Source organism: Phyllobacterium myrsinacearum (genome assembly GCF_014138285.1).
Classification (GTDB): domain Bacteria; phylum Pseudomonadota; class Alphaproteobacteria; order Rhizobiales; family Rhizobiaceae; genus Phyllobacterium; species Phyllobacterium myrsinacearum_A.
The window spans coordinates 361,314-473,725 of record NZ_JACGXN010000001.1 but is presented as its reverse complement, the minus strand read 5'-3'; the positions used below and the strand labels follow the sequence as shown (position 1 = coordinate 473,725).

At 57.8% G+C, this 112,412-nt stretch carries 112 protein-coding genes, 1 tRNA gene, 1 pseudogene and 1 riboswitch (1 of these 115 only partly in view); of the genes and pseudogenes, 52 read left to right on the top strand and 62 right to left on the bottom strand.

What is annotated here, in order from left to right; translation table 11 throughout:
- A protein-coding gene (locus FHW16_RS02435; RefSeq protein ID WP_182547573.1) for an RbsD/FucU domain-containing protein crosses the window boundary here: on the top strand, positions 1-98 show its 3' end. The gene continues 358 nt to the left of window position 1, outside the view; the window shows 98 of its 456 coding nt (coding positions 359-456); its start codon lies beyond the left edge, outside the window; its stop codon occupies positions 96-98.
- A 43-nt stretch (positions 99-141) separates the two neighbouring features.
- Here the strand turns inward: FHW16_RS02435 and FHW16_RS02430 are convergent, their stop codons facing one another.
- The 5 genes from FHW16_RS02430 to FHW16_RS02410 form a co-directional block, all read right to left on the bottom strand.
- Positions 142-1,122, bottom strand: a complete 981-nt coding sequence (locus tag FHW16_RS02430; protein ID WP_182547572.1) for a LacI family DNA-binding transcriptional regulator — start codon at positions 1,120-1,122, stop codon at positions 142-144.
- Positions 1,123-1,177: 55 nt separating this feature from the next.
- The gene (locus FHW16_RS02425) at positions 1,178-2,179 is read right to left on the bottom strand and encodes an ABC transporter permease (RefSeq protein WP_182547571.1); all 1,002 of its coding nucleotides are present in this window, start codon (positions 2,177-2,179) and stop codon (positions 1,178-1,180) included.
- Positions 2,166-3,740, bottom strand: a complete 1,575-nt coding sequence (locus tag FHW16_RS02420) for a sugar ABC transporter ATP-binding protein (RefSeq protein WP_182547570.1) — start codon at positions 3,738-3,740, stop codon at positions 2,166-2,168. The genes FHW16_RS02425 and FHW16_RS02420 overlap by 14 nt, the downstream gene beginning before the upstream one ends.
- Before the next feature lie 59 nt (positions 3,741-3,799).
- A complete protein-coding gene (locus FHW16_RS02415; RefSeq protein ID WP_182547569.1) occupies positions 3,800-4,735 on the bottom strand; it encodes a sugar ABC transporter substrate-binding protein in 936 nt (311 codons plus the stop codon).
- A 206-nt stretch (positions 4,736-4,941) separates the two neighbouring features.
- The gene (locus tag FHW16_RS02410; protein ID WP_182547568.1) at positions 4,942-5,739 is read right to left on the bottom strand and encodes a hypothetical protein; all 798 of its coding nucleotides are present in this window, start codon (positions 5,737-5,739) and stop codon (positions 4,942-4,944) included.
- A 474-nt stretch (positions 5,740-6,213) separates the two neighbouring features.
- Between FHW16_RS02410 and cysD the strand changes: the two genes are divergently transcribed.
- From cysD to cysQ, 3 genes are all read left to right on the top strand, one after another.
- On the top strand, positions 6,214-7,119 hold the full coding sequence (gene cysD, locus FHW16_RS02405) for a sulfate adenylyltransferase subunit CysD (RefSeq protein ID WP_182547567.1): 906 nt from the start codon (positions 6,214-6,216) through the stop codon (positions 7,117-7,119).
- Positions 7,119-9,056, top strand: coding sequence for a sulfate adenylyltransferase subunit CysN (cysN, locus tag FHW16_RS02400; protein WP_182547566.1), 1,938 nt, complete (start codon positions 7,119-7,121; stop codon positions 9,054-9,056). The genes cysD and cysN overlap by 1 nt, the downstream gene beginning before the upstream one ends.
- A gap of 212 nt (positions 9,057-9,268) precedes the next feature.
- Positions 9,269-10,081: a 3'(2'),5'-bisphosphate nucleotidase CysQ gene (gene cysQ, locus FHW16_RS02395; protein WP_182547565.1), complete on the top strand. Its 813-nt coding sequence runs from the start codon at positions 9,269-9,271 to the stop codon at positions 10,079-10,081.
- A 65-nt stretch (positions 10,082-10,146) separates the two neighbouring features.
- Here the strand turns inward: cysQ and FHW16_RS02390 are convergent, their stop codons facing one another.
- The 4 genes from FHW16_RS02390 to FHW16_RS02375 form a co-directional block, all read right to left on the bottom strand.
- Entirely contained in the window at positions 10,147-11,133 is a 987-nt protein-coding gene (locus FHW16_RS02390) for a FecCD family ABC transporter permease (RefSeq protein ID WP_182548880.1), read from the bottom strand.
- A gap of 33 nt (positions 11,134-11,166) precedes the next feature.
- Positions 11,167-12,114, bottom strand: a complete 948-nt coding sequence (locus tag FHW16_RS02385; RefSeq protein WP_182547564.1) for an ABC transporter substrate-binding protein — start codon at positions 12,112-12,114, stop codon at positions 11,167-11,169.
- On the bottom strand, positions 12,114-12,920 hold the full coding sequence (locus FHW16_RS02380) for an ABC transporter ATP-binding protein (protein WP_182547563.1): 807 nt from the start codon (positions 12,918-12,920) through the stop codon (positions 12,114-12,116). Before FHW16_RS02380 ends, FHW16_RS02385 begins: the two co-directional genes overlap by 1 nt.
- A 127-nt stretch (positions 12,921-13,047) precedes the next feature.
- Entirely contained in the window at positions 13,048-13,404 is a 357-nt protein-coding gene (locus FHW16_RS02375; RefSeq protein WP_182547562.1) for a DUF1636 family protein, read from the bottom strand.
- A gap of 105 nt (positions 13,405-13,509) precedes the next feature.
- Positions 13,510-13,722, bottom strand: a riboswitch (cobalamin riboswitch).
- 154 nt (positions 13,723-13,876) lie between these two features.
- Here FHW16_RS02375 and FHW16_RS02370 point away from each other — a divergent pair.
- The 9 genes from FHW16_RS02370 (at position 13,877) to FHW16_RS02330 (ending at position 27,312) form a co-directional block, all read left to right on the top strand.
- A complete protein-coding gene (locus tag FHW16_RS02370; protein ID WP_182547561.1) occupies positions 13,877-17,209 on the top strand; it encodes a DUF2126 domain-containing protein in 3,333 nt (1,110 codons plus the stop codon).
- A gap of 198 nt (positions 17,210-17,407) precedes the next feature.
- On the top strand, positions 17,408-19,804 hold the full coding sequence (locus tag FHW16_RS02365; protein WP_182547560.1) for a circularly permuted type 2 ATP-grasp protein: 2,397 nt from the start codon (positions 17,408-17,410) through the stop codon (positions 19,802-19,804).
- Positions 19,805-19,815: 11 nt separating this feature from the next.
- Positions 19,816-20,694 (top strand): transglutaminase family protein, encoded by an 879-nt coding sequence (locus FHW16_RS02360; RefSeq protein WP_182547559.1) that lies wholly within the window; start codon positions 19,816-19,818, stop codon positions 20,692-20,694.
- Positions 20,695-20,984: 290 nt separating this feature from the next.
- The gene (ppaT, locus tag FHW16_RS02355) at positions 20,985-22,106 is read left to right on the top strand and encodes a pyridoxamine--pyruvate transaminase (protein WP_246711606.1); all 1,122 of its coding nucleotides are present in this window, start codon (positions 20,985-20,987) and stop codon (positions 22,104-22,106) included.
- Positions 22,107-22,119: 13 nt separating this feature from the next.
- A complete protein-coding gene (locus FHW16_RS02350) occupies positions 22,120-23,736 on the top strand; it encodes an ABC transporter substrate-binding protein (protein ID WP_182547558.1) in 1,617 nt (538 codons plus the stop codon).
- Positions 23,737-23,931: 195 nt separating this feature from the next.
- The gene (locus tag FHW16_RS02345) at positions 23,932-24,912 is read left to right on the top strand and encodes an ABC transporter permease (RefSeq protein WP_182547557.1); all 981 of its coding nucleotides are present in this window, start codon (positions 23,932-23,934) and stop codon (positions 24,910-24,912) included.
- Positions 24,909-25,727, top strand: coding sequence for an ABC transporter permease (locus tag FHW16_RS02340; protein WP_182547556.1), 819 nt, complete (start codon positions 24,909-24,911; stop codon positions 25,725-25,727). The genes FHW16_RS02345 and FHW16_RS02340 overlap by 4 nt, the downstream gene beginning before the upstream one ends.
- Positions 25,724-26,530: an ABC transporter ATP-binding protein gene (locus FHW16_RS02335; RefSeq protein ID WP_182547555.1), complete on the top strand. Its 807-nt coding sequence runs from the start codon at positions 25,724-25,726 to the stop codon at positions 26,528-26,530. Before FHW16_RS02340 ends, FHW16_RS02335 begins: the two co-directional genes overlap by 4 nt.
- Positions 26,527-27,312 (top strand): ABC transporter ATP-binding protein, encoded by a 786-nt coding sequence (locus tag FHW16_RS02330; protein ID WP_182547554.1) that lies wholly within the window; start codon positions 26,527-26,529, stop codon positions 27,310-27,312. The genes FHW16_RS02335 and FHW16_RS02330 overlap by 4 nt, the downstream gene beginning before the upstream one ends.
- A 131-nt stretch (positions 27,313-27,443) precedes the next feature.
- Here FHW16_RS02330 and FHW16_RS02325 read toward each other — a convergent pair whose 3' ends face one another.
- The 3 genes from FHW16_RS02325 to FHW16_RS02315 all read right to left on the bottom strand — a co-directional run bounded on the left by FHW16_RS02325 (position 27,444) and on the right by FHW16_RS02315 (position 28,710).
- A complete protein-coding gene (locus tag FHW16_RS02325; RefSeq protein ID WP_182547553.1) occupies positions 27,444-27,818 on the bottom strand; it encodes a hypothetical protein in 375 nt (124 codons plus the stop codon).
- A 68-nt stretch (positions 27,819-27,886) separates the two neighbouring features.
- Positions 27,887-28,504, bottom strand: coding sequence for an XRE family transcriptional regulator (locus FHW16_RS02320; RefSeq protein ID WP_182548878.1), 618 nt, complete (start codon positions 28,502-28,504; stop codon positions 27,887-27,889).
- A gap of 11 nt (positions 28,505-28,515) precedes the next feature.
- Positions 28,516-28,710, bottom strand: a complete 195-nt coding sequence (locus FHW16_RS02315) for a hypothetical protein (RefSeq protein WP_182547552.1) — start codon at positions 28,708-28,710, stop codon at positions 28,516-28,518.
- 313 nt (positions 28,711-29,023) lie between these two features.
- On the opposite strand from FHW16_RS02315, the gene FHW16_RS02310 reads away from it, so the two are divergent.
- Positions 29,024-30,127 carry a diguanylate cyclase gene (locus FHW16_RS02310; protein WP_182547551.1) on the top strand — a complete coding sequence of 368 codons (1,104 nt, stop codon included), beginning with the start codon at positions 29,024-29,026 and terminating at the stop codon, positions 30,125-30,127.
- A 42-nt stretch (positions 30,128-30,169) separates the two neighbouring features.
- Here FHW16_RS02310 and FHW16_RS02305 read toward each other — a convergent pair whose 3' ends face one another.
- From FHW16_RS02305 to FHW16_RS02295, 3 genes are all read right to left on the bottom strand, one after another.
- The gene (locus FHW16_RS02305; protein ID WP_182547550.1) at positions 30,170-31,075 is read right to left on the bottom strand and encodes a phosphotransferase; all 906 of its coding nucleotides are present in this window, start codon (positions 31,073-31,075) and stop codon (positions 30,170-30,172) included.
- A 21-nt stretch (positions 31,076-31,096) separates the two neighbouring features.
- Entirely contained in the window at positions 31,097-31,738 is a 642-nt protein-coding gene (locus tag FHW16_RS02300) for an FMN-binding negative transcriptional regulator (protein WP_182547549.1), read from the bottom strand.
- Between the two features lie 121 nt (positions 31,739-31,859).
- Complete coding sequence (locus tag FHW16_RS02295; RefSeq protein ID WP_182547548.1) at positions 31,860-32,453, bottom strand: TetR/AcrR family transcriptional regulator; 594 nt, start codon at positions 32,451-32,453, stop codon at positions 31,860-31,862.
- Between the two features lie 99 nt (positions 32,454-32,552).
- Between FHW16_RS02295 and FHW16_RS02290 the strand changes: the two genes are divergently transcribed.
- Positions 32,553-33,047 (top strand): PaaI family thioesterase, encoded by a 495-nt coding sequence (locus tag FHW16_RS02290; RefSeq protein WP_182547547.1) that lies wholly within the window; start codon positions 32,553-32,555, stop codon positions 33,045-33,047.
- 11 nt (positions 33,048-33,058) lie between these two features.
- Here FHW16_RS02290 and FHW16_RS02285 read toward each other — a convergent pair whose 3' ends face one another.
- On the bottom strand, positions 33,059-33,613 hold the full coding sequence (locus FHW16_RS02285) for a hypothetical protein (RefSeq protein WP_182547546.1): 555 nt from the start codon (positions 33,611-33,613) through the stop codon (positions 33,059-33,061).
- Between the two features lie 173 nt (positions 33,614-33,786).
- Here FHW16_RS02285 and FHW16_RS02280 point away from each other — a divergent pair, with 173 nt between their 5' ends.
- Positions 33,787-34,050, top strand: a complete 264-nt coding sequence (locus tag FHW16_RS02280) for a hypothetical protein (RefSeq protein ID WP_210278003.1) — start codon at positions 33,787-33,789, stop codon at positions 34,048-34,050.
- Between the two features lie 57 nt (positions 34,051-34,107).
- On the opposite strand, the gene FHW16_RS02275 is transcribed toward FHW16_RS02280, so the two are convergent.
- A tRNA-Pro gene (locus FHW16_RS02275) sits at positions 34,108-34,184 on the bottom strand.
- A gap of 259 nt (positions 34,185-34,443) precedes the next feature.
- On the opposite strand from FHW16_RS02275, the gene FHW16_RS02270 reads away from it, so the two are divergent.
- Positions 34,444-36,678, top strand: a complete 2,235-nt coding sequence (locus FHW16_RS02270) for an AGE family epimerase/isomerase (RefSeq protein WP_246711605.1) — start codon at positions 34,444-34,446, stop codon at positions 36,676-36,678.
- 33 nt (positions 36,679-36,711) lie between these two features.
- On the opposite strand, the gene betB is transcribed toward FHW16_RS02270, so the two are convergent.
- From betB to betI, 4 genes are all read right to left on the bottom strand, one after another.
- Positions 36,712-38,175 carry a betaine-aldehyde dehydrogenase gene (gene betB / locus FHW16_RS02265; RefSeq protein ID WP_182547543.1) on the bottom strand — a complete coding sequence of 488 codons (1,464 nt, stop codon included), beginning with the start codon at positions 38,173-38,175 and terminating at the stop codon, positions 36,712-36,714.
- Between the two features lie 206 nt (positions 38,176-38,381).
- Positions 38,382-40,031 carry a choline dehydrogenase gene (gene betA / locus FHW16_RS02260; RefSeq protein ID WP_182547542.1) on the bottom strand — a complete coding sequence of 550 codons (1,650 nt, stop codon included), beginning with the start codon at positions 40,029-40,031 and terminating at the stop codon, positions 38,382-38,384.
- Positions 40,032-40,042: 11 nt separating this feature from the next.
- The gene (gene betC / locus FHW16_RS02255) at positions 40,043-41,566 is read right to left on the bottom strand and encodes a choline-sulfatase (RefSeq protein WP_182547541.1); all 1,524 of its coding nucleotides are present in this window, start codon (positions 41,564-41,566) and stop codon (positions 40,043-40,045) included.
- Positions 41,563-42,156 (bottom strand): transcriptional regulator BetI, encoded by a 594-nt coding sequence (betI, locus tag FHW16_RS02250; protein WP_182547540.1) that lies wholly within the window; start codon positions 42,154-42,156, stop codon positions 41,563-41,565. Before betI ends, betC begins: the two co-directional genes overlap by 4 nt.
- Positions 42,157-42,560: 404 nt before the next feature.
- On the opposite strand from betI, the gene FHW16_RS02245 reads away from it, so the two are divergent.
- From FHW16_RS02245 to FHW16_RS02235, 3 genes are all read left to right on the top strand, one after another.
- The gene (locus tag FHW16_RS02245; RefSeq protein ID WP_182547539.1) at positions 42,561-43,727 is read left to right on the top strand and encodes an acetyl-CoA acetyltransferase; all 1,167 of its coding nucleotides are present in this window, start codon (positions 42,561-42,563) and stop codon (positions 43,725-43,727) included.
- 121 nt (positions 43,728-43,848) lie between these two features.
- The gene (locus FHW16_RS02240; RefSeq protein ID WP_182547538.1) at positions 43,849-44,559 is read left to right on the top strand and encodes a class I SAM-dependent methyltransferase; all 711 of its coding nucleotides are present in this window, start codon (positions 43,849-43,851) and stop codon (positions 44,557-44,559) included.
- Positions 44,560-44,662: 103 nt separating this feature from the next.
- Positions 44,663-45,682 (top strand): asparaginase, encoded by a 1,020-nt coding sequence (locus tag FHW16_RS02235; protein ID WP_182547537.1) that lies wholly within the window; start codon positions 44,663-44,665, stop codon positions 45,680-45,682.
- Here the strand turns inward: FHW16_RS02235 and FHW16_RS02230 are convergent.
- On the bottom strand, positions 45,675-47,003 hold the full coding sequence (locus FHW16_RS02230) for a TIGR03808 family TAT-translocated repetitive protein (RefSeq protein ID WP_182547536.1): 1,329 nt from the start codon (positions 47,001-47,003) through the stop codon (positions 45,675-45,677). The genes FHW16_RS02235 and FHW16_RS02230 overlap by 8 nt on opposite strands.
- 107 nt (positions 47,004-47,110) lie before the next feature.
- Between FHW16_RS02230 and FHW16_RS02225 the strand changes: the two genes are divergently transcribed.
- Entirely contained in the window at positions 47,111-47,596 is a 486-nt protein-coding gene (locus FHW16_RS02225; protein ID WP_182547535.1) for a GreA/GreB family elongation factor, read from the top strand.
- Between the two features lie 91 nt (positions 47,597-47,687).
- Here the strand turns inward: FHW16_RS02225 and FHW16_RS02220 are convergent, their stop codons facing one another.
- The 14 genes from FHW16_RS02220 to FHW16_RS02155 all read right to left on the bottom strand — a co-directional run bounded on the left by FHW16_RS02220 (position 47,688) and on the right by FHW16_RS02155 (position 57,556).
- Positions 47,688-47,864: an AbrB/MazE/SpoVT family DNA-binding domain-containing protein gene (locus FHW16_RS02220; RefSeq protein WP_182547534.1), complete on the bottom strand. Its 177-nt coding sequence runs from the start codon at positions 47,862-47,864 to the stop codon at positions 47,688-47,690.
- A 79-nt stretch (positions 47,865-47,943) separates the two neighbouring features.
- Entirely contained in the window at positions 47,944-48,936 is a 993-nt protein-coding gene (corA, locus tag FHW16_RS02215; RefSeq protein WP_182547533.1) for a magnesium/cobalt transporter CorA, read from the bottom strand.
- Position 48,937: 1 nt separating this feature from the next.
- Positions 48,938-51,070, bottom strand: coding sequence for a methylmalonyl-CoA mutase (gene scpA / locus FHW16_RS02210; protein WP_182547532.1), 2,133 nt, complete (start codon positions 51,068-51,070; stop codon positions 48,938-48,940).
- Positions 51,070-52,509: a methylmalonyl-CoA mutase family protein gene (locus tag FHW16_RS02205; RefSeq protein WP_182547531.1), complete on the bottom strand. Its 1,440-nt coding sequence runs from the start codon at positions 52,507-52,509 to the stop codon at positions 51,070-51,072. Before FHW16_RS02205 ends, scpA begins: the two co-directional genes overlap by 1 nt.
- Before the next feature lie 204 nt (positions 52,510-52,713).
- The gene (locus tag FHW16_RS02200) at positions 52,714-53,073 is read right to left on the bottom strand and encodes a GFA family protein (RefSeq protein WP_182547530.1); all 360 of its coding nucleotides are present in this window, start codon (positions 53,071-53,073) and stop codon (positions 52,714-52,716) included.
- A gap of 17 nt (positions 53,074-53,090) precedes the next feature.
- Complete coding sequence (locus FHW16_RS02195; protein WP_182547529.1) at positions 53,091-53,396, bottom strand: hypothetical protein; 306 nt, start codon at positions 53,394-53,396, stop codon at positions 53,091-53,093.
- 100 nt (positions 53,397-53,496) lie between these two features.
- Entirely contained in the window at positions 53,497-53,874 is a 378-nt protein-coding gene (locus FHW16_RS02190) for a hypothetical protein (RefSeq protein WP_182547528.1), read from the bottom strand.
- Between the two features lie 280 nt (positions 53,875-54,154).
- The gene (locus FHW16_RS02185) at positions 54,155-54,448 is read right to left on the bottom strand and encodes a hypothetical protein (protein ID WP_182547527.1); all 294 of its coding nucleotides are present in this window, start codon (positions 54,446-54,448) and stop codon (positions 54,155-54,157) included.
- Positions 54,449-54,527: 79 nt separating this feature from the next.
- Complete coding sequence (locus FHW16_RS02180) at positions 54,528-54,890, bottom strand: GFA family protein (RefSeq protein WP_182547526.1); 363 nt, start codon at positions 54,888-54,890, stop codon at positions 54,528-54,530.
- Positions 54,891-55,026: 136 nt separating this feature from the next.
- Positions 55,027-55,341, bottom strand: a complete 315-nt coding sequence (locus FHW16_RS02175; protein ID WP_182547525.1) for a cupin domain-containing protein — start codon at positions 55,339-55,341, stop codon at positions 55,027-55,029.
- An 85-nt stretch (positions 55,342-55,426) separates the two neighbouring features.
- Positions 55,427-55,768, bottom strand: a complete 342-nt coding sequence (locus FHW16_RS02170; RefSeq protein WP_182547524.1) for a hypothetical protein — start codon at positions 55,766-55,768, stop codon at positions 55,427-55,429.
- A 315-nt stretch (positions 55,769-56,083) separates the two neighbouring features.
- On the bottom strand, positions 56,084-56,329 hold the full coding sequence (locus tag FHW16_RS02165) for a hypothetical protein (protein ID WP_182547523.1): 246 nt from the start codon (positions 56,327-56,329) through the stop codon (positions 56,084-56,086).
- A 100-nt stretch (positions 56,330-56,429) separates the two neighbouring features.
- Positions 56,430-56,930 carry a DUF2165 family protein gene (locus tag FHW16_RS02160; protein ID WP_182547522.1) on the bottom strand — a complete coding sequence of 167 codons (501 nt, stop codon included), beginning with the start codon at positions 56,928-56,930 and terminating at the stop codon, positions 56,430-56,432.
- A gap of 131 nt (positions 56,931-57,061) precedes the next feature.
- Positions 57,062-57,556, bottom strand: a complete 495-nt coding sequence (locus tag FHW16_RS02155; protein WP_182547521.1) for a hypothetical protein — start codon at positions 57,554-57,556, stop codon at positions 57,062-57,064.
- A 60-nt stretch (positions 57,557-57,616) separates the two neighbouring features.
- Here FHW16_RS02155 and FHW16_RS02150 point away from each other — a divergent pair, with 60 nt between their 5' ends.
- A complete protein-coding gene (locus tag FHW16_RS02150; protein ID WP_182547520.1) occupies positions 57,617-57,925 on the top strand; it encodes a hypothetical protein in 309 nt (102 codons plus the stop codon).
- Positions 57,926-57,975: 50 nt separating this feature from the next.
- Here the strand turns inward: FHW16_RS02150 and FHW16_RS02145 are convergent, their stop codons facing one another.
- The 5 genes from FHW16_RS02145 to FHW16_RS02125 form a co-directional block, all read right to left on the bottom strand.
- On the bottom strand, positions 57,976-58,227 hold the full coding sequence (locus FHW16_RS02145) for a GlsB/YeaQ/YmgE family stress response membrane protein (RefSeq protein ID WP_182547519.1): 252 nt from the start codon (positions 58,225-58,227) through the stop codon (positions 57,976-57,978).
- 98 nt (positions 58,228-58,325) lie between these two features.
- On the bottom strand, positions 58,326-58,715 hold the full coding sequence (locus FHW16_RS02140; RefSeq protein WP_246711604.1) for a DUF930 domain-containing protein: 390 nt from the start codon (positions 58,713-58,715) through the stop codon (positions 58,326-58,328).
- A gap of 141 nt (positions 58,716-58,856) precedes the next feature.
- Positions 58,857-59,714 (bottom strand): class I SAM-dependent methyltransferase, encoded by an 858-nt coding sequence (locus tag FHW16_RS02135; protein WP_182547518.1) that lies wholly within the window; start codon positions 59,712-59,714, stop codon positions 58,857-58,859.
- Positions 59,715-59,754: 40 nt separating this feature from the next.
- Positions 59,755-59,934 (bottom strand): hypothetical protein, encoded by a 180-nt coding sequence (locus FHW16_RS02130; RefSeq protein ID WP_182547517.1) that lies wholly within the window; start codon positions 59,932-59,934, stop codon positions 59,755-59,757.
- Positions 59,931-60,473 (bottom strand): GNAT family N-acetyltransferase, encoded by a 543-nt coding sequence (locus FHW16_RS02125; protein WP_182548876.1) that lies wholly within the window; start codon positions 60,471-60,473, stop codon positions 59,931-59,933. Before FHW16_RS02125 ends, FHW16_RS02130 begins: the two co-directional genes overlap by 4 nt.
- Positions 60,474-60,618: 145 nt before the next feature.
- Between FHW16_RS02125 and FHW16_RS02120 the strand changes: the two genes are divergently transcribed.
- Positions 60,619-61,383 carry an SDR family oxidoreductase gene (locus tag FHW16_RS02120; RefSeq protein ID WP_182547516.1) on the top strand — a complete coding sequence of 255 codons (765 nt, stop codon included), beginning with the start codon at positions 60,619-60,621 and terminating at the stop codon, positions 61,381-61,383.
- Between the two features lie 427 nt (positions 61,384-61,810).
- Entirely contained in the window at positions 61,811-62,206 is a 396-nt protein-coding gene (locus FHW16_RS02115; protein WP_182547515.1) for a DoxX family protein, read from the top strand.
- Positions 62,207-63,038: 832 nt separating this feature from the next.
- On the opposite strand, the gene FHW16_RS02110 is transcribed toward FHW16_RS02115, so the two are convergent.
- Complete coding sequence (locus FHW16_RS02110; RefSeq protein ID WP_182547514.1) at positions 63,039-64,574, bottom strand: PLP-dependent aminotransferase family protein; 1,536 nt, start codon at positions 64,572-64,574, stop codon at positions 63,039-63,041.
- Between the two features lie 105 nt (positions 64,575-64,679).
- On the opposite strand from FHW16_RS02110, the gene FHW16_RS02105 reads away from it, so the two are divergent.
- Complete coding sequence (locus tag FHW16_RS02105) at positions 64,680-65,864, top strand: MFS transporter (RefSeq protein ID WP_182547513.1); 1,185 nt, start codon at positions 64,680-64,682, stop codon at positions 65,862-65,864.
- 27 nt (positions 65,865-65,891) lie between these two features.
- Here the strand turns inward: FHW16_RS02105 and FHW16_RS02100 are convergent, their stop codons facing one another.
- Entirely contained in the window at positions 65,892-67,100 is a 1,209-nt protein-coding gene (locus tag FHW16_RS02100) for a TIGR03862 family flavoprotein (RefSeq protein WP_182547512.1), read from the bottom strand.
- A gap of 243 nt (positions 67,101-67,343) precedes the next feature.
- Between FHW16_RS02100 and FHW16_RS02095 the strand changes: the two genes are divergently transcribed.
- A complete protein-coding gene (locus FHW16_RS02095) occupies positions 67,344-67,553 on the top strand; it encodes a cold-shock protein (RefSeq protein WP_162700345.1) in 210 nt (69 codons plus the stop codon).
- A 200-nt stretch (positions 67,554-67,753) separates the two neighbouring features.
- Complete coding sequence (locus tag FHW16_RS02090; protein ID WP_182547511.1) at positions 67,754-69,709, top strand: elongation factor G; 1,956 nt, start codon at positions 67,754-67,756, stop codon at positions 69,707-69,709.
- Between the two features lie 42 nt (positions 69,710-69,751).
- On the opposite strand, the gene FHW16_RS02085 is transcribed toward FHW16_RS02090, so the two are convergent.
- On the bottom strand, positions 69,752-71,281 hold the full coding sequence (locus FHW16_RS02085; protein ID WP_182547510.1) for an ABC-F family ATP-binding cassette domain-containing protein: 1,530 nt from the start codon (positions 71,279-71,281) through the stop codon (positions 69,752-69,754).
- A 77-nt stretch (positions 71,282-71,358) separates the two neighbouring features.
- Here FHW16_RS02085 and FHW16_RS02080 point away from each other — a divergent pair, with 77 nt between their 5' ends.
- Together FHW16_RS02080 and FHW16_RS02075 are read left to right on the top strand one after the other, a co-directional pair.
- Positions 71,359-71,787, top strand: coding sequence for a hypothetical protein (locus FHW16_RS02080; protein ID WP_182547509.1), 429 nt, complete (start codon positions 71,359-71,361; stop codon positions 71,785-71,787).
- Positions 71,739-74,087, top strand: a complete 2,349-nt coding sequence (locus FHW16_RS02075; RefSeq protein ID WP_182547508.1) for a tetratricopeptide repeat protein — start codon at positions 71,739-71,741, stop codon at positions 74,085-74,087. Before FHW16_RS02080 ends, FHW16_RS02075 begins: the two co-directional genes overlap by 49 nt.
- A gap of 96 nt (positions 74,088-74,183) precedes the next feature.
- On the opposite strand, the gene FHW16_RS02070 is transcribed toward FHW16_RS02075, so the two are convergent.
- Both FHW16_RS02070 and FHW16_RS02065 read right to left on the bottom strand, forming a co-directional pair.
- On the bottom strand, positions 74,184-74,975 hold the full coding sequence (locus FHW16_RS02070) for a hypothetical protein (protein ID WP_182547507.1): 792 nt from the start codon (positions 74,973-74,975) through the stop codon (positions 74,184-74,186).
- A 277-nt stretch (positions 74,976-75,252) separates the two neighbouring features.
- Positions 75,253-76,719, bottom strand: a complete 1,467-nt coding sequence (locus FHW16_RS02065; RefSeq protein WP_246711603.1) for a DUF2778 domain-containing protein — start codon at positions 76,717-76,719, stop codon at positions 75,253-75,255.
- 340 nt (positions 76,720-77,059) lie between these two features.
- Here FHW16_RS02065 and FHW16_RS02060 point away from each other — a divergent pair, with 340 nt between their 5' ends.
- Together FHW16_RS02060 and mctP are read left to right on the top strand one after the other, a co-directional pair.
- Positions 77,060-77,257, top strand: a complete 198-nt coding sequence (locus FHW16_RS02060) for a DUF3311 domain-containing protein (protein WP_182547506.1) — start codon at positions 77,060-77,062, stop codon at positions 77,255-77,257.
- Positions 77,247-78,719: a monocarboxylate uptake permease MctP gene (gene mctP, locus FHW16_RS02055; RefSeq protein WP_182547505.1), complete on the top strand. Its 1,473-nt coding sequence runs from the start codon at positions 77,247-77,249 to the stop codon at positions 78,717-78,719. Before FHW16_RS02060 ends, mctP begins: the two co-directional genes overlap by 11 nt.
- Before the next feature lie 108 nt (positions 78,720-78,827).
- On the opposite strand, the gene FHW16_RS02050 is transcribed toward mctP, so the two are convergent.
- Positions 78,828-79,142, bottom strand: a complete 315-nt coding sequence (locus tag FHW16_RS02050; protein WP_182547504.1) for a hypothetical protein — start codon at positions 79,140-79,142, stop codon at positions 78,828-78,830.
- Positions 79,143-79,147: 5 nt separating this feature from the next.
- Positions 79,148-79,510 carry a DUF2267 domain-containing protein gene (locus FHW16_RS02045; RefSeq protein WP_182547503.1) on the bottom strand — a complete coding sequence of 121 codons (363 nt, stop codon included), beginning with the start codon at positions 79,508-79,510 and terminating at the stop codon, positions 79,148-79,150.
- A 283-nt stretch (positions 79,511-79,793) separates the two neighbouring features.
- Here FHW16_RS02045 and FHW16_RS02040 point away from each other — a divergent pair, with 283 nt between their 5' ends.
- From FHW16_RS02040 to FHW16_RS02020, 5 genes are all read left to right on the top strand, one after another.
- On the top strand, positions 79,794-81,329 hold the full coding sequence (locus FHW16_RS02040) for a helicase HerA-like C-terminal domain-containing protein (protein ID WP_182547502.1): 1,536 nt from the start codon (positions 79,794-79,796) through the stop codon (positions 81,327-81,329).
- Positions 81,330-81,507: 178 nt separating this feature from the next.
- Positions 81,508-82,404 (top strand): alpha/beta hydrolase family protein, encoded by an 897-nt coding sequence (locus FHW16_RS02035; protein ID WP_182547501.1) that lies wholly within the window; start codon positions 81,508-81,510, stop codon positions 82,402-82,404.
- A gap of 231 nt (positions 82,405-82,635) precedes the next feature.
- A complete protein-coding gene (locus tag FHW16_RS02030; RefSeq protein ID WP_182547500.1) occupies positions 82,636-83,343 on the top strand; it encodes a L,D-transpeptidase family protein in 708 nt (235 codons plus the stop codon).
- Positions 83,344-83,815: 472 nt separating this feature from the next.
- Positions 83,816-84,694 carry a branched-chain amino acid aminotransferase gene (locus tag FHW16_RS02025; RefSeq protein ID WP_182547499.1) on the top strand — a complete coding sequence of 293 codons (879 nt, stop codon included), beginning with the start codon at positions 83,816-83,818 and terminating at the stop codon, positions 84,692-84,694.
- 165 nt (positions 84,695-84,859) lie between these two features.
- Positions 84,860-85,459 (top strand): superoxide dismutase, encoded by a 600-nt coding sequence (locus FHW16_RS02020; RefSeq protein WP_182547498.1) that lies wholly within the window; start codon positions 84,860-84,862, stop codon positions 85,457-85,459.
- A 29-nt stretch (positions 85,460-85,488) separates the two neighbouring features.
- Here FHW16_RS02020 and irrA read toward each other — a convergent pair whose 3' ends face one another.
- Together irrA and FHW16_RS02010 are read right to left on the bottom strand one after the other, a co-directional pair.
- The gene (gene irrA / locus FHW16_RS02015) at positions 85,489-86,070 is read right to left on the bottom strand and encodes an iron response transcriptional regulator IrrA (protein ID WP_182547497.1); all 582 of its coding nucleotides are present in this window, start codon (positions 86,068-86,070) and stop codon (positions 85,489-85,491) included.
- Positions 86,071-86,440: 370 nt separating this feature from the next.
- Complete coding sequence (locus FHW16_RS02010) at positions 86,441-86,884, bottom strand: winged helix-turn-helix transcriptional regulator (protein WP_182547496.1); 444 nt, start codon at positions 86,882-86,884, stop codon at positions 86,441-86,443.
- 132 nt (positions 86,885-87,016) lie between these two features.
- Between FHW16_RS02010 and FHW16_RS02005 the strand changes: the two genes are divergently transcribed.
- The gene (locus FHW16_RS02005; protein ID WP_182547495.1) at positions 87,017-88,300 is read left to right on the top strand and encodes an MFS transporter; all 1,284 of its coding nucleotides are present in this window, start codon (positions 87,017-87,019) and stop codon (positions 88,298-88,300) included.
- Positions 88,301-88,303: 3 nt separating this feature from the next.
- Here the strand turns inward: FHW16_RS02005 and FHW16_RS02000 are convergent, their stop codons facing one another.
- The 5 genes from FHW16_RS02000 to FHW16_RS01980 form a co-directional block, all read right to left on the bottom strand.
- Positions 88,304-88,738, bottom strand: a complete 435-nt coding sequence (locus FHW16_RS02000) for an EVE domain-containing protein (RefSeq protein ID WP_182547494.1) — start codon at positions 88,736-88,738, stop codon at positions 88,304-88,306.
- A complete protein-coding gene (locus FHW16_RS01995; protein WP_182547493.1) occupies positions 88,735-89,118 on the bottom strand; it encodes a VOC family protein in 384 nt (127 codons plus the stop codon). Before FHW16_RS01995 ends, FHW16_RS02000 begins: the two co-directional genes overlap by 4 nt.
- Positions 89,119-89,187: 69 nt before the next feature.
- The gene (locus tag FHW16_RS01990) at positions 89,188-89,880 is read right to left on the bottom strand and encodes a helix-turn-helix transcriptional regulator (RefSeq protein ID WP_182547492.1); all 693 of its coding nucleotides are present in this window, start codon (positions 89,878-89,880) and stop codon (positions 89,188-89,190) included.
- Positions 89,881-89,939: 59 nt separating this feature from the next.
- Entirely contained in the window at positions 89,940-90,824 is an 885-nt protein-coding gene (locus tag FHW16_RS01985) for a nitrilase-related carbon-nitrogen hydrolase (protein ID WP_182547491.1), read from the bottom strand.
- A gap of 122 nt (positions 90,825-90,946) precedes the next feature.
- On the bottom strand, positions 90,947-91,816 hold the full coding sequence (locus tag FHW16_RS01980) for a LysR family transcriptional regulator (protein ID WP_182547490.1): 870 nt from the start codon (positions 91,814-91,816) through the stop codon (positions 90,947-90,949).
- 156 nt (positions 91,817-91,972) lie between these two features.
- Here FHW16_RS01980 and ampC point away from each other — a divergent pair, with 156 nt between their 5' ends.
- From ampC to FHW16_RS01955, 5 genes are all read left to right on the top strand, one after another.
- Complete coding sequence (gene ampC / locus FHW16_RS01975; protein ID WP_182547489.1) at positions 91,973-93,139, top strand: class C beta-lactamase; 1,167 nt, start codon at positions 91,973-91,975, stop codon at positions 93,137-93,139.
- A gap of 242 nt (positions 93,140-93,381) precedes the next feature.
- The gene (locus FHW16_RS01970; protein WP_182547488.1) at positions 93,382-93,729 is read left to right on the top strand and encodes a hypothetical protein; all 348 of its coding nucleotides are present in this window, start codon (positions 93,382-93,384) and stop codon (positions 93,727-93,729) included.
- A 171-nt stretch (positions 93,730-93,900) separates the two neighbouring features.
- Positions 93,901-94,353, top strand: coding sequence for a c-type cytochrome (locus tag FHW16_RS01965; protein WP_182547487.1), 453 nt, complete (start codon positions 93,901-93,903; stop codon positions 94,351-94,353).
- A 23-nt stretch (positions 94,354-94,376) separates the two neighbouring features.
- The gene (locus tag FHW16_RS01960) at positions 94,377-95,300 is read left to right on the top strand and encodes a cytochrome c (RefSeq protein ID WP_182547486.1); all 924 of its coding nucleotides are present in this window, start codon (positions 94,377-94,379) and stop codon (positions 95,298-95,300) included.
- A 184-nt stretch (positions 95,301-95,484) separates the two neighbouring features.
- The gene (locus FHW16_RS01955) at positions 95,485-96,453 is read left to right on the top strand and encodes an aliphatic sulfonate ABC transporter substrate-binding protein (RefSeq protein ID WP_182547485.1); all 969 of its coding nucleotides are present in this window, start codon (positions 95,485-95,487) and stop codon (positions 96,451-96,453) included.
- Here FHW16_RS01955 and FHW16_RS01950 read toward each other — a convergent pair whose 3' ends face one another.
- Positions 96,454-96,903: a MarR family winged helix-turn-helix transcriptional regulator gene (locus FHW16_RS01950; protein ID WP_182547484.1), complete on the bottom strand. Its 450-nt coding sequence runs from the start codon at positions 96,901-96,903 to the stop codon at positions 96,454-96,456.
- Between the two features lie 73 nt (positions 96,904-96,976).
- Here FHW16_RS01950 and FHW16_RS01945 point away from each other — a divergent pair, with 73 nt between their 5' ends.
- Positions 96,977-98,080 carry an FAD-dependent oxidoreductase gene (locus FHW16_RS01945; protein ID WP_182547483.1) on the top strand — a complete coding sequence of 368 codons (1,104 nt, stop codon included), beginning with the start codon at positions 96,977-96,979 and terminating at the stop codon, positions 98,078-98,080.
- 14 nt (positions 98,081-98,094) lie between these two features.
- On the opposite strand, the gene FHW16_RS01940 is transcribed toward FHW16_RS01945, so the two are convergent.
- Together FHW16_RS01940 and FHW16_RS01935 are read right to left on the bottom strand one after the other, a co-directional pair.
- The gene (locus FHW16_RS01940; protein ID WP_182547482.1) at positions 98,095-98,433 is read right to left on the bottom strand and encodes a metallophosphoesterase; all 339 of its coding nucleotides are present in this window, start codon (positions 98,431-98,433) and stop codon (positions 98,095-98,097) included.
- A gap of 179 nt (positions 98,434-98,612) precedes the next feature.
- Positions 98,613-100,718: a S9 family peptidase gene (locus tag FHW16_RS01935; protein ID WP_182547481.1), complete on the bottom strand. Its 2,106-nt coding sequence runs from the start codon at positions 100,716-100,718 to the stop codon at positions 98,613-98,615.
- 80 nt (positions 100,719-100,798) lie between these two features.
- Between FHW16_RS01935 and FHW16_RS01930 the strand changes: the two genes are divergently transcribed.
- Both FHW16_RS01930 and FHW16_RS01925 read left to right on the top strand, forming a co-directional pair.
- Complete coding sequence (locus FHW16_RS01930; RefSeq protein WP_182547480.1) at positions 100,799-101,194, top strand: hypothetical protein; 396 nt, start codon at positions 100,799-100,801, stop codon at positions 101,192-101,194.
- Positions 101,195-101,527: 333 nt separating this feature from the next.
- Complete coding sequence (locus FHW16_RS01925; protein ID WP_182547479.1) at positions 101,528-101,965, top strand: MucR family transcriptional regulator; 438 nt, start codon at positions 101,528-101,530, stop codon at positions 101,963-101,965.
- A gap of 57 nt (positions 101,966-102,022) precedes the next feature.
- Here FHW16_RS01925 and FHW16_RS01920 read toward each other — a convergent pair whose 3' ends face one another.
- A complete protein-coding gene (locus FHW16_RS01920) occupies positions 102,023-102,325 on the bottom strand; it encodes a cytoplasmic protein (RefSeq protein ID WP_182547478.1) in 303 nt (100 codons plus the stop codon).
- A gap of 197 nt (positions 102,326-102,522) precedes the next feature.
- On the opposite strand from FHW16_RS01920, the gene FHW16_RS01915 reads away from it, so the two are divergent.
- Entirely contained in the window at positions 102,523-102,978 is a 456-nt protein-coding gene (locus tag FHW16_RS01915; RefSeq protein WP_182547477.1) for a helix-turn-helix domain-containing protein, read from the top strand.
- A complete protein-coding gene (locus FHW16_RS01910; RefSeq protein WP_182547476.1) occupies positions 102,975-103,781 on the top strand; it encodes a DUF6456 domain-containing protein in 807 nt (268 codons plus the stop codon). The genes FHW16_RS01915 and FHW16_RS01910 overlap by 4 nt, the downstream gene beginning before the upstream one ends.
- A gap of 103 nt (positions 103,782-103,884) precedes the next feature.
- Here FHW16_RS01910 and FHW16_RS01905 read toward each other — a convergent pair whose 3' ends face one another.
- Both FHW16_RS01905 and FHW16_RS01900 read right to left on the bottom strand, forming a co-directional pair.
- The gene (locus FHW16_RS01905) at positions 103,885-104,325 is read right to left on the bottom strand and encodes a SufE family protein (RefSeq protein WP_182547475.1); all 441 of its coding nucleotides are present in this window, start codon (positions 104,323-104,325) and stop codon (positions 103,885-103,887) included.
- Positions 104,326-104,400: 75 nt separating this feature from the next.
- Complete coding sequence (locus FHW16_RS01900; protein WP_182547474.1) at positions 104,401-104,892, bottom strand: DUF5330 domain-containing protein; 492 nt, start codon at positions 104,890-104,892, stop codon at positions 104,401-104,403.
- A gap of 375 nt (positions 104,893-105,267) precedes the next feature.
- Here FHW16_RS01900 and FHW16_RS29200 point away from each other — a divergent pair, with 375 nt between their 5' ends.
- From FHW16_RS29200 to FHW16_RS01885, 3 genes are read left to right on the top strand one after another with little or no spacing between them, the layout of a single operon-like run.
- Entirely contained in the window at positions 105,268-107,079 is a 1,812-nt protein-coding gene (locus FHW16_RS29200; protein ID WP_182547473.1) for an ATP-binding protein, read from the top strand.
- Positions 107,054-107,941, top strand: a complete 888-nt coding sequence (locus tag FHW16_RS01890) for a peptidoglycan-binding domain-containing protein (RefSeq protein WP_182547472.1) — start codon at positions 107,054-107,056, stop codon at positions 107,939-107,941. Before FHW16_RS29200 ends, FHW16_RS01890 begins: the two co-directional genes overlap by 26 nt.
- Positions 107,942-107,966: 25 nt before the next feature.
- A complete protein-coding gene (locus tag FHW16_RS01885) occupies positions 107,967-108,314 on the top strand; it encodes a DUF1491 family protein (protein ID WP_182547471.1) in 348 nt (115 codons plus the stop codon).
- Positions 108,315-108,320: 6 nt separating this feature from the next.
- On the opposite strand, the gene FHW16_RS01880 is transcribed toward FHW16_RS01885, so the two are convergent.
- Positions 108,321-109,295, bottom strand: a complete 975-nt coding sequence (locus FHW16_RS01880; RefSeq protein WP_182547470.1) for a DUF2336 domain-containing protein — start codon at positions 109,293-109,295, stop codon at positions 108,321-108,323.
- Between the two features lie 93 nt (positions 109,296-109,388).
- On the opposite strand from FHW16_RS01880, the gene FHW16_RS01875 reads away from it, so the two are divergent.
- A complete protein-coding gene (locus FHW16_RS01875) occupies positions 109,389-109,760 on the top strand; it encodes a hypothetical protein (protein ID WP_182547469.1) in 372 nt (123 codons plus the stop codon).
- 350 nt (positions 109,761-110,110) lie between these two features.
- Positions 110,111-112,412: pseudogene (locus tag FHW16_RS01870) on the top strand (hypothetical protein); the annotation flags it as partial.

Genomic DNA, 112,412 nt, shown 5'->3' with positions numbered 1-112,412 from the left:
ACGCCAAGAACGCCTATTGCGTGATTGCCACGGGCGAGCGCCGTTTCTACGGCTGTTTTATCCTCACCAAGGGTGTGATCCCGCCGGAAGCGGTCTGATATCTTTTATTGATGGTTGCATCAAGCGGGGTCACACCACGTTTCAAACCTGCAACAGCGCAGCCGTTGAACCACGCACCACAAGCGTTGCTTCGAGATAGTCGTCCTGCAAAGGCACATTGTCGGCACCAGTGATCGCGGCAAACGCTCGCGCTGCAATCTGCTCGACAGGCTGGCTGATGGTGGTCAGGCGCGGCGTCACCAGATTGGCCAATGGAATATCGTCGAAACCGATGATCGACACGTCATCCGGCACCTTGAGATCAAGATCGCTGGCGGCACGCAGCAGCCCGATGGCCTGCTGGTCGCTGGCCGTGGCAATGGCGGTTGGGCGCTCATGCGGGGGACGGTCGAGCAGGAAACGCCCGAGCGTCTCACCCGAGGCATAATCGAAATGTCCTTCGACGGCTTCACACCGCACGCCTGCAGACGCGAGCGTATTGAGAAAACCGGCGCGCCGTTCGCGGGAAACCGGTGCATCAGCCGAGCCGGCAATATAGGCAATGCGCTCGTGGCCCAGCGCGACAAGGTGCGCCGCGGCAAGACCAGCCCCCCTGTAATGATTGACTGAAATGAGCGGCAGGCCGGTAAAGCGCCGGTCAACGGCAACCGTTGCCACATCGCTGCTCCAGCCTTTCGATGCACCGAACTGCGTCGGCACGACGATAAGACCCGTGGGATAGCTTTTGAGCAGGCTGTCGATCTGTGCCAGTTCGATTTTCGGATCATCATTGGTAATCGACAAAAGCACCGAGAAACCGGCACTTGAGGCAATCGCCTCGACATGTTTGGCCAGTTCGGCAAAGAACGGGTTGGTAATATCGGGTATGACAAGCCCGATCATGTCCGTGCGGCTGCGGCGCAAGCCGCGCGCCACGCCATTCGGCCGGAAATTCAGCTCGCGGATGGTGGCTTCCACCAGTTCGCGCAACTCCTTGCCGACAGTCTCGTTCTTCGCCAGCACGCGCGAAACAGTGCCGACGGAAACATTGGCCCGTGCTGCTACATCCTTGATGTTGACCATCTTCTCATGCCTGACCTGTTGCGGGTGCCGTCTGAAGCCGGCAACGCCATATCCCCTATGCTTTCGTCAATCTTTCACGATATTTGTCAAGGATTACTGCAAGGATAATCACAAATCCGGTGATCATCTGGCGCATGAAATCGCTGAGGCCGAGCAGGATGAGGCCATTGGCGAGCACGCCGATGATGCAGGCGCCGAGCAGGGTGCCAACAACGCTGCCGCGCCCGCCGCTCAGGCTGGTGCCGCCGATGATGACAGCCGCGATGGCATTGAGCTCGAAACCGATCCCGATGATCGGGCTCGCGATGTTGAGGCGGGCCATGTAGATGATGGCGCCGATGCCGACGAGCACACCGCAGATGGTGAATGCCGCCACCTTGTAGAAGAACACGTTGTGTCCGGCGAGACGGGCCGCTTCCTCATTGTTGCCGATGCCGTAGAGCACGCGGCCGAACACGGTCTTGGTCAGGACGAACCAGCCGATCGCCACCAGTACTAGCGCAATCAGGAACAGGAGCGGAATGCCATAGAAGGTCTGCGAGCCGAAGGCGTTGAATGCTGCGGGAAAGGAATAGATGGTCGATGCATTGGTGACCTGCAGCGCTGCGCCGCGGGCAATGTTCAGCGTTCCCAATGTCACGATGAAGGAGGGGATCGCCCACCAGGCACTGATCAGGCCGTTGAGGAGGCCGAAGCCGATGCCGGCGACGATGGCGCTGATGGTGGCGAGGAACACGGCCACGGCAGGATCAAGCCCCGGCAAGGTCATGACCGTGCCCGCGACCACGGCGCAGAAGGACAGAACCGAACCCACGGACAGGTCGATGCCGCCGATCAGGATGACGAAGGTCATGCCGATGGAAAGCACCAGATTGATCGTCACCTGCGTCAGGATATTGGTGACATTGCTTGATGACAGGAAGTGCGGCGTGAAGGAAAAGACGATAATCAATGCGATGAGCGCGATGCCGATGCCTGCTTCGCGTAGCACGGTCTTTGTCGTGGTTGCGATGGTCTTGCTGCCCGCGGGCGCCGTAGTCAAATCAGTGGTGTCCATGGTTGCGTTCGTCCTTGTAGGCAAAGTTCAGGATGCGCTCTTCCGAAAAGTCCTCGCGCGCCACTTCACCGGCAATCCGGTGTTTCGACATGACGAGAATGCGGTCGCTGAGGGTGATCAGTTCGGGCAGTTCCGAGGAGACAATGAGAAGCGCGAGGCCTTTTTCCGAAAGGCCACGCAGCAGCGCATAGATTTCGGCCTTGGCGCCCACATCGACGCCGCGCGTCGGCTCGTCAAGCAGCAGGATCTTCGGATTGTTCGCCAGCCATTTGGCCAGCACCACCTTTTGCTGGTTCCCGCCTGACAGCGTGGAGACCGGATCGGCGGTATTGCCGTATTTCAGCTTGATCTCTCCGCCGAGTTGCTGTGCCAACCGGGTTTCTTCGCGCTTGTTGAGAAGGCCAAGCCGCGAGACCTTGCGCAGGCTCGCCAGCGTCACATTGGCTGCTATCGCCATGTCAAGGATCAGGCCTTCTTCCTTGCGGTCTTCCGTGACGAAACCGATGCCATCGCGAATGGCCTGCTTCGGATTGCTGTAGCGACGCGGCTGGCCGTCGCGTTCGAGTGTTCCGGACAGGGGAAGGTCAGCGGCAAAGATCGAGCGCAGCAATTCGGTGCGGCCGGAGCCGACGAGCCCGGCAATCCCCAGAATTTCGCCATAGCGAAGATCGAAGGAAACGCCTTCCGCATGGGGAGAGGCGGGGTGGCGCAGATTGCGCAGGGAGAGGGCGGTACGGCCGCCCGTGTCGAGATCGCGGGAAGCGGCCATGGCAGCAGCAAGCTGGCGTCCCACCATGTTCGTCACGAGCTGATCGGTCGTTGTTGCCGCGATATCCGCCGTCATGACGGATTCGCCGTTGCGCAGGACGGTAACCCGATCGCAGATCGAGAACACTTCATTGAGATGATGCGAGACAAACACCACCGCGACCCCTTTGGCCTTCAGGGCGGCGATGATCTGAAACAGCCGTTCGGTTTCGCGCGCGGTCAGCGTTGCCGTCGGCTCATCCAGAATGAGAATGCGGCTTTCACCCATCAGTGCACGGGCGATTTCCACCAGTTGGCGGTGCGCCACACCGAGGGATTCCACCGGCCGTCGCACATCGACATCACCCAGCCCGATAGCATCCAGCGCCTTGCGGGCTTTTTCATAAAGCGTGCGGAAATCAACCATGCCGAACGCCTTGCGCGGCATGTCTTCGAAACAGATGTTTTCGGCGACGGAAAGATAGGGCAGCAGATTGAATTCCTGATGCACCACCTGAATGCCGGCCTTTTTGGCATCGCCCGGTGTGTGCGGGTCATAAGCTTCACCGCCGAGCGTGATTGACCCGGCATCCCGCTGGATAATTCCGCACAGAATCTTGATCAGCGTTGACTTGCCCGCGCCATTTTCCCCGACAAGTGCATGCACCTCGCCGGGGCGCAGCGAAAAGCTGACGCCATTCAGCGCGACAACGCCGCCGAAGCGTTTCTTGACACCCGAGAGCTCTAGCACTGGTTCAACAACAGCACCTGCCGGTGCTGGAGCCGATGCGCCTGCTGTTTCAGTGTTTTCCATGATCACCGGACCCGGTTGGCGGCTGTACCTTGAGCGGTACAGCCGCTTGTTTGACCGTGTTACTTGACGTCGTCCGATGTAACGAGCTTGATATCGGTCTTGACCCAGCCTTCAAGCGGCTTGCCGCCAGCCACAACGCCAAGCGCCTTGTCGATGGCATTGGCGGCCATCAGCTGACCGAACTGGTCAACCGTGGCGAGAAGCTTCTTTTCCTTCAGCAACGGTTGAACCGCAGGGATGTTGTCAAAGCCGACAACCTCGATCTTGCCTGTTTTGCCGGCTGCTTCGATTGCCTTTACAACGCCCAGGACCATGGAGTCATTGGCCGCCATGACGCCCTGAATGTCAGGATGGGCTGTCAGCATGTTGGAGAACACGGTGTTGGCTTCTTCAGTTTCCCAATGGGCGGTGCGCGAGTCCAGAAGATCAAGTTTGCCTGCAGCAACGGAGTCCATGAAGCCGAGCTTGCGCTGGGCCGCGTTGTCGGCACCGGGATTACCTTCGATGATGACGACCTTTGCGCCTGCACCGAGCTTCTTGGCCAGTGCATCGCCCGCCATCTTGGCGCCTTCGCGGTTGTCAGGGCCGACAAAGGCGAGCTTCAGCCCGGCCTCTTCCTTGGCCTTGTCATCCAGTGCCACGTCAAAATTGACAACGGTGATACCGGCATCGACGGCACGCTTGATCGGCGGAACCAGAGCACGGGAATCGGAAGGCGCCACAACGATGGCATCAACCTTCTGGGTGATGAAGCTTTCGATGGCATTGATCTGCGTCTCGACATCGGTCTCGGACTGCATGCCGACAGCCTTGAGCGTATAGTCGCCACGCTTGGCTTCATGGGCCTTGGCGCCCTCCAGCATGTTCTTGAAGAATTCGTTGGCGAGCGACTTCATGACGAGCCCGACGACGGGCTTGTCGGCGGCAAAGCTGGCAGCGGGCATGGCGAGCGTGCCGACCAGAATGCTGGCGGCGATAAGGTGTGCGAATTTCATTGTATTCCTCCCAGAATAACAAAAGACAGTTCAGCTGTTTGCCATGTCCTCCAACATGGCGATGAAACGTTTCATCGCGTGAACGCAATAGCAGCGTCTCTGGCCAATAGGAGCCCGAAGATCATGGGAATGTCAATATGAAACGTTTCATTTGGTCAGAATGCATATTTCTGAAATCCTGACCGATGCTGGTTCGGTTGCAAACCTCACAGATAATCGGCAACCCGATTGACGGCCCAGTGGTAAAAACTCCCTTCGAGGGGAGGCTGGTTCGTCGGACCCTTTTTGTGGATGTGGAAGCCGATGAAATCGGGATGGTTGATCGGCTCAAGACCATAGGCGGGGTCGAAAATCCGCAAGGCATCACGCGCGGTCCAATAGTAGAAATTCTCCTTCGGCGCGGCGTCCTTGAAGAAACCGTAACGCTTGGCCATCCGCGAGATACCATCATTGGCGAACGTGGTGATGCCGATGGTTGCGGGCGTGACTTTCTGGCCGGTCATGCGGAACCATGCAGGACGCAGCACACGGCGCCGGAAACCCAGCCAGGACGGAACGATTTCCGTTCCTTCCATATACCTGTCGAATTCCGCGATAACAGGATTGTCCGGCGGCAGGTACATGGCGGAAACGCCCAGACGGAAATAGTTCTCCCGGGCAAGGTATGGCTTGTCCGTTGCCGGATGAAACTGCTTCAGCAGGTAAATATCGGTGTCGAGCCAGAAGCCTTCCTGCTTTTTCATCAGCGTCACGCGAAACAGGTCGCTGAACTGGCCGATGACACGGCTGGCTTTGGGAATATTTGGAAAATCCGGATCGATCCGCTGGAAGTATTTCTTGTCGAGAATAGTCGATGCATCGTGCAGCTCGACACCCTTCGGCAGGTTCTCGATCGCTTCGAACGCATAGAGTTTGACACGCTGTCCGGTCATGACCATTGACGCCAGACAGACCCGGTCAACTTCCCGCAAACGCGGCCCATACCAGAAAGTACAAATGTCCATGAAATTAATTCCGGAACTTCGGGTGAATTTAAATTCATTAATTTTCAGATGCATCTATGAGAGATGCTCATCCCGGTCAATCGTAATGTACACGTAACCTTCCGTTAAAGTTGCGGCAGTCGGGCACAACTTGAAATAAATTTCGTTCATCGGGGTTTGGCGATACCTTGTGCTGGATCAATTTTCCACGGATTGGCTTTTTTGAAAAAGTCAGACTCTCGCTTTCAACTTCACTGAAATGATGTTCTTATATTGGGTGTGTTTGCAGTAATAAATTGGCGTGAATTTGCCTTGCCTTGTGAAACCATCCTTTTCTTCCGGCAAGGCCTTCCACTATGGTTGCCGCGCGTATCGGCAAGTCGTAAGAAGCCGAAAAACTGGATCGATATTTGTTGCGGCGAACATCTGGAAATCGGAATGGCATCGAGCCGGCACGGACCGTGAGTTCCCGTAACACAGTGGATAGTGATTTTCATGACCAAGAGCCTGACGCATCTTCAGCGTCTTGAAGCCGAAGCAATCCATATTTTCCGCGAGGTTGCCGCAACATTTTCCAAACCGGTGATGCTGTATTCCATCGGCAAGGATTCTTCCGTCATGCTGCATCTGGCGATGAAGGCCTTCTATCCGGCCAAGCCGCCATTTCCGTTCCTGCATGTCGATACGACGTGGAAATTCAAGGAGATGATCGCGTTTCGTGATTCAGAGGCTAAGCGCCTTGGTTTCGATCTGCTGCTGCACAGCAATCAGGAAGGCATCGAACAGGGTATCAGCCCCTTCGTGCATGGATCGAATACCCATACCCATATCATGAAGACCGTCGCCCTGCGGCAGGCGCTCGACAAATATGGCTTCGACGCGGCCTTCGGCGGCGCACGGCGCGACGAGGAGAAATCTCGGGCGAAGGAGCGCATTTTCTCTTTCCGCAATGCGCAGCATTCGTGGGATCCGAAGAACCAGCGCCCGGAAATGTGGAAGATCTACAACACGCGGGTCGCCAAGGGTGAATCCATCCGTGTCTTCCCGATTTCCAACTGGACCGAACTCGATGTCTGGCAGTACATCATGCAGGAGAACATCCCGATCGTTCCACTCTATTACGCGGCCAAGCGGCCCGTGGTGGAGCGCGACGGTATGCTGATCATGCGCGACGACGAGCGCATGCAACTGCTGCCCGGCGAAGAGCTGCAGGAAAAGCTCGTTCGCTTTCGCACGCTGGGCTGCTATCCTCTGACCGGCGCAATTGAATCCGATGCCGTTACATTGCCGGAAATCGTCAGCGAAATGCTGATTGCCCGCACATCGGAGCGGCAGGGCCGCTTGATCGACAAGGATGAAGCCGGATCGATGGAGAAGAAGAAGCGCGAGGGCTATTTCTGATGAACACCGTTGCCCCGATTGAGGCTTCCGCTGCCGAGGAAATCCGCGCCTACATGGCCGAGCAGGAAAAGAAATCGCTGCTGCGTTTCCTCACCTGCGGTTCGGTCGATGATGGCAAGTCAACATTGATCGGCCGTCTGCTCTACGATACCAAGCTGATCTTCGAGGACCAGTTGGCCGCCCTGCAGAACGACAGCCGCAAGCACGGCACCAATGGCGAGGATATTGATTTCGCGCTGCTGGTGGATGGGTTGGAGGCCGAGCGCGAGCAGGGCATCACCATTGACGTCGCCTACCGCTTCTTCTCGACGCCCAAGCGCAAGTTCATCGTCGCCGATACACCGGGTCACGAGCAATACACCCGCAACATGGCGACAGGTGCCTCCACCGCCGATCTCGCCATTGTGCTTGTCGATGCGCGTCAGGGTATTTTGCGGCAAACGCGCCGCCACAGTTTCATTGCCTCGCTGCTGGGCATCCGCAACATCGTTCTGGCCATCAACAAGATCGATCTTGTCGATTATTCCCAGGAGATTTTTGACAGGATCGTTGCCGACTATCAGGCCTTTGCCGATAAGCTCGGCTTCCAGTCGATCCAGCCCATTCCGCTATCGGCGCGCTTTGGCGACAATGTGATTTCCGCCTCCGCCAACATGCCCTGGTACAAGGGCCCGGCACTGCTCGAACATCTTGAAAACGTGCCGTTGGCCGACGCGGATGAAGAGCGCCCGTTCCGTTTTCCGGTGCAATATGTCAACCGGCCCAATCTCGACTTTCGCGGCTTCTCCGGTACCATCGCGTCCGGTGTCGTGTCACAGGGAGATGAGGTGGTTGTCGCCAAATCCGGCAAGTCCTCGCGGGTCAAGCGCGTCGTCACGCAGGACGGAGACCTTGCCCGGGCTGTTGAAGGCCAGGCGGTCACACTGGTGCTGGAGGATGAGGTTGAGGTGTCACGCGGCAATATGCTGGTAGCACCCGGCGCCCGCCCTGAAGTGGCGGATCAGTTCGCCGCGCATCTCGTCTGGTTCTCCGAACACGCGCTGATCCCCGGCCGTTCCTACATCCTGCGGACGGAAACGGATCAGGCGACAGCCACGATCACCGACCTCAAATATCGAATCGATATCAACACCTTCGCGCAGGAAGCGGCAAAATCGCTTGACCTGAATGAAGTCGGCGTCGTCAACATTTCGACGCAGGAGCCGGTTGCCTTCGATCCATACAAGTCGAACCGCTCGACCGGATCGTTCATTCTGATCGACCGGCTTACCAACGCCACTGTCGGCGCGGGCATGATCGACTTCGGCCTGCGCCGCGCATCCAACGTGCATTGGCAGGCGCTGGATGTCAGCAAGGCATCGCGCGCTGACCAGAAGAACCAGAAACCGGCGGTCATTTGGTTCACCGGCCTTTCCGGTTCCGGCAAGTCAACCATTGCCAATCTGATGGAGAAACGCCTCTCGTCGCTCGGCAAGCACACCTATATTCTCGATGGTGACAACGTGCGCCATGGGCTCAACCGCGACCTTGGCTTCACCGAAGAGGACCGGGTGGAAAACATCCGTCGTGTCGGCGAAGTCGCCAAGCTGATGGTCGATGCTGGCCTGATCGTACTGGTCTCGTTCATTTCGCCGTTCCGTTCGGAGCGCCGCATGGTGCGCGAACTTCTCGCCGATGGCGAGTTTCTCGAAGTTTTTGTTGATACGCCGTTCGAGGAATGCGCCCGCCGCGATCCGAAAGGTCTCTATGCCAAAGCACTGCGCGGCGAGATCAAGAATTTCACCGGCGTCGACTCGCCCTATGAAGCGCCCGAGAATCCGGAACTGCATCTGCACACGGTTGGCAGGACGACAGAGGTGCTTGCATCGGAGGTGGAAAAGCTGCTGACGGACCACGGCATCATTTTCAGCTACGATCAAAGTTCGTGGTCGATCTAGGTGATACCGGTGTTGTTCACCCCCCTCTGCCCTGTCGGGCTCCCGGGTGAGCCACGGGTCTCGCCCGTCCTTCGGACCCCCCGCAAGGGGGGAGATCAGCCTTCACAGCTATTTCGACCAGTTCTGAGATATTGCATGCCAAGTGAAAATGTTGATGTCGATGTGATCTCCCCCCTTGCGGGGGAGATGCCCGACAGGGCAGAGGGGGGTGCATGACATTCACTCTTCCAACCCTCGACCACCCGGGCCTGCTCGCCCTGTTCGAAACAACTGCCATAGCCGCTGGTCAGGAAATCCTGCGCATTTATGCCAAGGGCTGTGATTTCGAACTGAAGGACGACAAGTCGCCGGTGACGGAGGCCGATCACGCTGCCGAAGCTATCATTCAGGCAGCCTTGCGCAGGGCGACGCCTGATATTCCCGTCGTGGCCGAAGAGGAAATTTCCGGTGGTCATGTGCCGGGTGATCTTGGTGCACGGTTCTATCTGGTTGATCCGCTTGACGGGACGCGGGAATTTGTCAGCCGCAACGGTGATTTCACGGTCAACATCGCCCTCATCGAGCACGGTGCGCCGGTGCTCGGCGTGGTGTATGCGCCGGTGCGCGGCGTCCTGTTCATTGGCGGGGCCGGTGGTGCGGAAGAAGTCAGCATCGGCGAAGACGGGTCTGTGACGGCACGCAAGGCGATATCGTGCCGCAAACTGCCGGATGAACTGATTGCAGTTGCCAGTCGTTCGCACCGCACGCCGGAAACGGATGCTTATCTGGAGAAATTCAGTGTCGCCGACTGTGTTTCTGTAGGATCGTCGCTGAAATTTGGTCTGCTGGCGCGGGGCGAGGCGGATATCTATCCGCGTTTCGGCCGGACGATGGAATGGGATACGGCGGCGGGCGATGCGGTCCTGCGGGCTGCCGGAGGCATAACCCTGACACTGGATGGAAATCCGCTCACCTACGGCCGCCGCAATCAGGCTGATGATGCCGATTTCGCCAATCCGAATTTCGTGGCCTGGGGCAGGTTATAGCCTGATCGCAATGCCATTGCGCATGGTCGAACCACGAATCAGGCAGGGGGCTTTTGCAATCCAATCTACCCCGGCCGCTTTCTCAACAAAATCGTCACCACAAAAAACGCACCGATTGAACTCGTGACAATGCCGATCGGCAATTCCTGCGGTGCCAGCAGCAGGCGGGCAGCAAGATCGCTGAGCAGGATCAGCAGGGCCCCGAGCAGGGCACAGGTAACAATCAATCCCGCATGCAGCTGACCCGAAAAACGCCGGGCAATATGCGGGATCATCAGGCCAACGAAGCCGATGACGCCCGCCACCGAGACAAAAATCGCGGTAGAGAAGGCACAGACGATGAACACCGTATTACGGATGCGGGTCACCCTTATGCCAAGGCTTTCCGCCGTGTTTTCGCCCGCCAGCAGGGCGTCGAGATTGCGATGGTTGTAAAGGGCGTAGATGAGGATAGCGGCTAGCCCGACAAGGGCGAGCGGCAGGTTTTCCCAGCGGGCAAGACCAAGGCCGCCGAGCGTCCAGAACATCACGGAATGGGCGGCGCGCTGGTCGCCGGCAAACACCATGTAATTGGTCAGCGCGGCAAACAGGAAGGAGACGGCAAGACCAGCCAGGATCAGCCGTTCCGGGCCCTGTCCCTGCACGCGCCGTACCAGCATCAGCACGACAATGGCCGCCAGCATGCCGCCGCAGAACGCGGCAACCGGCAGCGTCCAGATGCCGAAGCGGTCGCCGATGACCGTGATGACCGAGACTGCACCAGCCGCAGCGCCGTTGGACAGTCCAAACAGGAACGGATCGGCGAGATCATTCCGGGTGACGGTTTGCAGCAGCGCGCCGATGACACCGAGCCCAGCGCCAACGCAAATGGCTAGGATGACCCGAGGCAGGCGCAGATCGACGATGATCTTGCCGACCGGACCGTTGACGGCGGTATCGGAGAGACCAGCGGCATGGGTGAGGGCGCGCAGCACATCGCCGAGCGGAATAACCGTCGCGCCATAGGCAATGGATACGAGGGCGAGGGCCAGAATGGCCACCACCCCCGTCATAAGTGTCAGATGCTGACGGACAGGCAGATGCACTCAGAAGGCTTCCGGATGCATGGCCTTGGCCATCTTGGCAATCGCTTCGATATTGGCCGGGCCGGGCGTGAGTTCGGCGTAACGCAGGGCAACAAAGCGGTTGTTCTTGACCGCATCGGTTTCCTTCATCGCCGGATGGGACTTGAGGAAGTCGAGCAGCTTCTGGTAGCCCGCATCATCCTGATAATCCAGAAGGACAAGGAATTCCGGATTGCGTGTCGCAACGGTTTCCCACGAGGTGGTGCCCCAGCTGGTGTCGAGATCGGCCATGATGTTGGTGCCCCCGGCTTCGCTGATCATCGCCGTCGGTATGGCGAACTTGCCCGCCGTGAACGGCTTGTCCTCGCCGGAATCGTAAAGGAAGACGCGGGTGCCGTTCTTGTCACCAATCTTGGTCTTGATCGCGGCAAGCTCTGCCTTCCAGTCGTTGACCAGTTTGTTGGCCTCGTCTTCCCTATCGAAAATCTTGCCCAGCTTTTCCATGTCGCCATAGAGCAGATCCATCGAGGCGGCAGGCCGATTCTTGTCGAGATGGATACAGCTTTCGGTCAGTTCGAGCGTCTTGATGCCATGCGGCGCCAGCGTGTCGGGGGTGACTTCACCGCCCGGCTTCATGCCGTAATTCCAGCCGGCAAAGAAGAAATCGGGTTCAACCGCGATAAGATTTTCAAGGGTCGGATATTTGGGCGCAAGCTCGGGAATGGAGCCCTGCTGTTTCTTGAACGCGTCGTCCAGCTTGTACCAGCCGGTAATGCCGGATACGCCAACCATCGAGGACTGCAGGTGTAGGGCGAAGGCCATTTCGCTCATATTGATGTCCTGAACGACTGCACGTTTGGGCGCTGAATCAAAAGTGAGGGGCTTGCCACAACTATCCACCGTGACAGGAAACGCCCAGGCGGGTGCTGATAGCGCCGACAATGCGAGGGCGAGCAATATTCTTTTCATCAAATTCTCCGTAACTGAGCAGTTTGTTTTGTTGTTGGCTCTGGTGCTTCGAACACCATGAGATCGCGATCCTGCGAGGGATGACGCAGGCGCAGGACATCGAGATCAAAGACGTCGCTGACGATACGCGGCGTCAGCGTTTCATCGGGAGTGCCTGATGCAACCAGTTGGGCGCTATGCATGACGGCGACATGGGTGGCGAATGGTGCGACCAGCGGCAGATCGTGCAGCACTGCGATGGTCGTCACGTCGAGGCCGGCGACGAGCGCCAAAAGTTCGCTGCGCGCCTTCGGATCGAGATGATTGGTGGGCTCATCCAGAAACAGGATGTCCGGCTGCTGGGCGATGGCACGCGCCAGTTGTACACGCTGTCTTTCTCCGCCAGAGAGTGAACCGATGGGACGGCGCGAAAACGCGGCGATCCTGGCGCGAAACAAGGCCTCCGCCACGATGTCGTGATCTTTCGCTCTGGTCAGGGTGCCAATATGCGGAATGCGGCCGAAAGACACATAATCCTCCACCAGCAACTGCGGGTCCGGCGCATCACTCTGACCGACGAAGGCAAACTTTTTGGCTCTTTCCTTCGACGAAAGCCGGTCGATGGCCGTATTGCCGAAATAGATGCGGCCGGAGGTGGGACGCAGCAGACCGGCCAGCATACGCAGAAGCGTCGATTTCCCTGCACCGTTCGGTCCGATGATGGCAAGACGCGCACCGCGCACGATGTCGAGCGATACGTCGTCTACGAGCATTTGGCCCGAGGTGCGGAACGTCACCTCGTCGGCGCGCAGGGCGAGGTGGCTCATGGACGGATATCCGTCACTGCAGGCAAGGCACATGGTGTCAGATCCCAAACCGGTAAATTCCGTTGCGCTATTGTCGGTGTATCGTTGTCGTATAGTAACGTTATAACATTGGTCAATGCTTGATATGTCATAGGTGCGCCGGAATGCGTGCGAGTGTCTTGTCGTAAAGGCCTTGCGGGCGTTGCGACGCCTTGGACCAGCCGTCGGTAAGGTCGCGATATATCCGGGCAAAATCGACGAGATCGGTAAAGTCTATATCAGGGTCGATGTCGCCGAAGAGATACTGCGCTTTGTCAGGTGCGCGGAACGCCACTGTGCACGGGCGTTCGCAACCCGCCATGCAGCCAACGCCACGCACCTCATAGGCGAGATGGTCACCGAGTTCGGCCTGAAGCCTGTCGACAAGTTGCTGTCCCGGCCGCGACAGGCCGTCGGTGGCCTTGCACAGGGTGCAGACAATAATCTGGTGGTTGGCGGTCGTCATGCCTGTCCATTGTTTCTCGAACAAAGGTCAGGGAACGCAGACAATGCATCAACGCGAACCATGCGCGGGAAACATCGCATCGCTCCCGGCACACCCCGTCCGGTTCGAATTCTAGATATGATGGCAGGTCTCCTGGCTCGCGGATCCTTGCTTCGCCTTGCCTTCCCGACCTTGCGGTCAGTGGCATGTCAGGCGTCGCTCATCGCTTACAGTTGCGGGGGCAGCCACGGTCTCGGTCCCTTTTGGGTACGCCTCACCGTGTTCCCTTTTCATCTCCCGCGTTGTCTTGCCGGAGAAACCATCGGCGCGGATGCTATGCGGGCAGATGCATTGTTGCAAGCACGTTTATGCGGCAATTTTTGAGGCTGCCAAATTTTTTGGCAAATGAAAGATTTCAATTGGCCGACAACTCGTTAGAGTGTCGGGAGCATTTGTGGAATCATAGCTTTTCGAAACCGATTTTTGAGGCGACATGGCAATTCACGCAGCAGTCTATCACCTGACGCATTACAAGTATGACCGGCCCATCATGCTCGGGCCGCAGATTATCCGGCTCCAGCCAGCGCCCCATTCCAGAACCAAGGTTCTCAGCCATTCCCTGAAAGTCAGTCCGGCCAATCATTTCGTCAACCTGCAGCAGGATCCCTACGGCAATTTCCTCGCCCGTTTTGTCTTTCCCGAACCGGTTACGGAACTGAAAATCGAGGTTGATCTCGTTGCCGACATGACAGTCTACAATCCGTTCGACTTCTTTGTCGAACCGGTCGCCGAGACTTGGCCCTTCAGCTATCCCGAAGAGATAAGCGACGATCTGTCGATCTACATGAAACCGGAACCGGCGGGGCCGCTCGTTTCCGCGTTCCTCGAAACGATTGATCGCACGCCCACCAACACAGTGAATTTCGTGGTTGATCTCAACGCACGTATCCAGCGCGAGATCGGCTATGTCATCCGCATGGAAACCGGCGTTCAGGAGCCCGATGCCACATTGAACCTGCGTTCGGGATCGTGCCGGGATTCAAGCTGGCTGCTGGTGCAGGTTCTGCGCAATCTCGGGTTGGCTGCGCGGTTTGTCTCCGGCTACCTCATCCAGCTGAAGCCTGATCTCGTCGCCATCGATGGTCCCGCCGGAACGGACAAGGATTTTACCGATCTCCACGCATGGTGCGAAGTCTATCTGCCGGGGGCAGGCTGGATCGGCCTTGATCCTACGTCAGGGCTCCTGACCGGCGAAAGCCACGTGCCGCTTGCCGCCACGCCGCATTACCGCAACGCAGCACCCATTTCCGGCATGGCGGAATTCGCCAACGTGGAATTCGGTTTCGATATGCGCGTGACGCGTGTGTCCGAGCATCCGCGCATCACCAAACCGTTTTCGGACGAATCCTGGAATGCGCTCGATGCTCTCGGTGAAAAGGTGGATGCCATCCTGAAAGAGCGGGATGTGCGCCTGACCATGGGCGGCGAGCCCACATTCGTGTCCATCGATGATTTTGAATCGGGCGAATGGAACACCGATGCGGTGGGGCCGACGAAGCGGGAAAAGGCCGACAAGCTGATCCGCCGGTTGCGTGAGCGCTTCGCCCCGGGCGGTTTTCTGCATTACGGGCAGGGCAAATGGTATCCGGGCGAGAGCCTGCCGCGCTGGACGTTCTCGCTCTACTGGCGCAAGGACGGCAAGCCGATCTGGGTCAACCCCGATCTGATCGCGCCCGAGAACAGCACGGTTGACGTCAAGCCGGAAGATGCCGGGAAACTTCTCGTCGCATTGGCGGAAGAGCTTGGCGTTGAAGAGGAGATGGTCGCGCCCGCCTACGAGGATCCCGCCGAATGGATCGTCAAGGAAGGCAATCTCCCTGACAATGTCGATCCCTCCAACTCAAAACTAAAGGACCCGGAAGAGCGCAGCCGTATCGCCCGGGTTTTTGAACGCGGTCTGACCGAACCGAGCGGCTTTGTCCTGCCGGTGCAACGCTGGAACAGTCAGGCGTCAGGGCCGCGCTGGCGCAGCGAGAAATGGAAGACACGGCGCGGCAAGCTGTTTCTTGTGCCGGGGGATTCGCCTGTCGGATACCGTCTGCCGCTTGGTGCCCTGCCGCATGTTCCGGCTTCTGAGTATCCCTATATCGTTCCGGTCGATCCTTCGGTGGATCGTGGAGCATTGCCGGAGCCCTTACCGCGCACCGCGCCGCAGCCGCGTGAAAGCACATTGGCCGTCGCGTCCTTTACCGCGGCTGAAGGCAATCAGCAGGAGAGGGTGGAGCAGGAACTCGGTGAAATCGGCGGGGCAGTGCGCACCGCCATATCGGTGGAGCCGAGGGATGGGCGCCTCAGCGTGTTCATGCCGCCGGTCGAGGCGCTTGAAGACTATCTGGAACTGGTGGCGGCTGCAGAAGCTGCTGCCCACAAACTGGGCCTGCCGGTGCATATCGAAGGCTATGGCCCGCCGCAGGATCCTCGCGTCAGCGTCATCCGCGTTGCGCCGGATCCGGGTGTGATCGAGGTGAATATCCACCCGGCCACCAACTGGCGCGACTGCGTGGAGACGACGACCGCGATCTATGAGGAAGCGCGGGAGACGCGTCTCGGTGCCGATAAATTCATGATCGATGGCCGTCATACGGGCACCGGCGGCGGCAACCATGTGGTGGTCGGCGGTGAAACGCCTGCCAACAGCCCGTTCCTGCGCCGCCCTGATCTGCTGAAAAGCCTTGTCCTGCACTGGCAGCGCCATCCATCGCTGTCCTACATGTTCTCCGGCCTGTTCATCGGTCCAACCAGTCAGGCGCCGCGCATCGACGAGGCGCGGCACGACAGTATGTACGAGCTGGAAATCGCCTTGGCTCAGGTGCCCCGGCCGGGCGAAGGCACGCCGCCTTTGCCATGGCTGGTCGACCGGCTGTTCCGCAATCTGCTGGTGGATGTCACCGGCAACACGCATCGTTCGGAAATCTGCATCGACAAGCTGTTCTCGCCCGATGGTCCCACGGGGAGGCTCGGTCTGGTCGAGTTCCGCGGTTTCGAGATGCCGCCCAATGCACGTATGAGTCTTGCCCAGCAATTGCTGATCCGCGCGCTGATCGCCCGGTTCTGGAACAACCCGATTCAGGGCAACTTTGTCCGCTGGGGAACGTCGCTGCATGACCGCTTCATGCTGCCGGCCTTTGTCTGGCAGGATTTCCTCGATGTTCTCGCCGACCTGCGCGAGAACGGCTTTGATTTCCGGCCGGAATGGTTTGAAGCACAGCTGGAGTTCCGCTTTCCCTTCTGCGGCGAAATCGAAAATGAAGGCGTGAAGCTGGAAATCCGGCAGGCGCTGGAGCCGTGGCATGTCATGGGCGAGCAGGGTGCCATCGGCGGCACGGTGCGCTTCGTCGATTCATCGGTGGAACGGCTTCAGGTCAAGGTCGACGGTTTCAACCCGGCGCGTTACAGCGTGGCCTGCAACGGCCGCGAGGTGCCGCTGAAAATGACGGACAGCCAGGGCACGGCAGTTGCCGGGGTGCGCTACAAGGCGTGGCAGCCGCGCTCCGGCCTGCATCCGATGATTCCTGTCAACACGCCGCTGGTCTTCGATATTTACGACCAGTGGTCGCAACGCGCGATTGGCGGTTGCGTCTATCATGTCGCACACCCCGGCGGGCGCAGCTATGATACGTTCCCGGTCAACTCGAACGAGGCTGAAGCGCGCCGGCTTGCGCGTTTCGAGCCGCGCGGCCATACGGCAGGGGGATATGAATTGCGCAGGGAACAGCCATCGGGTGAATTTCCGATGACCCTTGATCTGAGAAGGCCAAGGCATTGAGGTCGTGCGATTGATGGACGTGGAGATTTCACCCCCCTCTGCCCTGTCGGGCATCTCCCCCGCAAGGGGGGAGATCGGCCTTCATTATTGTTTCAGGCAACCTTTACTGTTGAAGCTTGAACAACACCATCGATGCCGATGTGATCTCCCCCCTTGCGGGGGAGACGGGCGACAGCCCAGAGGGGGGTATCGTAATCCATGTCACAGAGTGTGAAATCCACCCCGCCCTCCGGTCTTCTCGCGGGCTACAAGCCGCTGCAGGGCGTCGCGGATGAGATGATTGATCCCGACGGGGCTGTCCGGCCCGGTTGGGAAAAGCTGCTGCGCTCGCTCGACACCCTCGGCCCCGACAAGCTCGCCACCCGTTTTGCCCGTGCCAATCAGTATCTGCACGACGCGGGTGTGTTTTACCGTGTCTATGACGAGACCGGGACACAGGAGCGCGAATGGCCGCTCGCCCATATCCCGATTCTCATCAACGAGGATGATTGGCGCGCCATCACGACAGGGTTGACCCAGCGCGCCGATCTTCTGGAGGATATTGTTGCCGATATCTATGGCGACAACCGGCTGGTGCGCGATGGGCTGCTGCCGCCGGATCTGATCGCGTCGAACCCGGAGTTCCTGCATCCCGTAGCCGGTATCAAACCTGCGAGCGGGCATTTCCTGCATTTCTGCGCCTTTGAGCTCGGGCGCGCACCGAATGGCCAGTGGTGGGTGCTGGGTGACCGCACGCAGGCGCCCTCGGGTGCCGGATTTGCGCTGGAAAACCGTGTTGCCACCACCCGGGCATTATCGGATATTTCCACGGCGATGAATGTTCATCGCCTCGCCGGGTTCTTCAAGGATTTCCGCGATTCCCTGCAGAGCCTGATCCATGATCCTGCAGGCCGCGCGGCTATTCTCACGCCGGGACCGAACAACGAAACCTATTTCGAACACGCCTATATCGCCCGTTATCTCGGCATCATGCTGCTGGAGGGCGATGACCTGACCGTCAGCAAGGGCAGGGTCATGGTGCGTACCGTTTCCGGCCTCAAGCCCATCGACGTCTTATGGCGGCGCATGGATGCCGCCTATATGGACCCGCTGGAACTGAAATCGGATTCGTGGATCGGCACACCAGGCATGGTTGGCGCGCTGCGCCAACGTTCCGTCTCGCTGGTCAATGCGCTGGGATCGGGCATTCTTGAAACCCGGGCATTGCTCGCCTTCCTTCCCGCGATTTCCAAAGCCCTGCACGACCGTGATCTCGCCTTGCCCAGCATTGCCACGTGGTGGTGCGGTCAGGAGAAGGAACGGCAGCAGGTGATAAAGCGGTTGGACCAGATGATGGTCGGTCCGGCGCTGTCGACGCGGTTGCCGTTTGAAGATGTGCAGGCCACGGTTCTGGGTTCTGCGCTGGACGACGCGGCGCGTCAGGCATTGCTGCAGAAACTGCAGACCGATGGTCGCGGACTGGTTGGTCAGGAAGCAGTCAAACTGTCGACGACGCCGGTCTATGTGGACGGCAAGCTGGAACCGCGCCCCTTTGTCCTGCGCGTCTTTGCAGCGCGCCACCGCGATGGCTGGAGTTTCATGCCGGGCGGTTTTGCCCGCGTTGGTTTCACGCTCGACACGGCCGCAATCGCCATGCAGCGCGGCGGCCAGGCGGCGGATGTGTGGATCACCAGTTCGGCACCCGTGCGCAAGGACACGCTGCTGCCGCGCGAGGATGACGCCTTCCGCCGCAACGTGCCGGGCACGCTGCCGAGCCGTGCAGCCGAAAACCTGATGTGGATGGGGCGCTATATCGAGCGTGCGGAAGCCACGGCGCGTATTCTGCGGGCCTGTCATGCCCGCTATGCCGAGACCGCCAATGCGGAGTTGCCGCTGTTGACGGAAATGCGTGATCAGCTCAAGCCGATGGGTATCGACCTTGATGAGGCCGTTCCAAAGGGGCTCTTGCGCTCCATCGATGGCGCCATGCTGAGTGCCGGGCGTATCCGCGACCGTTTCTCGCCCGATGGCTGGCTGGCATTGCGCGATCTGTCAAAGACCGTTCACCGTTTTCAGGATGTCGTCTCGCAGGGCGATGACGGCACCCGCGCCATGACCATTATCCTGCGCAAGCTCGCCGGGTTCTCCGGTCTGGTGCATGAAAACATGTATCGTTTCACCGGATGGCGTTTCCTTGAAATCGGCCGCAGGCTGGAACGCGGTATCCAGATGGCGCGTATCCTCGCGAACCTGTCGCGGCATGAAGCGCCGGAAGGTGCGTTGGAAATGCTGCTGGAAATCGGCGACAGCGTCATGACGCACCGGCGGCAGTACAGCGTCTATTCCGGGCGTCTGAGCGTGCTTGACCTTCTGGCGCTTGACCCGCTCAATCCCCGCTCGATCATTTTCCAGCTGGATGCGCTCAAAACCGAGTTCAACCTGTTGCCGCAGCGCGAGGCGGGTGCGCATATGCCCGCCTTTTCCAAGGATGTGCTGCGTCTTCACACGCAGCTTGCCATCATGGAATCGAGTGAACTGACCGCCGACACACTGCATGATCTTGCCAGTGAAATCGGCGCGCTGTCCGATACCATCTCCGACACGTATTTTGCCTGAGGTGGTGAAGAATGCTCTATAATATCCGCCTTCACCTGCATTATGACTACGAGCGCTCCGCAGCGGGCGGGCGCCACCATATCCGCGTGATGCCGCAGACGCTGCCGGGCATCCAGCGCGTGGTCGCTTCCAGCCTGTCCTTTGACCCTTCAGCGGCGGAACGCTCCGATTTCACCGATTTCTTTGCCAATACGGTGACCTCCATCGTCTACCGCAATCCGCATGAAACCCTCGATGTGACGATGACCGCCCGCATCAATGTGGCGCGGCCGCAGACCATGCTCGACGTTTCGCCGGATATTGCCGGGCTGGCCAAAGAGATACGCGGGGTCTGGTCGGTGGCATCGGATGCGCCGCACCATTTCCTGACCTCAAGCGCCCATGCGGCCATCGATCCCGATATCACCGGTTATGCCGCGGCAAGTCTCGGCAAGACGCGCACGGTCATGGAGGCGGCGAGCGATCTATGCAATCGCATCCATGCGGATTTCGCCTACGATTCCGACGCCACCAATGTGCGCACCACGGCGCGGGAAGCATTCGACCTGCGCGCCGGGGTCTGTCAGGATTTCAGCCACATCATGATTGCGGGCCTGCGCGGCATCGGTATCCCGGCGGGCTATGTCAGCGGTTTTCTGCGCACCATCCCGCCGCCCGGCAAGGAACGGCTGGAAGGTGCCGACGCCATGCATGCCTGGGTGCGCGCCTGGTGCGGGCGTGAAGCGGGCTGGCAGGAATTCGACCCCACCAATGCGATGATGGCCGGCAATGATCATATCACCGTGGGTTACGGCCGGGATTATGCCGATGTCTCGCCCATTGTCGGGGTGCTGAAAACCAGCGGTTCGCAGGAAGCAAAGCAATCGGTCGACGTGATCCCGCTGGAGTGAGGGCTGCAAAACCATCGTGCGTGGTTCGACAAGCTCGCCATGAGGGAGATGGGTGGGTTGCAGGGAGCCAGGTTCTGCAATATCTCGATTCTGCAATCTCCCCTGCTAGCCTTACAGCACCACTCTCCCTCATGGTGAGCTTGTCGAACCACGAATCAAGCACGATGGTTTTGCCAGCGCATTTTCAAATATTGAAATAGTTTTTCTTGGTTTCCACCAGCAGCGAGAATATGGTCTGCTTTGAGTGCCATTTGCGCCCGTGAATGGGATGAAATTTCAAAGTGCGACCCATGCTCCCCATTCCGCCGCTGATGCTGACCACAGGTCCCGTTCCTGCCTATCCGCAAGTGCTTGCCGCGCTCGGAAGGCCTATACTTTATGATTATGATCCCGCCTTCCAGAGCTTCTATGCTGACGTGATCGAGAAGTTGCGGCTGGCGCTGCGGCAAGGCACAGCGCCTGTCATCATGCAGGGAGAAGCCATTCTTGGCATCGAAGCTGCCGCTGCCGCATTGATTGGCCGCGACGATGTGGTTCTGAACCTTGTTTCCGGAGTCTATGGCAAGGGATTTGCCAACTGGGCCGCACGCTATGGCAAGGAAGTCGTCGAGCTCGCCGTGCCCTATGACGATATCATCGACCCGCAGGCGGTGCGCGAGGCGCTGCGCCAGCGCCCGGATATCACGATTGTCTCACTCTGCCATCACGACACGCCATCCGGCACGCTCAATCCGTTGAATGAAATCGGTGCTGTTGTTGCCGAACACGGGGCCTTTCTCATTGTCGATGCGGTGTCGTCCTTTGGCGGGATGGATGTTCATCCGCGTGAGGCGCATGTCGATATTTTCATCACCTCCCCATCGAAATGCCTTGGCAGCACGCCGGGCCTGAGCCTCATCAGTGTGAGTGAGCGGGCCTGGGCCAAGATCGAGGCCAATCCGGATGCACCGCGTGGGTCGTTTCTCAGCCTTTTGGGTTGGAAAGGCGCTTCGGAACCGGGCAAGCCCTTTCCGGTGACGCCGTCCATCGCCGAAATCTACGCGCTGGATGCTGCGCTTGATCTCTATGCCGGAGAGGGCGCCGAAAACGTCTGGGCCCGCCATGCGGAAACGGCAGAGATCACGCGCAACGGTCTGCTCGAGCTTGGCCTGAAGCTGTGGCCGAAAAAGCTGGAGTTCTGCGCGCCCACGACAACAGCTTTCAAACTGCCCGATGGTTTCAGCGATACCGCACTGCGTGACCGGTTGCGTGACGAGCATGGCATTCTGCTGTCGCTTGGCCGCGCCGACACTGCAGGCAAGCTGTTGCGCATCGGCCATATGGGCGCGTCCGCCAAGCCGGACTTCGCCCGCGCCGCCATTACGGCTCTCAGCCAGATTCTGTCTCGCCCCCTTGGCCAAACCCATCCATAAGAGGATCGCAAGCATGTCCCGTATCCTGTTGAACCGCCGCGCTTTTCTCAATCTGACCGCCAGTGCCGCGGCACTGACTGCCATGCCGGGGCTTGGCTGGACGCAAGGGGAAGCGCCCGTCAAAGGCGGGCGTCTGATCATTGCCGGAGACAGCGAGCCAGCCAATCTCAATCCGGCAATCGTCGCCTCCAACGGCGTGTTCTTTGTCGCCAGCAAGATTGTCGAGCCGCTGGCCGAACAGTCCTATGACGGCAAGGATGGCTTGTCGCCGCGCCTCGCCACCGCATGGGAGGGCTCGGCCGATGGCCTGACCGCAACATTCAAACTGCGCGAAGGCGTGACATGGCATGATGGCAAGCCGTTCACGTCGGCTGACGTCGCCTTCTCCGCGCTCGAAGTGTGGAAGAAGCTGCAAAATCTCGGGCGCGTGGTCTTCAAGAATCTGGAGAGCGTCGAAACGCCCGATGACCACACGGCCATTTTCAGGTTCTCGCAGCCGACGCCGTTCCAGCTTATCCGCAATGCTTTGCCGGTGGTCACCTCCGTCGTGCCGAAACATCTCTACGAAGGCACCGATATTGCCAAGAACCCGGCTAATGAGGCCCTGGTCGGCACCGGGCCCTTCAAATTCGGCGAACACAAGCCGGGTGAATATTATCTGCTGAAGCGTAACGATACGTACTGGCAGAAGGACCAGCCGCTGCTGGATGAAATCGTCTATCAGATCCTGCCGGACCGTTCATCTGCCGGGAACGCACTGGAAGCCGAACAGATCCAGCTTGCCGCCTTCTCTGCTGTCCCGCTTGCCGATCTCAGCCGCATCTCCAAGTCGTCGGGCCTGAAGGTTTATGCCAATGGTTATGAGGGATTGACCTACCAGCTCATCGTCGAAATCAACCATCGCCGCAAGGAACTGGCCGACCCGAAGGTGCGTCAGGCGCTTGCCCATGCCATCGACCGGGATTTTGTCGTCAAGACGATCTTCCTCGGCTATGCAAAACCATCAACCGGGCCGGTCCCGGCCTATGACAAGACGTTTTACGAACCAGACGTCGCCGTCCATGCTTTCGATCCGGCAAAGGCCGAAGCGCTGCTCGACGAGGCGGGCTACAAGCGCGGCGCGGACGGCAATCGTTTCACCCTGAAACTCCTTCCGGCTCCATTCTTCAATGAAACCAAGCAGTTCGGCGATTATCTGCGGCAGGCGCTGGCAAAGGTCGGTATCGATGCGCAGGTGGTCAGCAACGATACGCCAGCCCATCTGAAGGCGGTCTACACGGACCATGATTTCGATATCACTGTGGCAACGCCGGTCTACCGTTCCGATCCGGCGATCTCCACCACCATCCTGTTCGAAAGCGGGCTGCCCGCCGGTGTGCCGTTCTCCAACCAGTACGCTTATGCCAATGCGGATGTCGACAAGCTGATCAAGGACGCCGCATCGACGGTGGACAGCGACAAGCGTGCCGGTCTCTACAAGCAGCTGCAGAAGAAGGTGGCGGAGGATCTGCCGCTGATCAATGTAGCGGAATTCTCGTTCATCACCGTTGCCCGCGACACGGTGCAGAATGTGTCTGATAATCCCCGCTGGGCTGTGTCCAACTGGGCGAATGTCTGGCTGAAGGGATAGGGGCGGAGGGCCTCATTTTATCGTAAAGCCTCCGTATCCGTCATGGTTGCAGCTCGCCATGAGGGACATCGAAGAGAGGACAGGACGGTTGATCACCAAGGACGAGGACTGCTGTTGACGAAAACAAACCCGTTTGTCTTCCTGTCTCATTCGCTCTAGTGTCCCACTCCATTCGCATGACCCGTCGGAGCTGTTTTGCCGCCACTCGCATCCTTTTTCCTGAAACGCCTTTTGGGTGCGATTCCGGTTTTAGCCGTCGTGCTGGTTGGCAGTTTTCTGCTGCTGGAGGCGGCGTCGGGTGACGCGGTAGACTCCTATGTCGCGCGGTCCGGCGGAATGGATGCCGACCAGTTGGCGCAGCTGCGTCAGGCATGGGGGCTCGACCAGGGGCCGTTCCATCGCTTCATCGCCTATGTCTCGGCGCTTGGTCATGGTGATCTCGGTTGGTCGACGGCCTTTCAACGTCCGGTGTTGTCGGTCATCGTCGAGCGGCTGCCTGTAACCCTTCTGCTGATGGGTATTGCCACCGCGCTGGCCTTCTTCCTCGGTTCGCTGCTCGGCGTGATTGCCGGTGCAAAACCTGGCTCCCTGCGGGACCGTTCTCTCTCTATCGGTTCGCTGGCGCTTTATGCGGTTCCCGGCTTCTGGCTGGGACTGGTGCTCATCGTCATCTTCGCGGTGGATCTGCGCTGGTTGCCGGTGGGCGGTATCGAGACAATTGCATCAGGCAAGATCGGATGGGCGCGTATGGCGGATATCGCTACGCATCTGGTCCTGCCGGTCGCCTCGCTCGCCATGGTTTATCTCGCGCTCTATCTCAGGCTGATGCGCGACCGCATGAGCGAGGTCTGGCGCGATCCCTTCGTCACCGGCCTGAAAGCGCGCGGCCTCAGCCATGGCCGCGTCGTCTGGCGGCATGTGGCGCGCAATGCGGTCCTGCCTGTCATCACCATGCTCGGCCTGCAGGCGGCGGTCATGCTGGGCGGCAGTGTGGTGGTCGAAAGCGTTTTTGCCATTCCGGGGTTTGGGCGGCTGGCGGCGGAAGCCGTCTCCCGGCGCGATACCCCGTTGCTGCTGGGTGTTATCCTGTGCAGTGCCATAACGGTCATTATTGCCAATCTGCTGGTTGATCTGGCCTATGGCAAACTCGATCCACGCGTCAGGCTCGGCCGATGACGATCTGGCGGCGTCTCAACCTCGAAGGGCGTGCCGGCCTCGTGCTGCTTCTGGCACTTGTGCTCATGGCTTTGCTCGCCCCATGGATTGTCCGGGGTGATCCGCTCGCCATCGTTGGTGAACCCTTGCTCCGGCCCTTTGCATCGGAGGCGTATTGGCTGGGCACGGATCGTCTCGGTCGCGACGTTCTGTCCGAACTCCTCTACGGCACGCGCACGACACTGCTGGTTGCGTTCTTCTCGGCTGCAGCATCGCTCATCATCGGCAGTTTTGTCGGCACATTGGCCGGATTTCTCGGCGGTATTGCCGACGCCATCCTGATGCGGATCACCGAGGCATTTCAGACGGTTCCGGGTTTCCTGCTGGCGCTGGCAACAATCAGCGTGACAGGACCAAGCATCCCGACTCTCATTCTGGCCATCAGTCTTGGCACCTGGACGCAGGCGGCACGGGTTACACGGGCGGAGGTCCTTTCGTTGCGCGAGCGCGATTTCGTGGCTGCCGCCCGGACGCTCGGCATGCGGCCGCTGGACATCGCCTTTCGCGAAATTCTGCCGAATGCCTTTGGTCCTGCGGCTTCTCTGGCTGCCATTTCCGTGGCGGCGGCTATCCTCATCGAAGCGGCGCTGTCATTTCTTGGCTTCGGCGATCCCAACCGGGTAACCTGGGGCAGCATGATTGCCGAAGGCCGCACGGTTTTGCGTTCCGCGCCTTATCTTTCCATCGTGCCGGGCCTGGCGCTGGTGGTGACGGTTCTCAGTGTTCACCTGATCGGACGCGGATTATCACGCAGGGAAGGGCTGCCCCAGCCATGAGCGAAGCGTTCCTGCGTGTCGAGAATCTGGGTGTTTCTTACGGCGAGACGATTGCCCTTGCGGATGTCTCGCTCGACCTTATCAGGGGCGGGCGGCTGGCTTTGATCGGCGAGAGTGGTTCAGGAAAATCCACCCTGGCTATGGCCGTTGCCGGTCTTTTGCCGAAGCAGGCGCGCCAGACTGGCTCGATCAGCTTCCCCGGTGCATCTGTGCGGCCGCGCCTTGGCCAGGATATTGGTGTGGTATTTCAGGATCCGGGCGGCAGCCTTGATCCGGTCATCAAGGTCGGTGATCAGATTGCCGAGGTCATCCGGGCGCATGAGGACACGAGCTGGATCGCCGCGCGCGTCCGCGCCGCTGACCTTATGGACCGGGTGCGCATCCCCAAAGCGCTGTCGCGCCTCAACAGCTATCCGCACGAATTCTCTGGTGGGCAGCGCCAGCGCATCGCTCTAGCGCTGGCATTGGCAGCTAATCCGTCCCTGATCATCGCCGACGAGTTGACCAGTGCGCTCGATACGGTGGTACAGCGCCATATCGTCAACCTGCTGGATGAGCTGGTGCGCGAAGATGGGCTGACATTGCTGTTCGTGACGCACGATATCGCACTGGCTTCCGAGCGAGCGGACCAGATCGGGGTTCTCTACAAGGGGCAACTTGTCGAACTGGGTGCCGCCGCAGATGTGCTGGGCAAACCCACGCATTCCTACACGAAAGCCCTGATCGGAGCGCACCTGTCACTCGACACACCACGGCAAAGGCGGCTTGTCGAAATCAACCCTGACAGCCTGAACCTGCCATGAGTGAAACTGACAATTCCATTGTTCTTGATTTGAAGGATGTGGCCAAGCGCTTTGGCGAACGCAGTGCATCGGGCCTGAAGGATATCCGCTTTACCCTGAAGCGCGGTGAAACGCTGGCGCTGGTCGGGGCGTCGGGTTCGGGTAAAACGACGCTCGCACGGCTTGTCATGCGGCTGAGCAATCCGGATTCCGGATCAATCCACCTGTGCGGGCATGATATAACGACGCTGCGGGGCGAAGCCTTGCGGCTGCTGCGACCAAGGTTCCAGATGGTGTTTCAGGATCCGCTCGCAGCTTTCAATCCGCGTGCCACCGTCAAGCGCATTCTGGAAGACCCGCTGCGGTTGCATGATCTGGCTCCCCGCGAACGCTATGGCGCGGTTATCGCCAATGCGCTCGAACGGGTGGGATTGAGCCCCGATCTGATGCAGCGCAGCCCGCTCGAGCTTTCCGGCGGTCAGCGTCAGCGCATTGCCATTGCCCGGGCGATTGCCACCACACCCGATCTGATCGTGCTGGACGAGCCTGTATCGGCGCTGGATGTTTCGGTTCGGGCGCAAATCCTCAATCTCCTGCTCGATCTGCAGGAGGAAACCGGCGTGTCCTATCTCTTCATTTCCCACGACCTTGCCGTGGTCCGGGCCATAGCCGATCGCATGGTCGTGCTGGACGAGGGGCGCATTGTCGAAAGCGGCGAGACAGAACGGGTTCTTGCCGCCCCTCGGGCGGAAGCAACCCGGGTTCTGATTGATGCCGTGCCCCGTCTGCAAAGACGGGCATGATGATCCCGTAAAACACCAGGAAATATCGGGATTTTCTGCTTTCGTGAACGCTCTGTTCGCGAGCGCGGAGGAAACGTCGGCACAGGCCCGTATCCATGTTGCGGTGCGATAAATCAGGGGTTAGAGCCACGTCAACGGTGGCAATCAAGCGCCGCAACATAGTTTCCGGAGAATGTGATGAACCCTGCCATGCAGATGCCGATGCCGATGATGAACAACATGATGCCTATGCCAATGATGGGCGGAATGATGCCAATGCAGATGCCAATGATGAATGGCATGATGCCAATGCAGATGATGGGTGGAATGATGCCAATGGGCATGCCCATGATGATGTGCACCATGACCTGCAAGATGACGCCGACCGGCATGGTCTGCGAAATGATGCCGATGGACGGCATGTCGATGGAAATGATGAAGGATTGCTGCGATCGCATGACCGCCATGATGAACATGGGCATGCCCATGATGATGTCGTGCGGCGGCATGCCAATGATGATGTGCAAGATGGGCTGAGCTGCGGCTCTCCCGGCACATATCCGATACGAGGGCCGGCATTGCCGGCTCTTTTCATTTAGCCCACGGTTTCGACGTAGGTCATGACGAGATAGATCACAGCTTCGCTTTCCGTCAGATTGCGATAGCTGTGAGGTGCATCCGCTTCAAACAGGATGGCGTCTCCTTCCTCAAGAACAGTCGCCGGTTCCTGGCCGGTCCTGATCTCGACCCGGCCTTTGACCAGAACGAGATTTTCGATCGTGCCGGGTGCATGGGCATCCGCCCGTTCCAGATGACCCGCACCTATCCTCAGTTCGTAAAATTCGACCTTGCGTTCCCCGTCAAAGGGGAAGAGTGCACGCGACGTGAACCGTCCGCCAGCGAGGCCAAGGATTTTGGCTTTGTCGCGGCGCAGTACGACGGTGCCCTGCACACGCTGGCTGTCGAGCAAGGTGGCGAAGGGTACGCCAAGCGCGGTGGCAATCTTCCAGAGAATGCTCACGGTCGGCGCGCTTTTGCCCGTTTCAATCTGGCTGAGCATGGCCCGGCTCACGCCTGCAAGTTTGGCCAGCCGTTCGAGTGAGTGGCCCTGCCGTGTGCGCAACCGACGCAGATTCCGGCCGAGGATCGCCGGCAGGTCGTTGGCCGGATCACTATTCTCACTATAAGCGCCAGTTTGAAAATTCTCGTCCAGAGCAAGTGTCGTCAAGAATGCGCCTCATGCGGAAACGGGGTGTAGAAGACAACGGGGACAAACGAGATGGGCATGGCAATCCACGCAAAGGGAAACATGGGATAGGAGGTCGCGCTCTGTTGCTTTGGCTGCTCGGCCTGCGGGACATTGGTTTTCGCCTGCCTGTAGGCTCCGAGGTCGATGATTTCAGCCTGATGTGCCAGCATTGCCCTGATCCTTTTCAAGAATGGAGATCAGTCTAGGCGTTGGTTTCTCGATCCGACAGAATGTTCGTTTCAAAAATGCCGCCGGATTTGAAACCGGATACCAAACTTGATGAGTTTTCCGCCGCGGAAGGCGCCAGATGCGGTTTCGTGTATATTCATATTTGAAATCGTGTCGTCAAGAATCATCAAAAAATACAACCTGTGGTAGAATTTCCGTGCTATACGGCCCGATAGTTCAATTTTTAGGGATGTCCTTCGCACGAAATTAGCCCGGAAACGCTAGGGTCGCACGAAGTGGAATTGAGGTTGGTAAGTGTACGCTGAATATTTCCCCGTCGTGTCGGATCTCGTCCACCGTCTTGGCCTGGTTGCGCTGGTCAGCATGGCCTATGGCTCGATCATTCGCGCTTTCCATGGACCCATGACCCGCAGTCTGATGGTTGGCTTGCTGTTCGGGTGTTCAGCCGTCATTTCCATGCTTGATCCTGTTATTATCGATGACGGAATTATTGTCGATGCGCGCTCGATACTGCTGGCTCTCAGTGCCCCGTTCGGCGGCGTGGTTGCAGTGTTGGTATCTACAACTTTAACAATTATTTCCCGCATTCTTATTGGTGGCAGCGGCGTTTATGCCGGTGTTGTCGGCATTCTGATCATCGGATCGATCAGCCTGATATTCACGCTGGTCTATCGGCCGAAGGTTTATTCCTGGAAGCATTTCGTTATTCTCGGCCTGACCGTCCCGCTCTACACCCTGAGCATTTTTGTTCTGCCATTCGAACGGGCGATGCCGATTTTCCAGCGCATGGCCCTGCCGATGCTGACGCTCAGCGTTACCGGGATCATTCTGATCTCCATGTTCCTTCATCGTGAACGCTTGCGCGTTGATCGTGTGAAGACATTGGAAGTGGACGCCCATACGGACCCGTTGACCAATCTTGCCAATCGGCGGCTGTTCGATCGCGTAGCGCGGCGCACCTTTCGCAAGGCGGCATCAACCGGGGGAGAGGTCTTTTCGCTTGTTATGATCGATATCGACTCGTTCAAGAGCATCAATGATCATTGGGGCCATTCCAATGGTGATCTGGTGCTCATCGAAATTTCCACCATTATCCGCTCGCTGGTGCGCAAGGCCGATCTCGTGGCCCGCTATGGCGGGGAGGAGATCGCGATCCTGATGCCGACGGCGGATGCAGGTGAGGCCATGGCGATGGCCGAGGCCATCCGGCGGCGTGTCAACGAGACCTTCTTCGATTTCGGTCGGACGCAGGCGCATGTGACGGTGAGCGCCGGCGTTTCCACCTTCACATCGCAGCATCAATCACTGACGGATTTGATCGAAGAGGCGGATGTAGCGCTTTACCGGGCCAAGCGTCTTGGCCGTAACCGCATAGAACTGGCGTCCATGGCCGCTTGAATGGGCCAAGCCAGACGTTGATCATCAGTTTTCTCGCGTGTCTTATCCTTGTCGTAGGGTGCTTTCGATGACACGGCACCGCTCAAGCGCCCAGCCTGCATCCGCGAGTGCACCATCAATGGCACTTTCATGGATCTGCTGCATTCCGATGCGAAGCTGATAACAAGCCAGTACGTTTTGGTTCCGGACGAGGTCCGGCCGAAACGCCTCGAAATATCGTGCCTGCTGTTCCATGCACTCCAGCCACGGTCGCCAGAACAGGATATTGGCGACCTCATAGAGCGGATCGCCATATATCGCTTCCGACCAGTCGATGACGCCGGTAATGCGACGTCCGTCCGTCAGGACGTTGTTCGATCCGAAATCTGCATGAACGAGCGCTCGAATATTGGGACAGGACGGAATTAATGTCATGCAGTGTCTGACAAGGTCATCGATCCGGCCGGCGCCGGGAAAGCCGGCCACGCGGCTCCAGTCATAGGCGGACACGGCCGACAAAAATGCCTGCCAGGTAGCGTCTCGGCCATTGCCCCCCGCATCGAAAGGGCCGTAGCCATGCGTCGAGCCGATGTCGGACCGCGCGATAGCGGCCATTATATCGGCAACCGGCTCAAGAACCGGCGGCAATTGCTGGGGCGACAGTTCCTGGAGGGTGAAGCCTTTTGCCATTTGCGAGATGCAATAGGCATTACCGTCCTCCAGCATGCCGTAGTCCACAACGGCCGGAATGGGTAAAGCTGCCGATGAGAAATGCTTCCAGACAAATGCATCCTTGGCAAATCCGTCGATCGACCGGTTGACGCGGACGACAAAGCTCCCTGCGGCATGGTCGTAGCGGAATGCGCGCGAATCCTCACCCTCGCTGATCGGAATCAACACAATGGTTTCGCCGGTCAGTTGCCGAAGTTTGGCTATGATGGCGGTCAGCGAAATGTCAGGCTTGTGCATGGTCAGGGCAGGTGGACCTTATCAGCCGCCGGGCTTTCCGCGTTCATCGACGATACGCGCCATGGCTTCCGATTCCGGACCTTCCCGCCGCAAACCGTCCGCGACACCGGTTCGATCCGCTTCAGCCCTGTTCTGGCTGACCTTCCATTTGCCTTCAATGCGCGTGATCGGGATCTCAATACCGATAATGCCCTTGATCTGGCCCGCAATGAAATTGTCGGGTGCGTCCTCGACCGACCATGGCTGCGCGCGGCCCGCCTCATGGGTGCGCGTCAGGCTGCCGATCTGACGGCGCAGCCAGTCGGCACCATCCTCGACATGCGGAGTGCCCCACGCCTGTACAACCACATAATTCCAGGTGGGCACAACCTTTCCGTGTTCGCGCTTGGTCGCGTACCATGAAGGCGTCACATAGGTGTTCGGTCCCTGAAAAATGATCATCGCCTCGGCGCCCGCCTGCAATGCCGCAACCTGGTCATTGGCCTTGGCCAGATGGGCCCTCAAGGTTCCGTTTGACGACGCGCCCGGATCGATCTCGAAGGGAATGAGGTTCGCCATCAAGCCATGCTCGCCGCCGGTTACCAGCATTGCCAGCGGGTGCTTGCGGATGAGGTCGTGCATGACGTCGAGACGGTCTTCCCGAAATGCAGGTGGCCTGTACATGATAACTCCAATTATATCTGCGGTGAGCTCCGGCTTTAAGCCATGCTCACAATGCCTCACGGAATGATAGTGGATCGGCGCATCTTCGCAAGGCGAATAGATTGCGCGTTGTCTGTCGGGATCAGGTCTGTCGCGCCAGTACAAGCGCCGCCTGACGGCCCGTTGCAAGAATGCGCGCCGATGCGTCTGTATCCGTTACCAGCCGCGCCAATTGCAGGGTGCCGATCATGGAAGCCAGCACCGCATGCGCGCGGTCGAGGGCCGCAGTTCGGTCGAGATGTCCGGGCAACGCAGTGGCGATGAGGCCGACAAGCGCATCAACGATCTCGATCAGACGCTCGCGCACTTCGCTTGAAAGGCGCCCGACTTCTGCGATCAGCGATGGAATGGCACAGCCAAGTTCCGGGTGCCTCACATGGGCGGGGCGCAAATAGGCATTCACGATGGCTTCCATCCCGTCCACACCGCAGGCCCGTGCGCTTCTTGCCGCGTGCTCCAGATAATCCCGCGTCGAATCCAGCGCTGCCGTGATGGATTCCTGCACAAGCTGGTTCTTCGATGAAAAATGCGCGTAAAAACCGCCATGGGTCAGGCCGGCGTCGGCCATCAGTCCCGCTAGTCCGGTGGCTTCGATCCCGTCCTTGCGAAAGCGTTTTGAGGCAACGTCGACGACACGCTGGCGCGTTTCCGACTTGTGATCCTTGGAATAGCGCATCGGTGGCCCTCGATATATCAGTTGTATGGTGATTGACATATCATATGATGCCCATAATATGAAGCCTTCTCAAGGTGGCTGAAATCACAGGAGCCAGACATGTCCGATACGCTCAACACGACTTTCGGTCTGGTTCCGCCCGATGTTGCCGCAACGCTTTCGGGCGTGGAGTTTTTGCAAGGACTGCTCGATGGCACCTATCCGGCGCCACCCTTCGCCGAGACCACCGATCTGTGGCCCATCTCCATCGAGGCGGGCAAGGTTGTGTTCGAGGCACGGCCGTCAAAGAAGTTCTACAATCCGATGGGGGTTGTTCACGGCGGATGGATCTCCCTGTTGATCGATACCGTGATGGGTTGCGCTGTACATTCCTCACTGAAGGCAGGGCAGGCCTATACGACGCTGGAAATGAAAACGACATTTGTGCGCTCCGTGCTCGTATCGACGGGCGTATTGCGCTGCGAGGGCGTTCTCCTCCATTCCGGTAGCCGGACAGCAAGTGCCGAAGGCAAGATTTTTGATGGAACCGGCAGACTTGTGGCCCATGGCTCGGAAACCTGCCTGATCATGGACGCGCTCAGGAAAGCGGCTTGATTCCAACGATATCAGTTCTGCGGTTTTCCCAACGCGTCATAATAGACAGGCTCTTCCTTTCCGCATTGAAAACCGGGTGCGATGCCGTCGGCAACCTTTCGCGCCACGTCGTTCGGCTCTGCGGTGTTCTTGGCCGAGACGTAACCGACAGCGCAGATCTGCTCCAGCGGTCCCATGCGTGTGATGAGCAGAATTGAGTCCTCGTCAGTCTTGAAGCGCAGTATGGTGGCAACGGGCTGCTTCTGTGCATTCAAGCGCCATTCGAGATTGTTCGACCCGAGCACATTGAAATTCGGCACCACCGATTCGCGAGAAAATTTCGCACCTTTCTTGTGTGCGTAGGAGACATAAAAGCGCAGATCGTTTTCGATGAGTTGCACCTGCATGCCGCCATAGCCAGGGCACAGCCACGCGCCGGTCTGCAGGGGATTGCCGGGTTCCGGTTTCTGTTCGCGACACTTCTCAAGGCCAACATAGGTATAGGTGCTGATGTTCTCCGCGTGGGCCGCTGCCATATCAAACAGGACCGCATGCATCAGGACTAGGAAAATTGCTTTCAGCGGCATGGCGAGACTCCCCTCAAGCGGCCGGTGAGTTTCAATTGTCACAAATTATGCGGATATTTATCCCGTAAGGGAAGATGCAGAGCCAAAGAACAGGGAATTCGATTTTCTGGCTTGCTATTTCCGGGCGCGTCGTAAGATGATTGAAGAAGCAATTGGAAGGTCCCGAGGGGCGCATGATGGATGAAGAACCCGAATTGGTTGTGTCACGGTTGTCGAAAGAGTTCACGCGTGACGGTATCACCGTCAGCGTCGAGATTTATCGTCTTGCCGAGCAAAGCGAGTGGACGCTGGAAGTGGTGACCGAGGACAAGGATTCCATCATCTGGGATGATCCTTTTGAAACGGACCAAGCCGCCTTTGACGAGTTTTTACGTGCCGTCGAAGAGGAAGGCCTTGCAAGCCTCATCGATCCTGAAGGCGGGGAAACCCTGCACTGACTGAGATGCCAAGCGTCTAGGCAGGCAGAAACTGGATATCAAAGTTTGTGAAAACACTGGTCGGAGTGAGAGGATTCGAACCTCCGACCCCGTCGTCCCGAACGACGTGCGCTACCAGGCTGCGCTACACTCCGTGACCAGCGATGCCGGGGTATATACCGCTGAGTTTTTGTGCCTGCAAGCCGTTTCATCAGCACTTTTTCAATTATACCGGGTGCAAACATAAACCATGTTCTGGAAATGGTTGAACTGGTCTTGTGATCGCCGACGAAAGTCTTGTATCGATAAAAGACTAACGATGCGATGTATCGCAAAGTCTGTCGAAAGATCGCTAATTGTATATCAGACGAGATATCGACTGAAACGATGAGGTTGCACGAGATGACATCGGGAATGAAGCGTATTATCAGCTTTGTAATGAGCGGTGGCGTCGGTTCAAGGCTTTGGCCTCTGTCGCGCGAAGACTTTCCCAAGCAGTTTCACAATCTGTCCGGTCAGGGCTCCATGCTCTTGCGGACAGTCAAACGCATGAGTGCACGGGGCGGTGATACCTCCGTTCCGGTTTATCTGCTCGCCTCGGAACGTCATGCGGATCGCATCAGCCAGGACCTTTCCGGTGTCGATCTGGCTGGCGGGCGGGCGATTCTCGAGCCGATGGGCCGCAACACGGCGGCGGCTGTCGTGCTGGCAACCGAGATTACGCTGCGCGAGCACGGCGACGATCTGGTTCTCGTCGTTCCGTCCGACCACGAAATTACAACGGATCGCGATTTCTGGAGCACAGTGGAGGCTGGCACGGACGCTGCCATGGCGGGCCGGATCGTCGTCTTCGGTATCCAGCCTGATCGGCCGGAAACCGGTTATGGCTATATCGAGGTGGGGCCACAGAACGACAACACACGGGATGTCATACGCTTCGTTGAAAAGCCGAACGAGGAAACCGCGATCCAGTACCTCGAATCGAAGAATTTCCTCTGGAATTCAGGCATTTTTCTTTTCCGCGCCAGCACCATGCGCGATGCATTCCGGGCCTATGCGCCAAAGATCTGGGACGGGGCTGTGGCTGCACTCGATGAGGCAACAAGCAATGTCTCCGGCACCTATCTGCCACACGACCTCTATGCGGATGTGCCGTCCATTTCCGTCGACTATGCCATCATGGAACATGCGAAAGACATCGCTCTGGTGCCCGCACGCTTCCGCTGGAATGATCTCGGATCGTGGCAATCCCTGCTGGAAGTCAGCTCGACCGACGGCAGCGGCAATGTGATTGTCGGTGATGTTGTCGCCATCGATTGCGAGAACAGCTATCTGCGCAGCAATGGGCGTCTGCTTTCCGCCATCGGACTGCGTGATCTGGCTGTTGTGTCGACCTCCGATGCGACGTTCGTTGCGCCCGTCACCGAAAGCCAGAACGTTCGCAAGATTGTCGAACAGCTGGAAAAGACCGGCCGTCTTGAAACCAAATTCACCCCGGCGCAGGATCGCCTGCCGCAGGTGGGTGCCTATGAAAAACGTGTTCGCCACTGGCTGTTCGAGGAGACATTGCCGCTCTGGTCGACGGTTGGTGTCGACAGGCGCTATGGCGGCTTCCATGAGGCGCTGACCTTCGACGCTACACCCATCATCAGAACCAAGCGCATGCGCACCACGGCGCGGCAGATTTATGCCTTTGCCGTGGCGCATGAAATGGGCTGGGATGGTCCGGCCAATGATCTGATCGACCATGGTATCCGCTTCATCACGGCCAATGGCCGGACGGACCGTGGCGGCTGGGTCAAGACTTTCAACCCTGACGGTACGGTTCTCGACGGGGCTGAGGATGCCTACGACCAGTCCTTCGTGCTTCTGGCATTGGCCCATGCCCATCGGGCGGGCCATCCGCAGGCGCTCGGTCTTGCCACGGAAACCTTTGCCTTCATCGACGAATACCTTGCTGATTCCAAGCTGCGGGGTTTTCTTGAAATGCCGGGGGATACCGGTCTGCGCCGGTCCAACCCGCATATGCATCTGCTCGAGTCGTTCCTTGCCTGGTATGACGTCACGGGGAACCGGGATTATCTGCAGCGTGCGGCGCGGATCGTCGATCTGTTCCGGCATCATCTTTTTGATGCGGAAACGTGGACGCTCGGCGAATATTTTACCGATGACTGGGAGCGGGCGCCGGGCGAAAAAGGCGAGTGGACGGAACCGGGACACCATTTCGAATGGGCCTATCTCCTGTCCAACTTTGCCAAGGCGTCGGGCCAGAAAGACATCATCCGCCACGCGCGCAAGCTCTATGCCTCAGCTATTGCCAACGGTCTGAACCGCACCACGGAACTCGCCTATGGCGCTGTTTCCCGGCATGGCCTGCCGCTTGACACCAATTCACGCAGCTGGCCGCAGACAGAGGCAGTGAAAGCCGCTATTGCGCTCGATGGCAATGGCGGGCCGGACCTCAAGCCGGAAGTCGAGGCACGGGTGGGCCGCCTGTTCCGCTGGCATATCGAACAGGCGCCGAAGGGCCTTTGGATCGACCTGATTGATGAAAAGGGCAGGGCACGGGCCGAAGATGTACCGGCCTCGATCTTCTATCATCTCGTCTGCGCCCTGACGCAGTATGTGGATTATATCGGCAAGGCCTAGTCAGAGGCCTTGCCGGGCCATGCATTCATTCCCTCAATAGGGGCTTTCGACTTTACCCGTTTCCACATAGACGGACTTGATCTGGCTGTAATGATAAAGCGCGGCCAGCCCGTTTTCACGGCCGACACCGGACTGCTTGAAGCCGCCGAACGGCATTTCAACCGGCGCGAGATTGTAGGTGTTGATCCAGCATGTGCCCGCCTTGAGCTGGCTGATCACCCGATGCGCGCGTGACAAATCCTTGGTGAAGACACCGGCTGACAGACCGAACTCCGTATCATTGGCGCGGCCGATAACCTCGTCCTCGTCACTGAAATCGAGAACAGCCATGACGGGACCAAAAATTTCCTCCTGAGCGATGGTCATGCCATCGGTCACATCGGTGAAAATCGTCGGCTCGACATAACAGCCACCTTCAAAGCCCTGCATTTTCGGCACGCCGCCGCCGAAAGCGAGCGTAGCACCCTCGGCTTTGCCTTTCTCGATGTAGGACACAACCTTGTCGCGCTGCGCGGCATTGACCAGCGGTCCCAGATGGATTTCGGGATCGAGCGGATCACCAAGGCGGATCGCCTTGGTGCGGGTCACCAGCCGGTCGAGGAACCTGTCCTTGATACCCTTCTGGACAAAGACGCGGGTGCCGTTCGAGCAGACCTGCCCGGTGGAATAGAAATTGCCGAGCAGGGCGCCACCGACGGCGTTTTCCACATCCGCATCGTCGAAAATGATCAGCGGCGACTTGCCTCCGAGTTCCATCGTGGCATGTTTCATGTGCGATCCGGCCTGCGCCAGCACCTTCTTGCCCGTAGGCACCGAGCCGGTCAGCGACACCTTGGCGACAAGCGGATGATCGACGAGCTGCGAACCCACATCGCCAAAACCCTGCAAGACATTGAAAAGTCCGTCCGGCAGGCCGGCTTCCTTGTAAATCTCTGCCAGCGCGAGGGCGGATAGCGGGGTGTTTTCCGATGGCTTGAAGATCATGGCATTGCCCGCGGCGAGCGCCGGAGCTGATTTCCAGCCCGCACCCTGGATCGGATAATTCCATGCGCCGATGCCGACACAGACACCGAGTGCCTCGCGGCGCGTATAGGCATAGGAGCCGCCGAGTTCGATCATCTCGCCATTGAACCCGGCAATGATGCCGCCATAGAATTCCAGTGCATCGGCAGCCGATGCCGGATCGGCAACCAGCGTTTCCTGAATGGCTTTGCCCGTGTCCAGGGTTTCGAGATGCGCGATCTCGGCGTTGCGTTCGCGCAAAAGGTCCGCTGCCCGGCGCAGGATGCGGCCGCGTTCAACCGGCTTGAGCGCCGCCCATGCGGGCTGTGCGGCGGCAGCAGCCTGCACGGCCTGTTCGATCAGGGCCGGCGTTGCGCCAAAAAGTTTTGCGATGATCTCGCCGGTCGCCGGATAGAGCACATCCAGCGGCTTGCCTGCCTTGTCCTCGACGAAGCGGCCATTGATGAAATGCGATGCCTTCGGCTGCGCGCGCATGGTGTTCTCCTTCTTATTCATCTCTACTTTATTTCACCCCCTCTGTCCCGTCGGACATCTCCCCCACAAGGGGGGAGATCAGCCTTCATTACGATTTCGATCAGTTCTGAGGCATTGAAAAGTTGGCGATCATGTTGATGTCAATGTGATCTCCCCCTTGTGGGGGAGATGGGCGATAGCCCAGAGGGGGGTGAATACACCGCCACTCACCGGTCACTCACTTCCCAACGCGGGTTGATCCATGGCTCCTGATTGGATCGCGGCAACGGATCGCGGCCAAGAATATGATCGGAAGCCTTTTCGCCGGTCATGATCGACGGGCCATTGAGATTGCCGTTGGTGACGCGCGGAAAAATGGAGGAATCCGCGACCCGCAGACCCTCGACACCGATCATCCGGCATTGCGGATCGACCACGGCCATGGGATCGCCCGTCGCACCCATCTTGCAGGTGCCGCAGGGATGGAACGCGCTTTCCGCATGCTCGCGCAGGAAGTCATCAATCGCGTCATCGGACTGCACATGCCCGCCCGGCGAAATCTCGCGGCCGCGATAGGGATCGAGCGCCGCTTGGCCGAATATCTCGCGGGTAAGCCGCACCGCATGGCGGAAATCCGTCCAGTCATCCGGATGGGACATATAGTTGAAGAGGATTTTCGGCTTTTCGAACGGATCGGACGAGCGCAGTGTCACGCTGCCGCGTGACTTCGAGCGCATCGGGCCCACATGCGCCTGAAACCCATGGCCCTTGGCTGCCGCCTTGCCGTCATAGCGGATGGCGGCGGGCAGGAAGTGATACTGGATGTCGGGGTAGTCGACACCGGGCTTAGACCGCACGAAGGCAGCGGATTCAAAATGGTTGGTGGCGCCATCACCCGTTTTGAAGAACAGCCACTGCGCACCGATCATGGCCTTGGAGACCAATCCGAGCTTGGAATTGAGTGTGATTGGCTTCAGGCTCTCCTGCTGGATATAGACCTCCATATGGTCCTGCAGGTTCTGACCGACACCGGCGCGATCGGCCACCACCGCAATGCCATGTTCCTTCAGGTGTTTTGCCGGACCGATGCCCGACAGCATGAGAAGTTTTGGCGAGTTGATCGATGATGCCGCAATGATCACTTCACGCCGCGCGCGCACAATTTCCGTCTTGCCGCGCCGGGTGATTTCCACCCCCGTTGCCCTTTGATTCTCGATGACCACACGCCGTGCGAAACCATTGACAAGACTCACATTTCGCCGCTTCAGCGCCGGGCGCAGATAGGCATTGGCCGTGGACCAGCGGCGGCCATTGTGAATTGTCTGCTCCATGGCACCGAAGCCTTCCTGCTTGGCGCCATTATAGTCTTCGGTGACTTCGAAACCGGCCTGCTTGCCCGCATCGACAAAGGCATGGAACAGAGGATTGTCACGGCGGCCGCGTTGCACATGCATCGGGCCATTGGTGCCGCGCCATCCGGTTTCGCCGCCATGGGAATGTTCCATGCGCTTGAAATAGGGCAACACATCCGCATAGGACCAGCCAGCCGCGCCGCTCTCCGCCCAATGGTCGAAATCATGGGCGTGGCCACGCACATAGACCATGCCGTTGATGGAGGAGGAGCCGCCGATCACCTTGCCACGCGGGGTGACCAGCGTGCGCCCGCCCAGATGCGGTTCGGGCTCGGATGAAAAGCCCCAGTCATAGGTGCTCATGTTCATCGGGAAGGAGAGGGCGGCGGGCATCTGGATGAACGGCCCGATATCCGTGCCACCGAATTCAATGACGATGACCGAATGCTTGCCGTCCTCCGACAGGCGGTAGGCCATGGCGGAGCCGGCGGAACCCGAACCGATGATGACGAAATCTGCTTCCATAGCTGGCCCCATTATTCGCCGCGCGGAAAGCGCGCATTTTCTTCCAGAACATTCAGATCCATGTGATTGCGCATGTAGCGCTCCGAGGCCCTTTGCAGCGGCTGGTAATCCCAGGGATAGTAGGAGCCGTTGCGCAGCGCCTCGTAGACCACCCAGCGCCGGGCCTGGCTTTCGCGCACGGCGGCGTCATAGGCCGCCATGTCCCAGCGCGCCTTGGCGGCAGCCGTGAACTGGGCAAGCAATCTGGCATGGGCGGGATCAGCGGCAAGGTTGGTCAACTCCTGCGGATCCGATTCAAGATCAAACAGTTGCGGCGGATCGATCTCGCAATGCACGAACTTGTATTGGCCGTCGCGAATGCAGACGAGCGGCGCATTGGAACCTTCCGCCGCATATTCCATCAGCACCGGGCCCTGCCGCTTGCCGCCAGCGATGACGCCGGTCAGATCTTCGCCATCAGTCCATGGTTTGACAGCGGCAATGTCGATACCGGCAAACGCCGCAAGGGTCGGGTTGATATCGAGCGTCGACACCGGCTGGGTGATCAACTGCGGCGCGATGCCCTTGCCTGCAATCATCAGCGGCACGCGGGCCGAGCCCTCGAAAAAGTTCATCTTGAACCACAGGCCACGCTCGCCCAGCATATCGCCATGGTCCGACGTGAACACGATGATCGTGTTGTCGAGCATCCGCGTTGCCCGCAGCACTTCCAGAATCTCGCCGACCTTGTCATCGACATAGGAAATATTGGCGAGATAGCCCTGACGCGCCCGGCGGATGTTTTCGGGGGTAATATTGAATTGCGTGTAGTCGCAGGCTTGCATAAGGCGTTGTGCATGTGGGTCCTGTGCTTCGAACGGGATGGCGGCAACGGCCGGTTCAAGTGCAGGTGAATTCTCGTAGAGGTCCCAGTATTTGCGTCGTGCCACATAGGGGTCATGTGGATGGGTGAAGGAGACGGTGAGGCACCACGGGCGGCTCGCCGCATCGTCTGACGTGCGCGACAATTGGTAGAGTTTTTGCGTGGCATGAAACGCCACCTCGTCGTCATATTCCATCTGGTTGCTGGTTTCGGCGACGCCAGCGCCGGTGACGGAGCCGAGATTGTGATACCACCAGTCGATGCGCTCGCCGGGCTTGCGGTAATCGGGGGTCCAGCCGAAATCAGCAGGATAGATGTCCGTGGTCAGGCGTTCTTCAAGACCGTGCAACTGGTCGGGACCGACAAAATGCATCTTGCCGGAAAGCCCGGTGTAATAACCGGCGCGGCGCAGGTGATGCGCATAGGTCGGAATATCCGAGGCGAATTCGGCGGCATTGTCATAGACGCGGGTGCGCGAGGGCAGCTGACCGGACATGAAGGAGGCGCGGGCCGGGGCGCAGAGCGGCGAGGCCGTATAGGTATTGGCAAAGCGGGCAGAACGATCCGCCAAGGCGCGCAGATGCGGGGCATGGATGAAATCCGCGGGGCCGTCCGGAAACAGGGTTCCGTTCAGCTGGTCAACCATGAGGATGAGGATATTCGGCCTTGTCATAGGGAGGCTCCGGCGGCGGCTAGTTTTGTCGTCACGTAATCTTCCACGAGCGCGATTGCCGAGGCTGCCTCAGGCGCGCCATTGCGCAGCGCATGGCGAATATAGAGCCCGTCAATCATCGCGCCGGTGCCCTCGGCGATCTGCAGGGCGGCAGTCCGGTCAATCATGCTGCTCAGCGCAAAGACGAGGTTGGAATGCATGCGCCGGGCGTAGACACGCAGCAGGCGGCGGGTCTCGACCGATTGCTGGGCGTGCACGTAAAAGGTCAGCCATGCGGCCACGGTCTGCGGTGCAAATTGCGAGGCGGAGAAATTGACGGCGATGATGGCGGCAACGCGTTCCGCCGGCGTGTGGGCTGTCGCCAGTGCTGCCAGAAGATCCTGCCCGAGTTCTTTCAGAAGGTGGCGCATGGTGGCGAGGATCAGCTGTTCCTTGCCGCCGAAATAGTGGTGCGCCAGCGCCGGCGAAACGCCCGCTTCATGGGCGATCTCCGCGACAGTCACGTCAAGCGAGCCGCGCTGGCCGATGGTGCGGATGGCCGCATCAATCAACTCCCGCTTGCGCAGTGGTTCCATTCCGACTTTGGGCATTCTGAAAAACCTCGTTCGCGTAAATTATTATTCTTGATTGACTGGCCAATCAATAAAAATTGCGACGTTTTGGAGCGGTATTTGACGGGAGTGCTGCAAAGCGGTTGTGTGTAGTTCGTGGTTCGATAAGCTCACCATGAGGGACATGGTAGGTGCAAACCAGCCTGCAACTTTGCAGAACCTAGCTCCCTGCAATCCCCACTCTCCCTCATGGTGAGCTTGTCGAACCACGCACGATGGTCTTGCAACCACCAGCAAGCAATAAACGACTCTCCATACAACCGTTTTCAGCACGATAATTGCCAAACCACGGGCCTCGGTATTGCACTGCAACAAAGCCCTTTACCTTGAAACGCAGCGGGTTCATGGTTACGTCAACAAGAATGACATTTTGGAGGAATGACATGACAGCCTGTATCGTTGGATGGTCGCATCTGCCTTTCGGAAAACTGGAAGGCGAGAGCGTCGAAAGCCTGATCGTCAAGGCGGCGGTCGCTGCGCTCGATCACGCAGGCATAGGCCCGCAGGATGTCGACGAGATTGTCCTCGGCCATTTCAATGCCGGGTTCTCGCCGCAGGATTTCACCGCCAGCCTTGTGCTGCAGGCCAGTGATGCCTTCCGCTTCAAGCCCGCCACACGGGTGGAAAATGCCTGCGCCACCGGTTCGGCCGCGGTGCATCAGGGCATCAAGACCATTCGCGCCGGTGCTGCCCGCGTTGTACTGGTCGTGGGTGTCGAGAAGATGACATCGACGCCCGGCCCGGAGATCGGCAAGAACCTTTTGAAAGCATCCTATCTGCCGGAAGAGGGCGATATCCCCGCCGGGTTTGCCGGAGTGTTCGGCCAGATCGCTGCCGCCTATTTCCAGAAATATGGCGACCAGTCCGATGCGCTGGCGACAATCGCCGCCAAGAACCACAAGAACGGCGTCAACAATCCCTATGCGCAGATGCGCAAGGATCTGGGGTATGATTTCTGCCGTCAGGAAAGCGAGAAGAACCCCTTCGTTGCCGGCCCGCTGAAACGGACCGACTGTTCGCTCGTCTCGGACGGCGCAGCGGCGCTGGTTCTGACCGACACGCAGACGGCACTGAAGATGAAACGCGCCGTGGCCTTCCGCGGTGCTGCCCATGTGCAGGATTTCCTGCCGATCTCCAAGCGCGACATTCTGCTGTTTGAAGGCTGCTCCGAAGGCTGGAAGCGCGCCCTCGATCAGGCAGGTGTCACAATCGATGATCTGTCCTTTGTCGAAACCCATGATTGCTTCACCATTGCAGAACTCATCGAATATGAGGCGATGGGCCTGGCCAAGCCGGGCGAGGGTGGCAAGGTTGCGCTGGAAGGCCAGACCGCCATGGGCGGCCGCCTGCCGGTCAACCCCTCCGGCGGTCTCAAGGCCAAGGGTCATCCGATCGGCGCCAGCGGCGTTTCCATGCATGTGCTGTCGTCCATGCAACTGACGGGCGAAGCGGGTGGCATTCAGGTGCCGGATGCCAAGCTTGCCGGTATCTTCAACATGGGCGGCGCCGCCGTCGCCAACTATGTGTCGATCCTCGAACGCATCAAATAAACCGTCCGATAGCGTTCTTTTCGAATCCGGGACTTCAAGTCCCGGATTCTGTGTTTTAAAAGCACCTGACAAACCGCTGAATTGAATCGTCTTTTCCGGCTGTCCCATCGGAGGAAATGCCATGTCGAACGGATGGAAGGAATCGGCCTCCGCCTGGATTGCCGAACAGGCTGATGATGGTGATTACGGCCGTGTTTATGTTCTCGACAAACCGATGCTGGAGCGCGTCAGCGGCCGCGGTTTTAAAAATGCATTGGATGTCGGCTGTGGCGAAGGCCGCTTTTGCCGCATCCTCAATGGCCTTGGAATCAAGTCGGTTGGCATTGACCCGACCGAGGAATTGCTGGTGCAGGCGCAGATCCGGGACCCCGAGGGAGACTATCGTTTCGGCTATGCCGAGGCGCTGGAATTTCCGGACGCGTCCTTTGATCTGGTGGTAAGCTACCTCTCGCTCATCGACATTCCTTATCTGCGCAAGGCCATCGCCGAAATGACCCGGGTGCTTGCACCGGGCGGGACCTTGCTCATTGCCAATCTGAACAGCTTCAATACTGCGGGGCAACCGGCTGGCTGGCAACCCGACATCAATGGCGATCCGCGTTTCTACGTTGACCATTATCTTGAAGAGCGCGTGGACTGGGTGGAGTGGCGCGGTATCCGCATCCAGAACTGGCACCGCCCATTGAGCACCTATATGTCGCTTCTGCTCGGCCATGGTCTCACCCTGCGCCATTTTGCCGAACCCGCACCTTACGGCGGCGATCCTGATAAGGCCGATCGCTATCGCCGTGTGCCCTATTTCCTCGTCATGGAGTGGGAGAAGGGGCACTGATCGCAATTCTCCAGTTTTCTCCATTGGAAAGGGGAGCGGAGCGTCCTATAAGACCATCAATTCCGGCTGATTTCGGTCGATTTTCTGAGCAATGTAGGGCGCTATGAGCAATCCGGTTCTGGTTGAAGTTTTTCGCGGCGAAACAGTCGAAAGCCGGCATCGCGGTGCGATCGTTGTCACCGACGGCGATGGCAGGATTGTCTATTCCGTTGGTGATATCGAGCGGCCGACATTCCCGCGCTCGGCGATCAAGGCGATACAGGCTCTGCCGTTGGTGGAAAGCGGCGCTGCGGATGCCTATGGCTTCGGCAACGAGGAACTGGCCATGGCCTGCGCCTCCCACTCGGGCGAACCCCTGCATGTGAAGAAAGCCGCGGATATGCTGGGTCGTGCCGGTCTTGATGTCTCGGCGCTGGAATGCGGCGCCCATTGGTCCTCTGATCAGTCCGTGCTGATCGCCCTTGCCAAGAGCGGACAGGAACCGACGGCGCTGCACAACAATTGCTCGGGCAAGCATTCGGGCTTCCTGTGCACCTGCGCGCATCTCGGCATCGAAACAGCTGGCTATTCGACCTTGGGATCGCCGACGCAAAACATGGTGTGTGAAGCCATGGAAAGTGTGACCGGCGCAGTTCATTCACTGGATCGTTGCGGCACGGATGGCTGCTCGATCCCGACCTATGCCATTCCACTGAAAAGTCTGGCGCACGGCTTTGCCCGCATGGCCACTGGCACGGGCCTTCCGCCGGTACGTGCCAAGGCGGCCAAGCGTCTGCTCGACGCCACTATGGCCGCACCATACTATGTTGCAGGCACCAATCGCGCCTGTACGCGCCTGATGGAAATGGCGCCGGGGCGCATCTTTGTCAAAACCGGTGCGGAGGGCGTATTTGTTGCAGCCTTGCCGGAGTTTGGTCTGGGCATTGCGCTTAAATGCGACGATGGGGCATCGCGTGCCTCGGAAGCCATGATTGCTGCGGTTCTCGGGCGGATTTTCCGTCACGACGACGAACTGGAATCACAGCTTGACCGGTTTGCCGACCGGGAAATGCGCAACTGGAACGGCATCACCTATGGCGTTGTCAGTCCTGCCGATATCCTGACGGAAGCCGATATCAACTGAGGATATTGCGTTCGACGATCAGGCGCGGGTTGCCACTGGCATTCTGTCTGATGAGGTCGCCCGTGACCGCATCCATCCAACGATGACCGACAATGCCGCCGTGTGCGGCTTTTTCGATGATGTTGTCGGTGATGATGGCCGAGCCGACGCCGTCCACGACGCTGACATAAATCCCCATACCTGACTGCCGGATCACATTGCCCGTGGCGATCAGGTTGCGCATATAGGGTCCCCAGCCCAGTTTGATGCCGTACAGGGCAGCGTTCTCGACGACATTACCCGTCACGGAAATATCGGCTTCAACGCTGATGCCGATGCCAAAACCGGGCGCATCGGCCGGATAGGGGCCGATTGCCGTCAGATTGCGCACTACATTGCCGCTGCAGGTGCCCATCCGCCCGCCGCCATCGAAATTGACCATGGAAATACCGCTGGCCGCGCCGTCGATGATATTGTTCGAAATGACAGCGCCTTCGAAGCCAAACTCGGAGTAAAGCGCCATCTCGCCGCTATCCGTGCAATTGTTGCCGGTGATCTGCACGTTGTTCCCAGCGTTGGCGCGGACAGCCGAGAAGGCGCAGCCCTTTAGCACATTGTTGGAGACGAGCACGTTGCCGGCGCGAAATACATTGATGCCATTGCCATTCTGCCCGGTGCCGCCACCGTCAGCCCGGATATTCTCAACGCGGTTGCCGCTGACAATTGTCCCATCGGGTCCCTGTGCATCGCGAAAGATCAGGATACCACCATTGCCGCAATCATGAACGTGATTGCCCGTTATCGCGAGGCCGCTCGATTGCGATGCGAAAATGCCTGCATCCGCTGCACGCTCGATCCGGCTGCGTTCGATCCTTCCCCCGCACTGGTACAGCGCCACGGCGTTTCTGGTCGACGCCATGAAATCGCAATCGTCAATCACAACCTGACGGACATGGTTGAAATCGACCAGGGCCTTGCTGTTGCCGGTGAGCGGTTGATTGGCGCCGTCGATCACAAGCCCGCTGAGGCGGATCTGCTCGGCATTGCTGGCATTGAGAAACGAACCGGTGCCGCCGTAAAGCAGGCGCGTAGCACCCGGAATGCCGGCAAGATTGGCCCTTTGCGGAAATTCAACACCGGAAAGGATATAGGTGCCGGGCTGCAGAAAAATCTGGTTGCCGGACTGACTCGCCTTCTGAAGAAGGGCATTCAGCGCCTTGCCCTGATCATCAGGCGATCCCGGCTTGAGCCCTGCAGATGCTGCAGCCAGAGCCCCGGCGGGTAGCAGCGCACCGGCACCAAGCCCAGCCATTCCACCGAGAACGAGACGTCTGTTGATCACGGATTTTTCCTCAGGATCACTGTTCAATCCGGTCAAGGATCACGTGTCCCTTGGCCGTCCGATTGATGACACTTGCAGCGGGGGCAGGCAAGGCATACCTTCATCGAATGAGCAGAGCTTTTACCAAGGAAGACGACAGCAATTCATCGATTGATCTCGGCGAACGTCCCGTCAGTCCGCACCGGAATCTGGTGACCGAACACGGTCTTGCACTGATCGATGCGGAAATCGCTGCTTCGCATGAGGAACTCGCCAAAGGCAACGCCGAGGCTGACCGCGATCTGATTGCACGGGCGTCACGTGACCTGCGTTACTGGACAGCGCGGCGGGAGACGGCGGAGGTTTCACATCCCGATCCAACAAGCACCGTCGTGCGCTTTGGCATGACGGTGACAATTGCCGACGAGCACGATGCTCGCCACAGCTGGGCCATTGTCGGGGAAGATGAGGCCGATGCCAGCCACGGCAAGATTTCGCATGTCTCGCCGATGGCTCAACTGATGTTCGGCAAATCGCTCGGCGATATTTTCGAACTCAATGGCCGCGAATGGGAAATCATCGAGATCGGACTGCCACAACATCAGTCGGAATAACTGGAGAACGCCTTAAGCCAATAGCTTATAATGGCTTTTTCGCTGGCTCCCTCAATGGGCTGAAAAGGCAGGCTCAGCTGTGCCGGATGCATCATAAGCCATTTCTATCCACCACAGAAGCAATAGAAGGCGGTATTAAGGTCAATCCCTTGTCCGTTTCTAAAACCTCAACTCCGTCACCAATTTTTAGATTATAACGAGCAAGAATTTCATCCGGAATAATGAATCCGACGTCGTCTCCGATCTCGATCAAGGTGACCACATACATGAACTGCGCCCTAGTGTTGTGAATGGATTACAACACCTGCAGTCAAGTGAATCAAGATCGCTGATCTCATCACTTCGTCTTACAGCCAACCCTTTTTGCGGAAGATCAGAAGCGGGATGACAGCTGAGGCGATCATCAGGCCGATGGCCATGGGATAGCCCCAGACTTTGTCGAGCTCGGGCATGAACTTGAAGTTCATCCCATAGATCGAAGCGACCAGCGTCGGCGGCATGAATGCCACAGCGGCAACCGAGAAGATTTTGATAATAGCATTCTGCTCGATCGAGATCAGGCCCACGACCGTATCGAGCAGGAAGGTGATCTTGTTCGACAGAAAGTCGACATAGGTGCTCAGCGACTGGGTGTCGCGCTCCAGCGACTTGATCCAGGCCTTCGTCTCCTTCTTGTAGCTGTTCTGCTCGGTAATGGCAGCCAGATATACAAGCAGGCGGCTGACGCCCGCAATGCTTTCCCGCACCTTCGAGAGAAACGCGCCCTGACCGCCGATCCGCGTGAGACTGTCGCGGAAATTCTTCGTGGTCATCGGTTTGTCATTGTCGGAACGGCGGAAAATCGTATGAGAGTTCTGGTCGATATCAGACGCCACGCCTTCGAGAATATCGGCAATCCGGTCCGTCACGGCCTCGACGATACCGAGCAAAATAGTGACGCCGCTGCATCTGTTATTAATCAGGCCATTACCCGGCTTCGACACCCGGCTGACATAAAGGCTGAACGCCCTTGGTTCCGCATAGCGTACGGTAACCAGAAACGACCCTGTCAGGATGAACGATATCGGGCTGATGGCGTGGTGTTTATGCTCGGTGAAATAGAGGATCGGTGCGGTGAGATATTGTCCGCCGTTCTCCGTGTAGAACCGGCTGGATTCCTCGATTTCCACCATGTCTTCACGGGTCGGAATGGTAGTCTTGGTCCATGTCTCGGTCTGGACGTCCTCATCGTGGGTTGGATTGAGAAGATCGATCCACACCGTATTGTCCGGCAACGCATCACCCACCTTCGCAGGACGGGCGATCAGGTGGTCTTCTTCAAGCGTGTATAAAACAATCATGTCACAATGAACCCAGCAAGGTATCGATCAGTTTTTCTGCCGCTTCGCCGATCACCGTACCGGGTGGGAAAATCGCCGCTGCTCCCGCCTTGAGCACGGCGTCAAAATCCTGAGGCGGGATGACGCCGCCGACAATGATCAGGATATCGTCGCGCTCGCGCCGCTTCAGCGCTTCTTTCAGCTCGGGAACAAGTGTGAGATGCCCGGCTGCCAGCGAGGAGACGCCGACAATGTCGACATTGCTTTCGATGGCCAGTTCCGCCACTTCATCCGGGGTCTGGAACATTGCGCCGACGATGACATCGAAACCGAGATCACCGAAGGCCGTCGCGATGACCTTCTGGCCACGGTCGTGGCCGTCCTGACCCATTTTGGCGACGAGAATGCGCGGCTTTTCGCCCGTCCGCTTTTCATAGGCGGCAGCCTTGGCCTGCACCCGGTCGATAACCGCGCTCTTGCCGACTTCCTTGCGATAGACGCCGGAGATGGTGCGGATATCAGCGACATGGCGGCCATAGGCCTTTTCCAGCGCCAGCGAGATTTCACCGACCGTTGCCCGGGCCCGGGCTGCCTTGATGGCAAAGTCGAGCAGATTGCCGGTTCCGGATTTGGCTGCACCGGTCAGGGTAGCCAATGTGCTGTCCACGGCCGAAACGTCGCGTGTACCCTTCAGTTGCTGCAGCTTCGACAGCTGGCGCGCACGCACCTCCGCATTGTCGATCTTCAAAACATCGATTTTGACATCCGTGACTGGCCGATAGGAATTGACGCCGATCACCGGTTGCTGCCCGCTATCGATGCGTGCCTGGGTTCTGGCCGCTGCCGCCTCGATACGGAGTTTGGGAATGCCCTGTTCGATGGCTTTCGCCATGCCGCCCAGCGTCTCGATTTCCTCGATATGTGCGAGGGCACGCGTGGCAAGATCGTGCGTCAGGCGTTCGACATAGGCGGAACCGCCCCATGGGTCGATGATCCGTGTTGTGCCGGATTCTTTTTGCAGGATCAGCTGGGTGTTGCGCGCAATGCGGGCCGAATGGTCGGTCGGTAGCGCCAGTGCCTCATCGAATGAATTGGTGTGCAATGACTGGGTGTGGCCCTGCGTCGACGCCATGGCCTCGATCATGGTGCGCATGATGTTGTTGTAGGGATCCTGCGCGGTGAGCGACCAGCCCGACGTTTGCGAATGAGTGCGCAGGGAGAGCGAGCGCTCATCCTTCGGGTTGAAGTTCTTCTTCAGCAGTACAGCCCAGAGCAGGCGTGCAGCGCGCATCTTGGCAACTTCCATGAAGAAGTTCATGCCGATGGCCCAGAAGAAGGAAAGGCGGGGGGCGAACGTATCGATGTCGAGCCCGGCAGCAACACCGGCGCGGGCATATTCGATGCCGTCGGCAATCGTGTAAGCAAGCTCGAGATCGGCGGTCGCGCCTGCTTCCTGCATGTGATAGCCGGAAATCGAAATCGAGTTGAACTTCGGCATATTCTGCGAGGTGTAGGAGAAAATGTCCGAAATGATCCGCATCGAGGGTTGTGGCGGGTAGATGTAGGTATTGCGCACCATGAACTCTTTCAGAATGTCATTCTGAATGGTTCCGGCGAGCAGTTTCTGGTCAACGCCCTGTTCCTCGGCGGCGACGATATAAAGTGCCAGAATGGGAAGAACCGCACCGTTCATGGTCATCGACACGGTCATTTCGCCCAGCGGAATACCGTCAAACAACTGCTGCATGTCGAGAATGGAATCGATGGCAACACCCGCCATGCCGACGTCACCGGCCACACGCGGGTGGTCGCTGTCATAGCCGCGGTGAGTTGCAAGATCGAAGGCGACGGAAAGTCCTTTTTGACCCGCTGCCAGATTGCGCCGGTAAAAGGCGTTGGATTCTTCCGCCGTGGAAAAACCCGCATATTGGCGGATCGTCCAGGGCTGTTGGACATACATGGTCGGGTAGGGCCCGCGGATGAACGGCGCGGAACCCGGATAGGTATCCAGATGCGGCAAGCCCTTCAGCGCCGTGTCGCCATAGGCGCGTTTGACGCGAATGCCTTCCGGCGTCTTCCAAACCGCAGCTTCCGGCTTGCTGGCGGCAGATTTGGGCTCTTGCCAGTCGATCTGGGTGAAATCGGGAACTCTCATTATGCGGAAGCCTGCAATGTTTCGTCGATACGCGGGAAGGTCAGCGGTTCGCAATGAACCACGCCATCCGTAGGCAAGGGCATGTGGGGCGCATCGAGCACCGTTACCGCCCGTTCCTGTTTCGCAGGGAAAAGTGTCGTTCCGATGATGGCACGCTTGCCGGAACAATATTCCTGACTGCGTTCCTCACGTGCCGCGATGATGCGCTTCTGGAACCGATCTTCGACCAGGCTTTGCAGGATACCACCTTCCTTTTCCAGCATCTGGAATTCTTTCCACGCGGCTTCGCACAGCGCGGTGGTCAATGCCTCTATGGCACCCGAGCCGCAGCCGGGATCGGCGACAAACGCAAGATTGCTCTCATCGGCAAGCACGAGCTGGGTGTTGCGCGCCAGCCGCCGGGCAAACGGGTCTGGCAGGCCGTGGGTGATGGTGTGCGGCAGGATAGCGAGGCTGTCGGCACCGCCGACCGCGGCCGCAAATGCTGCGATCGTGGTACGCAGCGTATTGGTCTCGCAATCTTTCTTCGTCATCATCCGCATTGACGTTTCCGCGTGAATGGTCGCGGTCGACGGTTTGATGCCGCAGGCTTCCTGCAGCCGTGCCCACAGGCGGCGTAATGCCCGCAGCTTGGCAATGGACAGAAACTGATCCTGATCAACGGCAATGGAAAAACCGATATGCGGTGCGGCATAGACAATGGGCTGGCGCGCTTCCTCGAACAGGCGGAAATGTCCTGACGCGATGGACAGCATGGCACCGAGTTCCTGCGCTTCAGTCGCACCAGCATTGTGATAAACCCGGCCGTCGGCTTCGAGCACGATCCCCGGCAGGTCGGTGGAGAAGAACCCGGCCAGCGATTGCGGCAGCGAGGCTTTCAGAGCGGCCAATGTCATACGCAGGCGACCGGTTCCAGCCAGCGTCGCAGCCGGATCGATCCCCAGCGAGAAGCTCAATGTTTTCGGGTTGATGTTGCGCGGACGCATGTAATCGACGAACCAGTCGGCACAGACGCGGCTTTTCGGGTGCACATCCATGCGCAGGTGGATCATATCCAGATGTACGCCGCGGAGCACCTGATCGACCGCTTCGCGCGTTGACGGTAAACCATAACCAAAGGCGTTGGGGGCACCTTCGAAAACGAGAGAAATGCCGGTTGCACCGTTTTCCAGATCTTCCAGAAGCTGCCTGTTGGCGCGGACCGGGTCCGGATCGTCGATGCGTTGCACAATATGCCATGGCCGCGACGGGTCACGGCGGGTTGTCAGTCTTGCCTTCTTGCTGCGCTCATAAAGCGGCTCGATGGCAATATTGTCGTCTGTCCGCGAGATGAGAGCCTCATGGAAATCCGCACCCTTCAGGGCCTTTTGCGCCAGTTTCACCCAGCCCTCGTGGTTTGCTGCCGCAAACGCCGTGTCCTTTAGGATAGACGCGTCCATGCTTACTCCCGGTCGAATCGCGCCAACTTTCCGCCGCATAAGATCATTTCGGCAGAAAACCGGCGTAACTGTTGGTTTTCGGGCCAGAATGACGCAAACCGCGCATAGCCCGATATTTTCTCCCAACTTTAGGGGGTGTTATGCTGCTTCGCAATAAAACAAAATATGTAGCGCCACGATATTGGGCGCGGTGATCCTCTTCAGCTAGTCGAGATAGGTCCAGGTGTCGGCGCCGTCGAAGTGACGAAGCGGCAGCCCTTCAATATCTGCGGGGTCTATCAACCCGGCATTGATGCCCATGCGGTCGGCATTCTCCTTGTCAGTGCTTTCCCAGTGGGTCACACAGCCGCAGGTCGGGCAATGATGCATCTCCAAGGTGCGGTCGCCCTGTATGTAGCCGACGGTGGTTCCGGCTCCCTTGGCAAAGGCGACCTGTTTCGGATGATAATAAGCCCAGGGACCGCCGATCCGCCGGCAGATAGAGCAGTTGCAGGATTGGAGGACGGCGGGGCGTTCGGCAAGTTCCAGACGGATGGCGCCGCAATGACAGGATGCTTCGATCATCGGTTCCTCCGTAATTTCTAAGACCTTTTGGCAAAAATGCGAGAGAGCAGGAGCATCATCGCAAATCCACCTGCAGCGGTGACTAGTATGTCCGGCAGGACGGAAAAAGCGAATGGGCCAACGCCGCCCAGCAGAACATAGGCGAGGGCGAGATTGACCCATCCCCACACGATATTCGTGGTTGCGGAACTTACCGTGCCGCCATGCAGTCGAACGAAGGGGGTGCGAAAAGATCTGCCACTGACACCGGAAACAAGATGCGGCACGGCATTGGCCAAGAATGCTCCGGCGAAAAAATGCGCGACATAAACATACCAGGCCATGGTCTTGCTCCCAGACAACATGATCCCTGTTGCGCGCACCTGGGCAACAGGGTGGTACTGTGAGTTTCTGGCGCAGCTACCAGCTGGTTACTGATGCGACTTACTGATGCGACCGGCCGGTTCCACCCTCATTCGATCTCAGATACAGACGACGACCTTCCGAGCCTCTCCATTCGGAACGCGGACGTCCGCTCCAGCCGGGACGATTACCGCGATCTGGTCGGCCGATGACACCGTTGTCACGCCGGTTCCAGTGGCGGCGGCCATAATCGCGCCGGTTGTAGTCCCTCCGGTAATAATTTCGTCCATAACGGGGACCGTCGTAAAAGGTCGACTGATAAATCCCGCCATAACCACCATAATAATTACCGTAGCCGCCATATCCCTCATAATAGGAACCACTGCCTTCGACGCACCCTGACAGGGCGAGGCCCGAAATCCCAATTACTGCAGCGACAACAAAAGATTTGATAGACATCGCATTTACTCCGAACGTCTCTATTTGACGCAAACAAGTTCAATGACGAATGGTTCCTTAAATTCCAACGGAACACCAGTAAAATTCAACTATAGAGCGTATCTTCGCAGTCACAATTCTCCCCGCTTCGTTATCAATCGTGTCTGGTATTTTGGTGCAGGTCTTTATGGAAGGTCCGTGATCTGCTGCCGATACGCTTGAAAACATGCTCTATTGAAACATAATTGAAACGTGCTCGCCAAAATCTGCTGCCGGATTGAATCAAACCGGCAGAATGCCGTCAGGACCGAATGCCCGGCCCTTTGTCTAGTATGGCGCACAGTTGCACGAATTCGGTAGCCTCGACGGGTGTATCACCATTGATGTAGATTCTGGATATATCCCGAAGCTGGGGGATTGCCATGCACGCGTGATCAACACTTGGATATTTGTGCTCGGTCGAAGCCAGATTATCGTCGAGGGTGAGTACGATTGTTTCTGCGTCACGATTGACATCAGATGGATCGATCACGGTCTGCTCCTGGTGCTTATTGACTTGCAGCCCCGATTTTACGGCAAACGGCAGTAATGCCAAGCACTGAAAAACCTCCGCTGTGGATAACCTGTTAGTCATCCTCCTGGTCAAAGGACATTTCGCAAGGCATCGCCGGCAACTAGGGAAGGGCAGATCGCAGCCATACCTCCTGCCGGGGTGCAAGCTGGGTGCGCTGGGACAGACACCCCACGCGCAGACCATAGCGAGAGGGATGCGGGTCGGTGCTGGTGGAATAGATCGGCGTGCCGCAATCGGCGCAAAACCCCTGCACCCGCTGCCTGCCGCTATCGGCCGTTTTTCTGTAGGTTCTGGGCTCGCCGGAGATGAAATGCAGGCTGCTTGCTGTTGCGGGAACGCTAACGCGGAATGCTGTTCCGGTCAGTCTCTGGCAATCGGTACAATGGCATATCGTGACCGAATCGGGATTTATCTCTGCTTCGAATTTGATCTTGCCGCAATGGCATGAACCATCCACTTTCATGGTGCGTCTCCATTGGAATCAAATGGCCATTACGGTTAACAGTGAAGATCAGCCGAAGTTCCGCCTGGCGGTCCAATTCCGCCATTCGCATGTCCTGCGTAATGTCTAATGGGATGCAAATATCAAATTCGTTCCGCTAGGCGACAAGCGCTTCGGGCTTTTTGATCTCAATCTCGACAAAGGCTATCGGGTGTGGCGAACCGTTCATGACGTCATGCCTGATACCCGACGGGCGCTGATAGGATTGGCCGGCAACAAGAGGAACATCGGTTATATCGGTTCCATTGTGAATCCGCAGGGTTCCATCCATGAGCATGACAACAAAGTAGGGCCATCCATGCTCGTGCCAGCCCGTGACCGCACCCGGTTGAAAATCCCAGCGGGTTATACGGACGGTGTCGTCATCCTGCTGAACGGTCGGTATTGCGGGGAGATCGCACTGGAATGCCACTTGTCATCTTCCTGATTGATATTGCGGTCGTCGGTTATCAATCCAATCGCGTCCGTGGCTGGAAAGCAAGTGGCTTGAGCTGCGCTCACAGCCCGCGGCTGCAGGTTTCGACTGTGCTCTTCTGCTGCTGCTCGCGTACTGCCGCTGCCACATTCAGTCCGACGAACAGACACATGCCGAAACATATTATCGCCACAGCCAGATTGACCGGTTTTTGCAGAGCCCGCACATTCAGGACCAGACCCGTGCCGTACACAAACAGGATTGGTACGGTAAAGAAAAGCACCTGAAGCGGACCGTCGCAATCCACGCCGTCGATCCCTTGCGCCTTATATTCATTGACCGGCAGCGTGGCCGCCAGAAAGGCCAGCGGCATCACCGCAACAAGTATGACATATCCCAGCCATTTCAGACGAATGCTTGTCATGGGCGCCATTGTTTCAGGGAGTACGCAGCGGATCCTGAAGGGAGTGCTGCGGTATTTGTCCAGGCCTTGAGTCTTTTCTGGAAAACAGGGTGAGGGTGCCTAGAAGGGCAAACAGAACGACAAGTACGCCGATCACAAGGCATTTGTGTCTCATCAAGCATCTCCATTGTGACGTTGACGTAACAGTGGACTGGTTTTTTGGCAGCAATCGGGTGAGCGGTCAAATTTCTAACACGGCTATCCCAACAAAATACAGTTCAGACGTAAAAAAGCCCGGCAGTATTGATATGCCGGGCTTCGGTTTATTGCCGGATACTAGCGGCAGACACGAACCTTCTTGACGATGATCCGGCCATGAACACGGTGGCGTTCGGTCCGGACAAAGCAGTGGCGATTCGCCTTGCGATTGTGATGACGGTAACCCGGCCGGTAATCGACGTTCTGACGAACGGTTTCAGCGCTTTGTGCCAGTGTTCCGGAGAACGGGGCCGCCTGCGACGGGGCGTTGAAAGCCACAATTGATGTGAGGGCAATCGCGGTGGCGATGATCAGGTTTTTCATTTCAATCCTCTGAGCTGTTGACCATGACACAATACATGGACCGCAAGCTCTGTTCCGGCATTACAAAAATTTTAGGTTTCGCGGCGGCAAATCCGATCTTCTAGTCCGTGGTTTCGCCATCCGGCATGGTCACGAAGATCAGCACGGCGATGATCGTGATGAAAAAGCGGAATGCTGATTCGATGCCATTCCAGGTCTGCGACATCCACATTCCGAACCATTCGCCACCGATCGAAAGAAACGCCACCTGCCAGACCAGAAAGCCAAGCGCGAGACCGCCAATGGCCCATTTCTTCGACCGGTTGAATGCGCGGGCATCGCCGCCCACGCGGCCGATCATGTTGAAAGTACCGATCCAGCAAAGCACAGCTGTCAGAGTCTCGGCTGCGATGATCAGTATATAGAAGGCGTTGTGTAGTGCCGGGCTATTTATCGCCCGGTATTTGATGGTCGCATCCGGGAAGATCGTATCCATCAGCAGCACATGCTGGACAAAGGCAAAGTTGGAGCCGTAATCGGTGATATTGCCAAAGGCCACCAGGGTGGCGAAGAAGGCGATTGCCGCGACAAAAGCGGTTTTGCTCAGGCGAGTGATAAGCATCGAACGTCCCTCGTGGCTACATGTCTTGTGGCCAGAGTGTGTCATTTCATGGTTAACGGCGGCTTATGACACTGCCCCGGATGGACCGGTATGGCCGCCATTTTTGATGCGGCTCCGGAATTCCTCCGAATTTACGATTCCAGCAGATCGTTCTGCGCATCCTCAGTCAGATTGATTGCAAACGTGCCAATCGACGTCTTTCCCTTGGCAAAGGCGAGGACAGACAAGAGGCTCGTCACCAACGCAGGATCTTCGGCTTTCGGATAGATTTGCAACGCGAGTGTGGCCATGTCGATCCATGCCCGTTCATAGTCGTCCATCAGCCAGTCCGGAACCGGCGGATTGCGATCGTTGTTCAGCCGCGCTTCTTCAATGGTTGCAACAAGGGCAAAAGCGTTCCAGTCGTTGAGCTTGAGCTGCCAGGCGATCCGGACAATCTCGGGAACGGAGGCATAGGCGGCCGTATCCACATCCCGCTTGTACAGCAGGTTGTCCCATAATTCCTCCCAGGCGAGGGTGAAATCACCCTGCTCCAGCGCCTGAAGTGCCTCGGATGGATTGTAGAGGTCACGATACCCGCTGCGCAGCGTGTACCAGCGTTCATCGGTCCATGCCAACAAACTCATGTTTGTCCCCTGCAAACGTTTACCGAGCTAATCAATCGTGTCGCTGCTGTGAATGCAAGCATGTCCAACATTGGATCGACAAGAATTATTCTCCCGAAGCTCGATCCTAAAACGGCCTTGACCAACGTCGCTCAGGGCGCGGCTGTCGAAGGCTTCCCGGGTGTATCGGTTGATAAATCGCTGGGAGCAGTTTCTGCCTTTCAGGAGGGATCGGGAGCCAGCGTTCCGCCAAAATTGCGTTTGGTCGTCCGTAAATCGGGCAAGGGCAGCCGCATTGATGTTGTATTCATCATTCATCCGGAATGGGTAGCGCCGGAAAGCACCACGCGCAACGGAATGTGCCGGGTTGTTGCTTCGGTAAACGGCTGAGATGCTGAGGAAAACGGTCCGGCTGCGGTGACGCAGCCGGCCGGAAAATATCAGCGGCGAACCGCGCGCCCGACGGCGATCAGGATACAGGCGCCGATAAAGCCGGCAATGAGATAGCCGATCCAGCCCGTGAGTATGACGCCGAACACTGACAGGATGGCATTGGCAAGGACCGCGCCGACAATACCCAGAATGATATTCATGAAGATACCGTGGTCGCTCTTCATGAACATTTCCGCCAGCCACCCGGCCAAGCCGCCGATAATAATGGCCGCAATCCAGCCCACGCCTGCAGTTCCCATATCAATTCCCTCCGTTGTGAACATTCACGACGATTGAAACGACGGATCAGGCTATTTGTTCCGCGGGTGCTTCCAGATTCAAGAAAGTGTCTGAAGACTCACGGAACCAGATAATGCTGATTCCACTCATTCTTGGGAACCTTGTCGCCAATGCGATATTTGAAGGCAACAATTTCCATATTGTCTTCGTTCGTCATGCATTTGAACGCCAGATGATACCATTCACCGCGGCTGCGAAAGGCTGCCCCGCGTGACTTGATTGCATGCTGATCCACCTTTGGGTCAGCAAAAGCGTAAGCGAGCACCTTGTCCGGATTATAGCCGTTCTGATCCTTGCGGATGCGTTCCATCGCTTCGACATCGCAACGCTGTTCCAGTCGTGTCTGCAGATCGAGTTTCTCTAGACCGGCCTCCATCCGCGTGTCCATCGCCGATGCGGATTGCAGGGAAAGGGCAAAGATCGCGAACATGAGCGCTGGCTTTTTCATGGATGGGGTCGGCCTTCTATATCTGCCGACGGACAGTGCCCTTGGCAGCGATGTTGAGGAATCAAACCGTGAGGTCTGCTTTTCGAATCGCGGGGACAGGAAATTTGCCCAAAGAGGCGGCAATGTCAAAAGCTGCGGCGTTCACACCTGCGTGCGGCGGGCGGTCACGATCCATGTGCCCGTGCCGATGAACACACCGTCCGGCGTTTGATAAGCCTCAAGTGCCTGCCGCACAGCGTCCCAGGCGCCATCCTCCCTGTCCGGGAACTGCTTGATGTGTTCACCGACAAAGCCGATGTGCAGAATGCTGAGGACTTCATCGCTATCACCGCCGCCGGTCTTGAGATCGAGCGGGGTAACGTCAATATCCGTAAAGCCAGCCGCTGCAAGAACCTTGTGAAGGCGCTCCGGCTTTGCGAAGGCAAAGGCACCCGGACCTGTCCCCGGCAGATCGGGTGCGGGAACGCCGTTGGCATTTGCAACCTGAATCGGCATTTCGAACCATTCAACCTCTCGCCGGTCCCGCCAGCAAGCGAAGGCAAGTCGTCCGCCAGGCTTCAGCGCCTTTCCCAGATTGGTGAACGCGGCAACGGGATCATCAAAGAACATCACGCCAAAGCGCGAGAACAGCCCGTCAAACTGAGCGGGTTCGAACGTATGTGTCTGAGCATTGGCCTCGACGAAATGGAGGTTACCCAAGCCTTCATCTGAGGCGTGGCTGCGACCAGCGGCAAGCATGGAAGGAGAAACATCAACGCCCGTCACACTGCCATCGGGACCAACCGCGCGGGCAAGTGCCAGTGCGGTGTGACCGCAGCCGCACCCAACATCCAGAAAGGTTTCACCTTTTTGGGGCGCAAGAGCCTTGATCGCCTGTTCACCGATGGGCGCAAGCATACGCTCCAACGGGCCTTGCAGAGTAATCCAGTTATGCGACCGGCTGTCGTCCCAGACACCCGGCGTTCCGGTTTCAGACTCGGTGACTTCAGGGTCAGACATGGACAATCCTTGCTGTTGGGCGGCGTGCCGGTATTCCCGGCTATTCATCCGTGCTGAGATCAAGATCGGCAAGTTCTTTTTCGCCGGCGGCCTGCGCTTCCTGCTCGGTCTTGTAGGGGCCGATCTGCGGACCAGCCTCACCATCAACCGTAAGCACGTAGTACCAGCTCGTATCGTTCTTCTGCCGCACGCTCACATGACAGGTCTGTTCATTGCTCATGTCGTTTCTCCTGCCGGCGGAGCACTCATTTCATAGAGCACATGGCGGCACAGCGGATGGTCTTTCGGCAAGTTTGGATGGTCGAATTCGCCCGTTTTGTGCATGCCCAGCCGTTGCATCAGGCCCCAGGATGCAGTGTTGGCGGGCGTGGTGAAGCTGACGATGCGATCAAGTTTCAGCGTCTGGAACCCGTAATTCAGCACGGCTTCCGCCGCTTCGCGGGCAAGGCCCTTGCCCTGCCACGGTGTCGAAAGCCGCCAGCCAATTTCCACCGCCGGGGTAAAGAATGCTTTCCAGGGGATATGAGCGAGCCCGCACATACCAATCAACGCACCGCTCTGGCGTTCTTCCAATGCCCAGAACCCCCAGCCATTTTCGGCAAACTGCGCATCGATGCGGTCAAGCATGGCGTCGGAACCCTCGCGCGTCAGCGGCATGAGGTAACGCCGGACGGCAGGTTCGCTGTTGAGTGCAAAGAACGGCGCACGATCTTGCGGACGCCAGGGGCGTAGTCGAAGCCGGGGAGTCTCTGGTTGCATGTCGTGATTATGGAAGTGATGCCTGATGCCGTCAAGCATTGGCCGCTGCAGGTTTCGGGTGGGCGCGCCGCAGCAACTGTGACCATCAATGGTCTCGCGGATGCCCATCGGCATGTCCGCCCTATGAGATTCGAGAGGCAGAAAAATGAACAGTCTGATCGGGAAAACCGCCATCGTCACCGGTGCAAGTTCGGGTATTGGCTATGAAACGGCCAAACTGTTTGCCCGCGAGGGTGCAAGCGTTGTTGTCGCGGCGCGCCGCGGGGAGGAATTGGATAAACTTGTAGCGGAGATCACCTTGGATGGCGGCAAGGCTATCGCGCTGGCTGGTGATGTCAGCGAGGAGACCTATGCCAAGGCTTTGGTGGATTTGGCCGAAGAGAAGTTCGGCGGGCTGGATATTGCTTTCAACAATGCCGGCACCAATGGCGAGATGGGTCCAACGCCCGATGTTTCGCTTGCCGGCTGGCAGCGGACCCTCGATGTCAACCTGACGGCGGCTTTCCTTGGGGCAAAATACCAGCTACCGGCCATGCAAAGGCGTGGCGGCGGCTCGTTGATCTTTACGTCGACATTCGTGGGGTACACCGCGGGTATGCCCGGGACCGCCGCCTACGCAGCCAGCAAGGCTGGCCTTATCGGCTTGATGCAGGCGCTGGCAGTGGAGTTTGGTCCGCAGGGTATCCGCGTCAATGCCCTGCTGCCGGGCGGGACGGCTACTCCGCTGGCGGAGGCGTGGGTGGACACGCCGGAAAAACGTGCCTTTGTTGACGGCATGCATGCCTTGAAGCGCCGAGCCCAGCCGATCGAAATCGCCCGTTCCGCGCTTTATCTTGCCTCGGAAGCCTCAAGCTTTACCACTGGTTCGGCCATGCTGGTGGATGGCGGCGTATCCATTAACCGCACGTAGGGGTACGGGCACTCAAAAATCATGGCAAATGCACAGGGTTTCAAGCTCTTGAACATATGTTCTTCGTACATACATTTCCCGGATAAAGTCACAGGATATTTACCGGACATTTCTGGGTATATTACGCTATTTCGTTGACAGGATAGCCTGCAGGATAAATGTAAGCATGCTGATGGTAAGTGAGCGATCTGTTGATACCTGGTCCCCCAAAGACGAAAGTGCCCCGGATCGTATACTGTCAGCAGAGGCTCGGTGCTCTCCATGGTAGTGACATGCAATGGCCGGTGTCGAGCCTCACAGCTTCTGTATTCAACGCATAAGATGTGTGTGGACGGCGCGTTGATTGCGCGCGCCGTCGGCCGGTTGGCATTGCGTTTCACAGTGAAGCCAGACATTCTCTAGCCTCCAACGTTCTTAGCGAGGCAACATGATCTCTCGAGTTGAACTTGAAACGGTGTGGGCGCCGCGGCTGTTGTCGGTCCTCCGCATCATTACGGCGTTGCTGTTTGTGGCGCATGGCACCTCAAAACTGTTCGGCTATCCCATGGCGATGGACCCGAGCCCCAATCTGATGTCACTGATCGGCGTCGCAGCTATCCTTGAGCTTGTCGGCGGCATACTTCTCGCATTGGGTCTTTTCACGCGGCCTGTGGCGTTCCTGCTTTCGGGCGAGATGGCGGTGGCCTATTGGATGGCCCATGCGCCGCAGGGCTTTTTCCCGATTATCAACCACGGCGAAAGCGCCGTGCTGTTCTGCTTTGTCTTCCTCTATCTGGCTGCTGCAGGCCCAGGAAGCTGGAGCGTCGACAAAGCCCGCGGATAGAGCGTTCGCATCTTGAGACTGCAACGCAAATACGGCTATGGGCCTTATTCGTTGGATCGGGGAGCTTTTGCCTTGCCGGTTCTTTGGCCGGACGTCTGAAGCCGCATTTACGCGTCGTTAAGCATGCAAGCTTATCCTTGGGGGCTTGGAGGGCATTTAACCCTCGTTGAATTTGAAGGCTGGTCCCATGCTAAGTGATAACGACAACGACAGTATCTGGACTGATTTTGTCTGCCGCACCTGTGCTTTGGCAATCTTCATGATTGGCGTTGCGATCCCGGTTGCATTCAAACTGTTTCTCTAGATCGAGCCTTAAAGGCATCATTGCCGATTTGTAATTTGACCCGGCAAGGTCTGAGCATCAACATGGCGATGCTGGTTTGTCGTGGGGCCAGCACGAGACTCGATGGTCGTCTGTCCTTCAAAATATCAGATGCCGTCGGGTCTCTCCAAATTTTGCATATAATTACTTCAAGTTTTACTTTCAGAAACGCCGTTAAGGTTACTCTCAATAGAGCTATTCTAAAGTTCAACAGAAAAGAGCATAAGAAGCGTCTCTCATAAAATGTCAAAAGACTCTGTGAGGAGACCACTGTTGTGCGAGCAAAGATTACTTACGTCGATCCGCAAAATTACAAAAGCAAGATTGTTGTTCAGGCGTATGGGCGCAGCGAGCCTGCCCAGGCGCATCTGTTGGCGACCATGCGCCGCATACGTCGGCGTATGCGGATGAAATTGCTCGTCCTGAACAGGGCCTGATTGCCGACTTATCCGGATATCCAGACCCTGTGCGCTGCCAGTGGCAAGACAGGCTGTCGCAGCCAACGACGACTCAGGGCGTGATCATCTTCTGCAAGGGCTGCATTGAGCCGGCACCCGTTCGAGCCACCTCATCGAGTGCTGCCCGCAGCCGTGCCGTGGCGGATTCCGCTTCGCCTGATGTCAGCGCGGAAAAACCCAGAAGCAGCCCGTCGCGCGGCTTCGTGGAAACATGCATTGGTGAAACCGGCATCACCTTGACGCCACGAGCCGCACAGGCGGATGCAACCAAATGGTCTCCCTGCCACGTTCCGGTGCTGCGGCCGACAAGATGAATGCCCTGATGCGGGAGCGTGACCGTCAGATGATCGGCAACCTGCTCTTGCAGCGTTGCAACCAGCAGGTCGCGCGATTTGCGGTAGCTTTCCCGCAGGCGCCGCAGATGGCTGGAAAAATAGCCCTCCGTCAGGAAATCAGCCAGGACGCTTTGCTGGAAGGGAGGCGGGAAGCGGTCAAGGAAGGGGCGTACGGCGGCAAACGCCGGGACGAGATCACGCGGCACAACGGCATAGCCCACACGGAAACTGGGCAGGAGCGCCTTGCTGAACGTGCCGAGATAAATGACGCGATCATTTTCATCCAGCCCCTGAAGTGATGCCAGCGGTCGGCCATTATAACGGAACTCACTGTCGTAATCGTCCTCGATGATCCAGCTGTGATTATCCCGCGCCCAATTGAGCAACGCAAGACGCCGCGGCAGCGACATGGCCGCGCCTGCGGGATATTGATGGGACGGTGTAACATAAATCGCCCGGACCCCGTCGGACAGCTGCGGCAGCAACGAAGTCTGCAAGCCGTTTTCGTCGACCTCTACTCCGGCCAGTTCAGCGCCATTCAGCGCGAATGCATGACGCGCGCCGGGATAACACGGGTCTTCCGTCAAAATCCGGTCACCCGGTGTCACCAGGGTTCGAGCCACCAGATCAATGGCCTGTTGTGTGCCTGAGGTGATGAAAATCTGGCTGGCATCGCAACGGACGCTGCGCGAAGCCGTCAGGTAGGCCACGATGGCTTCGCGCAGGTTTTCCTGGCCCTGTACATGGCGGTAGTGGTCGCGGCTGAAATTCAGATGACGTGCCGAAAGCCTGCGAAGCAGGGCGCTCGTTCGTTCGTCGTGCACCACGCGCCCGGTGACGAATGGCACCTGCGTACTGGTATCAAAGCTGCCTGCACAAGCAAGGGCGTTCCGGGCCGCACTGGAAATGGTGCGTTCCGCCTGTTTCTGCTGCCGGGGTTTTTCGGGCTTCTCGTGCTGCGCGGGAATGCTGGTTGCAACGAATGTACCGGCGCCATGTACGCCGTGCGCATAACCCTCGGTGATGAGGATGTCATAAGCCTCCGCAACCACGCCGCGCGAAAGCTCCCATTCCATGCTGGCGAGTCGCGTTGAAGGCAGGCGCGACGCGGGAGGTATCTGGCCGGTCAGAATCGCCTTGCGAAGCGACAGATACAGTTGGCGCACCACGGGGGAGGCCTTGGTCCTGTCAATGAACGGCTGGAATGAATGCACCGGACTTTCACGCCGGCGCACTTTACGGGGAACTGCCATTTCTTCTCCCAAGTGGTCCATCTCGTTAGTGTAAAGTGGACCTGTATTTTACGCGGGATTACGGTTTTTATAAAGCCACTTTTCCTCCGTATATGAGATAAAACCATGCGCCTCACCACTGCAATGTTTCTGTTTCTGGGCACTTTGTTGACGGCTGCCGGTTATGGCGCCACATTTCTGCTCAACGATTATTTCCACACGCTCGGCGGCAATGAAGTCGATACGGGGCTGGCACTTGCGGCCGCGATGATTGGCACATTCGTCGGCGTCCCGCTTGTTGGCTGGTTTTCCGGCCGGATAGGCGCTGCAAATCTGGCAGCCTGCGGTGCTTTGAGTGTCGCTGCGGGATTTGTTTTCTTTACGATGCTGACGGCGATCACGCCGCTGATCGCCGTTGGCGGATTTCTTATCGGTCTGGGCTGGGGCGCATTTTATCTTGCAGCGCCCATGGCGGTTATTGAAAGAACGAATGATGCGGATCGCGCGCTCTGGTTCAACCGGTTTGGCGCATTCCAGATGGCGGGCATCGGCGGCAGTCCCATTTTGGCCGACTTCGCCATTCGCACGCTGCACTTCCCGACAGTCACGACATTCCTGATTGTCGGCGGCATTGCCGTTGTTGCCGCGGTCCTGCTTGCGGCATTCGAGCGGGTGGCTGCGGCAGTGCGCCCGGCCAGCGGATCGCGCCGCTGGCTACGCGATTTTCCTGCCATCAGCCGTACGGCAGCGATTTATCCCATTGTCATGGTTGCCCTTGGCGCCTGCGTCTTTTCCGGCATCCTGACATTTCAGACCGCGCTGGTGGCTGGTACGGCGGCACACGCAAGCACGTTCTTTGCCATTTATGCGGTTACGGTGGTCCTGTCACGCTGGCTGCTCGCACCGCTGGTTAACCGGGCGCCCAGGGAAACCAGCGCGCAAGTCCTCCTTTTCATCATGGTCCTTGGTATCATTGCCATGTTTGCAGTGCCGGTGAGTCCCGTGTTTCACATGCTCGCCGCACTTCTGCTCGGGATCGGTTATGGGCTCGTCTACTCGATCATTCAGACTCAGGCGGTCAATGACTCACCTGCCGAACATCGCCCAGCTGCACTGACGTGGTTCGTCCTGTCTTACTTTGTCGGAATATTCGGCTTCCCATCGCTCGGCGGGTGGATGCTGGTCCACGCGGGCAAGAGCGGACTTTTGCTTTTGATCCTGATATGCGGGTTGGCGGAGCTGGCGCTTGCCATGCGGCGTGCCTGGCTCGGGAGCGCCCCTTCGATGGTGGCGAACGAGATCGGGCGCTGACAGCCGGAGTTTGGTCGGAAAAACGGTCTACCGGTTCAACCAGGCTTCCATGCCTTCCGCCGCAGCTCGGCCGGTAGCGAGGCAGGCTGTGAGGAGATAGCCCCCGGTAGGCGCCTCCCAATCCAGCATTTCCCCGGCGACGAAAACGCCGGGAACCGCCTTCAGCATGTAGCCATCGTCGACGGAATCCCAGGCAACGCCACCTGCCGAGGAAATGGCTTCCGCGATGGGGCGAGGGCGCAACAGGGTGAGTGGCAGCGTCTTTATACATATCGCAAGACGCTCCGGATCGGTGAGATCGGCCGCTTCCGCAAAGCGCCGCAGCAAGGCGGATTTCACACCGTCGATCCCCGCGCCCTTGCGCAGGCGGTTGGCAAAACTTGCCTTGCTGTCCTGCCGTGCCAGATCGCGTGCCAACCGCTCGACCGTTCGTCCCGGTGCAAGGTCAAGTTTGAGTGCGGCGCTGCCCTCGCTTGCCATCTGATCACGCAGGCTGGCCGCATGGGCGTATATCAGGCTGCCCTCCACCCCCGTCTGCGTGATGACGAACTCGCCGGAAAACGTACCCGCACCGGATGTGGCAGTCACGGATTTCACCGGTTCACCGGCAAACCGTTCCCTGAAACTGTCATCCCAGTCCGCGTCGAAACCGCAATTGGCCGGACGCAGCGTGTTGACCTCGACGCCGCTCTCGCTCAACGGCTGGGACCATGCTCCATCCGACCCGAGTCGTGGCCAGCTGGCTCCGCCAAGCGCCAGCAGCGCCGCGTCACATTCAATGATTTTTGTCCCGTCAGGTGTTTCGAATGTAAAGCCGTTTCCCGCAAAGCCCGTCCAGCGATGCCGGGTCAGAATGGTCACTCCCTGCGCTTCAAGCCGGCGCAACCATGCGCGCAGCAGCGGTGAGGCTTTCATTGCCCTCGGAAATACCCGGCCGGATGAACCCGTGAATGTTTCGGTGCCAAGCCCTGCGGCCCAGTCTTGCACGTGCGCGGGGGTAAAACGATCAAGAGCCGGGCGCAAACGGGCTGACGCAGCGCCGAAACGGTTGACGAAACGGCTGTAGTCTTCCGAATGGGTGATGTTCAGGCCGGATTTTCCCGCCAGCAGAAATTTGCGGCTGACGGTTGGCATTGCATCGTAAACTGTCACACCATGCCCAGCGGCGGACAATACCTCTGCAGCCATGAGGCCTGCGGGTCCGCCACCGATGATTGCGATTTGTTTGCTCTGCATGTGTTTATCCGACGACCGAAACATTGCGGCCACTCATGGCCCGGACGCACCGCGAGCGCAAGGCCACAGGCCCCGGCAAAGGTTGCGAAATCGGGCCTTGGCGTGCCATTGTAATAAAACAGTTGCAAGACACGTTAACACTTTCACGTATATGGGCTTTACGGCTTCTATAAAAAATCGTTACAAGGGTGCGTCGTGCACTTTGCGCGGCGTCTCGATACATCTGCCCTACGGAGGTTCATTATGGCCACAGGCACAGTTAAATGGTTTAATTCTACAAAGGGCTTCGGCTTCATTCAGCCTGAAGATGGCGGTGCAGATGTATTCGTACACATCTCTGCAGTTGAACGCGCAGGTCTGCGTGATCTCAACGACGGCCAGAAAATCAATTACGAACTGGTGCGCGACAAGAAGTCGGGCAAAATGTCAGCGGATCAGCTGAGCGCCGCTTAAAGCGGTTGCCAGCGGGATCACCCTCGGGTGGTCCACGATGACAGATCAGAATGAAACAGGCCGGATGCAAATCCGGCCTGTTTCTTTTCTGCTGCTGGAAACGTGCCGGCAGATCAAGAAAAACATCGCCACTCTGGCGCTTTTGGCCGTGTTGAGGCATCCTGTCTGCGAGACTTTGATCGTAGCAGGGGAGGACGCGAATGCGCTGCTTTACGGTACTTGGACCCTCGCAGACCGGAAAATCCACACTCGTGGAAAAACTCGGCGCGCTGGAGGGCGCGCCAAAGAAGTCGGTCTCGCCCTACGGGCTTAATCTGACGGAATTCACCTTCGGAAAAGAAATATGGTGCGCGCTGGATACCCCGGGGGCAAATGAAGCCCTTGCCCATGCGCAAGATGCACTTATGGCGAGTGACGCCTGTATTCTTTGCGTTTCTCCGGCCCCGGAAGAAGCGGTGCTGGCCGCTCCTTACCTCAAAGTTATTGAAGCGTCTGGAACGCCATGTATCCTCTTTGTCAATCGCATCGATGAGCCGAGAGGCCGCGTGCGGGATGTGATTGCGGCTCTGCAGGGTTATTGCAGCCATTCCCTTGTTCTGCGGCAGATACCAATCCGTGAGGGCGACAAGGTTGTCGGCACGTGCGATCTGATTTCGGAACGGGCCTGGCGCTATCGCGAGGGCCAGACATCCGCCCTGATCGAAATACCGGAAAGCGAGCTTGAGCGCGAACACGAGGCGCGTGCCGAGCTGTTGGAACATCTGTCTGAATTCGATGACTGGCTGCTGGAAGAACTGATTGAAGATCGTGAACCGCCCAGCGATGCGGTCTTTGCCATTTCATCGCGTGTTCTGCGAGAGAACAAGATTATTCCGGTCCTGCTCGGGGCAGCCAGCCACAGCAACGGCATACTGCGGCTGATGAAGGCGCTGCGCCATGAAGCGCCGCCGGTTGACGCTCTGCGCAAGCGTCTTGCCGCTGCCAGCAGCACGCCGGAAAATGCACTGGCGGCGATCAGCTTTCACGCCTATCACCGCCAGAATATCGGCAAGACTGTACTGATCCGGGCTCTGAAAGACGGCCTAAAGCAGGGGGCTTTGCTTGGCGGCGGACGTCTCGGGCCGGTGCAGGACCCTGGAACCGGCCGTCCCACGGCGTCAGGAACCGCTGCACCAGGTGATGTTTTCAGCACGGTCAAATCAGATCATCTGCCGGTGCCTGCGCTGTTGACGTTGGATGGCGTTATAGCGGCGCCGGAATGGACGATGCCGCCAACGCCGATGCTGGAGCGTATCCTCGTTCCCGAAAGCGAACGGGACGAGACAAAACTCTCTGAAACATTGGCGAAACTGGTGGAAACGGATCGCGGGCTCAGGGTTGCGCAGGAAGAGGGCACCGGGGCGCAGCTTGTCAGTGCCCAGGGGCCGGTGCATCTGCGTGATCTGTGCAAAACCCTGTCCGAGGTGTTCCACGTCAATGTCAGTGATCGTATGCCCAGCCCGGTCTACAGGGAAACCATTTCCAAACCGGCCGAGATTCACTACCGCCATCGTAAGCAGACGGGCGGTGCCGGCCAGTTTGCCGACGTGAAACTGAGCGTGCATCCCAACGGACGGGGCGAGGGTTTCTCCTTCGCAGAAACCGTCAAGGGCGGGGCGGTACCGCGCAATTACATACCTGCGGTGGAAGCAGGTTCGCGCGAGGCGATGGAACGGGGACCGCTGGGCCTTCCCGTCATTGATGTCGGCGTCATGCTGACTGATGGCCAGCATCACTCGGTCGACAGTTCGGAATTCGCCTTCCGGGCCGCGGCGAAAATGGGCGTCCGGCAAGCACTTTCGGAAGCGGCGGCCGTGTTGATGCAGCCGGTCTTCCGCATCGAGATTCACATTCCGTCAGTCTACTCAGGCAATCTCGTGCCCATCGTTTCCGCCTTCAAGGGGCAGGTGCTTGGTTTCGACCGGGACGACAATACCAAGGGTTGGGATGTTTTCCGGGCAATGATTCCCGGCAGTTCACTGGATGAGCTGGCGCGCGCCTTGCGCTCGGCTACGCAGGGCATCGGCAGTTTTTCCAAGGCCTTCGATCACTTCGAGGAGCTTTACGGCAAGGAAGCGGATGCCATTGTCACGGCCCATGCCGCGCACGCCCACTGAAAGAGTTCCGGGCCGTCTCTGTGAGGCGGCCCGGAATTGATATCAGGATGCGGTGCCGCTGACGGAAGCAAGAAACGCTTCCGGGCTTTCCACCTCCACGAGACGGCGTTTCTCGATCAGCCAGAACCGGTTGCCGACGGCCCGGACAAAGCTGCGGTCGTGCGAGACCAGCAGACAGCTTGCCTCATGCGCCATCAATTCGGACTCCAGCGCTTCCTGCCCGTCAATATCCAGATGGTTGGTCGGTTCATCCAGCAGGTAGAAGTTCGGATTGGCAAGCCGCAGCACCAGCATGCCCAACCGCGCCTTCTGTCCACCCGATAGCACGCTGTTCGGCTTGTTCTGGATATCGATGCCAAGCCCGGCGCCGGCCAAAAGGGTGCGCGTGCGCTGGTCGCCAATATCGAAGCGCCGGCTGATCGTGTCGAACGGCGTGTCCCGATCCGGCAGGTCGGCAAGTGCCTGGTCGCCATAGCCAAGGACGAGCGAAGGCGTCGCCTTGACGGTTTCCGGTGAGGTCAGCGGTTCGGTGATCGCGCGCCTGATCATGCCGACGAGACGTGATTTACCCGTGCCATTGGCACCCAGAAGCACGATCCGGTCGCCCTGACAGATCCATTTCCTGCCGGTCTTGAACAATGGCGTTCCATCCGGCGTCTCGACGGAGGCATCATCGAGTGTCACCAGCACCTTTGCGTGCGTGCCGCTATTGGCAAGCCTGATCGCTCCGGCAGAGCGCTCCAGATGCGCGGGACGCGCGGCATCTTCCAGCTTTTCCGCTCGCTCCTTCAGTTGCTTTGTCTTGACAACCAGCAGGTCGCTGCCGGAATTGATACCGATATTGTTGAGCTTGGCCGCCTGCTGGCGCAATTGCTGCGCCACCTTCATGTCGCGCTCGTAGCGGCGTGCTTCGGCCGCATCGAACTCATCCAGCGCTACCCGCGCCCTTGTATAGGGCAACGCAAAGGCATGGGAGTTTTCCGGCCGCAGGAACAGGGTCCTGTTGGTGGTTGCATCAAGAAAGGCCCTGTCATGGCTGCAGATCACCACCGGCACATCGCGCGGCAGATTGTTGAGCCAGTCTTCCAGTTGCGCGATCTTGGCAAGGTCAAGATGGTTGGTGGGCTCATCCAGCAAAAGCACATCCGGATCGGTGACCCAGACGTGGGCAAGCAGGGCAAGCCGTTGCCAGCCGCCGCTGAGCTGGGCGAGCGTACGCTCGTACAATGCGTCCGGCACATCGAGCGAGGCCAGCACAACGTCGACGCGCCAGCTTTCCGTCTCCTTCTGCTCGGCGGGCAGGGCCTGCAGCACCATGTCGTAGAATGATGTGTTGAGCAGATTGTCCGGTACGGTCTGTTCGACATAGCCGATGCGCAGGCCGCGTGCGCGCGTTATGTCGCCTGTGGTCGAATCAAGCGTTCCCGCGAGGCAGCGCAAAAGGGTGGATTTGCCGCGACCATTGGCGGCCACGATGCCGATTCGATCACCAGCGCCGACAACGAGGTTGAGATTTATAAAAAGCGGGGCTCCAAGGGTAACGCCAAGGTTTCTTACATTGATGAGTGCCATGTTCAATCTCTGGTCTGCCGGGCCGTGTGCAACGACGCAATTCTCTCATGCTGTCGTATAGTGCACGCGATGATCAAATGATCATCCTGGCTCGGTGGGTTGTGATGATGCGCAAAGCGGCTCGAACAATTGAGCTTGGCGCTGCGCGACCACGAAGGGCAGACCTGGAATGGGTATGGAAAAGCTGTTTCCGGTCAGCCCTGCAAACGTATCTGCAGGGCGTTGACGGGGCCACGCTGGCGATGATGCCGGAAGAACGTATTCATGCGCAGCCCTCCTTTCCTGAATTGAGCTGGTTCTCCCATAGCATTCGCGGGAACAGCTTTCAATCTCCTTCACTATGGTATGCAACGACAAAAGATTACTTGGAAATTTTGATGATTACTGTCTTTCCGAAGTCCAATTCGGCATGCATTATAGAATGGGGGTACTGCAAAAGCAGTTTCAAGGGGATTTCATGCGGGGCGGCAGACTTTTACTGGTGTCTGGATTTCTGTTTGGCCTGAGCGCGCATGCCTGTGCGAACGAGGCAGCCGGCCCGTTTAAAAATGGCGCATACCCAACGGAAATCGACCTTCTGCTTGGTATGGCCGAGAAGGGAGATGCTAGCGCACAACACAAGCTTGGCAGCCGCTATGATGAAGGTGGCCTGGTACCCGAGAACGATGCCGAAGCGGCAAAATGGTATCGCAAGGCGGCTGATCAGGGCATGGCCAAGGCTCAGCTTGATCTGGGGGTACTGTACGAGCATGGTTCCGGCATCGCACAAGACAAGGCCGAGGCTGTCCGCTGGTATCGCAAGGCGGCCGAGCAGGGTTACGCCAAGGCGCAAAGCTATCTCGCTGATATGTACGATAACGGTACGGGCATTGAACAGGATAGTACGGAAGCGGTCCGATGGTATCGGAAGGCGGCCGGGCAAGGATTGGCCGAAGGGCAGAATAGTCTTGGCGTCATGTACGACAATGGTACAGGCATTCGGCGGGACTACGTTGCGGCTGTCAAATGGTACCGCAAGGCGGCCGATCAAGGCAATGCGAATGCCCAGTCGAATCTGGGTCTGAAGTATGAGTTTGGTCAAGGCGTCGTCAAGAATCTGGCTGAAGCGGTTCATTGGTACCGGAAAGCTGCGGAGCAGGACCTGGCCGACGGGCAGTATAACCTTGGCAGTATGTACGCTGAGGGAACGGGTGTTGAGAAAAGTGATCTCGAGGCCGTCCGCTGGTACCGCAAAGCTGCCGAGCAAGGGTATGCAAAAGCGCAGAACAATCTTGGCGTCATGTATTCCCACGGGTATGGAGTGGGCAAGGATGCAGCACGGGCCGCCGAGTGGTATCGCAAGGCCGCTGAGCAGGGAAACAGTTTCGCGCAGAACAACCTCGGTAACATGTACGACAGGGGCGAGGGTGTAGCAGCGGACAAGGCCGAAGCCGCCGGATGGTATCGCAAAGCCGCCGATCAGGGCCATGTCGCAGCGCAAAACAACCTTGGCGACTCGTACTATTATGGATCTGGTGTTGCCCAGGACATGGCCGAAGCCGCAAAATGGTACCGCAAAGCAACGGAGCAAAACAACTCGGATGCACAATATAATCTTGGCTATCTCTACGATCTGGGAGAGGGTGTCGCTCAGGATTATACGGAAGCCATCAGATTTTATCGCAAGGCAGCCGAGCAAGGAAACGGTTCGGCTCAAACCAGGCTTGGGTTGAAATACCAAAATGGCGAAGGTGTAACCCGGGACCTCGCCAAAGCACGCCGCTGGTACGGCAAAGCGGCAGAGCGGGGATTTGACGATGCCCAGTTTGGTCTCGGGTATCTCGACGCTGCCGGAGACCCCGCGAAACCGGACTACCAGTCTGCGTTGAAGTGGTATCAGAAGGCGGCGAACCAAGGAAATGCCAAGGCACAAAACAATCTTGGCAGGTTATATGATGAAGGAAACGGTGTTCCGAAGGACTTGCGCCTTGCTATCGATTGGTACCGAAAGGCTGCCGATAAAGGGAGCGCTGTCGCGCAAAACAATCTCGGTTACAAATATTACCGTGGTGAGGGAATTCTAAAGAGCCTGTTTGAATCTGCCAAATGGTATCGCAAATCTGCCGAACAAGGCTATGCCGATGCGCAGTACAGTCTCGGCTACATGTATGAACACGGCGAAGGCGTTCTGAAAAATCCGGTTGAAGCCTTGAAGTGGTATCGCAAGGCAGCTGAACAAGACCAGGTGGACGCTCAATACAGGCTCGGTGTGCTGTATTATGAACGAAAAGACACGGTGCAGGGCCAAACAGAGGCTGCCATCTGGTTGAAGACGGTTGCACAGAGCTTCACCGTATCCGCGACAACGTTCGGGAGGTCTGATCCGATACTCATGGGCATCACGCCGGATCGTGCCGAAGCACTGAAATGGTTTCGCAGGGCGGCCGAGCAAGGCAATTCCGATGCACAGTACAAACTCGGTCTTATGTATGCACGCGGACAAGGCGTCACCGAAGATAAGGTTGAAGCGGCCAGCTGGTTCCGCAAAGCAGCAGCACAGGGTTCTGCCGACGCACAATATCGCCTTGGCGTAATGTTTGCATCCGGACAAGGGGTGGCCAAGGACACAAGCGAAGCAACCAAATGGTTCCGCAAGGCCGGAGAGCTTGGCAATGCCAAGGCTCAATACAGCATGGGACTTGTCTATGAAGAGGGAAGCGGCTTGAACCCGGACAGGACGGAGGCGATCAAATGGTATCTGAAGGCAGCAAGGCAGGGCCATGCCAAAGCCCGTTTGAAACTGTCAACAATGGGTGCGGGTAACTAGGCCGTACCCCCATAAATCTGATGGAAATGGCCTCATACCATTTCAATCAGATTTATGGCTATACGACCTAACCCGCTCGACAGGCTCCGGAGAGCGTCAATCCTTGGAAACCAGGAAAAAGGCCTGCTTACCCTGAATACCCGCAAGATTGCCGCCATGGCCTTCCTTGGTGCACAGCGCAATAGCCTCGATATAGCGATTCGCCATAACCGTAGTCGGCGGATTGAGCAGGAATGGCACGGCTTTCCAGTTGTAGAATGTCAGAGCCACCAGATTGTGCGTTTTCGGGATCAGCGATTTGGGATCCTTGAACAGGTTGGAAACCAGATTGAAAATGCCAATCGACTCGCGGCTTGGTGTCATCAGAGTGCCGGTTGTAATGCCGACAGCGCCGCGGAACTGGTCCAGCCCGTCTGAATCTTTCCAGTAGGGTCCCTTGAAAATCGGCACTCCGATCTCGCCGTCAATCAGCGGTGTTCCCGGCACCGGTCCGATCGGTTCGCCGGTGGAAGGCAGTTTTGCCAGCTCGTTGGACCCTTTGACCTTGAAATCCTTGACCTTGACGCTGAGGACACTGAAGCCGAACGTGATCCCTATCGTTCCGCCCAGACCGCCTCCTGTGAACGTTGTCTGTTCACCGGTTTTCCTGTTGATCATGGGAATGGTTATGCGCCCGAGACTGACACCCAGTTTGGCTACCGGCGTGCTGACTGAAACCCCATACTCCTTGGCATCGATCAGGTTCCAGTCGGTTCGCTTGTCATTGATGGAGGAAGCATAATTCTGGACCTCCTGCCGCTGCCGGTTGAATTCGTCCTGTTGCCTGTAGGCTTCCTGCATCATCCCGGCACGGGCAGCGGCGGAAAATCCAAAATCACTCGGGCCCATGGTTTCTCCTGTAAGACACGTTGGTCCAAAGATTAAAATTTTTTGTTGTTCTTACCGCACTGTGCAACAAAAATTGAAGACAGAAAACCCGTAGATTAATAAGAATCTCATGTTTATTTGTTTGAAAATCATGGCTGACGATACAGTGACAAGCGCCGGAATCTGCGATTGTTTCTGGGCGTGCGTTAACAGTTCTTCATGAAACCTCCGGAAAATCCCGCTGGATCCTCCCAGGCGATTCCGTAGATGCAGGCGTTACTTCGATCAGACTGCAGAATCAGCGCGTCGCAATGCGTGATGATGCCGATGACATACTGTTGACGACCATGAGTCGTGTGACTTCGCCTCTCTGGAAAGCCTTCAGGAAGCGACGGTAATCCTTGAAAACCACGCAACCGTTCGAATCGCCCCGCGGTCCGAGCATATAGGTGTGGGCAAGAAGGCCGTTGCGGCCAAAAGCATTTCTGCCGTCAATAGGTGTCAGACGGATCGCCGCAACGCCATGGAACAACTGTTCCCGCATCGTAAGATCATAGGTGTGCGGCGGCGTCGGGCCGCGATTGGGTTCCCGTGTGTAGCGGGGATTGTCCAGCATGTGGCCAAGGCCCGAATGCGCCTCAAGACGTTCGCCATTGGGCAGATAAACCGTGCGGGCGGAGATATCATAGACAGCAACGCGATTGCGCGAACCGAACAGCGAGCCCAAGCCTCTCGAGCCGGGCATGCTTTCAATGGCGGCGTCATTCGGGCGTATCGACGCGAGCTTCACGTCGGGGCGCTTGTTTGCAGGCGCCATCGGTGCTGGCGGGAAGCTTTCTGTCGCAAGTTTCGGCCGCCGTGTCGGGAGGGGAACATCGATCGAGTCCTGATCGTCATCGGAAGAAGCGCCATCATCCGGCGCAACGCCGGCTGTGTTGCGGTCCGGCGCGTTCTCTGGGACAGGGACAGAGGCTTCCAGATCCGGCGCAAGCGGTCCCATCATCGGGTTGCTCTCGGTCGCCGACGGGGCGTAGCTTGCCAGCAGCGGGATCTCGGGTTCATGCCGGCGGACATCCACCAGATCAGGCTGGGCGTTGAACGGATTGTCGGGTGCCGAGGCGAGGGCTGCGCCCGCTGCGGCAACTTCGAGGTTCTTTCTCACAGGTGCATCTTCGGGCAGCGGAATGGAACCCACCGGCTTGATATCAAGTCTCTGGCCATCGGCTGCAAGCGCCAAGGTACCGTTGGCCAAAGCGGATTGGATTGCATTCCGCGCGCTGTCGTCGATCGGGCCGGACGGCGTATTGAGAAGCGCAGTTACCGTAGATTCGGGCAACGGAGAGGTTTCAATCAGGACGAGGGCCGAGGCAGGTTCGGCGAAGGCGTCGTCATGCGTGACAATGACACGATCCGCCATGCCGTTGCTTTTCGCGGCGATGGTCGTGCCGTGCGGAATGCGGTGCTTCAAATCGGGATTGAGCATTGCCAGTGCGGCGGTGCTCTGTCTGCGCACCACAGGCTCACGCGGATTAACAAGGGCGATGGTTTCGAATGCGTGGACACCCTGCCGGACGATGCTGGGTCCCGATGCGAGGGAGCTGACCATTTTCTGCGTCGTGCTGACTGTTGCCAGTATCCAGACAGTCGCAGCAATGCCGACGCCAATGGCAATCGCGCTGACAAGCGACCCGCGAGATTTGCCCAAGCGGAAAGCCAAACTATTAAAGGTGCCACCCTGACTGAATGTATCGGTCGCGAACGCCATTTACTCTTTTTCCAAACGCTTACTCAAACCTGCGACGTGCCCCAAAGGGGGGTCGCCACGGCCAATACTCAACCATCAGGCACGAAGAACGCGTGTCTGGCGTCAATTGCCGACTGCCCGGGAGCATGAAGAATCTTGGTTACTAATTTGTTTATGTCTCAAGCGTATGGTGATCACGAATTGCCACAGACCGGATAAGAACGTTGTTGATAATGCGCATTTGAACCCAAATCCGGGCGCTGCCCGTATCAATCGCGTCTTGCGCAAACGATAACGTGGCCTATTAATGAAACTCTTTGGTTTCATCTTGCCTCAAGTTCAATTTCAAGAGGACATATCCATGGAAAAAGGTTCAAAAAGGGCCATATTGTGGCTGCTTGTGATTCCTTACATCGGACTGCTCTGGGTTCCCTTTTATAATTCGCGTGAACCTGAATTGTTCGGCTTCCCTTTCTTCTACTGGTACCAGCTGGCTTTTGTGCCGCTGACCGCGTTCGTAACGTGGATCGTCTACCGGAGTGTGCGCTATGACGACTAGTCTTGATCCGGTGGCCGTCTCGGTTTTCGTTTTCTTCTTTGCCCTTGTTACCGTGCTTGGTTTCGTTGCTTCACGCTGGCGTGCGCCCAAAAACATGGCGCATATCGATGAATGGGGTCTGGGCGGCCGTAATTTCGGCACGTGGATCACATGGTTTCTCGTTGGCGGTGATTTTTATACGGCCTATACGGTCATCGCGGTTCCGGCGCTGGTCTACGCTGTCGGTGCCTACGGTTTCTTCGCGCTGCCCTATACGATCATCGTCTATCCTTTCGTCTTCATGGTTATGCCGCTCCTGTGGAAGCGGGCCAAGGACAATGGATATGTCACCGCCGGTGACGTGGTGTTCGGGCAATATGGATCGCGTGGGCTGGAACTGGCGGTTGCGCTGACCGGCGTGATTGCAACCATGCCCTATATCGCGCTGCAGCTGGTCGGTATGGCCGCCGTGCTCCAGGCGTTGGGATTGACCGGGGAGTTGCCGTTGGCGGTCGCCTTCATCATTCTGGCGCTCTACACCTATTCGGCGGGCCTGCGCGCCCCCGCGCTGATCGCCTTCGTCAAGGACATCATGATCTATATCGCGGTGATCGCTGCCGTTGCTCTGATTCCCTCGAAACTTGGCGGTTATGCCAACGTGTTCGCGTCGGCGGACGCGGCCTTCAAGGCGAAAGGCTCAGGCGATCTGCTTCTCGGCGGCAACCAGTACGTGGCCTATGCAACCCTTGCTCTTGGTTCGGCATTGGCGGCCTTCATGTATCCGCACACGCTGACCGGCATTTTCGCCTCGAACAGCGGCAATACCATCCGCAAGAATGCGGTGATGCTGCCGGCCTATACGCTGCTCCTCGGCCTGCTTGCCCTGCTTGGTTACATGGGTCATGCCGCGCATCTCAATGTCTCCAGTCCGAACCAGGTTGTTCCGGCGCTGTTCCAGACATTGTTCCCGAGCTGGTTTGCGGGTTTTGCCTTTGCCGCCATTGCCATCGGTGCGCTGGTGCCTGCGGCGGTGATGAGCATCGGTGCCTCCAACCTCTTCACCCGCAATTTCTGGAAAGCCTATGTCAATCCTCAAGTGACGGATGCGGGGGAGGCGAAGGTCGCCAAGATAACGTCGCTGGTCGTCAAGATCGGCGCGCTGCTGGTGATCGCATTCCTGCCGACACAGTTCGCGCTGGATCTGCAATTGCTCGGCGGCATCTGGATTCTGCAAACGCTTCCGGCGCTGGTCTTCGGCCTCTATTCCAAGTGGTTCCGCGCCCCCGGACTGCTGGCGGGCTGGCTCGTCGGCTTCGTGGGTGGTACCTATCTGGTCTGGATCAATGGCTTGAAGCCGTTGCAGGCTCTGAGCCTTGGTGGTGCACCGTTTACCGTCTATATCGGGCTTCTGGCTCTGGCAGCCAATATCGCAGTAGCGGTGCTGGTCAATCTCGTGACGGTCCCGGCAAGCAAGACGGCGTGAAGTCCATCCTTCTCCATCATCCCTTTGGTTTGGCCGGGGGTGATGGGGAGGGTTTTTTGGGCTGCAAAACCACGAACCATGGTTTTGCAGCAACTATGTCCGAAGATGCTATCGCCGCTTCGCCCGCGGCACAGGCTTCAAATTACAGATCTCTGTCCGTTCACGGATGGCCTTGCCCTGGTAGACCGATCCCTTGTTGAAGATGCGGCAGCCATACCATGGCGGTCGCTTGTGCGTGGTTTCGATCTCGACGCGCTTGTAGGTCCGGTGGGAAAAGTCATGTCCGAAGATGCGGACATTCTTGCCGAGACGAACTTCCGCGAGCGCCGGACCGGTCAACAGCAAACCCAAGCCAAGCGCACAAGCAAAAACGCGCGCCAAAGGGCGCGCGTTTGAGATGGCGTTTTCAAGTGGCTGAGCCATGCGTCTTAGACGAACTGGCTGAGGCCCGGAATCGAGTTGACGACTTCGTCAACCGCTTCGCTGCCAGCCTTTTCACGGGCAAAGGCAATGGTTTCCTTGGAAATGCCGGAGATCTCGCTCATGCCGAGTCCTGCGCCCATCAGCTTGGAGCCGAGGCCCATGACGCCTGGCATCAGGCCCGACAGGAAACCGCCGCCGTCTTTAGCATCGGCAATGGCTGCATCTGCACCCGGAATGCTGCTGATCAGCTCGGATGCCTTTGCAGGGCCTTCCTTTTCAAGAAACGCCAGAATCAGGCCAACGGCCTTGCGTGCCGTCTCTGGATCGGTGCCGACATTGGCGGTAATACGCGCGATAAGTTCGTCCATGAGCCTAATCTCCCGTCTGTCATGAATTACGTTTACGTAATATGCGGATATTGTTTGCCTTGCAAGCCACTGCGTCAATCTGGACCAGCGGGCATGCTGTCTTTCGAGCGGCGAATGACCAAATGTTGCCCAAATGTGGCATGCGAAGATGACACGAAAACGTCAGCACTTTCTGCGAAGCTTTTTAATCATATCGATGCTTGAACGACTAAGGCATTGTCCCTCCGGCATCGGGCCTTTATATCGGAAGGCAGAGACACCGCAGTGAAGAGGATCAATCCACATGGCAGCTGACGACAGAATCTTCCTTGGTGCGAGCCGCAAGCCCGATGACAGCTATCAGCAGGCGGAAGCCCTGCTGCTGAAATACGGCAACAGGCACGGGTTGATCACCGGCGCGACGGGTACGGGCAAGACTGTCACGTTGCAGGTTCTGGCCGAAGGATTTTCGCGCGCTGGCGTTCCGGTTTTCTGTGCCGATATCAAGGGCGACCTGTCCGGCATCGGCGCCAAGGGCGAGGAGAAGGACTTTCTCGTCAAGCGTGCAGCCGATGTGAAGCTCGATCCCTACGAACTCGATGCCTCACCGGTGATCTTCTGGGATATTTTCGGCGAGCAGGGCCATCCGATCCGCGCCACCATTTCCGAAATGGGACCTTTGCTGCTGTCGCGCCTGATGAACCTCACCGACGCACAGGAAGGCATCATGAACATCGCGTTCAAGATCGCCGATGAAGAGGGGCTGCTGCTGCTCGACATGAAGGACCTGCAATCCCTGCTGGTCAATATTGCCGAGCGTGCCGAGGAGATTTCCGCGCGCTACGGCAACGTAACCAAGCCATCCGTGGGTGCGATCCAGCGCTCGCTTCTGGTGCTTGAACAGCAGGGCGGCACAAAATTCTTTGGCGAACCGGCGCTCAAGATTGCCGATATCATGCGTACCAATACTAATGGCCGCGGTGTGGTCAGTGTGCTGGCAGCCGACAAGCTGATGATGAATCCGCGGCTGTATTCGACATTCCTGCTCTGGCTGCTGTCCGAGCTGTTCGAGGAGCTGCCTGAAATCGGCGATCCCGAAAAACCGCGGCTCGTCTTTTTCTTCGATGAGGCGCATCTCCTTTTCAACGAAGCGCCGAAAGCTCTCTTGGACCGTGTGGAGCAGGTGGTTCGCCTGATCCGTTCGAAAGGCGTGGGCGTGTACTTCATCTCGCAGAATCCGCTCGATGTGCCGGAAACAGTGCTGGCGCAGCTTGGTAATCGCCTGCAGCATGCGCTGCGCGCTTATACGCCGCGCGAGCAGAATGCGGTGAAGACGGCCGCCGATACATTCCGGGCCAACCCGGATTTCAATACATTCGCTGCGATCACCAATCTGGCCACGGGTGAAGCGCTGGTCTCGACACTGGCTGACAAGGGCGTGCCTTCCATCGTGCAGCGCACGCTCATTCGCCCGCCGGCAGGCCGCATAGGGCCGCTGACACCGGACGAGCGGCAGAAACTGATCAGTGGCAGCCCCGTTGCCGGCCAATATGACGAAATGATCGACCGCGAATCCGCCTATGAGCTCCTGCAGAAGAAGGCGGCGCAGGTGCAGACGGAAACCGAGACTGCGCAAGGGCAGGAGGCTGACAGCACAAGCGGCTGGAGCCTGCCGGACATTCTGGGCGGTGGCAGCCGCAAGCCGGGCCCGCGCGGTGGTCAGCCTCGAGCCCGCCAGACCGTAGCGGAAGCAGCCATGAAATCCGTTGTCCGTTCGGTGGGAAGCTCACTTGGCCGCGCATTGGTACGTGGCATTCTCGGGAGCCTTAGCCGCCGCTGATGGAAACAATATGCGAAAGCCGGCGCTGCGGGAACGCAGTGCCGGCTTTTTGTATTGCGCGCCCCAAATCCGCCGGTATCCGATTGTGTTTTCCAATTTCATTCGCAACAAAAGGATGTTGGCTGACGTTCAGCGATGGACGAACCTGAACGCCATCGATCAATCCGGACAAAGCAAAATGAAAACAGCAATATCATCCGTGCCCCTCGCTCAAAGGTTTTTTCGAATCGCGACCGTTGCGCTGGCTGCTCTTGCCGCTGTTGCCGGAACAGCCTTTGCCAAGGACAGCGAAGAGGTTATCGGGGGTGTCCATGTCCACGTATGGGAACCGGACCAGCGGACGATCGCGCGCCAGCCCGTCATTTTCTTCTCCCACGGCTTTCATGGTTGCTCGACCCAATCCAAGTTTCTCATGCGCGCCTTTGCGGATGCGGGCTACATCGTCTTTGCGCCGAACCATCATGATGCGACCTGCAACAATGGTGACCAGAACATCTGGGACAAGCCGCAGGTTGCATTGCGCAAGCCGGAACGCTGGATGGACACCACTTTCCGCAACCGGGCCGATGATTTCAGGAAAGTCATTTCCGCCCTGAAGAGCCAGAAGCAGTGGGACAGCAAGATCAACTGGAACGAGATGGGCCTCGTTGGCCATTCGCTCGGCGGTTATACGGTACTGGGTATGAGCGGTGCCTGGCCAAGCTGGCGTGTGAATGGGGTCAAAGCGACGCTCGCCCTGTCTCCCTATGTCGGCCCCTATCTGAAGACTAATGCCTTGCAGCATCTGAGTGCACCGGTAATGTATCAGGGCGGAACGCGGGATATCTTTGTAACGCCCAAGGTGAGAAGGCCGGGCGGTGGCTATGACCTGTCGAAGGGACCGAAATACTATGTCGAATTCACCGGTGCCGGCCATTTGACATGGACAGACCTTGGCTTGTTCACGCGCAAACGGATCGTCGAGACGAGTCTGGCTTTCATGGACCGTTATGTCAGGGGCAAGTCGGCAGGTATATCTTTGAAGGATATTGCCGGACTGCCGGGGGTGTCGGATTTCCGCTATGATGACAGGTGAGTCGTGCAGCAAAGCGATCGGGATATGGCCTCACAAATTGTTTATCACCGGTTGAACGACCAAAGCACTGGGGGCAGGGCGTTTCTGTTGCGGCTCGGCAACACTCGCCTGGCCGCCTTGTTTACGCCCTATTGCCAACGGTTCGCTGCCACAATTTATGTGCGTTTAGGGGTGGTAAACCCGATCCATGTTATCTCGCAACCTATCTCCCACCGTTAAATTGGTTCAATGATGCAAAACACGATTTCCCGCCGCGGTTTCCTGACTGCATTGACCGCAACGGCGGCCGTCGGCCTTGCCGGATGTGCCGCCATCCCGGATATGCCGGTTATTCAGGTCGACGATAATGGCAGGCCGCTGGCGCCGCAGGCCGATGTCGATCCTGCCTTTGGTTCCTACGATGCCATGTATGCGGCGCGGGAGGATGACGGCTTCCAACTGCCTGCTATTCCCATCAAGAGAATGGACAAGCGCTATCTGCGTCAGATCGTGCAGGATCCAACCGGCGAACAGCCGGGCACGATCGTTGTCGATACCCAGAACAAATTCCTCTATCTGGTTCGTGAAGGCGGTCAGGCGATCCGCTACGGCGTCGGCATCGGTCGCGAAGGTTTTGCCTGGTCCGGCCGCGCCGTTATCCAGTGGAAGCGCCATTGGCCAACCTGGACTCCGCCGGATGAGATGGTTGCCCGTCAGCCTGAGCTGGTACAGTACAGCGCCCGCAACGGCGGCATGCAGCCCGGATTGACCAATCCGCTCGGTGCCCGCGCGCTTTACATCTTCCAGAATGGCCAGGATACGCTTTATCGTCTGCACGGTTCGCCGGAATGGTGGTCCATCGGCAAGGCCGTATCTTCCGGCTGCGTGCGGCTGATCAACCAGGATATTATCGATCTCTATGATCGCGTCCCGAACAAGACGCCTATCCTGGTTATGTAATCATTCGAAAACACACGGACAACACCGGCCGGAGATGCGATTCTCCGGCCTTTTTTGTTTGCTGTTCCTTCTCGCGAGAAGAAGGGCAGGCCCCGCGAACGGGACCTGCCTGCCATCCGCACCGAGCCGGGGGTGAGGGAAATACTGACGCGGAGGCTTTTACAGCTTGTGAAGGCCGGAAATGACACCGGTGTCAGGCTGTAATGTGATTTGTGGTCTGCAACGTTCGTCAGCGCAATTCACCAAAAGTGGTAGTGGACCCCTGATTCTGACATTTGCGCGCCCTGCGTGATGTCAAATGGGATGCGAATGTCAAATTCGTTCCACCGGAGGTGCCTGTTTAGCCCTCAAAAAGTGCCGATTGGAGCGCTTTGCTTGCCGTAAATTGCTTCCCTTCACGCCAGAAGCATTGACCTTATGATCGAATAACCCTTCGATAGCGCAACAGACACACAGCGACGGAATCACTCTCATGGCAGTCAATACAGCAGCACAATCAACCACCTGGACCTATGTCGAAGGCGACTGGCACGAAGGAAACGTGCCGCTGATCGGGCCGCGCAGTCACGCCATGTGGCTGGGGTCATCGGTTTTCGACGGTGGACGCTGGTTTGAAGGCGTTTCACCGGACCTTGACCGGCACTGTGCACGCGTCAACGCATCGGCAATTGCCCTTGGTCTTGACCCGACCATGAGTGCCGAGGAAATTGCCGGTCTCGCCCGCGACGGCCTGAAGAAATTCGATGGGAAGACTGCCGTCTACATCCGGCCGATGTACTGGGCCGAGCATGGCGGCTACATGGGCGTACCTGCGGATCCGGATTCGACACGCTTTTGCCTCAGCCTTTACGAATCCCCCATGCAGGAGCCAACGGGTTTCTCCGTGACAGTCTCACCCTTCCGCCGCCCGAGTTTCGAGACTATGCCGACCAATGCGAAGGCTGGCTGTCTCTATCCGAACAATGGTCGCGCCATTCTAGAGGCCAGATCGCGCGGTTTCGACAATACGCTTGTCCTGGACATGCTGGGCAACGTTGCCGAGACTGGAAGCTCCAATATTTTCATGGTCAAGGACGGTCATATTTTTACACCGGCGCCCAATGGCACGTTCCTTTCGGGGATCACCCGTGCTCGTACCATTGACGTATTGGCCGATTATGGTTTCCGCACAACGCAGGCCACGCTGACGGTTCAGGACTTCCTGACAGCCGATGAGATTTTTTCCACCGGGAACCATTCGAAGGTTGTGCCCGTTACCCGTATTGAAGGTCGCGACCTTCAGCCGGGTCCGATCGCGAAGAAGGCGAGGGAGCTGTATTGGGAGTTCGCCCACTCCACGCCGAAAATTTAACGCTGAATCGGGGTCAAACCGAAATATTGATCCGTTCCGCATTGCCCCCGGGGAAATACGGACCTATGTAACGAACGCAGGTTTTGTCAGGATTGGCCATCACCCCGCAACGGGGAACATCCGGTGCCAATCCCGATCACAGATTGAATCGAAGAGGAGACTTCCATGGCTTTCGAACTGCCCGCACTGCCGTATGATTACGACGCACTCGCCCCCTTCATGTCGCGCGAGACGCTGGAATATCATCATGACAAGCATCACAAGGCTTATGTTGACAACGGCAACAAACTGGCTGCCGAAGCCGGTCTTGAAAATCTCTCGCTTGAAGAGATCGTCAAGCAGTCCTATGGCAAGAACGCCGGTCTTTTCAACAATGCCGGCCAGCATTACAACCATCTGCATTTCTGGCATTGGCTGAAGAAGAACGGCGGCGGCAAGAAGCTTCCGGGCGCTCTGGAAAAGGCCGTTGAATCGGATCTGGGCGGCTACGACAAATTCCGCACCGATTTCATCGCTGCCGGTACCACTCAGTTCGGCTCCGGTTGGGCTTGGCTCTCCGTCAAGGACGGCAAGCTTGAAATCTCCAAGACACCAAACGGCGAAAACCCGCTGGTTCATGGCGCAACGCCGATCCTCGGCGTCGATGTCTGGGAACATTCCTACTACATCGATTACCGCAATGCCCGTCCGAAGTATCTCGAAGCGTTCGTCGACAGTCTCATCAACTGGGATTATGTTCTCGAACTCTACGAAAAAGCCAAATAAGCTTTCTTTGAACAGTGAAAGAGGCCTTGTCATTGACGGGGCCTTTTTTCATTCCACGTATGCGGCTTTGGTCCTGCGCAGCCGCTCTCCGCTTCCTCGCGTCCGCCGCAAACCGTACACGCGACCGAGAGAGGGCAGTCTGCTTCGATAACTGGTTCGAGCCCGATCAGTACATCGATCTTGGATATTCTGTAACCGTCCGGCGGGGAGGGCAATTTTCCGAAGGTCAGTTCCTCCGCTGGAATATCGATCAGGAGTCCCGTCGCCTGCAGATGGAAGTGGTGGTGGTTGCTGGTGTTGATGTCGAAATAGCTCTGTTCGCCATCGAGATTGACCCTCGAGAGAAGCCCGGCATCGGCAAACTGGTTGAGCGTATTGTAAACTGTCGCAAGCGACATGCGCGCACCCGATCTGACCGTCTCCCGGTGAAGCTGATCAGCTGTTGTATGGCCCTGCTGTTCCTTAAACAGGATATGACCCAGCGCCAGACGCTGTTTTGTCGGTCTCAGGCCCGCATTCTTGATACGATCCCTGACCGTAACAGCAGTGCCCGGATGTTGATCCCGTTCTGTGAGCAGGCGGCGGCGAACATTATCGGGTATGAAAAGCATCTGAAGGTCCGTTCTTCTCGTAAGGCCGCCACAGAATACGAAGAACAAGGACATCGTCAAGTATTATTGCAAATGATTTGCAATTGCATTTGTAGACTATGACTCGGAACTGCCAAGGGGCCGGTGTGCCAAAGAAAATGGCCCCGTATCCACGAGGCCGTTTTCAGTGTGATCGGATTAAAGGCCTGCCGGCGGCTTTTCGCCGCTAGTGGTCCGATTCTGACATTTGCAACCCTTTGATACAGGCCATTCAGGCAAATGTCAGAATCAAAGGACCACTAGCAAGTCTATAATTCTAGTGGAACTTTGAATTTGACATTCGCTTGTTTCGCGTGATGTCAAATGGGATGCGAATGTCAAATTCGTTCCACTAGTGTCCGACAACCACCGTATCATCCGGGCCGAGCAGGCGGCCGTCATCGGAGCGCAGCTCCAGCCGACGCACGGGCCGGCCCGTCTCACGGTCGACCAGTTGAACTGTACCCTGGTAGCTGTCGGAATAATATTCCTCACCCCATTGCCGCAAGGCAACAAGCAGCGGGAATAGGCCGCGACCCTTATCGGTCAGGACATATTCATTGTAGGCGCTGCCATCCGCACAGGGCTCCACCGTAAAGATCTCGTGGGCAACGAGATTGCGCAGCCGCGTCGACAAGATGTTCTTGGCCAGGCCAAGGCTTCTCTGGAATTCCCCAAAACGCCGCGATCCCTCAAACGCGTCGCGTATTATCAGCAGTGACCACCAGTCTCCGATCGCATCCAGTGGCCTTGCCACCGGGCATGGATCATCCTTGTGGCTCGTTCGCTTGACCATTGTAGTCCCCCTTTTTTGGTCGCAGTGCAGTGCTCATCTTATGAATCCTCCGCGAAGGGTGGTTGCAATATAAAACCAATGGAGCTATGAGGCAATGGGTTTTAATTTGCAACTACATTCGCGGGGGATGCGATGAAGCTTGAACAGAACGATAATCTGGTCATAGGCGGCGGACAAGCGGTCTATGGGGGTGAAGTTACCGAAAAAACGCCCTTAGACGCATTAAAGCCTATAGAATTCTCACGTCCTCTGGCACTTTTGTTCGCTGTGGCTTGCGGATTGGCTGTGGCGAATGTCTACTTTGCTCCACCTCTGCTTGATGCGATCGCCGACAGCTTTGGCATGAGCCATGCGACCATCGGCATTATCGTCTCGATTTCGCAGGTTGGTTACGGGCTTGGCCTGCTGTTCATCGTGCCTCTGGGGGACCTTATCGACCGCCGCCGGTTGATTGCTGGCCAGTCAATACTTTCCGCATTGGCCCTGCTGGTTGTTTGTTTTGCCCCGACATCTCTCGCCCTGCTTGTGGCCATGGCGTCCATCGGCCTGCTGGCCGTTGTGACGCAGGCGCTGGTCGCCTATGCCGCCGGTCTGGCAAAGCCGCATGAGCGGGGACGGGTGGTCGGTATCGTCACCAGCGGCATCGTCATCGGCATCCTTCTCGCCCGCACCATTGCCGGTACAATGTCTGACATTGCAGGCTGGCGATCAGTCTATGCGGTTTCTGCGGTCCTGACACTGGTCATCGCAGTCTTGCTGTTTCACTTTCTGCCGCGCAATGAAGTGAAGCGCGTCAAAATTACCTATCCGAAGCTGATCAAGTCTGTTTTCCTGCTGTTCATCGAAGAACCGGTGCTGCGCGTCCGCGCCATCATCGCCATGTTTATCTTCGCCGATATCACGATGCTCTTGACCCCGCTCGTGTTGCCGTTGAGCGCTCCGCCTTTTTTGCTTTCACACACTGAAATAGGGTTGTTCGGCCTTGCCGGTGCCGCTGGCGCACTGGCAGCATCAAGGGCAGGCGGATGGGCTGACCGGGGCTATGCCCAGCGCACGACAGGCGCCGCGCTGACAATCATGCTCCTGTCGTGGATACCGGTGGCGTTCATGCAATCGTCGCTCTGGTTTCTCGTCATCGGCGTCGTGACCATCGATTTTGCCCTGCAGGCGGTTCACGTTTCCAACCAGAGCCTGATTTATCGTGTGCGTCCGGAAGCACAGAGCCGACTGACGGCCGGTTACATGATCTTCTATTCCATCGGCAGTGCAATCGGCTCGCTGGGGTCAACGTTGATCTACGCCTATGCGGGGTGGACCGGCGTCTGTCTTTCAGGTGCCGGCATCAGTATGCTCGCGTTGATTTTCTGGGCTGCAACCCGTCATCTCACACCATCCGGGGCGATGAATCATCCTTGATGATCATGCCCGCTGTGGCACGCGGGCATTCATTGCCCCCGCGATGAGGTCAAAATCCTCCGGGTTTATGGCAAGAACGCCAAAGCGGAACTGGTAACCCCAGTTCTCCCTTCCCCTGGTGAAACTCAGCCCGTCCAGAAGCGGCCGGATTTCCGCTTCCGTTGCATCGAACCAGTCGATATTGCGGCGCCATGGCACAAACCCTCCACCCATGTCGAAGCGGTAGGCTTCGTCCTCCTGCACCAGGCCGATGGCGGTAAACGCCTGCAGGCGGTCCTTGCCACCCAATATCTCGGTGGGCGAATAATAGATTACCCCGTCACCCGGTTTGATACGCTTGAGCGGACCTTCCTTGCCATGACAGACCTGCATAAAGCCTTCCTGCAGCCCGCGGCGGACATGTTCCGCCGAAGCAACTGCGATCCAATGCCCGCTCATTGGGCTGCTCCTTCAGGGGTTGCCGCAAACATCCGCAGGCGGTGACCGTCAAGGTCCAGCGCAACAAAAGTATAACCGAAATCCATGTGTACCGGGGCCTGGACAATCCGCAGACCGCGCGCTGCCCAATCTTTATGGGTCGCGTTGACTTCACCATCCGTCTCCACGCTGAACACGAGTTCGGTGCCTGAGCTGATGCTGGTTACTGCGGGTTCTACCTTCTCGCGCGCCCACACGCCGAGCAGAAGCCCGGAATCAAGGGCAAACATGGCAAAATTGATCGTTTCCTCAAGTGGCTCGCGCTTGAGCAGATCCGCGTAGAAGGTGCGGCTGGCGGGTGCATCGGCAACATAGAGAATCATGAGATTCGGGTTGGCCATAATATGTCTCCTTCAAGTTGTGACAGGAGCAACATAGAACGACATGCTGCCAGTTTCTGGCAGTAGCGATCAATCTGGTTGCGCAATCCCTTGCTTGTCACGCCATTCTTTCAGAAGGATTTGGCGACGCTTGGGATAGCGGATGTCCGTTACCGCAAGCCGCGACAACCGGTCGGTGCGAAAATGCCGGAAATCCTGACGCAACTCACACCACGCGATGATGACGCGGACCTTGTCGAAGAAGCCCAGTGCAAAGGGCCAGATCAGCCGGCTGGATTCGCTGCCGTTGAGGTCGCGATAGGTGATGTCGAGCTTGCGCTCGCTGCGGATCGCCTTGCGCACACTGGCCAGGTCGACCCCTTCGGTTGTGTGGTTTTCCCTGGGACCAACGAGAAGGGTAGAAGCGTCAACATTGTCACGCAGGTCGTCCGGCAGGACGGCTGCGATTTTGTTGAGGGCATCGCGTGCTGCAGTGGAGAGCCGGTTATCAGGCTGTTTGGACACCCAGCGGGAGCCGAGCACCAGCGCCTCGATCTCTTCCTCGGTGAACATCAGGGGCGGCAGCATGAAGCCGGGGCGCAGGACATAGCCAAGTCCAGGCTCGCCCTCGATATCGGCGCCCTGTGCCTGCAAAGTCGCGATATCACGATAGAGCGTACGAATGCTGATGCCGGTTTCCTCGGCGAGCACCCTGCCGCTGACCGGACGGCGGTAGCGCCGCATGGTCTGAATAAGGTCGAGAAGGCGTTGGGATCGGGACAAGACGGACTCGGATGAAAGAGTGTGTTGTCAGATCATGCCATATTTTGGCAGTGGCTGCATCACGTCTTGTTGGCTTCCAGATACGGCGCATAAAGGCTGCCGTCACTTGCCGAGCGGCGGAATTCAAGCACCCGCTCACAAAAGGCATCGAGTTCAGGGTCATCAGTGAGAGCATTCAGGATAAGACCGGTTGCATCGGGCGTCGCGGTGCCACCCCGATGGCCGGTGCGCTCGATCCAGAAACTGGGAAAATTCTGGCGCGGCCGGCACGAGTTTGAGGAACTGATGGCGTACTGATTAAGCCAGGCATAGCCCTGAATCAAAGGCTGGATCGTGTGGGCCTCGATCCGGTCGCGCGAAACGTTGTCCGTATAACAGGAGTGGAAGACCATCTCGACTTTCCCGGCATGCTCCTGCCAGAGCTCCGGGAAAGCCCAGTCGAGGCAAATGAGAAATCCGCAGCGCACGCCCTTGATATCGACGGTCAGCGGCGTGGTGCCCGGCGCAAAGGCGCGCAGATCGTTGGTCGAACAGCGGCGTTTGTCATAACGTCCGGCAATTGCACCCTTGTCATCAAAGACGAACAGCGAATTGGTGGGCCGCACATGGGCAGGGTCCCAGTGGACCGAACCGGTGACAATCCAGATCGCATGGGCGCGGGCAGCTTCGGCAATCCGGTCCATGGCGGAATTCAACGTTGCCCATTCAAAATCGTCCCAGGACGGCCATGTCGCGGCGCCATAGCCGGAGAGGGCGCATTCGGGAAAATGCACCACGTCCGCGCCAGCGGAAGAGGCACTGGCAACAAGATCCAGCATATGGGTAAGATTGGCACTGATATCGTGCGAGACCGGAAACTGGCATGTCGCAACCGTCAGCCGTGCAGGCTTGCCGCGCGCCGAAGGCGGAACATCCCATACGTGGTCGGCGCGTTTTTTCTTCACGGGCTCTTCCTTCGACTCACCAGCATGAAGAAGTCTACCCGATTGCCTGACATCCCAGAACTGCAGGATGATACATGGCGATGGACATTTTCGGTTGGAGGTGTGAGGTCAGATCCGCGTCATCACTTCTGTGAAACAATCCATTCTGCGAAAGCGGCCATCGCTGGCGTCAGCGAACGCGACTGCAGCCGCGTCAGCCAGTAGCTCCCCAAAGAGATTGACGTCTGGAATGGCTGTTCGACAGCGCCTGCCACCAGGTGCCGCGAGAACATCAGGGGTGGCGCCAGTGCCACGCCGATTCCCTGCAGGGCCGCTTCCATCATGCCGAGGGAGGAATCGAACACGATCGCCCTGTTCAATTGCGGTGTCGCCGGTGTGCCCGCCGCCGAGAACCATGTGTTCCATTCATCCGTTCGGTAGCTTCTGAGCAGCGTGTGATTGGCAAGATCAGCAGGCTCGCGCAACGTTTGCGCCAGTTCCGGAACGCAGAGCGGGGACAGCGGGGCCTCGAACAAGCGGGTCGCATCGGTGCCGTGCCAGGCACCGTTGCCAAAGCGAATGGCAAAATCCAGTCCTTCGGCCGCCATATCAACGCGGTTGTTATTGGTCGACAGCCTGATATCGACAAAGGGAAACTGGCGTTGGAAGTCCGGCAGTCTGGGCAGAAGCCAGCCGACGGCAAATGTTCCGACGGCACCCAGAAACAGCAACTCGCGGACATGGCCGCCCTCGATGCGCTCGAGGGTGTCTGCCATGTGATCGAAGGAGCCTGTCACCACGGGTAAAAGTGCTTCGCCCTCGGCAGTAATCTTAAGCCCTCGTGGCAGGCGTTGAAAAAGCGGTACGCCCAATCGCATTTCGAGGCTTTTGACCTGCTGGCTCACGGCGGCCTGCGTCACGCACAACTCGATGGCAGCGCGGGTGAAACTCAGATGCCGTGCGGATGCCTCGAAGGCCCTCAGGCCATTGAGCGGGAGAAAGGGTCGAACCATGGATGGCCTAGTTTTTCTTATGTCTGGCCCGAGATATCATGTTTTGACACGGCCTTACAGGAGAATAAATAGATGCCGGTCATCAGAATGAATGCGGGAGACGGCAGGAAGCTTATACCTCGCCGTATCCCTTGATCAGCAAAGGAAGCCCCACACATGATCTCCAAAGCAACCCGCGTATTGACGTGTGTCCTGCTTGCCACGGCTACGTCAACGATCGCCGGCCATGCGGCCAACGAACAGGGGAACAAGGTCAGGACTGTCGTGGACGCGGCGATCAGGCCGATGATGGAAAAATACAATATTCCGGGAATGGCCGTCGGTATCACCGTCGATGGAAAGCCCTACATATTCGACTATGGGATAGCCTCGAAGGAAACCGGCATTCCGGTCAAGCCGGACACACTCTTTGAAATCGGGTCAATCAGCAAAACCTTCGTCGCAACGCTGGCATCACTGGCGCAGGCAAACGGCCAGCTTTCGCTCTCTGACAAGACGAGCAAGTATCTGCCATCGATGCAGGGTACTGCATTTGGCGATGTCAGCCTCCTTCATCTCGGAACACATACACCGGGCGGTTTCCCGTTGCAGGTCCCGGATGATGTCAAAGACGACGCCCAGATGATGCGCTATTTCCAGACATGGAAACCGGCCTACAAGGCCGGGGCATACAGAACCTACGCCAATCCGAGTATCGGGATGCTGGGTTTCATTGCAGCCAAGGCCATGAACAAGGACTTTGCCGCGTTGATGGAAGGCGATCTGTTCCCCGCGCTCGGATTGACCAGCACTTATATTGACGTGCCCGAGAGCAAAATGGCGGAATATGCCCAAGGCTATACGAGGAAGGATGAACCGGCCCGCGTGAGCAAGGCCGTCCTGTCATCGGAAGCTTATGGTGTTAAAACCACAGCCACCGATCTGATCCATTTCGTGGAAGCGAACATGGCCATGCACAAGCTCGGCGGAAAACTTCAGCAAGCCATAACCGATACCCATACGGGCTATTTCAAGGTGGGGCCGATGACCCAGGATCTGATATGGGAGCAGTATGCCTATCCTGTCGATCTCAACACCCTGCAGCAGAGCAATTCCAGTGACATGCTCAAGCCCATATCCGTTACGGCCATCACGCCGCCGCAGGCCCCGCGTGATGACGTGCTTATCAACAAGACAGGGTCGACGAATGGTTTCGGCGGGTACGTCGCCTTTGTGCCTGAAAAGCGGCTGGGTATCGTCATTCTGGCAAATAAAAACTACCCCAATGAAGACAGAGTCCGCATCGCACACGAGATATTCTCGGCGCTCGGTACGAATGAATAGCTCGCCCTGTTCAACCGGTGCGGCCTGATCCTCCGGTCATCGCCAAAAAGGGCCGTGCGAATGGTGTTTTCACGCATTCGCACGGCTCGTTTTTATATGTGATCAGGCTTTCCCCGTATGCCTTTGCGCCGCCATATTGATTATTCATCTCTGGTTCATGGGATTAGACTTAAGTCTATTCTCTAGGGACTTAAAACGTCGAAATGCATGTTTCACTCACCATGCTTTTCACTGGAGGCACTATGAAAAAGTTGATTTCAGCTCTTTTTGCCGTCGTGATGTCGATCGGAGCCCTCGGAGTAGCTGGACCGGTTTCCGCCGCGCCGATGACTGTCGAGAAACCCATCACGGCAACGGGGCCAGCCGCTGCAAATACCAGCCTGCAGACGGTTCAGTACTATCGCGACTATGATCGTCGTTATGATCGCCGCTGGCATCGTTATGATCGCCGCTGGGACCGCAGATGGGACCGGCGTCATGATCGCCGGTGGGACCGTCGCTGGGACCGCCGTTCCTATCATCGCTATGATCGCCGGTGGGATCGTCCATACTGGCATCATCGCCATGATCGCAGATGGCGCCGTATCTAACGAGATAGAAAAACCCCGGCTCAAAACCGGGGTTTTTCGTATGCGAGCCACTATCTGTCATACGAAAATGTGATCGTATGACGCGGGTGCAATCCGGGATGTTTACTCTAGAGTGCACATGGAAACCCTTGAAGCCACATTATTTGAAGCCACGAGAGTTGGGAGACATTCATGAAGAGACGGATTGCTTTTGCTGCGGCGCCTTTGCTGGCCCTTGCGGTGTTTTCGGCTGCGGCCGGTGCAGATCCGATTGCTGACCGGCAGGCGCTGATGAAGGATCAGGGCAAAGCCGTGGGCAGTCTCGCCCCCATTGCAAAAGGCGAAAAGCCGTTCGATGCAGCAGCTGTGCTGGCAGCGCTCAACAAGCTGAACGACGATGCGCAGAAGATTGATCCGGCAAAACTCTTTCCGGTCGGCAGCGAAACCGGCGGTGAGACCACCGCGTCACCCAAAATATGGGAAGACAATGCCGGTTTCGTTGCTGCCGTCAACAAGTACAAGGCTGATGCAACCGCTGCTGCGGCAGCCAAGCCGCAGGATCTTGCCAGCTTCAAGCTTGCCTTTGCGCAGGTGTCACAGAATTGCGGCGCATGCCATCAGACCTACCGCATCAAGAAGAACTGATTGAATAAACTGGGGGAGACACATTGATCCGCAAGCTGTTGCTGCTCATCATTGTGGTTGCAATTGCCGGGGGAGCCGGTTTCTGGTTCCTGACGGCGCCAGCGCGGGTTGATCCCGCAAAGCTGGCAACTGCTGCTCCGGGCGATGCAAAGCGTGGAGAAAGCGTCTTCTGGGCGGGAGGCTGTGCCTCCTGCCATGCGGCTCCGGGCGCCAGTGGCGATGCGCGACTGGTCCTTGCCGGTGGCCACGAACTGGTCACTCCATTCGGTACGTTCGTCACCCCCAATATTTCTCCTTCCGACAAAGGCATTGGCAAATGGTCATTTGAAGATCTTGCCAATGCCATGCTCAGCGGTGTGTCACCGGACGGGCGGCACTATTATCCTGCGTTTCCCTACACGTCCTATGCGCGCATGCAGGTGCAGGATATCGCCGATCTCTACGCCTATTTGAAAACGCTTCCACCATCGGACAATGTCGCGGCGGATCATCGGTTGAGTTTTCCGTTCACGATTCGCCGGGGATTGGGTTTGTGGAAACGGCTCTATCTGTCATCCGATCCGGTGCTGACCATTGCCGATGCCACGGATGCGATCAAACGCGGCCAGTATCTGGTGGAAGGTCCCGGTCACTGCGGCGAATGCCATACACCGCGCAATGCCATTGGCGGCCTTGACAAGACACGTTGGCTCGCAGGCGCAAAGGCTCCCGAGGGCAAGGGTGTCGTTCCCAATATCACGGGCGGCGAGGGCGGTATCGACAGCTGGTCTGAGAAAGACATCACGTATGCGCTGGAAAGCGGTTTCACGCCGGATTTCGACTCGCTCGGCGGTTCCATGACCGATGTGGTGCTGAACATGGCGCATCTGGAGCCTGCTGACCGCGAAGCGATTGCCGCCTATTTGAAGGCCATTCCCGCCCATCCGAATGGTTTTCCCAAGCCTTGAGACGCCAAGTCCGGCAGTTCCGGGGTCAAATCATTTCATTCTCCCCGGGGCGCGGAGGAATGATTTTCCCGATGCGGTGCATTGTTCAATATCTATGACGTCGATCCGATCGGTTGTTTACCCCATCCTGTGATGCAAGGCGCCTGCCCGTGGCAGCACGCACGAGATGGAAAGGATGGCATCGATGTTGAACCGCAGACAGACTCTCGCCCTGCTTGGTACGGCCGCCGTTACGGCGCTTGTGCCCTTGACCGCCCGCGCAACTGCCGACCCGCTCAAGACCCTGCGTATCGGCTGGCAAAAGGGCGGTGTTCTGGCATTGGCCAAAGGCACAGGCGCGCTGGAGAAACGCTTTGAAGCACGGGGCGTTGGCGTGAGCTGGGCCGAATTTTCGTCAGGACCGCCGCTGCTGGAAGCTCTTGGTGCTGGTGCAGTCGATTTCGGACCGACCGGCGACGTGCCGCCGCTCTTTGCCCAGGCTGCCGGTGGAAATCTGGTCTATGCCGGAACCTACAAAGGTTCGCCGGATGGCTCGGCCATTCTCGTACGAAAGGATTCGCCCGTCAGAACGCTTGCTGACCTGAGGGGTAAGCGCGTTGCCTTCAAGCGAGGCTCGAGCGCGCATAATTTTACGGTCAAAGCGTTGCGGACGGCGGGCCTGACCGTGAATGACATAAAGGCATCAGACCTTTCTCCGCCCGATGCCGCCGCAGCCTTTGCTTCAGGCCAGATCGATGCGTGGTCAATCTGGGATCCCTATCTGGCCATCGCCGAAAAGCGGCCGGAGACGCGTGTTCTGGCAACGGGCCGGGGCATTGTCGACAGCTGGTCCTATTTTCTCAGCAACGGCGATTTTACCGCTGCCCATGGCGATATCCTGAGCGAAGTGCTCGATGAGCTGGCGAAGGTCGGCCGCGCGGCACAGGATAACCTGGACGAAACCGTTGTTGCCCTGTCAAAAATTACCGGCGTGCCTGAGGATATCCAGAGGATTACGCTGACACGTAAAGGCGTTCGGCTCGGCGATGTGGCCGCCATCACCCCAGAGGCCATCGCCTATCAGCAGGCCCTGGCCGATGAGTTCTATGATCTGAAGATCATCCCGAAGAAGCTTGTTATCAGCGACATCGTCTGGAAGGGGCAACCTTCCTGACTACCTGACTGTCTCGACCTCGCTGCGAAGGTTGGCATTCACCCGGTTGAGGAAAGCCACGAACTGCGCCGCTTCATCGGCGGAAAAATCCGTCATCGCCAGGATGTTGCCCTCGTTGAGGGCCGCATAGGCCAGGGGAAGGCGCTCGAATGCCAGCGGCGTCAATTCGATGATCTGACTCCGCCTGTGGGCCGGATCGGCCTTGCGCTGAATAAATCCATCGCGTTCCATCCGGCCAAGCACCTGGGCCATTGAGGGCTGTTCGACACGCAGCAGGCGGGCGAGATCCGCCTGTGTCGAGGCTTCGCCGTTCTTCAAAGCCACCAGAACCGGAAGATAGGCAGCGCCAAGCCCAAGCGGCCGCAGGCGTTCCTCGCCTTGGCGCATCAATTCCCGCGCAGCCTGCTTGATGAGGAAAGACGGGGTTTGCCGCGGGTCTGGATCTGTCATGCTGATTCTCCTTGCATAGGGTCCTATGATATAATAATAGGACCCTATGTTATTTATCAGAGAGACTATCAAAATGTCAAAGAATACAGGAATTGCGATTGTTGGCGGGGGCCCCTCCGGGCTGTTGCTTGCGCGCATGCTTTATTTGAAGGGTGTGCCGTTCACGGTGTTCGAACGGGATGAATCACCCTTGCACAGGCCGCAGGGCGGTATGCTCGACCTTCACCCCGAGACCGGACAATATGCGATGAAACGCGCGGGATTGTTTGCGGAGTTCCAAAAGTTTGCCCGCTATGAAGATCAAGGCATGCGGCTCTACGACAAACACGGTACGCTTGTTTACGGCAATGACGCTTCCGAGGGCGATCGCCCGGAGATTGATCGAAGCCAGTTGCGTGACCTGCTGGTGCAGTCCATTCCGCAGGATGCGATCCGCTGGGGACACAGGCTCAGCCAGGCCGTCCAATTGGAAGACGGTGCTACTGAACTGCGTTTTGAAAACGGCGCCGTTGAGCAGTTTGATTTTGTCGTCGGTGCCGACGGTGCATGGTCAAAAGTGCGTCCATTGGTGTCCGATATCAGGCCCGGGCATATGGGGCTGACCATGTATGAACTTTCCATCGATGACGCCGATACGCGCCACCCGGAGGTCGCTGCGCTGGTTGGACGAGGTACGGCCGTTGCCAAGGGGGACGGCAGGTCGATTTTTGCCCAACGCAATGCCAATGCACATATCCGCGTTTATGCAGCCTTGCCGCGTCAGGAGGAGGCATTCTTGGTGGAGACGAAAGCTAGTCTTCTGGCGCATTTCGCCGACTGGGACAACAAACTGCTTCAGCTTTTACACGCGGGGGAGGACGATGTGCGGCCGTGGCCAATCTACGCCCTGCCTGTCGGGCATAGCTGGGAAAATCGCGCAGGCGTGACACTGATTGGCGACGCGGCGCATCTCATGCCACCGGCTGGCGAGGGCGCGAACCTCGCGTTGCGGGACGCTGCGGACCTTGCCGATGCTCTGACGGGAAACGGAGATCAAGCTTCGGCGGTGCGGGCGTACGAGGCGGCCATGTTCGTGCGTGCCAAAGTTTCTGCCGGTCAAGCAATGGAAGCCTTCGCGGCTGGCTCGGCCGAGGACAGTCTGGAAGTGGTGAGGAAACGGGTGAGCGGCGAGCTTTGAGCCCGGGCCGTAATCTAGTGCTTTTTGCAGTTGATCAGCACGGAGATCCCGTCGGTGTACTTGCTGCGCATCGTATAGAGCCAGCCCTGACACTCTTCCATGGACCTGAAGCAGCGATAGGCTGATACGGGAACATTGTCACCGCCCATGGAGATGATCGGGTTATCCGTCGTTCCACTGTACTGACCGACAATAACACCCGAACCGCGGGGTGGTGTGTTGCAACGCTCGCCGGCATATTCGCTGACATTCTTGCGCACTGCCGCCTGCACCTCGGCCATGTCCATGACCGAGAGCACGGGTTGGGCCACGAATCCGAGACCGAACATGAGGACAAGAGCGCTTCGTTTCATCGTAAAACCTCCGCAGTGAATCAAGTCTAAGGTTGCTTCCCCACAAGCGCCTGGCGCTTTTATAGCCGAAATCGGGACTCATGTAACCGCAATGCGATGCGGCATCAAACACATCTCCGCTACCACCTTGCCGCCCGCAGGATAAAGCGAACGGCAGGAGGTGCGGACATGCCTTTGAATCAGATCGCTGTTTTGCCAACCAGCTTGAGGGCATAGGCATAGACATAGGCAACTTCTTCCAGACGGGAGAAGCGGCCTGAGGCGCCGCCATGGCCCGCATCCATGTTGATGCGGAAGAGGACCGGGTTATCGTCGGTCTTGAGTTCGCGCAGTTTCGCAACCCATTTCGCCGGCTCCCAGTAGGTGACGCGGGGATCGGTCAGACCGGCAACGGCGAGAATAGGTGGATAGGCTTTGCCGCCCACATTGTCATAGGGCGAATAGGACGCCATGTAGGCATAGTCGACGGGCGAGGTGATCGGATTGCCCCATTCGGTCCATTCGGGCGGGGTAAGCGGCAAAGTATCATCAAGCATCGTGTTGATGACATCGACGAACGGTACTTCGGCGATGATCCCGCCAAAGGCTTCCGGCGCCATGTTCGCGACTGCTCCCATAAGCATCCCGCCGGCAGACCCGCCTTGGGCGATGATACGGTCGTGGCTGGTGAAGCCTTCGGCAACAAGATGCCGCGCCGCAGCGATGAAATCGGTAAACGTGTTCTTCTTGTGCAGGCGTTTGCCATTGTCATACCAGGCATAGCCTTTGTCCTTGCCGCCACGAATATGGGCAATCGCATAGATGAAGCCGCGGTCGACCAGCGACAGGCACGTGGTGCTGAAACTGGCAGGAATGGTCGAACCGTAGGACCCATAGCCATAAAGCAGTGCGGGCGCCGAGCCATCGAGCTTGGTGTCGCGATGATAGACGATGGAGACCGGCACGGTTTCACCGTCCGCTGCCGGGGCCAACAAGCGGCGGGTGACATAATCGTCCGGATTATGGCCGGACGGCACTTCCTGCGTCTTGAGCAATGTTCGCTCGCGTGTACGCATATTGTAATCATAAAGCTGCGAGGGCGTGGTCATCGACGAATAGGAGAAGCGGATGACCTCGCTGTCATATTCAGGGCTGCCCTGCAGACCCAGCGAGAATGCCTCCTCATCAAAGGCAATGGCATGTTCTTCGCCTGAATGACGATTGCGGATCATGATGCGCGGCAGGCTGTTCTCCCGCTCCAGCCAGACCAGATGGTCCTTGTATGCACCGTGACCGAGCAGCAGGCGGCCAGCCTTGTGGGCGACCACTTCGGTCCAGTTTTCCGGTTCTGGCGTCATGACAGGTGTGCTCATGATCTTGAAATCCTTGGCACCATCCGCATTGGTCAGGATGTAGAAAACATCGCCGCCTTCGGTCAGGCTGTATTCCACACCGGGCTGACGCGCTGCGACGAGCTTGGGTTCCGAAGCTGCATCTGTGGCGTCAAGAAGCCAGACTTCCGAGGTTTCGTGGTCATGGCAATCGATGAAGATGAAATCGTCAAGCGAACTGCCGCCAACACCCAGGAAGAAGCCCGCATCCTTCTCTTCATGGATAAGGCGATCCGCACTCTCGGGCTGGCCGAGCTCGTGGTAAAACAGGCGTGAGGGACGGTGATTGGCATCAACCCTCGTGTAGTAAAATCCGTTGGACTGGGCGTTCCAGACGCCGCCGCCCGATGTATCGCTGACCACGTCGGTCGCGTCGCTCAGCGTTGTCAGGTCGCGCACCTTCAGCGTGTAGAATTCGGACCCCTTATCGTCAAACCCCCAGATCATTTTCCCGTGGTCAGGAGAATGGTCGGCAGAACCGAGGCTGAAATAGGCCTTGCCATCACCCTCCAGATCGCCGTCGAGCAACATGGTCTCCGCACCGCCGTCACGAGGCGTGCGGAAAAAGCGCGGATGCTGACCGCCCGTCTTGTAGGACGTGCCGTACGCATAGGGCCCGTCCTTTGACGGGACAGATGAGTCGTCTTCCTTGATGCGCCCCTTCATCTCGTCAAAAAGCTTGGCCTGCAGCGCTTTGGTGTCGGACATCAGCGCCGATTGATAGGCGTTTTCCGCTTCCAGATGGCTACGGATCGCCGGGTCAAGCACTGTGGGGTCCTTGAAGACTTCCTGCCAGTTCTCGGCGCGCATCCAGGCATAATCGTCCACGCGGGTAATGCCGTGACGCGTGTCTGAAACGGGATGTTTGACGGATTGCGGGGCGGGAAGGGTGGCAAAACGGGATGTCTTGGTCATGAAATACTTTCGGATACAGTGAGTGGGACGGGACCGCCGCAGATTGTTCTCAGCATAACGGGTTCCCGCCGAAGCATACGATGATCACATCTGCAAAGGATTCGTCAATCCTGCAAAGGCCGCAGGACAAAGGCGGCCAAACCGCAGCCGGTGCGTGTGATGCCAAGGCATTCTTCGTATCCCATGTGGGGCATTTCACCAGTGAAACAACCATCGCCCCAAATGAATTGTTGCACACAACTTCTTGTAACAATACTGGCGTTGTTTACCCAAATGGCTGGGTCCGGGGATGCGAAGGAATGACCGCTGGCAATTTCGAGAGGTTTTCTCCTCGGAAAGGACGTGTTTTCTTTGGTTTTCCCGCCCTTATCGCGCGTAAATTGTCCCTTTGGTCAAAAACAGAACTAGGTCAATATTGTCATGGGATGTTCTATCGTAGGTTTCGAGACTGCATTCAGCAATATCCGTTATTATAGAATGCTTGTGAAATGAGGATTGGTTCCTCATTTTTGCCATTTTTGGTCTTAGTGGTGTTGTACGGATGTTCACGTGTGAACATTTATGTTATCTCATGTGTAATCGGATTTTGGCTTTCTTGCCTCAATCGCCGAGAAGGCTTAAGTAAATTCTATATCAAGGAAAAATTACAAATATTTCTTTTTTTTGTGAAGTATTGATTTGACAATTTGAGCTCTATCCTGAATACAGTGTCGCCATCAGTGTCAGGATTTCTGATATTCGCAGATTTATACTGCTTGCTTTCCCGAGTAATACCCAGTTTTCAAATTAGATGAAGGATTTGGACTTTGATGACAACATTCGACAATTCAAACACAGCTGCTGGTGATGTTCTTTTGGAACTTACAGCTGAATTGGTTGCTGCTTATGTAAGCAACAATTCGGTGCCATCTGGAGATCTTCCAACGCTTATTGCTGACGTTCACGCTGCTCTTGGTCGGGTCGGTAGTGGTGCAGAAGCAGTCGTCGCGATTCAGGAAAAGCCAAAACCTGCAATCAATCCGAAGAAATCCGTAGCGGATGATTACATTGTGTGCCTCGAAGACGGCAAGAAGTTCAAGTCTTTGAAGCGTCACCTGATGACTCATTATGGTCTTACCCCTGAACAGTACCGCGAAAAATGGGACCTGGATGCTTCTTATCCTATGGTTGCACCAAACTACGCCGCTGCTCGTTCGCGTCTGGCCAAGAACATGGGCCTCGGCCGCAAGCGTAAGAAGGCCGCTTGACAGCAGCTTCAGACAATCCGCAAACGGCGCCTTCGGGCGCCGTTTTCTTTTATGCGTTTATGCCTGGAGATCCGTTATCTGTATGGATTTCTTTAATGTGTCCAGAGCCTGTTTGAGGCCAATGTGACGGTTCAGGTCATAGCTCCAGTGCCCTTTGCCACCCTTGATCCTTTCTCTCTCGATCAGCCGCTTCAACCGCCGGCAATAGCTTAGTTTGTCCGCTGTGCTGCACGTCGTCATCGCGTCAAGATCATCACCGCAGAGAATTTGCAGGGCGATGCGCTGACGCGTTGTGTTGCGCTCTGCTTCTCTGGCAGCCAGAAAAGCCTCCCGCTCTTTTATCCATTCGATATGGGCCATGTTTCCATCCTTGATATGGGGATGGAACCATTATGTGTCGGTTTGTTATTTGTAGGATAAGAGTCCTAGATTTAATTCATGCGGAAAGAAATATCGCTTCTAAAACAGCATGTTAATGCGCTATAGGGGCAAAACTTATCCACGACCTTGATAGGAATAATATAAGAAGATATTCCTATAAATGAAGTGGAGCGACAATGTCCGAGAATTTCCCCCATGTGATCCGCTCCGCCGCCGAGGCGCGCGCGGTGATCGATATTCTTCGTCAGGGTCGTTCACGGCAAAAGGCGATCAAGCCCTATATACCGGATGATGACGAGCCGCTGGATGAGCGTCTCTATCAGGTTTGCGACAGTGTGATCGATATACTGTCGAGCTTCTTTAATGTGAGCGGCCGTGACCTTCGTTCGCACTCCCGTTGCGAGCGGTCGGTGGCACGTGTCCGGCAGATCGGGATGTATGCGGCCCATGTCGCGCTGTCGCTGAGCATGTCGGAGGTTGGACGCGCCTTCGGACGTGACCGCAGCACGGTTCATCATGCCTGCCATCTCATCGAGGATATGCGTGATGAGCCGGAATTTGATCGCATTATCCAAACCATAGAGAATATCCTGAGGGCAGCGTTCATCAGCAGCGGCATGGTGCGCCGATGACCGATCCTCGCAAGAACAGCGCGGGGCTGCGCAGATTGTTGTGCTTCCTCCTGAAGTCGCAGGCCGCGGCCGCTGCAGCGGGAAATGGTAAAATGATGCTGGAAAGCCGTGGTGGCGGGGCAATCTCTGTAGAACGCTCGGCACTCGAACACGCTCTGCGGCAGGGACTGGCTGCGTCAAATGCAAGCAGAGTGGTAATTACCGATACGGGCAGGGCATTTCTGCGCCGGGCCGATAGCGGAGCGGATATCTACGCCGCCCAGCACCGCAGCGAGGCGGTCATTGTCGTGGATGACAAAAATGGCCCGGCACGCGTACGCCGCAATGATGGGGAGTCTCCGCTCGGCCTGTTGCACAAGCGCAGGGATTCATCCGGCAGGCCGCTGATCAGTGAAGCCGCCTTCAAGGCGGGTGAGCGGCTGCGCAACGACTATACGCTGGGCAATCTCATGCCCGCTCTTGGCGTCAACTGGAGTGCCGCGGGAACGGGCGCAAGCCATCGCTCCGGCAATGGTGTTTTGGAGATCACCGATGCCGCACTGGCAGCGCGGCATCGGGTGGAACGGGCACTGGAAGCCGTCGGGCCGGAACTTTCCGGCGTGCTGGTCGATGTCTGCTGTTTCCTGAAGGGCCTCGAGATCGTCGAGCGTGAGCGGCAGTGGCCGGTACGCTCCGCCAAGCTGATTCTCAAAACGGCGCTGGCAGCGCTCGACCGGCACTATTGTCCACCATCCCCATCACGACAAAATCCACGCATTATTCATTGGGGGGCGGACGATTATCGCCCTTCGATCGTGCGGTAGAGCGCGGCAGATGAAAATAAGGGATGGGGGAGTGGTTGCATCCCACGAACCACGCACTGTCCGGAATGCCGCGGTGAGGGAACAGCACCGGAGTCTTGCGTCCTCAGTGCTGCGTGGCGCTGGCTGATCCCAGGGCCGTCTGCGCCTCGTTGCGGATACGGGCGACCATAGAACGCAAGCCGTTGGAACGCTGCGGCGTGAGGTTTTCGATGAGGCCCAGTTTTTTCAGGACGGCTTCCGGATCGACAGCAAGAATTTCCGATGCCTTCTTGCCGGAATAAAGCACCATCATGATGGCGACGAGGCCCCGTACGATATGCGCATCGGAATCGCCGACAAACTCGATCATCGGGTCAGCACCGTCACCGAGTGTGCTTTTCAGCCAGACCTGGCTGACACAGCCATTGACCTTGTGCGCCGCGTCGCGGGCAGCATCCGGATAGGGCTTCAACTCGCGGCCAAGATCGATGACGTAACGGTAGCGGTCTTCCCAATCGTCGAGAAAGTCAAAATCCGCGATGATGTCGTCAATTGTCTGTGCCATAGATCCAGTCTCTGCTGTTATGAGGCACATATAGTGACGGGAACGCCTGACGTCACCGTTTTTCCTGTCGCAGGGCTACTTCTTCGCAATTGTACCTGTCGTCTTGTTGTCGACGGTACTGGCCTGTTCGCGCTGGCGGATAGCCGCATCAAGGATTTCGCGCAGTGCCATCTCGCGCAGCTTCGACTTGATCAGGTCGCTCTTGTCAGATGCGCTGGCCGCCGCCGCATTGGTGTCCGCCTCTTCATGCGCCGCGGCAACGGCTGCATCAGCGCTGTTTGTCTTGTTGCCCAGCTGGGTGTCGAGATACTGATAGCCGACTTTGGCAACCTCACTGGCGCGAACGCCGGCATTGTTCAGCGCGGCTTTGCCGGTTTCGCATGCATTGGGATTGCGTGTGCAGAACTGGCTGAGATCACTGATCGTCTCGCGCGCAGCAAAGAATGCCTCGAGCGGGCCGGGCTGGGCGGTGCCTTGCGGATTGTCTTTTGACCCGCCTGGAATGAACAGCGAGATCAAAAACATCCAGAAGCAGAACTTGATCGCAAACCTGATCAGGAAGAACATTTCAGATATCCTCTGCCAACACAGAAGCGGCTTCCCAGGAGCCACCTACGCTGAGACATTGCCACAGACCCGGCAAAAACCCGTTGAGACGCGGTTTTGCATTTGAGTGATCATAGAAACCAAGGATTAAGAAATCTTGGCGGCGAAAAAGCCGGTTTCCCGATTCGACGGGAAAATGGGCGGCAACCCGAAACCCTTCATTTACCATGCATTGAAAAGCCCCCTCACATTCGCCCGAAACCGGTTGCGCAGGGCATCTGGCGCCCGGGTTTTATCCTTTCCTTAAAGCCTCGTCTGCGAAGGTTAACGGCGACATTGAAATGACCGTGATGCTTTCGGCCCCGGCCGGCTCTCACGGAAAGCAGGAAAAAACTGGTGCCGATTCATTCCGTCACACTACCCGAAATTGCTGATGCCTACCGGCGCCATTGCAAGCACTGGGTAAGCACATCTGTTGCCGGCTCTGCCGAGCGCGACAGGGACGCCCGCATGGCCGGCGCCTTTCTGGTTATGCCGATTTTACTGGCGGTTGCTCTGGCCACCAGCCACACATTGTTCAGTGAAGCTGGTGGCATGCTCAGCCTCGGCGTCGGTGTTTTTGCCCTGCCGATGATCTTTTGCGGCACGCTTTCGCTTGTCCGCAACAGCACGATGATCGGTCTGGCTGCACTCGCATCCTATGGAATTGCCATTGGCCTGATCAGCGTCACGGCACCTTCCGCCAATCTCCTGCTCTGGATCATGGGCGCCGCGATCCCGCTCGAAGCCTGGTTTGTCTACCGCTCGCGGAAATCATTGATGGCATCCGGCAGTATCGCCGTTGGCGTTCTTGCCGTTCTCTTCGGCGTGTCGATGTGGATGGGTGGCAATGTCACCCTGACAGCGTTCTCGCTGCTCGCCTCGCTGGGTTACGGCGCGTCGCTGCTTGTCCGCTGCGCCAGCGCGCTGGTGGCACGCGGCCAGGAAGCGCGCCGCGACGACCGGGTGGCTGATCTCGAGAGCGCCATTGATGGCGTGGTAATCGGTCTTGGCCGCGACGGCATGATCACAGCACTCTCCTATAAGGCGCAGGAGCATTTCGGCATGGCCCGCAGCCTGCTGATCGGCACAGCCTTGCTCGATCGTGTGCACGTATCCGATCGCGTACACTTCCTTTCCTTCCTGTCGGACTTGCGCGATGGTGTGGTCGGTGTATCCGCCGAGGTGAAACTGCGCTGCGTTGCGGCCAGTGACACCGCGAAAGCAGGCCATGCGGTGCGCTTTGCCACCTATCGCCTGTCCGGTGTCCCCCACAGCCGGGACAATGGTTTCGTTGTCGTGGCAACGGATATTTCCAATGTGGTTGCTGACCGCTTTGCGCTGGATGCGGCCCGCACGCAGGTCGAAACGGCCGAGATTACCAAAGGCCGCTTCCTCGCCTCCGTCAGCCATGAACTGCGCACCCCGCTCAATTCCATCATCGGTTTTTCCGATGTGCTGCTGCAGGAAATCTGCGGCAAGCTGCCGGATTCCCGCCAGCGCGAGTATGTCGAACTGGTGCACCAGTCCGGCACGCATCTGCTTTCCGTGGTCAATGCGATCCTCGACGTATCGAAGATCGAGGCCGGAACCTATCCGATCATGGCCGAGACCTTCGCCTTCAAGGACGCGGTGACCATGGTGCATGACATGATGGCGCATCAGGCGTCGCAAAAGAATGTCACGCTGTGCGACCGCGTCAGCAAGCACATTGGCGCTGTCGTTGCTGACCAGCGCGCCCTCCAGCAGGTGCTCATCAATCTGGTGTCCAACGCCGTCAAGTTCACCGAAAGCGGCGGCGTCGTCACCATCGATGCGGGCGTGCGTGATGATATGCTGGCTTTCTCCGTCAGTGATACGGGCATCGGCATCGCCGAAGCGGATCTGCTGACACTCGGCCAGCCCTTCCGGCAGGTGCAGAATGATTACACCCGCAAGCATGAAGGCACGGGCCTTGGTCTTGCAACCGTCAAGGGCCTGATCGGCCTGCACGGTGGCCAGATGGATATTCGCAGCCGTCCCGGTCAGGGCACGGTGGTGCATGTTCTTATTCCACTCGCCGGTCCGCGCATCGATCCGGTTCCGGTCGATCCGGTCAACATCGTCGAATTCAGAGCGGACAGCGACAGTGAGGGAGGTTCCCATGCGGAAGCCCGCAAATCGGCCTGACAGCAGGAAGCGCCGTGCTCCCAAGCGCGGCCGTATGGCCAGTATAGCCATCGGTCTGGGCGGAGTGATTGCCCGCAACCCCACGATAACCGGGGGTGCGACAGCCTTTCTCGTCACCCTTGGTTTCATCTCCGCCAATGCGCTGTGGTACCAGCCGCAGGGCCATGATGGCGTGTTTTTCCGCACGCGGCCGGAACTGGTGTTCAAGCCCATCAAACATGATGGCAGCGTTTTTGGCACGCCGCAGAAGCAGAGCGCGGTTGATGCGCCGGTCCGCAGGGTGAACTCAGTTCCGGTGCCGCAGAGCAATCCCGATCCCGTTGCCGCCGCCATCAATGGCGATCCCGTGCTCGCACCCGGAGGCGATGCCGAAGTGGCAAAGATGCAGCAGAAGCTGCTGGCGCTCGGCTTCTACAACGGCGCCGTCGACGGACTTGCCGGCAAGGGAACCCGGGCCGCCATCGAAGCCTATCGCAAGGCATCGGCGGATATGGGCATCGAGACCCAGCCCGCCGTCGGCAATGCCAGTGACACCACCGCCAGCATCGCGATACCCGCTGCCAAGCCGGATCACGGCGAGGAGAAGGCAACCGTTCAGACCATATCGGCCACACCCGCTGACAAGATGCCATCAAGCGCGGCCAAACAGCCCGCAGGCAGCAGCCTTGCCCCGGCGGAGATCGTCCGCATTCAGGCGGGCCTGCGCGCGTTCGGCAACGACAAGGTGGAGATTGACGGCAAGGTCGGCGCCAGCACCAAGACGGCGATCACGGAATTCCAGAACCTGTTCAAGCTGCCTGTGACAGGCGAGCCCGATGCGAAACTGCTTGCCAAGATGCAGGAAATCGGCCTGATCAATTGATCATGTTGATCAAAGGCAGCCAAACATGCGTCTGACATCGGAATTCTGGGTTTCAGCGCTGGTGCGCCGCATCAATGGCACCGGCGCCTTTGCCGCCCTCGGCAACAAGGGCGCAGCGGAAGCCGGGGCGATCTTCATCAAATTCCGCAATCCTGATGGCACCTATGACCTGTTCGGTCCGGCGCCGCAGATGGTCTATGACGAGACCAAGCCCGACGAGCGGCTGTTCTCCCTGCTGAAGTCCGCCGTTGCGGAAAGCGACGTGGACGCGGATCTGGAAAAGCAGAAGCGCTGGGACCGGGATCTGTGGATTGTCGAAATCGAGGATTATCGGGGCGACCGCAGCGACCTGTTTCCGCTCGCCGCAGACTAGACGGCGTCAGGAGACCTTGCGGTTCGACGCCGAAGCACTGCCGCCGCGCTCGAAATCCGCCGCCATCTCCCGCAGTTTCTGCCGCAGCTTCTGCGAGTTTTCCGCGGTCTTCCAGCGCTGGATCGTCACCTGCGCCTTGTCCTGATCGATCTGCCGGTAGGACAGCACGAACAGGCGCAGCGAATGCAGGTCCTTGTGCACGAGACCGAACAGCCCGGTCAGAACCAGATGCGCCGCTTCTGCCGAAAGGCCGAGCGAGGCAAGGGCAATGGTCAGCTCCGCATTGAGGCCATGGCCGATGATGCGCTCGGCCGTTTCACTGTCGAGATCAAGCGCCTTGGTAAAGGCAGCGCGGAACGCGTGGGTCTGGTCGAGCAGGGCGGCATCGATCAGCGCATCGGCCAATGCCTGATCCGTGGAAAGGCCGGTATCGGATTCGCGCATCAGCGCGCGCAGGGCTTCGCGGGTTTCGCGCAGGCGCGGCGATTCGGTTTCCGTAAGGTCCAAGGGGTTTTCCTTCTCGCTGACGGGCAGTCCGTCTTGCAGCGCCAGGGCGCGGTCGATGGCCGGGTCGTGAAAATGGCGCAGGGTCTGCAAAAGCATTGGGTCTTCGATGTGCCGCCGGGCGATGGCGCGGGCATGGCCGATCCCCCTGTGCTGGATAAGGTCGATGAGATCGTCTGACTTGAGCACTGGCGAGCGCAACAGCAGCGGCGCGGAAATATCCACGTCATCTTCGGCCAGCGCCAGAATCAGGCGTTTGGGCGCATGGGGCATTTCGGAAAGGGCGGCGGCGGCATGACGGCGCACGCGCGGCGAGGCGAGGGCGAGCAGCGGAACGGCAAGATCCTCAAGCTGCCGGGCATCGCTCTTTGCTGGCCTTGCGACGCAGCAGAAGGCGGTAATCGATGCGGTCAGGAGATCGTCAGCCTTGCTGCCGCCATTGCGGTCTTCAAGTGCCCGAAACTCAGGATACTTCACGAACACACTCCACTCGATTACGCACAACGCTACCAGACAATGGCTAAAATGAGCCATGAAGCGTTAGCAATCCGTTAACCCTAGGGGTGTCTAATGAAATTATGCGCGAAACAGTCGCGCGCGAGCGGATCGGGATCGGTCCGCACCCCCATGGGGAGCAAGGCAGCCACGTTATCCGGCGCTTTGGCCGGATGCATAGACCAGCATGAGCCCAAGACCAGCATGCGCGTTGCGTATCAAGGAGATCAACGAGCCAAACGGATGGATGAAATGGGGTTTGTCATTACCTTTCCAAGCAGCGCCATGCGCGAGCGCATGGCAACCAGTTCCGAGCCGCGGTCGACACCCGCACAGATCATGATTTTTCCGGGCGTGCGCTATGAGCGCGTTGCCAAAGACAAACGCACCCGTGACAAGGATAAGCCGGGCCACCGGTTCTTTGATCCCACACCCCAGCCCGGCTAAAGGTGGGAGGACACGCGGTGATCGTGGAGACGTCGTGCTGGAAAGGGCTGTCTGTGCAACCGGAGCCTGCATATCAGGACTGACGTTCAACCTTGGCCGGCTCATCCACGCGCTGTGTTTCGCAATGTGCGCTACCTAAGATGGTAAACAAACAATCCATACAACTTTAGATGTATGATACTATTGTTTCTTTGCCACACCAGGCAAAAACGGCATGTGTTTTTTCAAATGATCGCTTGAACTTTGCTCTGCCCTATGAATCTATGAATTCACATTGCATTTTATTTCGATTCGTCTTTTTGACGGTACTTTTGTTTTTTGACTGATATTTATATTGGGAGTCATATTTCATGCCTTTTCACGCCATAGCTGCGGCTGCATCCGCACGTCCAAACCGCATTTCCACCCTCCGCAACCATCTCCTGTGCAGCGCCTGCACGGCTATGCTGCTGGCCGGTTCCGGCACGATGGTATTGGCGGATCCTGAAACGCCGCCTGCGACTGGCACCACTCCTGTGCTCACGGATAAGCTCAACGCTGCCAAGAAGAAGACTGACGACGACGCTGCGCTTAAGGTAGTTTTCGAAACCGAGTACGCCGCCGCTGAGGCGAAAAGGAAACAGCAGGTTGCCGAGACCGCTGCCAAGAAGAAGACTGACGACGACGCTGCTTTTAAGGAAAAAACAGCCAAGGTCGCAGAATACAATAGATTAGCTAAGCTTGCAGCAGAGGCTCACCTTAAGGCGGTTGAGAAGAAAGCTGACGCCCCTGCACCAACCGCACAATCACCCGCACCAACGAAGATCGCTCCAACCGCGTCGCCGGAGACTGACCCGGCGCCGCCTGCCGAAGACGTGGAAGTCACTGCTCACGAACCGTGGCGGACATTCAAGGCGGATGAACTGATACGCGACATCACCGTGCTTGGCGCGGCTGTAGTCAAAGGTGAGATCAGGAATGGTGTCGTGGAAAACAGGAAAGGTGGCGCTGCGAAGGGTATCGTGGGAACTTTGTCGCTTGAGGGCGAAAAAGCCAAGGCGACCGGAACGATTGTAGTTGGCCCGGGTGATGGATCAGAGTTGTTGGTTCAATCCGGCGCAACGGCTAATGAGGTTATCGTCAACGGCACGCGAGCTGAAGTAGCTGGAGTAAAGGATCAGAAGGATCAGACGCGCTTGGGCGGCGAGGCGTTGGTTACCGGTGGAAAAAGCAAGATCGGCAAGGGTACCGTCAATCTGGGCGGCTTGCTGAGGGTAGAAAACGAGGCAACGGCAGGCACTGTCATCGTCAACAATGGCGGTGAGCTGGTGGTGACGACAGGAAGCACGGTCGAGGATGTCACCGTCAATGGCGTGACAGCGTGGAACGGTGACTTCACTGGTGGCGTTGGCGGCATTGCAGTGGTTTCCGGTGCGAAGAGCAGAATCAACAAGGGTATCGTCGAGCTTGGCGGCCTGTTGGGTGTTCTCCATAAGGCAACGGCGGGCACTGTCACTGTCAACAATGGCGGCGAGCTGCAGGTGACGACAGGAAGCACGGTCGAGGATGTCACCATTAGCGGCGTGACAGCGTGGGACGGCGACGGGGAGGGCGGCATTGGCGGTATTGCAGTCGTCATGGATGAGGAGAGCAAGATCGACAAGGGTACCGTCAAGTTGGGCGGTTTCTTGACTGTTAACAAGGGAACTGCAGGCACTGTCGCCATCGAAAATGGCGGTGAGCTGTTGGTAATGAATAAAGGCAAGGTGACTAATGTCACCGTCAACGGCCTTGCGAAAGTCTCGGGTGTGGGAAGCCGGATCGACAAGGGAACGATCAATTTGGACGGCGCCATGATAGTTTCCAAAAAAGCAACGGCGGGGGATATCCTGGTCAATGCAGGTGGCAACCTGAATGTCATAGAAGACGGTGAAATTGATAACCTCGCCGTGAATGGAGGTTTTGCTTATATCGCTGGTAAGCTCGGCAAGGGCACTGTCGAAAAAGATGGTTTGATGCAAATTGCGACCAAATCAACGGCAGATAACGTTACCGTCGACAATGGCGGTGAGCTGGAGGTGACGACAGGAAGCACGGTCAAGAATGTCACCGTCAACGGCCTGACAGCGTGGAACAGTGAGGGGAAGGGTGGCATTGGCGGTGTTGCAACCATTTCCGGTAAGAAAAGCAGAATCGACAAGGGTATCGTCAATCTGGGCGGCTTGTTGAAGGTCTATGATGACGCAACGGCAGGCACTGTCATCGTTGAAAATGGTGGCAGGCTGAGAGTGACGACAGAAGGCAAGGTCGAGGACGTCACTGTCAACGGCGTGACAGCGTGGAACAGTGAGGGGAAGGGCGGCATTGGCGGTTTTGCAGGCGTTTTCGGTGAGAAAAGCAAAATCGACAAGGGCGCTGTCAATCTGGGCGGCTTCTTGGCTGTTGGCGGGGGGGCAACGGCAGGCATCGTCACCGTCAACAATGGCGGTAAGTTGGAGGTGGAGACCGAAGGCAAGGTCGAGGACGTCACCGTCAACGGCGTGACAGCGTGGAGCGGTGACGCGACCGGTGGCGTTGGCGGTTTTGCAGGCGTTTTCGGTGAGAAAAGCAAAATCGACAAGGGCGCTGTCAATCTGGGCGGCTTCTTGGCTGTTGGCGGGGGGGCAACGGCAG

What these genes read in the sequence shown, in the direction of transcription:
- FHW16_RS02430 (WP_182547572.1), bottom strand. Translation starts at nt 1,122, where the DNA reads ATGGTCAACATCAAGGATGTAGCAGCACGGGCCAATGTTTCCGTCGGC.
- FHW16_RS02425 (WP_182547571.1), bottom strand. Translation starts at nt 2,179, where the DNA reads ATGGACACCACTGATTTGACTACGGCGCCCGCGGGCAGCAAGACCATC.
- FHW16_RS02420 (WP_182547570.1), bottom strand. Translation starts at nt 3,740, where the DNA reads ATGGAAAACACTGAAACAGCAGGCGCATCGGCTCCAGCACCGGCAGGT.
- FHW16_RS02415 (WP_182547569.1), bottom strand. Translation starts at nt 4,735, where the DNA reads ATGAAATTCGCACACCTTATCGCCGCCAGCATTCTGGTCGGCACGCTC.
- FHW16_RS02410 (WP_182547568.1), bottom strand. Translation starts at nt 5,739, where the DNA reads ATGGACATTTGTACTTTCTGGTATGGGCCGCGTTTGCGGGAAGTTGAC.
- cysD (WP_182547567.1), top strand. Translation starts at nt 6,214, where the DNA reads ATGACCAAGAGCCTGACGCATCTTCAGCGTCTTGAAGCCGAAGCAATC.
- cysN (WP_182547566.1), top strand. Translation starts at nt 7,119, where the DNA reads ATGAACACCGTTGCCCCGATTGAGGCTTCCGCTGCCGAGGAAATCCGC.
- cysQ (WP_182547565.1), top strand. Translation starts at nt 9,269, where the DNA reads ATGACATTCACTCTTCCAACCCTCGACCACCCGGGCCTGCTCGCCCTG.
- FHW16_RS02390 (WP_182548880.1), bottom strand. Translation starts at nt 11,133, where the DNA reads ATGACGGGGGTGGTGGCCATTCTGGCCCTCGCCCTCGTATCCATTGCC.
- FHW16_RS02385 (WP_182547564.1), bottom strand. Translation starts at nt 12,114, where the DNA reads ATGAAAAGAATATTGCTCGCCCTCGCATTGTCGGCGCTATCAGCACCC.
- FHW16_RS02380 (WP_182547563.1), bottom strand. Translation starts at nt 12,920, where the DNA reads ATGAGCCACCTCGCCCTGCGCGCCGACGAGGTGACGTTCCGCACCTCG.
- FHW16_RS02375 (WP_182547562.1), bottom strand. Translation starts at nt 13,404, where the DNA reads ATGACGACCGCCAACCACCAGATTATTGTCTGCACCCTGTGCAAGGCC.
- FHW16_RS02370 (WP_182547561.1), top strand. Translation starts at nt 13,877, where the DNA reads ATGGCAATTCACGCAGCAGTCTATCACCTGACGCATTACAAGTATGAC.
- FHW16_RS02365 (WP_182547560.1), top strand. Translation starts at nt 17,408, where the DNA reads ATGTCACAGAGTGTGAAATCCACCCCGCCCTCCGGTCTTCTCGCGGGC.
- FHW16_RS02360 (WP_182547559.1), top strand. Translation starts at nt 19,816, where the DNA reads ATGCTCTATAATATCCGCCTTCACCTGCATTATGACTACGAGCGCTCC.
- ppaT (WP_246711606.1), top strand. Translation starts at nt 20,985, where the DNA reads ATGCTCCCCATTCCGCCGCTGATGCTGACCACAGGTCCCGTTCCTGCC.
- FHW16_RS02350 (WP_182547558.1), top strand. Translation starts at nt 22,120, where the DNA reads ATGTCCCGTATCCTGTTGAACCGCCGCGCTTTTCTCAATCTGACCGCC.
- FHW16_RS02340 (WP_182547556.1), top strand. Translation starts at nt 24,909, where the DNA reads ATGACGATCTGGCGGCGTCTCAACCTCGAAGGGCGTGCCGGCCTCGTG.
- FHW16_RS02335 (WP_182547555.1), top strand. Translation starts at nt 25,724, where the DNA reads ATGAGCGAAGCGTTCCTGCGTGTCGAGAATCTGGGTGTTTCTTACGGC.
- FHW16_RS02330 (WP_182547554.1), top strand. Translation starts at nt 26,527, where the DNA reads ATGAGTGAAACTGACAATTCCATTGTTCTTGATTTGAAGGATGTGGCC.
- FHW16_RS02315 (WP_182547552.1), bottom strand. Translation starts at nt 28,710, where the DNA reads ATGCTGGCACATCAGGCTGAAATCATCGACCTCGGAGCCTACAGGCAG.
- FHW16_RS02305 (WP_182547550.1), bottom strand. Translation starts at nt 31,075, where the DNA reads ATGCACAAGCCTGACATTTCGCTGACCGCCATCATAGCCAAACTTCGG.
- FHW16_RS02300 (WP_182547549.1), bottom strand. Translation starts at nt 31,738, where the DNA reads ATGTACAGGCCACCTGCATTTCGGGAAGACCGTCTCGACGTCATGCAC.
- FHW16_RS02295 (WP_182547548.1), bottom strand. Translation starts at nt 32,453, where the DNA reads ATGCGCTATTCCAAGGATCACAAGTCGGAAACGCGCCAGCGTGTCGTC.
- FHW16_RS02290 (WP_182547547.1), top strand. Translation starts at nt 32,553, where the DNA reads ATGTCCGATACGCTCAACACGACTTTCGGTCTGGTTCCGCCCGATGTT.
- FHW16_RS02285 (WP_182547546.1), bottom strand. Translation starts at nt 33,613, where the DNA reads ATGCCGCTGAAAGCAATTTTCCTAGTCCTGATGCATGCGGTCCTGTTT.
- FHW16_RS02280 (WP_210278003.1), top strand. Translation starts at nt 33,787, where the DNA reads ATGATGGATGAAGAACCCGAATTGGTTGTGTCACGGTTGTCGAAAGAG.
- FHW16_RS02270 (WP_246711605.1), top strand. Translation starts at nt 34,444, where the DNA reads ATGAAGCGTATTATCAGCTTTGTAATGAGCGGTGGCGTCGGTTCAAGG.
- betB (WP_182547543.1), bottom strand. Translation starts at nt 38,175, where the DNA reads ATGCGCGCGCAGCCGAAGGCATCGCATTTCATCAATGGCCGCTTCGTC.
- betA (WP_182547542.1), bottom strand. Translation starts at nt 40,031, where the DNA reads ATGGAAGCAGATTTCGTCATCATCGGTTCGGGTTCCGCCGGCTCCGCC.
- betC (WP_182547541.1), bottom strand. Translation starts at nt 41,566, where the DNA reads ATGACAAGGCCGAATATCCTCATCCTCATGGTTGACCAGCTGAACGGA.
- betI (WP_182547540.1), bottom strand. Translation starts at nt 42,156, where the DNA reads ATGCCCAAAGTCGGAATGGAACCACTGCGCAAGCGGGAGTTGATTGAT.
- FHW16_RS02245 (WP_182547539.1), top strand. Translation starts at nt 42,561, where the DNA reads ATGACAGCCTGTATCGTTGGATGGTCGCATCTGCCTTTCGGAAAACTG.
- FHW16_RS02240 (WP_182547538.1), top strand. Translation starts at nt 43,849, where the DNA reads ATGTCGAACGGATGGAAGGAATCGGCCTCCGCCTGGATTGCCGAACAG.
- FHW16_RS02235 (WP_182547537.1), top strand. Translation starts at nt 44,663, where the DNA reads ATGAGCAATCCGGTTCTGGTTGAAGTTTTTCGCGGCGAAACAGTCGAA.
- FHW16_RS02225 (WP_182547535.1), top strand. Translation starts at nt 47,111, where the DNA reads ATGAGCAGAGCTTTTACCAAGGAAGACGACAGCAATTCATCGATTGAT.
- FHW16_RS02220 (WP_182547534.1), bottom strand. Translation starts at nt 47,864, where the DNA reads ATGTATGTGGTCACCTTGATCGAGATCGGAGACGACGTCGGATTCATT.
- corA (WP_182547533.1), bottom strand. Translation starts at nt 48,936, where the DNA reads ATGATTGTTTTATACACGCTTGAAGAAGACCACCTGATCGCCCGTCCT.
- scpA (WP_182547532.1), bottom strand. Translation starts at nt 51,070, where the DNA reads ATGAGAGTTCCCGATTTCACCCAGATCGACTGGCAAGAGCCCAAATCT.
- FHW16_RS02205 (WP_182547531.1), bottom strand. Translation starts at nt 52,509, where the DNA reads ATGGACGCGTCTATCCTAAAGGACACGGCGTTTGCGGCAGCAAACCAC.
- FHW16_RS02200 (WP_182547530.1), bottom strand. Translation starts at nt 53,073, where the DNA reads ATGATCGAAGCATCCTGTCATTGCGGCGCCATCCGTCTGGAACTTGCC.
- FHW16_RS02195 (WP_182547529.1), bottom strand. Translation starts at nt 53,396, where the DNA reads ATGGCCTGGTATGTTTATGTCGCGCATTTTTTCGCCGGAGCATTCTTG.
- FHW16_RS02190 (WP_182547528.1), bottom strand. Translation starts at nt 53,874, where the DNA reads ATGTCTATCAAATCTTTTGTTGTCGCTGCAGTAATTGGGATTTCGGGC.
- FHW16_RS02180 (WP_182547526.1), bottom strand. Translation starts at nt 54,890, where the DNA reads ATGAAAGTGGATGGTTCATGCCATTGCGGCAAGATCAAATTCGAAGCA.
- FHW16_RS02170 (WP_182547524.1), bottom strand. Translation starts at nt 55,768, where the DNA reads ATGACAAGCATTCGTCTGAAATGGCTGGGATATGTCATACTTGTTGCG.
- FHW16_RS02165 (WP_182547523.1), bottom strand. Translation starts at nt 56,329, where the DNA reads ATGAAAAACCTGATCATCGCCACCGCGATTGCCCTCACATCAATTGTG.
- FHW16_RS02160 (WP_182547522.1), bottom strand. Translation starts at nt 56,930, where the DNA reads ATGCTTATCACTCGCCTGAGCAAAACCGCTTTTGTCGCGGCAATCGCC.
- FHW16_RS02155 (WP_182547521.1), bottom strand. Translation starts at nt 57,556, where the DNA reads ATGAGTTTGTTGGCATGGACCGATGAACGCTGGTACACGCTGCGCAGC.
- FHW16_RS02150 (WP_182547520.1), top strand. Translation starts at nt 57,617, where the DNA reads ATGTCCAACATTGGATCGACAAGAATTATTCTCCCGAAGCTCGATCCT.
- FHW16_RS02145 (WP_182547519.1), bottom strand. Translation starts at nt 58,227, where the DNA reads ATGGGAACTGCAGGCGTGGGCTGGATTGCGGCCATTATTATCGGCGGC.
- FHW16_RS02140 (WP_246711604.1), bottom strand. Translation starts at nt 58,715, where the DNA reads ATGAAAAAGCCAGCGCTCATGTTCGCGATCTTTGCCCTTTCCCTGCAA.
- FHW16_RS02135 (WP_182547518.1), bottom strand. Translation starts at nt 59,714, where the DNA reads ATGTCTGACCCTGAAGTCACCGAGTCTGAAACCGGAACGCCGGGTGTC.
- FHW16_RS02130 (WP_182547517.1), bottom strand. Translation starts at nt 59,934, where the DNA reads ATGAGCAATGAACAGACCTGTCATGTGAGCGTGCGGCAGAAGAACGAT.
- FHW16_RS02125 (WP_182548876.1), bottom strand. Translation starts at nt 60,473, where the DNA reads ATGCAACCAGAGACTCCCCGGCTTCGACTACGCCCCTGGCGTCCGCAA.
- FHW16_RS02120 (WP_182547516.1), top strand. Translation starts at nt 60,619, where the DNA reads ATGAACAGTCTGATCGGGAAAACCGCCATCGTCACCGGTGCAAGTTCG.
- FHW16_RS02115 (WP_182547515.1), top strand. Translation starts at nt 61,811, where the DNA reads ATGATCTCTCGAGTTGAACTTGAAACGGTGTGGGCGCCGCGGCTGTTG.
- FHW16_RS02110 (WP_182547514.1), bottom strand. Translation starts at nt 64,574, where the DNA reads ATGGCAGTTCCCCGTAAAGTGCGCCGGCGTGAAAGTCCGGTGCATTCA.
- FHW16_RS02105 (WP_182547513.1), top strand. Translation starts at nt 64,680, where the DNA reads ATGCGCCTCACCACTGCAATGTTTCTGTTTCTGGGCACTTTGTTGACG.
- FHW16_RS02100 (WP_182547512.1), bottom strand. Translation starts at nt 67,100, where the DNA reads ATGCAGAGCAAACAAATCGCAATCATCGGTGGCGGACCCGCAGGCCTC.
- FHW16_RS02095 (WP_162700345.1), top strand. Translation starts at nt 67,344, where the DNA reads ATGGCCACAGGCACAGTTAAATGGTTTAATTCTACAAAGGGCTTCGGC.
- FHW16_RS02090 (WP_182547511.1), top strand. Translation starts at nt 67,754, where the DNA reads ATGCGCTGCTTTACGGTACTTGGACCCTCGCAGACCGGAAAATCCACA.
- FHW16_RS02085 (WP_182547510.1), bottom strand. Translation starts at nt 71,281, where the DNA reads ATGGCACTCATCAATGTAAGAAACCTTGGCGTTACCCTTGGAGCCCCG.
- FHW16_RS02080 (WP_182547509.1), top strand. Translation starts at nt 71,359, where the DNA reads ATGATCATCCTGGCTCGGTGGGTTGTGATGATGCGCAAAGCGGCTCGA.
- FHW16_RS02075 (WP_182547508.1), top strand. Translation starts at nt 71,739, where the DNA reads ATGCGGGGCGGCAGACTTTTACTGGTGTCTGGATTTCTGTTTGGCCTG.
- FHW16_RS02070 (WP_182547507.1), bottom strand. Translation starts at nt 74,975, where the DNA reads ATGGGCCCGAGTGATTTTGGATTTTCCGCCGCTGCCCGTGCCGGGATG.
- FHW16_RS02065 (WP_246711603.1), bottom strand. Translation starts at nt 76,719, where the DNA reads ATGGCGTTCGCGACCGATACATTCAGTCAGGGTGGCACCTTTAATAGT.
- FHW16_RS02060 (WP_182547506.1), top strand. Translation starts at nt 77,060, where the DNA reads ATGGAAAAAGGTTCAAAAAGGGCCATATTGTGGCTGCTTGTGATTCCT.
- mctP (WP_182547505.1), top strand. Translation starts at nt 77,247, where the DNA reads ATGACGACTAGTCTTGATCCGGTGGCCGTCTCGGTTTTCGTTTTCTTC.
- FHW16_RS02050 (WP_182547504.1), bottom strand. Translation starts at nt 79,142, where the DNA reads ATGGCTCAGCCACTTGAAAACGCCATCTCAAACGCGCGCCCTTTGGCG.
- FHW16_RS02045 (WP_182547503.1), bottom strand. Translation starts at nt 79,510, where the DNA reads ATGGACGAACTTATCGCGCGTATTACCGCCAATGTCGGCACCGATCCA.
- FHW16_RS02040 (WP_182547502.1), top strand. Translation starts at nt 79,794, where the DNA reads ATGGCAGCTGACGACAGAATCTTCCTTGGTGCGAGCCGCAAGCCCGAT.
- FHW16_RS02035 (WP_182547501.1), top strand. Translation starts at nt 81,508, where the DNA reads ATGAAAACAGCAATATCATCCGTGCCCCTCGCTCAAAGGTTTTTTCGA.
- FHW16_RS02030 (WP_182547500.1), top strand. Translation starts at nt 82,636, where the DNA reads ATGCAAAACACGATTTCCCGCCGCGGTTTCCTGACTGCATTGACCGCA.
- FHW16_RS02025 (WP_182547499.1), top strand. Translation starts at nt 83,816, where the DNA reads ATGGCAGTCAATACAGCAGCACAATCAACCACCTGGACCTATGTCGAA.
- FHW16_RS02020 (WP_182547498.1), top strand. Translation starts at nt 84,860, where the DNA reads ATGGCTTTCGAACTGCCCGCACTGCCGTATGATTACGACGCACTCGCC.
- irrA (WP_182547497.1), bottom strand. Translation starts at nt 86,070, where the DNA reads ATGCTTTTCATACCCGATAATGTTCGCCGCCGCCTGCTCACAGAACGG.
- FHW16_RS02010 (WP_182547496.1), bottom strand. Translation starts at nt 86,884, where the DNA reads ATGGTCAAGCGAACGAGCCACAAGGATGATCCATGCCCGGTGGCAAGG.
- FHW16_RS02005 (WP_182547495.1), top strand. Translation starts at nt 87,017, where the DNA reads ATGAAGCTTGAACAGAACGATAATCTGGTCATAGGCGGCGGACAAGCG.
- FHW16_RS02000 (WP_182547494.1), bottom strand. Translation starts at nt 88,738, where the DNA reads ATGAGCGGGCATTGGATCGCAGTTGCTTCGGCGGAACATGTCCGCCGC.
- FHW16_RS01995 (WP_182547493.1), bottom strand. Translation starts at nt 89,118, where the DNA reads ATGGCCAACCCGAATCTCATGATTCTCTATGTTGCCGATGCACCCGCC.
- FHW16_RS01980 (WP_182547490.1), bottom strand. Translation starts at nt 91,816, where the DNA reads ATGGTTCGACCCTTTCTCCCGCTCAATGGCCTGAGGGCCTTCGAGGCA.
- ampC (WP_182547489.1), top strand. Translation starts at nt 91,973, where the DNA reads ATGATCTCCAAAGCAACCCGCGTATTGACGTGTGTCCTGCTTGCCACG.
- FHW16_RS01970 (WP_182547488.1), top strand. Translation starts at nt 93,382, where the DNA reads ATGAAAAAGTTGATTTCAGCTCTTTTTGCCGTCGTGATGTCGATCGGA.
- FHW16_RS01965 (WP_182547487.1), top strand. Translation starts at nt 93,901, where the DNA reads ATGAAGAGACGGATTGCTTTTGCTGCGGCGCCTTTGCTGGCCCTTGCG.
- FHW16_RS01955 (WP_182547485.1), top strand. Translation starts at nt 95,485, where the DNA reads ATGTTGAACCGCAGACAGACTCTCGCCCTGCTTGGTACGGCCGCCGTT.
- FHW16_RS01950 (WP_182547484.1), bottom strand. Translation starts at nt 96,903, where the DNA reads ATGACAGATCCAGACCCGCGGCAAACCCCGTCTTTCCTCATCAAGCAG.
- FHW16_RS01945 (WP_182547483.1), top strand. Translation starts at nt 96,977, where the DNA reads ATGTCAAAGAATACAGGAATTGCGATTGTTGGCGGGGGCCCCTCCGGG.
- FHW16_RS01940 (WP_182547482.1), bottom strand. Translation starts at nt 98,433, where the DNA reads ATGAAACGAAGCGCTCTTGTCCTCATGTTCGGTCTCGGATTCGTGGCC.
- FHW16_RS01935 (WP_182547481.1), bottom strand. Translation starts at nt 100,718, where the DNA reads ATGACCAAGACATCCCGTTTTGCCACCCTTCCCGCCCCGCAATCCGTC.
- FHW16_RS01930 (WP_182547480.1), top strand. Translation starts at nt 100,799, where the DNA reads ATGATCACATCTGCAAAGGATTCGTCAATCCTGCAAAGGCCGCAGGAC.
- FHW16_RS01925 (WP_182547479.1), top strand. Translation starts at nt 101,528, where the DNA reads ATGACAACATTCGACAATTCAAACACAGCTGCTGGTGATGTTCTTTTG.
- FHW16_RS01920 (WP_182547478.1), bottom strand. Translation starts at nt 102,325, where the DNA reads ATGGCCCATATCGAATGGATAAAAGAGCGGGAGGCTTTTCTGGCTGCC.
- FHW16_RS01915 (WP_182547477.1), top strand. Translation starts at nt 102,523, where the DNA reads ATGTCCGAGAATTTCCCCCATGTGATCCGCTCCGCCGCCGAGGCGCGC.
- FHW16_RS01910 (WP_182547476.1), top strand. Translation starts at nt 102,975, where the DNA reads ATGACCGATCCTCGCAAGAACAGCGCGGGGCTGCGCAGATTGTTGTGC.
- FHW16_RS01905 (WP_182547475.1), bottom strand. Translation starts at nt 104,325, where the DNA reads ATGGCACAGACAATTGACGACATCATCGCGGATTTTGACTTTCTCGAC.
- FHW16_RS01900 (WP_182547474.1), bottom strand. Translation starts at nt 104,892, where the DNA reads ATGTTCTTCCTGATCAGGTTTGCGATCAAGTTCTGCTTCTGGATGTTT.
- FHW16_RS01890 (WP_182547472.1), top strand. Translation starts at nt 107,054, where the DNA reads ATGCGGAAGCCCGCAAATCGGCCTGACAGCAGGAAGCGCCGTGCTCCC.
- FHW16_RS01885 (WP_182547471.1), top strand. Translation starts at nt 107,967, where the DNA reads ATGCGTCTGACATCGGAATTCTGGGTTTCAGCGCTGGTGCGCCGCATC.
- FHW16_RS01875 (WP_182547469.1), top strand. Translation starts at nt 109,389, where the DNA reads ATGAAATTATGCGCGAAACAGTCGCGCGCGAGCGGATCGGGATCGGTC.